Raw genomic sequence first — 112,108 nt, 5'->3', positions numbered from 1 at the left:
CCGCCAGAACCTGCTCGGCAAGCGCGTGGACTACTCCGGCCGTTCGGTGATCGTGGTCGGCCCGACCCTGCGCCTGCACGAGTGCGGCCTGCCGAAGAAGATGGCGCTGGAGCTGTTCAAGCCGTTTGTGTTCGCCAAGCTGCAGCGTCGCGGCCTGGCCACCACCATCAAGGCCGCCAAGAAGCTGGTCGAGCGCGAAGAAGCCGAGGTCTGGGACATCCTGGAAGAGGTGATCCGCGAGCACCCGGTGCTGCTGAACCGTGCGCCGACCCTGCACCGTCTGGGCATCCAGGCGTTCGAGCCGGTGCTGATCGAAGGCAAGGCGATCCAGCTGCACCCGCTGGTCTGCACCGCGTTCAACGCCGACTTCGACGGTGACCAGATGGCCGTGCACGTGCCGCTGTCGCTGGAAGCGCAGCTGGAAGCGCGCGCGCTGATGATGTCCACCAACAACATCCTGTCGCCGGCCAACGGCGAGCCGATCATCGTGCCGTCGCAGGACGTGGTGCTGGGTCTGTACTACATGACCCGCGCGCTGGAGAACAAGAAGGGCGAGGGCATGGTCTTCGCCAACATCGCCGAAGTGAAGCGCGCCTACGACAACCGTGCGGTCGAACTGCACGCCAAGGTCAAGGTCCGCATCACCGAGACGGTGATCGACGAGGACGGCAACCGCACCAAGAAGGCCTCGATCGTGGACACCACGATCGGGCGCGCGCTGCTGGCCGAAATCCTGCCGGAAGGCCTGCCGTTCGCGCTGGCCAACACCGAGCTGACCAAGAAGAACATCAGCCGCCTGATCAACTCCAGCTACCGTCAGCTGGGTCTGAAGGACAGCGTGGTGTTCGCCGACAAGCTGATGTACACCGGCTTCGCCTACGCCACCCGCGCCGGCGTGTCGATCGGCATCGACGACATGCTGATCCCGTCGGAGAAGAAGGGCATCCTCGGCGAAGCCGAGCAGGAAGTGCTGGAAATCCAGGAGCAGTACCAGTCCGGCCTGGTCACCGCCGGCGAGCGCTACAACAAGGTCGTGGACATCTGGTCGCGTACCAACGAGCGCATCGCCAAGGCGATGATGGACACCATCGGCACCGAAAAGGTGGTCAACGCCAAGGGCGAGACCATCGACCAGAAGTCGATGAACTCGCTGTACATCATGGCCGACTCCGGTGCGCGTGGTTCGCAGGCGCAGATCCGTCAGCTGGCCGGCATGCGTGGCCTGATGGCCCGCCCGGACGGCTCGATCATCGAGACGCCGATCAAGGCGAACTTCCGCGAAGGCCTGAACGTGCAGGAGTACTTCAACTCCACCCACGGTGCCCGTAAGGGTCTGGCCGATACCGCGCTGAAGACCGCCAACTCCGGTTACCTGACCCGTCGCCTGGTCGACGTGGCGCAGGACGTGGTGATCACCGAGCCGGATTGCGGCACCACCGACGGCCTGACCATGACCCCGATCGTGGAAGGCGGCGACGTGGTCGAGCCGTTGCGCGACCGCGTGCTCGGCCGCGTGGTGGCCGAGGACGTGTTCCTGCCGGGCAACGACGAGGATCCGATCGTCACCCGCAACACCCTGCTCGACGAGCAGTGGGTGGCCAAGCTGGAAGAGGCCGGCGTGCAGTCGGTCAAGGTCCGCTCGACCATCACCTGCGAGTCGGCGTTCGGCGTGTGCGCGCGCTGCTACGGCCGCGACCTGGCCCGTGGCCACTTGGTCAACATCGGCGAAGCGGTCGGCGTCATCGCCGCGCAGTCGATCGGCGAGCCGGGTACCCAGCTGACCATGCGTACCTTCCACATCGGCGGCGCGGCCTCGCGTGCGGCGGCGGTGGACAACATCACGGTCAAGACCACCGGTTCGATCAAGTTCAACAACCTCAAGTCGGTCGAGCACGCCAACGGCTCGCTGGTGGCGGTGTCGCGTTCGGGCGAACTGTCGGTGCTCGACGGCCACGGCCGCGAGCGCGAGCGCTACAAGCTGCCGTACGGCGCCACCATCACCGCCAAGGACGGTGATGCGGTCAAGGCCGGCCAGTCGGTGGCGAACTGGGATCCGCACAACCACCCGATCGTGTCGGAAGTGGCCGGTTTCATCCGCTTCATCGACTTCATCGACGGCGTCACCGTCATCGAGAAGACCGACGAACTGACCGGCCTGGCCTCGCGCGAGATCACCGATCCGAAGCGTCGCGGCACCCAGGCCAAGGACCTGCGCCCGATCGTGCGCATCGTCGACGCCAAGGGGAACGACCTGACCATCCCGGGCACCGATCTGCCGGCGCAGTACCTGCTGCCGCCGCGCTCGATCGTCAACCTGCAGGACGGCGCGCCGGTCGGCGTGGGCGACGTGGTCGCCAAGATCCCGCAGGAAGCGTCCAAGACCCGCGACATCACCGGTGGTCTGCCGCGCGTGGCCGACCTGTTCGAAGCGCGCAAGCCGAAGGATCCGGCGATCCTGGCCGAGCGTTCGGGCATCATCAGCTTCGGCAAGGACACCAAGGGCAAGCAGCGCCTGATCATCAAGGACACCGACGGGTCGGAGCACGAAGAGCTGATCCCGAAGTACCGCCAGATCATCGTGTTCGAAGGCGAGCACGTGGCCAAGGGCGAAACCGTGGTGGACGGCGAGCCGAGCCCGCAGGACATCCTGCGCCTGCTGGGCGTCGAGCCGCTGGCCGCGTACCTGGTCAAGGAAATCCAGGACGTGTACCGCCTGCAGGGCGTGAAGATCAACGACAAGCACATCGAGGTCATCACCCGGCAGATGCTGCGCAAGGTCGAGATCACCGACCAGGGCAACAGCAAGTTCCTCAACGGCGAGCAGGCCGAGCGCCAGCGCGTCATCGAGGAGAACGCCCGCCTGGTGACCCGCAACGAACTGCCGGCCAAGTACGAGCCGGTGCTGCTGGGCATCACCAAGGCCTCGCTGGCGACCGAGTCGTTCATCTCGGCCGCGTCGTTCCAGGAGACCACCCGCGTCCTCACCGAGGCGGCGGTCCGCGGCACCAGCGACACGCTGCGCGGCCTGAAGGAAAACGTGATCGTGGGTCGCCTGATCCCGGCCGGTACCGGCCTGGCGTACCACAACACGCGCCGCCGCAATGCCAGCGGCCTGACCGAGTCGGAGATGCAGACCCTGTCCGGCGGTAGCGCCGAGCCGGCGGTCGAGACCTCCGCACCGGCGGCTGCCGGCAGCGAAGAGTAAGCAGTAAGCGGACCGGCCCCGCCCGCGGGGCCGGTCTACCAAGCGAAAGGGGGCGCAGCGGAAGCGCCCCGTATTCCGGCCCCGGATGGGCCAGCAAGTAAAAATTCCGTTGAGTTGACGGCGCTTTGACTTGCCCGCTATACTTTCCTGTCTCGGCAGGCCGTCCTTCGGCCTGCCTTCGTTTTCACGCATCCAGGCCCGACGGCCTCAATCAGAAGAATCCACTGATGGCGACGATCAACCAGCTGGTCCGCAAGCCGCGGCAGGCGACCACCTACAAGAGCGCCTCTCCGGCGCTGGACAAGTGCCCGCAGCGCCGTGGCGTCTGCACGCGCGTGTACACCACCACCCCGAAGAAGCCGAACTCGGCCCTGCGCAAGGTCGCCAAGGTGCGCCTGACCAACCAGGAAGAGGTCATCAGCTACATCGGCGGCGAAGGCCACAACCTGCAGGAGCACTCCGTGGTCCTGATCCGCGGCGGCCGCGTCAAGGATCTGCCGGGCGTGCGCTACCACACCGTGCGCGGTTCGCTCGACGCCGCCGGCGTCGCCAAGCGTCGCCAGGGTCGTTCCAAGTACGGCGCCAAGCGCCCGAAGAGCTAAGGGAAAGTACACATGTCTCGTAAAGGTAATACGCCGCAGCGCGCCGTTCTCCCGGATCCCAAGCACGGGAGCGAAACCATCGCCCGCTTCATCAACATGGTGATGCTGAGCGGCAAGAAGTCGGTCGCCGAAAAGATCGTGTACGGCGCGATGGACGTGATCGGCGAGAAGAACCCCAACGCCATCGAGCTGGTGCAGAAGGCGCTGGACAACGTCGCTCCGGCGGTCGAGGTCAAGTCGCGCCGCGTCGGCGGTGCCACCTACCAAGTGCCGGTCGAGGTGCGTTCCTCCCGTCGCATGGCGCTGGCGATGCGCTGGCTGATCGACTCGGCGCGCAAGCGCGGCGAGAACTCGATGCCGCGCAAGCTCGCGGCCGAGCTGGTCGATGCCTCGGAAAACCGTGGCGGCGCCATCAAGAAGCGCGAAGAAACTCACCGCATGGCGGAAGCGAACAAGGCGTTCGCGCACTACCGCTGGTGACCTTCCGGGCCTTGGAAACGGGGCCCGCTGGCACCATCTGAGTGCCGCTAGCCGCGCCGTTGCGCGCGGCACAAATCCGAAGGCCGCCGCAAGGCGGCGTTCGGCCATCCGAAATCCAAGAAATTTGAGAGGCTCCCTGTGGCCCGTACCACTCCCATCGAGCGTTACCGCAACTTCGGCATCATGGCCCACATCGATGCCGGCAAGACCACCACCTCCGAACGCATCCTGTTCTACACCGGCGTCAGCCACAAGATCGGCGAGGTGCATGACGGTGCCGCGACGATGGACTGGATGGAGCAGGAGCAGGAGCGTGGCATCACGATCACCTCCGCGGCCACCACCGCGTTCTGGACCGGCATGGACAAGTCCATGCCGCAGCACCGCTTCAACATCATCGACACCCCCGGGCACGTGGACTTCACCATCGAAGTCGAGCGCTCGCTGCGCGTGCTCGATGGCGCGGTGTTCGTGCTGTGCGCGGTCGGCGGCGTGCAGCCGCAGTCCGAGACCGTGTGGCGTCAGGCCAACAAGTACGCGGTGCCGCGTCTGGCGTTCGTCAACAAGATGGACCGCACCGGCGCCAACTTCGACAAGGTCGTCGAGCAGCTGAAGGCCCGCCTGGGCGCCTACCCGGTGCCGATGCAGGTGCCGATCGGCGCCGAAGACGGCTTCGAGGGTGTGGTCGACCTGGTCAAGATGAAGGCGATCCACTGGGATACCGCCTCGCAGGGCACCGTGTTCGAATACCGCGACATCCCCGCGCACCTGGTCGACAAGGCCACCGACGCGCGCGCGTTCATGGTCGAGGCCGCGGCCGAAGCCAACGAAGACCTGATGGACAAGTACCTCAACGAGGGCGACCTGTCCGAGGCCGAGATCCTGGGCGGTCTGCGCGAGCGCACCCTGAAGGTGGAAGTGGTGCCGGTGTACTGCGGTACCGCGTTCAAGAACAAGGGCGTGCAGGCCATGCTCGACGGCGTGATCCAGCTGCTGCCGTCGCCCAGCGACCGTCCGCCGGTCAAGGGCATCGACGAAGACGAGAAGGAAGACAGCCGTCCGGCCACCGACAACGCCCCGTTCTCGGCGCTGGCGTTCAAGATCATGACCGACCCGTTCGTCGGTTCGCTGACCTTCTTCCGCGTCTACTCCGGCACGCTGAACTCCGGCGACCAGGTGTACAACCCGGTCAAGTCGAAGAAGGAGCGCGTGGGCCGCATCCTGCAGATGCACTCCAACAACCGCGAAGAGATCAAGGAAGTGCGCGCGGGCGACATCGCCGCGGCGGTGGGCCTGAAGGACGTCACCACCGGCGACACGCTGTGCGCGCAGGACCACATCATCACCCTGGAGCGCATGGTGTTCCCGGAGCCGGTGATCTCGATGGCGGTCGAGCCGAAGACCAAGTCGGACCAGGAAAAGATGGGCATCGCGCTGAGCCGTCTGGCGCAGGAAGATCCCTCGTTCCGCGTCAACACCGACGAAGAGTCCGGCCAGACCATCATCCGCGGCATGGGCGAGCTGCACCTGGAAATCATCGTCGACCGCATGAAGCGCGAGTTCAACGTCGAAGCCAACGTCGGCAAGCCGCAGGTGGCCTACCGCGAGACCATCCGCAAGGCGGTCAAGCAGGAAGGCAAGTTCGTGCGTCAGTCCGGCGGTAAGGGCCAGTACGGTCACGTCGTGCTCGAGATCGAGCCGCAGGAGCGTGGCCAGGGCTACACCTTCGAGAACGCGATCGTCGGCGGCGTGGTGCCGAAGGAATACATCCCGGCGGTGGACAAGGGCATCCAGGAAGCGGTGGCCAACGGCGTGATGGCCGGCTACCCGATCGTGGACGTCAAGGTGCGCCTGATCGACGGTTCGTACCACGACGTCGACTCGTCGGAAATGGCGTTCAAGATCGCCGGCTCGATGGGCTTCAAGGAAGGCTTCAACAAGGCCAACCCGGTGCTGCTGGAGCCGATCATGAAGGTCGAGATCGTCACCCCGGAGGATTACCTGGGCGACGTGATGGGCGACGTGAGCCGTCGTCGCGGCATCCTGCAGGGCCAGGACGACAGCCCGTCGGGCAAGGTGATCAACGCGATGGTGCCGCTGGGCGAAATGTTCGGCTACGCCACCACGCTGCGCTCGATGTCGCAGGGTCGCGCCACGTTCTCGATGGAGTTCGACCACTACGCCGAAGCGCCGGCCAACATCGCCGACTCGGTCATCAAGAAGAACTGAGATTAGAGCGACGGGATGCGTGCCGCGGACCAGGTCCGCGCCGCATCCCGCTCTCTCGTCCCCCAATACGAATCACGAGGTAGAGAAGACATGGCAAAGGGTAAGTTCGAGCGCACCAAGCCGCACGTCAACGTCGGCACCATCGGTCACGTCGACCACGGCAAGACCACGCTGACCGCGGCGCTGACCAAGATCGGCGCAGAGCGCTTCGGCGGCGAGTTCAAGGCGTACGACGCGATCGACGCGGCGCCGGAAGAGAAGGCGCGCGGCATCACGATCTCGACCGCCCACGTGGAATACGAATCTCCGACGCGCCACTACGCGCACGTGGATTGCCCGGGTCACGCGGACTACGTCAAGAACATGATCACCGGTGCGGCGCAGATGGACGGCGCGATCCTGGTGTGCTCGGCCGCTGACGGCCCGATGCCGCAGACCCGCGAGCACATCCTGCTGTCGCGTCAGGTCGGCGTGCCGCACATCGTGGTGTTCCTGAACAAGGCCGACATGGTCGACGACGCCGAGCTGCTCGAGCTGGTCGAGATGGAAGTGCGCGAGCTGCTGAGCAAGTACGACTTCCCGGGTGACGACACCCCGATCATCCACGGTTCGGCCCGTCTGGCGCTGGAAGGCGACCAGAGCGAGATCGGCGTGCCGGCGATCCTGAAGCTGGTGGACGCGCTGGACTCGTTCATCCCGGAGCCGCAGCGCGACGTGGACAAGCCGTTCCTGATGCCGGTGGAAGACGTGTTCTCGATCTCGGGCCGCGGCACCGTGGTGACCGGCCGTATCGAGCGCGGCGTGATCAAGGTGGGCGACGAAATCGAAATCGTCGGCATCCGTGCCACGCAGAAGACCACCGTGACCGGCGTGGAAATGTTCCGCAAGCTGCTGGACCAGGGCCAGGCGGGCGACAACGCGGGCCTGCTGCTGCGCGGCACCAAGCGTGACGACGTGGAGCGTGGCCAGGTGCTGTGCAAGCCGGGTTCGATCAAGCCGCACACCGACTTCGAAGCCGAAGTGTACGTGCTGTCGAAGGACGAGGGCGGCCGTCACACCCCGTTCTTCAAGGGCTACCGTCCGCAGTTCTACTTCCGCACCACCGACATCACCGGTGCGGTGCAGCTGCCGGAAGGCGTGGAAATGGTGATGCCGGGCGACAACGTCAAGATGGTGGTGACGCTGATCAACCCGGTGGCGATGGACGAAGGCCTGCGCTTCGCGATCCGCGAAGGCGGCCGTACCGTCGGCGCCGGCGTGGTGGCCAAGATCATCAAGTAATGCCCTCCGGCGGCACAGCCGCCGGTTGAATCGCCAGCGACTGCGGTCGCCGGCATCCCGAAGGGTCGGCGCAAGCCGACCCTTCGTCGTTTCCGGCATCGGCGCAGGCGCTGCCACGCTTCACGCGCTTTTCTCGTCCAGGGTGTTGCGGCCAGGCAGGGTGGTCGCTATAATGCGCGGCTCGGCGTTCCTGGGTAGGGCGCCGGTAAGACAGCGAAAAGAGAGGCAGGACGCCGCTCGTGTTCGCAGGACCGGGAAGGTCGCGTCGCATGGAGCACTCAACAACCCTGGGTTGTTGACGATGCTCTAGCTGCGCATTATACTTTTCCGTCTGGGCAGGCCGGGTCGACTGGTCTGCCCCAGTTTTTGGGGCGGAGGAATGCCCCCGCCGAGCCGGATGCTCTGCGGTACGACATCAGGAAACAACCGGGGCAGGTATCCCAGAGGCCTTGCCCGTCGCTCTTTTAACGAAGGAACCCACCGTCATGGCGGACCAAAAGATCCGGATTCGGCTGAAGGCGTTCGATCATCGTTTGATCGACCGTTCGGCCAGCGAGATCGTCGAGACGGCCAAGCGGACCGGCGCGCAAGTGCGTGGCCCGATCCCGCTGCCGACCAAGATCGAACGCTACACCATCCTCGTTTCCCCGCACGTCGACAAGGACGCGCGCGACCAGTACGAGACCCGCACGCACAAGCGCGTGCTCGACATCGTCGACCCCAACGACAAGACCGTGGACGCGCTGATGAAGCTCGAACTCGCGGCTGGCGTCGATGTCCAGATCAAGTTGACCTGAGGACTACGACCATGACGAAGAAGTATTCGTTGGGCTTCGTGGGCCGCAAGGCCGGCATGAGCCGCGTCTTCACCGAAGACGGCCGCTCCATTCCGGTCACCCTGATCGAAGCGACCCCGAACCGCATCACCCAGCTCAAGACCGTTGAAGCCGACGGCTACAGCGCCGTGCAGATCACCGTGGGCGCCCGTCGCGCCGCGCTGGTCAACAAGCCGGCTGCCGGCCATTTCGCCAAGGCGAAGGTCGAAGCGGGTCGTGGCCTGTGGGAGTTCCGCGTCGAGGACGCGCAGCTGGGCGAGTTCGCCGTCGGCGGCGAAATCAAGGCGGACATCTTCGCCGTCGGCCAGAAGGTCGACGTCCAGGGCGTCACCAAGGGTAAGGGTTTCCAGGGCACCATCAAGCGGCACAACTTCCGCATGGGCGATGCCACCCACGGTAACTCGCTGTCGCATCGCGCGCCGGGTTCGCTGGGTCAGCGCCAGACCCCGGGTCGCGTTTTCCCGGGCAAGAAGATGTCCGGCCACATGGGCGCGGTGCAGCAGAGCACGCAGAATCTGGAAGTGGTCAAGGTCGACGTCGAGCGTGGCCTGATCGCCATCCGCGGCGCTGTGCCTGGCGCTGCCGGTGGCGACGTGATCGTGCGTCCGGCTAGCAAGGCATAAGGAGAGATGACGATGGAACTCGTTATCACGGGTAGCAACAACAAGGTCTCGGTCTCCGACGCCGTGTTCGGCCGCGATTTCAGCGAGGATCTGGTTCACCAGGTCGTCGTCGCCTATCGCAACGCCGGCCGCGCCGGCACCAAGGCGCAGAAGACGCGTTCGGAAGTCAACGGCACCACCAAGAAGTCGAAGAAGCAGAAGGGCGGTGGCGCTCGCCACGGCGCGCTGACCGCTCCGATCTTCGTCGGCGGTGGCGTGACCTTCGCGGCCAAGCCGCGCAGCTTCGAGCAGAAGGTCAACCGCAAGATGTACCGCGCTGCCATCTGCGCGATCCTCTCGGAACTGAACCGCCAGGGTCGCCTGATGGTCGTCGACGCGTTCGACGTCGAGGCCAGCAAGACCAAGGGCCTGGTCGAGAAGCTGAAGGGTCTGGAAGTGGGTAAGCGCCCGCTGATCGTGACCGAAGAAGCCTCCGAGCATCTGTACCTGTCGGCCCGCAACCTTCCCTACGTGGAAGTGCGTGACGTGCAGGGCCTGGATCCGGTGTCGCTGGTCGGGGCCGACACGGTCGTGATCACCGCCGATGCGGTCAAGAAGGTCGAGGAGTGGCTGGCATGAGCAGCAACGAAAAAATCTTCAGCGTGCTGCGCGCTCCGCGTGTCTCGGAAAAGACCGCGCGCCTGCAGGAACTCACCAATCAGTACGTCTTCGAGATTTCGAACGAAGCCACCAAGGCCGATGTCAAGGCCGCGGTCGAGCAGCTGTTCGACGTCAAGGTCGAGTCGGTCAACGTGTTGAACGTCAAGGGCAAGAACAAGTCCTTCCGTTCGCGCAGCGGTCGTCGCGGCGATTGGCGCAAGGCGTACGTGCGTCTGGCCGAAGGCCAGTCCATCGACGTAACGGCCAAGGCCTGAGGTACATCCCATGCCATTGATGAAATTCAAGCCCACCTCCGCAGGCCGTCGTTCGGCCGTGCGCGTGGTCACGCCCGATCTGCACAAGGGCGCCCCGCACGCTGCACTGGTGGAAAAGCAGAGCAAGTCCGGTGGTCGTAACCACCACGGCCGCATCACCACCCGCCACGTCGGCGGTGGCCACAAGCAGCACTACCGCGTCATCGACTTCAAGCGCAACAAGGAAGGTATCCCGGCGCGCGTGGAGCGGATCGAATACGATCCCAACCGCACCGCCCATATCGCCCTGCTGTGCTACGCCGACGGCGAGCGCCGCTACATCATCGCGCCGAAGGGCCTGAAGGCCGGCGACCAGGTGATCGCGGGTTCGGATGCGCCGATCAAGACCGGCAACACCCTGCCGCTGCGCAACATCCCGGTCGGCACCACCGTCCACGGGATCGAGCTGAAGCCGGGCAAGGGCGCGCAGATTGCGCGTGCCGCCGGCGCCGCGGTGCAGCTGGTCGCGCGTGAAGGCATCTACGCCACCCTGCGTCTGCGCTCCGGCGAAATGCGCAAGGTGCCGTCCGAGTGCCGCGCCACCATCGGCGAAGTCGGCAACGACGAGCACAACCTCGAGAAGCTGGGCAAGGCGGGCGCCAAGCGCTGGCGCGGCGTGCGTCCGACCGTTCGCGGTGCGGCCATGAACCCGGTCGACCACCCGCACGGTGGTGGTGAGGCGAAGGCCGGTCAGGGTAATCCGCATCCGGTCACCCCGTGGGGTGTCCCGACCAAGGGTTACAAGACGCGCCATAACAAGCGCACCGAACAATTCATCGTCCGCGATCGTAGGGGCTAATCGACCATGGCACGTTCACTCAAGAAGGGCCCGTTCGTCGATCACCACCTCGTCAAGAAGGTGGAGGCCGCGGCCGGTAGCAAGCGTCCGATCAAGACCTGGTCGCGTCGTTCGATGATCCTGCCGGAGATGGTGGGTTTCACCATCGCCGTGCATAACGGCAAGAACCACGTTCCGGTGCTGGTCAACGAGAACATGGTCGGCCACAAGCTCGGCGAATTTGCCGTCACCCGGACCTTCAAGGGTCACGGTGGCGACAAGAAGTCGGGCCGGTAAGGAGAGATGACGATGGAAGCGAAAGCAATCCTGCGCACCGCGCGCATCTCCCCGCAGAAGGCCCGCCTGGTCGCCGACCAGGTCCGTGGTCTTTCCGCCGAGCGGGCGGTCAACCTGCTGAAGTTCTCGGACAAGAAGGCTGCCCACCTGATCAAGAAGGTGGTGGAGTCGGCGATCGCCAATGCCGAGAACAATCAAGGCGCGGATGTCGACGAGCTGAAGGTCAAGACCATCATGGTTGATGAAGGTCCGACCCTGAAGCGTTTCATGGCGCGGGCGAAAGGCCGCGGTACCCGCATCCTCAAGCGCACCAGCCACATCACTGTGGTTGTGGGCGCCGCCAAGTAAGCGGAAAGGAAAAGACGATGGGTCATAAAGTTCATCCGATCGGAATCCGCCTGGGTATCGCCAAGGACTGGAATTCCAAGTGGTACGCCAACAAGGCCGAGTTCGCCGGTTACCTGGCAGCCGACCTCAAGGTCCGCGAAATGCTGCGCAAGAAGCTGGCGCAGGCGGGCATCAGCAAGATCCTGATCGAGCGTCCGGCCAAGACCGCGCGCGTGACGATCCACACCGCCCGCCCGGGCGTGGTGATCGGCAAGCGCGGTGAGGACATCGAGAAGCTGCGCAAGGAAGTGAGCGAGATGATGGGCGTCCCCGCCCACATCAACGTCACCGAAGTGCGCAAGCCGGAGCTGGACGCGCAGCTGGTCGCCGAGTCGATCGCGCAGCAGCTGGAGCGTCGCATCATGTTCCGCCGCGCGATGAAGCGCTCGGTCGGCAACGCGATGCGCCTGGGTGCCCTGGGCATCAAGGTCAACGTCGCCGGCCGTCTGAACGGTGCGGAAATCGCCCGTTCCGAGTGGTACCGCGAGGGCCGCGTGCCGCTGCACACGCTGCGTGCCGACATCGACTACGGCTTCGCCGAAGCCAAGACGACCTACGGCATCATCGGCATCAAGGTCTGGATCTACAAGGGCGAGATCTTCGATTTCTCCCAGGTTGGCCAGGAAAAGCAGGACGATTCCCCGCGCAACGATCGTAACGATCGCGGCGACCGTGGCGACCGTCCGTCGCGTCCGGCCCGTGAAGCGAGGTAACGGCAATGTTGCAACCCAAGCGAACCAAATACCGCAAGATGCACAAGGGTCGTAACGACGGCCTGGCGTGGAGCGGAAACGCCGTCAGCTTCGGCGAGTACGGGCTGAAGGCCACGGCGCACGGTCAGCTGACCGCGCGCCAGATCGAAGCGGCGCGCCGCTCGATCAGCCGCTACGTCAAGCGCGGCGGCAAGATGTGGATCCGCGTGTTCCCGGACAAGCCGATCACCAAGAAGCCGATCGAAGTGCGAATGGGCTCCGGTAAGGGTAACGTCGAGTACTGGGTCGCCCAGATCCAGCCCGGTCGCATGATCTATGAAATCGAAGGCGTCGGCGAAGATGTCGCGCGCGAGGCGTTCCGCCTGGCCGCTGCCAAGCTTTCGGTGACCACCACCTTCGTGACCCGGACGGTACGCTGATGGACATCAAACAACTCCGCGAGAAGTCGGCCGACGATCTGAAGGCCCACCTGACCGATCTGCGCAAGGAGCAGTTCGCCCTGCGCATGCAGCAGGTCACCGGGCAGCTGCCGAAGACTCACGAAACCCGCCGGGTGCGCCGCGAGATCGCTCGCGTCAAGCACCTGCTCGGCAGCACGAAGTAAGGATGGCCGCGATGAGCGACAATAACGAAAGCAAGACGCTGCGCACGGTCGAAGGCCGTGTGGTCAGCAACAAGATGGACAAGACCGTCACCGTGCTGGTGGAGCGTCAGGTCAAGCATGCGCTGTACGGCAAGTACATCAAGCGCTCGACCAAGCTCCACGCCCACGACGCCGACAACGCCTGCAACGAAGGCGATGTCGTGCGCGTGACCGAGATTGCGCCGATGTCCAAGACCAAGAACTGGCGGGTGGTGGAAATCGTCACCCGCGCGGCCGAATAAGGGAGATCTGAATCATGATCCAGATGCAGAGCTACCTCGACGTCGCCGACAATTCCGGTGCCAAGGAAGTGATGTGCATCAAGGTGCTCGGCGGCTCCAAGCGCCGCTACGCGCACATTGGCGACATCATCAAGGTCACCGTCAAGGACGCGATCCCGCGCGGCAAGGTCAAGAAGGGCGAAGTCTACGACGCCGTCGTCGTGCGTACCCGCAAGGGCGTGCGTCGTCCGGACGGTTCGTTGATCCGCTTCGATGGCAACGCCGCGGTGTTGCTCAACAACAAGCAGGAGCCGATCGGTACGCGCATCTTCGGGCCTGTGACCCGCGAGCTGCGTTCCGAGAAGTTCATGAAGATCGTCTCGCTCGCTCCCGAAGTGCTGTGAGCGGAGGACATACACATGGCTAACCGTATCAAGAAGGGCGACCAGGTCGTCGTCACCACCGGCAAGGACAAGGGCAAGCAGGGCGAAGTCGTCCGCGTCGACGGCGACCGCGTGGTCGTCTCCAACGCGAACATCGTCAAGCGCCACACCAAGCCGAACCCGCAGGCGGGCGTCGCCGGCGGCGTGGTCGAGCGCGAAGCGTCGATCCATATTTCCAACGTTGCGATCCTCAACCCGGCGACGGGCAAGGGCGACCGCGTTGGCTTCAAGGTGCTGGAGGATGGACGCAAACTGCGTGTGTTCCGCTCCAGCGGTGAGGCGCTCGACGCCTGAGGAATGACACAATGACTTCCCGTCTCGAAAAGATCTACAAGGAAGAAGTGGTACCGGCTCTGATGAAGAAGTTCGGTTACACCAATCCGATGGAAGTGCCGAAGCTGGTCAAGGTCACGCTGAACATGGGCGTGGGCGAGGCCGCGACGAACAAGAAGATCCTGGAAAACGCCGTCGCCGACATGGCCAAGGTCTCCGGCCAGAAGCCGGTGGTGACCAAGTCGCGCATCTCGGTGGCCTCGTTCAAGATCCGCGATGGCTGGCCGATCGGCTGCAAGACCACGCTGCGTCGCGCCAAGATGTACGAGTTCCTGGACCGCCTGATCAACATCTCGCTGCCGCGCGTGCGCGACTTCCGTGGTGTCTCCGGGCGTTCGTTCGACGGCCGCGGCAACTTCAACATGGGCGTGAAGGAGCAGATCATCTTCCCGGAAATCGACTTCGACGCCGTCGACGCGATCCGCGGCATGGATATCGCCATCACCACCACCGCCAAGACCGACGCCGAAGCCAAGGCGCTGCTCGAAGCGTTCAAGTTCCCGTTCCGTAACTGATTGACGCCGGGATTCGGGATTCGGGATTCGGGATGGAAGGGCGCTGCGCCCGTCACATCCCGGATTCTGGAAATCTCCAATCCCCACTCTCGAATCCCGAGGATTTACAGATGGCAAAGACCTCCATGGTCAACCGCGACATCAAGCGCAAGAAGCTGGCGAAGAAGTTCGCCGACAAGCGTGATGCGCTGAAGAAGATCATCGCCTCCGGCACCGCCTCGTATGACGAGAAGGCCGAGGCCGTGACCAAGCTGCAGAAGCTGCCGCGCGATTCGTCGCCGAGCCGCCAGCGTACCCGTTGCGAACTGTCCGGCCGCCCGCGTGGCGTGTACGGCAAGTTCGGCCTGGGCCGCAACATGCTGCGCAAGGCGACCATGAACGGCGACGTTCCGGGCCTGCGCAAGGCCAGCTGGTAATTCCAGCGGCGCCGGTCCCGTCCGCGGGGCCGGGCAGGGCGGTCTAGCCGCCCGCGTGTCGTTCAGACAACGAGTCCGACGCAAGTCGGACTTTTTGTCGTATACTCCCGCTCCTTGCCTCGCGGCAGGGACGGGTATGGCAGCCGCCGCGGGTTCCTCCGGCGGTTGCGCGCTTCACCCCCTGCGTCATTCCACCGCTCCACCACACAAGATTTTCGCGAAAGCGGATATCGGTGCACTCAAAGGTAGACACCATGAGCATGACTGATCCCATCGCCGACCTGCTGGTCCGCATCAAGAATGCGGCCGCGGTTGGCAAGCCGACGGTGAAGATGCCGTCCTCCAAGATCAAGGTTGCGATCGCGGAAGTGCTGAAGGCCGAAGGCTATATCAGCGATCTGCGCGTCAACGCGATCGAGAACAACAAGTCCGAACTGGAAATCGTGCTGAAGTATTTCGAGGGCCGCCCGGTCATCGATACGCTCAAGCGCGTGTCGCGTTCGGGTCTGCGCCAGTATCGCGGCAAGACCGAGCTGCCGAAGGTTCTCGGCGGTCTGGGCGTTGCCATCATTTCCACGTCCAAGGGCATCATGACCGATGCGCAGGCCCGTCAGGCCGGCGTCGGTGGCGAAGTCCTGTGCTTCGTGGCCTAAGGGAAGGAGCACTCACATGTCCCGCGTAGCCAAGAAGCCGATCTCCCTCCCGAAGGGCGTCGAACTCACCGTCCAGGCCGATCAGGTCAGCGTCAAGGGCCCGAAGGGCACCCTGTCGCTGCCGAAGCCGGCCGGCGTCGAAATCAAGCAGGAAAACGGTGTCGCCACGCTGTCGGCGAACGATCCGTCGCACATCGCCATCACCGGTACCGTCCGCGCCATCCTGGCGAACATGGTGCAGGGCGTGTCCGCGGGCTTCGAGCGCAAGCTTGAGCTGGTGGGCGTCGGCTACCGTGCCACGATGCAGGGCAAGGACCTGAGCCTGGCGCTCGGTTTCTCGCACCCGATCGTGTTCAGCGCGCCGGAAGGCATCACCCTGGCCGCTCCGACCCAGACCGAAATCCTGGTGCAGGGCGCCGACAAGCAGCGCGTCGGCGAAGTCGCCGCCAAGATCCGCGGTTTCCGTCCGCCGGAGCCCTACAAGGGCAAGGGTGTGAAGTACGCCGGTGAAGCCATCATTCGCAAGGAAGCCAAGAAGGCGTAATGCAGGTCCTTCTGCGAGGAGCCCGGCCCCCCATGGCCGGACTCCTCGCTGCAAAAGCCTGTTCTCCTTCAGCTTCCCTAGGACACATACCATGAGCATCAACAAGAACATCGCCCGCCTGCGTCGCGCCAAGTCGACCCGCGCCCACATCCGCGAGCTCGGCGTCGCCCGCCTGTCGGTGCTGCGCACCGGTCAGCACCTGTACGCGCAGGTCTTCACCGCCGACGGCTCCAAGGTGCTCGCCGCGGCGAACACCCTGCAGGCCGACGTCAAGGACGGCCTGAAGAACGGCAAGAACAGCGACGCCGCCGCCAAGGTCGGCAAGCTGATCGCCGAGCGTGCCAAGGCCGCGGGCGTCGAGAAGGTCGCGTTCGACCGCTCGGGCTACCGCTACCACGGCCGCATCAAGGCGCTGGCCGACGCCGCGCGCGAAGGCGGCCTGCAGTTCTGATCCTTGCGGGTGCGGCAATGCCGCGCCCGTCCTGCCGATGCGGGCTGCATCGGACCCTGGCGCGCCTTTTGCGCGCGTCCGGGGAACACGGCGCCAGACCACAACCACAAGCGGCAACGAAGCCGTAAATCTTTTCCTCTATCAAGGGCATCACAATGGCTGAAGAACAGCGTGCACCGCGGGGTCGTGATCGCGACCGCAACCGCGAAGAGAAAGTCGACGACGGCATGATCGAGAAGCTGGTCGCGGTCAACCGCGTCAGCAAGACGGTCAAGGGCGGTCGCCAGTTCACCTTCACCGCGCTGACCGTGGTCGGCGACGGCAACGGCAAGATCGGCTTCGGTTACGGCAAGGCGCGCGAAGTGCCGGTCGCGATCCAGAAGTCGATGGAGTATGCGCGCAAGGGCATGCTCAACATCGATCTGAACAACGGCACCCTGTGGCACCCGGTGAAGTCCGGCCACGGCGCGGCGCGCGTGTTCATGATGCCGGCGTCGGAAGGTACCGGCGTGATCGCCGGCGGCGCGATGCGCGCCGTGCTGGAAGCGGTGGGCGTGAAGAACGTGCTGGCCAAGGCCGTCGGTTCGCGCAACCCGATCAACCTGGTGCGCGCCACCCTGCGCGGCCTGGAAGACATGCAGTCGCCGGCCCGCATCGCGGCCAAGCGCGGCAAGAAGGTGGAGGATCTGACCCATGGCTAATGAATCCGCCAAGACCGTCAAGGTGCGCCTGGTGCGCGGCCTGCGTGGTACCCAGTCGCGTCACCGCCTGTCGGTGCGTGCCCTGGGCCTGAACAAGCTCAACGATGTGCGCGAACTGAAGGACAGCCCGCAAGTGCGCGGCCTGATCAACAAGGTTCAGTACCTCGTCCAGGTTGAGGAGTAATCGACCATGACTTTGCATCTGAATGATCTGAAGCCCGCGCCGGGCGCGCGTACCGAGCGCACCCGCGTCGGTCGCGGCATCGGTTCCGGCCTGGGCAAGACCGCCGGCCGCGGCCACAAGGGTTCGTTCGCTCGCAAGGGCGGCGGCAAGATCAAGGCCGGCTTCGAAGGCGGCCAGACCCCCATGCAGCGTCGTCTGCCGAAGATCGGCTTCCGCTCGAAGATGGCCAAGGACACTGCCGAAGTGCTGTCCTACCAGCTCGACAACCTGCCGGCGGGCGAGATCGATTTCGCTGCGCTGCGCGCCGCGAAGCTGGTCCCGAGCACCGCGAAGAAGGCCAAGGTGGTCCTGAAGGGCGAACTGAGCAAGGCGTTCGTGCTGAAGGGCGTCGCCGCGACCGCCGGTGCCAAGGCGGCAATCGAAGCTGCCGGCGGCAGCGTGCAGGAGTAACACGCAGATGGCGCAGGCTGGCATGGGTAACCTCGGCGGCGGGCTCGGCAAGTTCACGGAACTTCGCCAGCGCCTGTTGTTCGTTCTCGGCGCATTGATCGTCTACCGCATCGGCTGCTACGTGCCGGTGCCGGGCGTCAATCCCGAAGCCATGCTTGCGCTGATGCAGGCGCAGGGCGGCGGCATCGTGGACATGTTCAACATGTTCTCGGGCGGCGCCCTGCACCGTTTCAGCATCTTCGCGCTGAACGTGATGCCGTACATCTCGGCATCGATCGTGATCCAGCTGGCCACGCACATCTTCCCGTCGCTGAAGGCGATGCAGAAGGAAGGCGAGTCGGGTCGGCGCAAGATCACCCAGTATTCGCGCATCGGCGCGGTGCTGCTGGCGGTAGTGCAGGGCGGCAGCATCGCCCTGGCGCTGCAGAACCAGACTGCACCGGGCGGCGCGCCGGTCGTCTACGCTCCCGGCATGGGCTTCGTGCTCACCGCGGTGATCGCGTTGACCGCCGGCACCATCTTCCTGATGTGGGTCGGCGAGCAGGTGACCGAGCGCGGCATCGGCAACGGCGTCTCGCTGATCATCTTCGCCGGCATCGTCGCCGGCCTGCCGGCGGCGGCGATCCAGACCGTGGAGTCCTACCGCGACGGCAACATGAGCTTCATCTCGCTGCTGCTGATCGTGTTGACGATCCTCGCCTTCACCCTGTTCGTGGTGTTCGTCGAGCGCGGGCAGCGGCGGATCACGGTGAACTACGCACGCCGCCAGGGCGGTCGCAATGCGTACATGAACCAGACCTCGTTCCTGCCGCTGAAGCTCAACATGGCCGGCGTGATCCCGCCGATCTTCGCCTCGAGCATCCTCGCCTTCCCCGCGACGCTGTCGATGTGGTCCGGCCAGGCTGCGTCCAACAGCACCTTCGGCAGCGTGCTGCAGCGCATCGCCAATGCGCTCGGTCCCGGCGAGCCGGTGCACATGATCGTGTTCGCCGCGCTGATCATCGGCTTCGCGTTCTTCTACACGGCGCTGGTGTTCAACTCGCAGGAAACCGCTGACAACCTCAAGAAGTCCGGCGCGCTGATTCCGGGTATCCGTCCGGGCAAGGCCACCGCCGACTATGTCGACGGCGTGCTGACCCGCCTGACCGCGGCCGGCTCGGTGTACCTGGTGATCGTGTGTCTGCTGCCGGAAGTGATGCGTGCCCAGCTCGGCACCTCGTTCCACTTCGGCGGCACCTCGCTGCTGATCGCGGTCGTGGTGGTGATGGACTTCATCGCGCAGATCCAGGCGCACCTGATGTCGCACCAGTACGAAAGCCTGCTGAAAAAGGCCAACCTCAAGGGTGGCTCGCGTGGCGGCGGTTTTGCCCGCGGTTGATTGCTATACTGTTTGAATCCTTCCGCGAAGACGCCCCGGTTCCCGGGCGCAGTCTTCCGACTTGAAGGGCGGCCCGTGCAGCGGTCTCGTGCGCGGGTGAGACGTGGTGGTCCTGCGCTGGAGTAGCGCGGGCGGCAAGGCGGAACCATCGCCTCGCCAACGACGTCCGGCGCCGGAGCATGGGCACACTCCCCATGCCGGGCTTGCGGAACCTCAGGTTCCGCGGGCTTCCATGTAACCCGAGACCTTGCTAGACTTACAAGTTCACTTTTTGATCCATCCTGCCGGATGGCGCCGTGGTGCGCCGTCGGGCCATCACTCAGTTGGAGAACCGCGTCATGGCGCGTATTGCAGGCGTCAACCTGCCAGCCCAGAAGCACGTCTGGGTCGGGTTGCAAAGCATCTACGGCATCGGCCGTACCCGTTCGAAGAAGGTCTGCGAAGCCGCAGGCGTGACCTCGACCACCAAGATCCGCGACCTGTCCGAGCCGGAAATCGAGCGCCTGCGTCTCGAAGTCGGCAAGTACATCGTCGAAGGCGACCTGCGTCGCGAAATCGGCATCGCCATCAAGCGACTGATGGACCTGGGCTGCTACCGCGGCCTGCGTCATCGTCGTGGCCTGCCCCTGCGCGGTCAGCGCACCCGTACCAACGCCCGCACCCGCAAGGGTCCGCGCAAGGCGATCAAGAAGTAAGGGACCGACATGGCTAAGCCCGCAGCAGCAAAGACCAAGAAGAAGATCAAGCGCGTCGTCACCGACGGTGTCGCCCACGTCCACGCTTCGTTCAACAACACCATCGTGACCATCACCGACCGTCAGGGCAATGCGTTGTCCTGGGCGACCTCCGGTGGCGCCGGTTTCCGCGGTTCGCGCAAGTCCACGCCGTTCGCGGCGCAGGTGGCCGCCGAGAAGGCCGGGCGCGCTGCGCTCGACTACGGCGTGAAGTCGCTGGAAGTGCGCATCAAGGGCCCGGGTCCGGGTCGCGAGTCCGCCGTCCGTTCGTTGAACAACGTCGGATACAAGATCACCAACATCATCGACGTGACGCCGATCCCGCACAACGGGTGCCGTCCGCCGAAGAAGCGTCGCGTCTAAAGGAGCGATAAGAAATGGCTCGTTATATCGGTCCTACCTGTAAGCTCGCGCGCCGCGAAGGCGCCGATCTTTCCCTCAAGAGCCCGGCGCGTGCGCTGGACTCCAAGTGCAAGCTGGAGCAGAAGCCCGGCCAGCACGGCGCGACCGCCCGCAAGGGCAAGCTGTCCGACTACGCCACCCAGCTGCGCGAAAAGCAGAAGGTCAAGCGTATCTACGGCCTGCTGGAGCGTCAGTTCCGCAACTACTACAAGAAGGCCTCGACCAAGAAGGGCAACACCGGCGAGAACCTGCTGCAGCTGCTGGAAACCCGCCTGGACAACGTCGTCTACCGCATGGGCTTCGCCGTCACCCGTCCGGCCGCGCGCCAGCTGGTGTCGCACCGTGGCGTGCTGGTCAACGGCAAGTCGGTGAACCTGGCCTCGTACCAGGTCAAGGCCGGCGACGCGATCGCCCTGTCGGAAAAGGCGCAGAAGCAGCTTCGCGTGCAGGAAGCGCTGACCGTTGCCGAAACGCACGACCTGAACCCGTCGTGGGTCGAGGTCGATTCGAAGAAGTTCAGCGGCATCTTCAAGGCCGTGCCGGACCGTGCGGACCTGCCTGCCGACATCAACGAAGCGCTGATCGTCGAGTTGTATTCGAAGTAATCACATCGGAGAGCCTCCGGTCACGGAGGCTCGTCAGGAGAACCCGCAACATGACGGTTACCGCCAACCAGGTTCTGCGCCCCCGTGGGCCGCAGATCGAACGCCTTACCGACAACCGCGCCAAGGTCGTGATCGAGCCCTTGGAGCGCGGGTATGGGCATACGCTGGGCAACGCCCTGCGTCGCGTGCTGCTGTCCTCGATTCCCGGCTTCGCGATCACCGAAGTCGAGATCGACGGCGTGCTGCACGAGTACACCACGGTCGAAGGGCTGCAGGAGGACGTGCTGGAAGTCCTGCTGAACCTCAAGGACGTGGCCATCCGCATGCATACCGGTGACAGCGCCACGCTGTCGCTGTCCAAGCAGGGCCCGGGCACGGTCACTGCCGCCGACATCAAGACCGACCACAACGTCGAGATCCTCAACAACGACCACGTGATCTGCCACCTGACCAAGGACACGGCGATCAACATGCGTCTGAAGATCGAGCGTGGCTTCGGCTACCAGCCGGCCGCCGCGCGTCGCCGTCCGGACGAAGAGACCCGTACCATCGGCCGCCTGGTCCTGGACGCCTCGTTCTCGCCGGTGCGCCGCGTCGCCTACGCGGTCGAGTCGGCCCGCGTCGAACAGCGCACCGACCTGGACAAGCTGGTCCTGGACATCGAAACCAACGGCACGATCGACGCCGAGGAGGCCGTGCGCACCGCCGCCGACATCCTCAGCGACCAGCTGTCGGTGTTCGGCGACTTCACCCACCGCGACCGTGGCGCGGCCAAGCCGGCCAGCAACGGCGTGGATCCGGTGCTGCTGCGTCCGATCGACGATCTGGAACTGACCGTGCGGTCGGCCAACTGCCTGAAGGCCGAGAGCATCTACTACATCGGCGATCTGATCCAGAAGACCGAAGTGGAGCTGCTCAAGACCCCGAACCTGGGCAAGAAGTCGCTCACCGAGATCAAGGAAGTGCTGGCCCAGCGCGGCCTGTCGCTCGGCATGAAGCTGGAGAACTGGCCGCCGGCCGGCGTCGCCCAGCACGGCATGCTCGGCTGATTCTTGCGTCTCCGGCCGGTGCCGCAAGGCACCGGCCGCGCCGTTGTCCGCTTCATCCGCACCACCACGTCGACGGGTCGCCAAGCCCGCGGCGTCGCCCGGTCAAGGACGGCCGGCACGGACCATCCGCAGTCCACATTCAACGCCAGGACGGCGACAGCGATCCCCAGCAGTTTCACTCTTCCATAGGAATCCCAATCCATGCGTCACCAGAAATCCGGCCGCAAGTTCAGCCGCACCAGCGCCCACCGCGAGGCGATGTTCAAGAACATGGCGGCGTCGCTGATCAAGCACGAGCTGATCAAGACCACCCTGCCGAAGGCCAAGGAACTGCGCCGCGTCGCCGAGCCGCTGATCACCCTGGCCAAGGTCGACAACGTCGCCAACCGCCGCCTGGCCTTTGCGCGCCTGCGCGACAAGGAAGCCGTGGGCACCCTGTTCACCACGCTGGGCCCGCGCTACCAGGCGCGCCCGGGTGGCTACCTGCGCATCCTCAAGTGCGGCTTCCGCGCCGGCGACAACGCGCCGATGGCGTACGTCGAGCTGGTCGACCGCCCGGCCGTGGCCGAGGAAGTGGCCGAGTAATCGTCCGCATCCGCAGCAGCAAGAAGCCCGGCATGTCCGGGCTTTTTTGTTTTTGGGGCGGGGAGTGGGGATTGGTGGAGCGTGGTCGCCGTTTGGGCGAGGGCGTCCAACAGCGCCATGACGCATGGTGATGGAGCGCACGATCGCGGATAATGCGCGGATCGTCGCTGCGAGTCCGAGTCCGATGAATCCGTTACGCTGGGGTTTCCGCGCGCAGTTCCTGCTCGGCTTTCTGATCTGCGCCGGCTTGCTGGGCTATGCGATCTTCGTGCAGCTGCAGTTGGGCATCGAGCCGTGCCCGCTGTGCATCTTCCAGCGCATCGCGTTCGCCGCGCTGGGTGTGCTGTTCCTGCTTGGCGCCCTGCACGGGCCGCGCAGCGCCGGCGGGCGCAAGCTCTACGGCGTGCTGGCGTTCCTGGCCGCGCTCGTGGGCGCGGGCATCTCCACCAAGCACGTCTCGGTGCAGCTGTTCCCGGATCCGATGGCGTCCTGCGGCCCGCCGCTGAGCTTCCTGCGCGAGACCATGGGGCCGTTCGAGGTGCTGCGCCGGGTGCTGACCGGCACCGGCGATTGCGGCAACATCGACTGGCGCTTCCTCGGCCTGTCGATGCCGATGTGGTGCCTGATCTGCTTCGTGCTGCTGGCCGTGTTCGCGCTCTATGCCGGCTTCAAGAGCCGCCGGCGCACGCTGATCTGAGCGTGCCCCTGTTGCGCGCGGATCGCTCGGCCTGACCGCGCCTGACCGCGCCTGGCGGCGCCGCTGGGCCGCGGCTGCGGCAGCGCCGGCGCCGTCCGTGCCCACCACCGCGCACCCACGGTTTCCATCCGGTCCGGGCGCCGGCCCCATCGCTGATCGCGCGATGCGGGCCTGCGTCAGCGCGACGCGCTGGCCGGCGCTGGCGAGCCTGCGGCCGGCGACAGGACCTGGGCGAGGAACGCCGCCACCGGCCTGGCCCATACCGAGGGATCGGCCTGGGCGAAGGTCTTGTGGCCATCGTCGCCGAACGGCGGCAGATCGACGAAGGCGACCGGCGGCGTCGAGCCGGCGCGGTAGGCCGTATACATGCGGTGCGCCAGTTCGTGCCGGAAGAAGTGATCGTTCTCGGCGTACAGCCATAGCTGCGGCAGCGTGTTGGCCGCGCCCAGGGTCTTCTCCGCCTCGATCAGGCGATCCTCGCCGGCGCAGATGACCTCCTTGCCGTTGCTGCCGCGCCCGCCGGCGAAGCTGATGACGCCGCGCACACCGGGTGGCGGCGCATCGGCCAGCGCCACCGCGCCGAGCCCGCCGGCGGATTGGCCGACCACGACGATGCGCTGCGGGTCGACGCCGGGAAGGCGGGCGGCGGCCTCGACGATCGCCGCCTCCGCCGCGGCGATCTTGCGCCCGGCGACGACGAAATCGACGTCGTGGCAGTTGCCGGCGCCTTCCAGATAGCGGCCGCTGGAGTTGCCGTAGCCGGGCCGCAGCGCCACCACCACCATGTCGCCGTGGGCGGCGAACCAGCGTGCGGCGCGGGCGAAGCCGAGGCGGGTGTCGGCGAGCTTGCGCTTGTCTGCAGGCGTGCCGTGGTGGATGACGATCAGCGGGAACGGACCGGGGCCGGCGGGACGATACACGCGTGCGGCCAGGTCGTAGTCGACGCCTTGCACGACCACTGGCATCCGGAAGTCCGTGACGCGTGCGGCGTGCGCCAACGACGGTGCGGCGAGGGTGAGGACGGCGGCCGCGAAGGCGGCGAACAGGTGTTTCAGCATGGGCGGGACCGGGCCTGGACGGATGCGCGGCAAGGCGTCGTGGCGGTCCGTTGCGATCGGCAGGCCGTCGCGGGCCTGCCTTCGCTGGGCGAGGCCACGGCCACGACGCGGCACGCGGCTTCTGCAATGCCGGACGGGGCGCGGCAAGCGCCGGACCCGTCGCGTCCTGCGATCGCGGCGTACTGCCGTGGCGGGCCGGGCGGCGTGTTGCCGCTGCTCTGCCACCACGCCTGCAGCGCACGACCGTGCGCCGCAGGCCATCGCCGCGGCTTTGCTCAGAAGTCCTGCTGCAGGCTCAGGTAGACGCCACGGCGCGGCGCCCACTGCGGCGCGAACACGCCGATGCCGCCGCCGTCGCGCAACTGGTAGTGGCGGTCGAGCACGTTGAGCACCGCCAGCTGCGCGTGCAGCGGGTGGCTGCTGGCCAGGGCGAAGTCGTGACCGGCGCTGAGGTTGAGCTGGAAGTACGCCGGCAGCTCGCCGCCGTTGGGCACGCCGTCGGCATCGGTGCGCAGGCCGCTGCCGAACAGGTAGTCGGCGCCGATGCGGCTGTCGTCGGCCAGGGCGTAGTTGATGCCGCCGGAGGAGGTCAGCTTCTGGTCGTGGTCCAGGTGGATCCAGTGGTCGTAGGCGTAGGCCAGCGCATCCGGGTCGAAGTTGTACAGGCTGGTCATCACCCGCTTGCCCATGGCCTTGCTGTAGGCCGCGTTGAAGTAGGCGTTGATCGGGCCGTTGCTGTAGTCGGCGCTGAACTCGGCGCCGCGGATGCGGCCGTAGCGGTAGTTGAAGGTGGAATAGACGTAGGCGGCGCCGAACTGGCCTTCGTCCTGCAGGCGGTCGGCCTTGCGGTAGTAGGTGTCCAGGCCCAGGGTCAGGTGGTCGCCGACCATCTGCGAGATGCCCAGGTCGTAGTAGTCGCTGCGCTCGCTCAGCGGCTTGGTCGGGCCGCCTGCTGCCGACTGCTGGTTGGTGGTGCCGTCGTACAGGGCGATGTCGCTGGTGGAGATCAGTTCGGTGGCCGGCGGGGTGAAGTAGCGGGCGTAGCCGGCGTGCAGGGTGGTGCTGTCGCTGGCATGCCAGACCACGCCCAGGCGCGGGCTGAGCTGGCCCTCGGTGGTGCCGAAGGCCTTGTAGCGGTCGCCGCGCACGCCGTAGTTGATGGTCCAGGCGTCGCTCGGCTGCCATTCGTCCTGCAGGTACACCGCGTAGGTGCTGGCGTGGAAGCGGCTGGCGTCGGGGATGAACAGCGGCACGTCGCTGCTCTGGCTGCCGTCGTCGTTGGCCGGGAACACGTAGGCGTTGTTGCTGGCGTTGGCGTGTTCGAAGTTGCCGTACACACCGTAGCGCAAGGTATGCGTGCCGCCCCACGGCGTGGAGAAGTCGGCCTGCAGGGTGCTGGCGCGGTTGGCGCGCTGCACCTGCGAGGCGATGCCGTTGAAGATCAGGTCGCCGGCGATGTCCGGGGAGAACGCGACGCTGCTGTAACGCTGGCCGGCCGACAACTGGTAGCTGGTCTCGCCGAGTGCGCCCTGCAGCACCAGGGTGCCGAAGCGGGTGTTCTCGCGCTGGTTCTCGTCGAGCTGGGAGGAATCGAAGGTGCTGATGCCCTGGTAGGTGAATGCCGGGGTCTGCCCCGGATTGTTGGGGATCTGGAAGCGGTTGTTGGCGTAGCCGACCAGCAGGCTGAGCCGGGTATTTTCGTTCAGCAGGTAGCTGAGGTCGGCGAAGCCCTTGCCCTGGTGGGTCTTGTCGTGGATCGGGTTGTCGCTGTCGGTCGGGTTCTCCATGCCGATGCGGTTCTGCAGGTAGTTGCCGCTGGCGAACCAGCTGAAGCGGCCGTCGCTGCCCCACCACGAGGCGTTGGGGTTGAGCGTGCCGTAGGAGCCGCCGGTGATGCCGACGCTGCCGCCGTTGCCCAGTTCCACGCCGTTCTTGGTGGTGATGTCGACCACCGCCGCGGTGCGGTCGCCGAACTGCGCCGGCAGCGCGCCGTCGAGCAGGCGGATGTTCTTGATCGTGCGCGGGTCCAGGGTCTGGCCGAAGCCGGAAATGGACTCGGGGATCATCACGCCGTTGATGCGGTACTGCAGGTTGGCGTGGTCGCCGCGCACGTGGATGCCGCCGTAGGAATCCTGGACCACGCCCGGCGCCTGCAGCAGCACCTGATTGAGCGGGGTGGAGGCGCCCAGCGGCAGGCGGGCGATGTCCTCGGCGCTGATCGCGTACTGGCTGCTGCCGATGTCAGGCGACAGCGCGTTGCGCGCGGCTTCCAGCTTGGCGGTGACGGTGACCGGATCGAGATCGACGGTCGGTTCGGTGGCAGCGGTGCTGTCGGTGGCGGCGTCTGCGGCGAGGGCGAGACCCGGGGCGACCAGCAGGACCAGGGCGATGGCGGAGGAGAGTGGGCGACGTGTCATGGCGAGGCGGACCGAAGGGAGAGGAATTGTTACTTAATAACAGTGTGCTTTCGCAAAAATGCCGGCGTAGGCCGGAAGTCATGGTGGCGTCGCGGGGTTGCTTGCCATTCATGTCGCGGCGCTGCCAGCGTGACCGGCGTGCGACGCTATGCGGCGCGCTCCGGCTCTGCGAACATCACACACTGCCAAGGAGTCCTTTCATGAATCTGTCTGCCGCCGCCGTGTCCGAATCCGCCTCGTCGTCCTGGTCGCCTGCCAGTTGGCGCGAGCGGCCGGCGCTGCAGATGCCGGTGTATCCGGATCCGCAGGCGCTGGAGGCCACGCTGGCGGAACTGCGGCACCTGCCGCCGCTGGTCACCTCCTGGGAAATCTTCGCGCTGAAGAAGCAGCTGGCCGAGGCGCAGGAAGGCAAGCGCTTCCTGCTGCAAGGCGGCGATTGCGCGGAGAACTTCAGCGATTGCGAATCCGGCACCATTTCCAACCGGCTCAAGGTGCTGCTGCAGATGAGCCTGGTGCTGGTGCACGGCCTGCGCCTGCCGGTGGTGCGGGTCGGTCGCTATGCCGGGCAATACGCCAAGCCGCGCTCGGCCGACACCGAGACCCGCGACGGCGTGACCCTGCCCAGCTACCGCGGCGACGTGGTCAACGGCCCGGAATTCACCGCGCAGGCGCGGGTGCCGGATCCGCGGCGCATGATCACCGCGCACTCGCGTTCGGCGATGACCATGAACTTCGTGCGTGCGCTGATCGACGGCGGCTTCGCCGACCTGCACCATCCCGAGTACTGGAACCTGAGCTGGGTCGGCTATTCGCCGCTGGCCGAGGACTACCAGAAGATGGTGGCCTCGATCGGCGATGCGGTGCGCTTCATGGAGACCCTGTCCGGCGCGCAGCTGTACAACCTCAACCGGGTCGATTTCTACACCTCGCACGAGGCCTTGCTGCTGCCCTACGAGGAAGCACTGACCCGCGAGGTGCCGCGGCAGTGGGGCTGGTTCAACCTCAGTACGCACTATCCGTGGATTGGCATGCGCACCGCGGCGCTGGACGGCGCGCACGTGGAGTATTTCCGCGGCATCCGCAATCCGATCGCGATCAAGGTCGGCCCGTCGGCGCAGCCGGACCAGTTGCTGCGCCTGATCGACGTGCTCAATCCGGAAGACGAGCCGGGCCGGCTGACCTTCATCCACCGCATGGGTGCTGCGCAGATCGCCGAGAAGCTGCCGCCGCTGCTGGAGGCGGTGAAGCGCGACGGCCGCCGCGTGCTGTGGGTGTGCGATGCGATGCACGGCAACACCGAGAGCACCAGCAACGGCTACAAGACCCGGCGCTACCAGAACGTCCTGGGCGAGGTGGAGCAGTCGTTCGACATCCACGCCGCGGCCGGTACCCGCCTGGGCGGCGTGCATCTGGAGCTGACCGGCGAGGACGTCACCGAGTGCACCGGCGGCGCGCGCGAACTGACCGAGCGCGACCTGGAGCGCGCCTACCGCTCCAGCGTGGATCCGCGGCTGAACTACGAGCAGTCGCTGGAGATCGCGATGGCGATCGTGCGCAAGCAGAACGGTCGCACCGTCGCCACGCCACTCGCGTAGCGGGTTGGCGCCGTTCGCCGGCGCGCAGCGTGCGCGTCGGCGCTGGCGTGTGTCCAGGCTGTAGGGTGCCCTGACGACTGCACACGTTGCCGCACGGCGGCCCGACATCGCGCTGCCGTCTCACTCGTTTTGCAGGAGCCGGTGCGCACGCGCCAACGCCCGCCGCGGCTGCGGCTGTCGTTGCCGAACGCCACCTCGTGCGCGCTCGACATCGCGCTAATCCCCGCGCTGCCAGACTGTCGCGACTCCTCCCCCCGACAAAGGAGCGCATCTTGACCCTCGATCTTCACTGGGTGCCCTGGCGTGCCTATACGGTGCCGATCGGCGCCGCGCTGATTCTCGGTTTCCTGGCCTGGTGGCTGCTGTTGCGCATCGCCCAGCGCATGCGCGGCCGCGATTACCGGCGCGCGCGCATCGTGCGCGTGGTCAGCGTGCCGGTCGCCTTCCTGCTGCCGATGCTGATGCTCAGCTTCGCGCTCGAGTCCACGCCGTTGGACGAGGCGGCGCTGACCGACCTGCAGCACCTGCTGCACATCGGCATGATCGGCTGCGTGACCTGGCTGCTGGTGCGCGGCGTGGCGGCGCTGGAAACGGCGATCCTGCGCAGCCATCCGATCGAGGTGGCGGACAACCTGACCGCACGTCGCGTGCAGACCCAGACCCGGGTACTGGCGCGGGTGGCGATGGGCACGATCATCCTGTTCGGCACCTCGATCGTGCTGCTGACCTTCCCGGCGGTGCGGCAGATCGGCACCACCTTGCTGGCCTCGGCCGGCATCATCGGCCTGGTCGCCGGTATCGCCGCCAAGCCGGTGTTCGGCAACCTGATCGCTGGCCTGCAGATCGCGCTGACCCAGCCGATCCGGCTCGACGACGTGGTCATCGTTGAAGGCGAGTGGGGGCGCATCGAGGAGATCGGCAGTTCCTACGTGGTGGTGCGGATCTGGGACGAGCGGCGGATGGTGGTGCCGCTGACCTGGTTCATCGAGAACCCGTTCCAGAACTGGACGCGCAGCAGCGCCGACCTGCTCGGTACCGCGTTCCTGTGGCTGGACTACCGCACGCCGATCGCGCAGGTGCGCGCCGAACTGGAGCGCATCTGCAAGAGCGAGCCGCTGTGGGATGGGCGGGTCTGCGTGACCCAGGTGACCGACACCAGCGAGCGCACGATCCAGGTGCGCCTGCTGGTCAGTGCGCGCAACTCCGGCGATGCCTTCGACCTGCGCTGCATCGTGCGCGAACGCATGCTGGATTTCCTGGTGCGCGAGCATCCTTATGCGCTGCCGCTGCTGCGCGCGGAAGTGGCGCCGGAGCCGGTACGGCTGTCGCATCCGCCGGTACGCGCCAGCGACTCGGAGGCGATGCGTTCGCCTGGCGCCGAGGATGGAGCGGGGATTGCGGCTCCCCCCGCTCAGCGCGGCGCTGGCTGAGCAGCGCCGCGGCGACCGTCCCCGGTAGATCGCGTTGCCGGCACGCGCTGCGGTGCCGGCAACGGTTCGCAAGCCGGCGAGCGCGTCAGTTCGGCTGCACTTCCCAAAGCTGATTGACGTTGCCCAGGCATTCCCACATCTGCACGATGGCGCCATTGCGGATGCCGCCAGCCGAATCGTCCAGGCATTTGCCGTTCAACTCGCTGCGGATCTGGCCGCGGATCCGCCACGCCTGCGTGGTGGTGCCGGTGCACGCCATCATGCGCAGCGCGCCGCCGTTTTGGGCAGTGGTCGCTGCCTCCAGGCAATTGCCGCCGTAGCCCACGATCGAGCCGTTCTTGCTGAGTTGCCATTGCTGGTTCTTGGTGCCGTTGCAGTCCCAGAGTTGCACCGGCGTCCCGGCGGTGACGCCGAAACCGGCGACGTCCAGACAGCGTCCGGTCGAGACCCGGATCTCGCCGGTCGAGGGGTTGTACGACCAGCGCTGGTTGGTGCCGCCAAGATTGTCCCAGAGCTGCAGCCGCGCGCCGTTGTTCGACCCGAGCGCCACCACGTCCAGGACCTTGCCGCCACTGGCGATGAGCGAGGCATTGGTGAAGTACCAGCCCTGGTTCGAGGTGTTCAGCGATTGATAGAGCTGGATCGGTGCCCCGTTGGCGCGGCTCACGCCGCTGATGTCGAGCACCTTGTCGGTGCCCTCGCCGCGCAGGCTACGGCTGCCGCGCTTGAACGACCATTTTTGCTGGCGGAACCCGTTGCAGTCCCAGACCTGCATCGAGGCGCCATCGTTGGTATCTCCATTCCTGACATCGAGGCATTTGCCGGACGGGCCCATGATCTGTCCGGGCGAACTGGAATCGTCCAGCGGCACCACGGTCGGCCGGTACTGGACGACATTGGGCACCGTGGTGAGGAAGGCGCGGGCATTGTCGGCCTGATCCGGCACGCCGCAGGCTTGGCCGTTGCAGGTGCTGATCGCCGGCGACGAATACACCAGGATCTCGCTCTGTCCATTGACCGCGTAAGCCATCGTGGTGTGGAAGCTGCCGGTGTCGCTGCGGTGGCCGAAATTGAAGCCCGGCTCCTGGCCGGTTTCGTGCTGGTGGCCGGAGCCGAGGAGGTGGCCGAACTCGTGGGCGAGGGTGCCGCGGGTGCAGTAGTAGCCACCGTCGACGCCATCGGAGATCACCGCGTATCCCCAACGCGAATCGGTGCCGCCGGACTGCCAGGCGACACCACAGCTCTGCTGGGCGTTGTTGAAGCGTCGCACGAGGCCGACCATATCCGCGCCGAGCCGGTCGCGAGCATCATGCAGCGGCACCAACGCTGCGGCGGTCGCCTGGCTGACGCCGGTGAGTTCGTCGAGGGTACCGTTGTTCAGTGTGTTGTCCGGGTAGTCGACCTGCACGGTCCCGACCAGGCGATAGCGCACATTGATGTTGGCGTTGGCGAAGGATTGGTTCGCCGTCTCCACCAGATTGGTGAGCACGGTGTCGATCGCGGTGATACCGCCGCGGTAGTCCCGATAGCCCGGCGTATAGCCGAGCAGCACGTCGATCGTGTTGGTCGAGGTGCTGCCCGCCTGTGCGTTGACCTGCGCGAGGCTGCTGTACCCGGCGATATAGCCCTGCGCGGTATCGCCCGCAGGCAGTTGGATGACCGCATCGGCCAGGCGCCGCGCGTCCGCGCGGCTGCCGGCGGAATGCAGGTCGGCGCTGGCGGCCGCCATGATGTAGGGCTTGCCCTCGATGGTGGTGAGTTGGTAGGTCATGCCATCGATGGTGCCCAGCGACCCGAACACCGCGTCCTTGCCGAAACTGATGACCGTCTCGTTGCCCATCGGTTGGCCATCCACCCGGCCGACCCACGTCCAGATGCCGCGCCTGGCGTCGCGCCGGCTCTGATAGGTGATCCGCAGGTTCTTCCCGTCCGGCGTCGGCACCGTCATCGTGCCGTCGACGCTGGCCTTGATCGCGTGCGCCTCGCTGAGGGTGATGGGATACAGGGCGAACGCGCCGTCGTGTCCGGTCGGGGTGCGGCTGGTGTAGCGGACCAGGGCGCCGCTGTCCTTCGCGTCGAACAGGGACGCGCGCTGAGCTGCAGCCATTGGCGGCGCAGTGGTGGCCGCAGCGGACGCGTGCTTGCCGTCCGCGGTGGCGCTGTGTCTGTGATCGATAGCGCCCCCACAGGCACTCAGGCCGGTGCAAAGTAACGCTGCCACGCTCCAACCCATCGCTCTCGCGATTTGCATCGTCTATTCCCCTGTGGTGATTTTTCGCCATTCATCTATCGATGGCGCGCTTTTCCGGGGCGCCCGGAACTTGTCAAGGGTTAGAATCGACCCTGGCGGACAATTCTGTAGACATTTACGTTGCGCGGCCGGGGGGAAATCGCGTTGCGGGGAGCGCGTCCAGAAGTCACGTGGAGGACATCACAGATTCATTCGCCGACATGTGTCGGCTAGGCGTCCTGTCCATCAGGAGGGGAACGCCAACGGCATGTCCGCCGACCCCCGTGGTGTGCGAGGCCGGTCATCAGGAGATATGCGTTGGGGGCGTCACGGTGAAGGCTGCCGTGACAGGGATGCGGTGCAGATCAGGCCGCCGGCGGATGCCGCCGGCGCCGCACCAGGTCGCGGGCCAGGATGCCGACCACGGCGAGGTTGATCGCCAGCACCGCCCACGACGCCCAGCCGGGGTGGCGCACGATCGCGTAGACGTCGAACGGCAGGTAGATGGCCGCGGAGACGCAGCCCAGCAGCGAGGCCCAGGCCTTGGCGCGCCACAGGCCCCAGGCCTCGATGAGGTGCAGCACGCCGTAGGCGAGCATGCCGGCGGCGGCCAGGTGCACCGCGCCGGGGCTGATCATGGTCAGCAGCGAGGGCAGGGCACCGTGGTCCGGATCCAGGCTGAAGCGCACGATCAGCTTGTCCACCCCCGCGCGCAGCGGGGCCGGACCCATCAGTTCCAGCCCCGTGGCCGCCAGCACCGCGAGCAGGCCCTTGCCGGCCTCCAGCAGTGCGATCAGGTGCAGGCCCGGATGCGCGTGCGGATCCGGGTTGTACGCCTTGTCGGCGGCCATGGGCGTGCGCTGCCGCTTAGCCCGCGCGACCGGCGCGCTTGCGCTCGTTTTCGGTCAGGTGCTTCTTGCGCAAGCGGATCTCCTTCGGGGTGACTTCGACCAGTTCGTCGTCCTCGATGAAGTCCAGCGCCTGCTCCAGCGTGTACTTGATCGCCGGGGTCAGCTTGATCGCATCGTCCTTGCCCGAGGCGCGCATGTTGGTCAGCGGCTTGGTCTTGATCGCGTTGACGGTCAGGTCGTTGTCCTTGGAGTGGATGCCGACCAGTTGCCCTTCATACACGTTGTCGCCTTCGGCGGCAAACAGACGGCCGCGCTCTTCCAGCGGGCCCAGCGCGTAGGCGGGGGTGGCGCCCGGCGCGTTGGCGATCATCACGCCGTTCTGGCGCTTGGCGATGGCGCCCTGTTCCTTCGGGCCGTAGTGGTCGAACACGTGGAACAGCAGGCCCGAGCCCTGGGTCAGGGTGCGGAACTCGTTCTGGAAGCCGATCAGGCCACGCGCCGGGATCATGTAGTCCAGGCGCACGCGGCCCTTGCCGTCCGGCTCCATGTTCTTGAGCTGGCCCTTGCGGATGCCCAGCTTCTCCATCACGCCGCCCTGGTGCTGCTCTTCGATGTCCACCACCAACTGCTCGACCGGCTCCATCAGCTGCCCGTCGATCTCCTTGATGATCACTTCCGGGCGCGACACGGCCAGTTCGAAGCCTTCGCGGCGCATGTTCTCGATCAGCACCGACAGGTGCAGTTCGCCACGGCCGGACACCAGGAACTTGTCGGCGTCTTCCAGCTGCTGCACCTTCAGCGCCACGTTGTGCACGGTCTCGCGCTCCAGCCGGTCCTTGAGCTGGCGGCTGGTCAGGAACTTGCCGCCGGACAGGTCCTTGTTGCCGGCGAACGGCGAGTTGTTGACCTGGAAGGTCATCGAGATGGTCGGCTCGTCCACGGTCAGCGGCGGCAGCGCCTCGGGGGCTTCCAGCGCGCACACGGTGTCGGAAATGGTCAGTTCCTGGATGCCGGAGATGGCGACGATGTCGCCGGCCTGCGCGCTGTCCTGCTCGATGCGCTCCAGGCCCAGGAAGCCCAGCACCTGCAGCACCTTGCCCTGGCGCTTCTTGCCTTCGCGGTCGATCACCGCCACCGGCATGTTCTTCTTCAGCACGCCCCGCTGGATGCGGCCGATGCCGATCACGCCGACGAAGTTGTTGTAGTCCAGCTGGCTGATGCGCATCTGGAACGGGCCGTCCGGATCCACGTCCGGCTTCGGCGCGTGCTGCATGATCGCTTCGTACAGCGGGGTCATGTCGCCGTCGCGCACGCTGTCGTCCAGCGAGGCGTAGCCGTTCAGCGCCGAGGTGTAGACGATCGGGAAGTCGAGCTGCTCGTTGGTCGCGCCGAGCTTGTCGAACAGGTCGAACACCTGGTCGATCACCCAGTCCGGACGCGCGCCGGGGCGGTCGATCTTGTTGACCACCACGATCGGCTTGAAGCCCATTGCGAACGCCTTCTGGGTCACGAAGCGGGTCTGCGGCATCGGGCCGTCCATCGCGTCGACCAGGATCAGCACGGTGTCCACCATCGACAGCACGCGCTCCACCTCGCCGCCGAAGTCGGCGTGTCCGGGGGTGTCGACGATGTTGATGCGGTTGCCCTGCCAGGTGATGGCGGTGTTCTTGGCCAGGATGGTGATGCCGCGTTCCTTTTCCTGGTCGTTGCTGTCCATCACGCGCTCGGCCAACACCGTGCGCTCGGACAGGGTGCCGGACTGCTTCAGCAGGCAGTCGACGAGGGTGGTCTTGCCGTGGTCGACGTGGGCGACGATGGCGATATTGCGAAGATTTTCGATGGACATGCGAAAGGGGGCCAGCCGGCGCCAGAAGGAAGGAAAGGAAGCCACCTAGTATACCCGGATCCCGTGGCGCCTGCCGGCGCCCGGCGGCGGTGGGCCGGGCGGACCCGTTCAGGCGCCGGCGGCGGGCACGGGCGAAGCCTGAACAAGGCGCCGTGTATCCTATGCGCCCCTCATGACGCCCCCGTTTCCAAGGAATCCCATGTCCCTGATCGCCCATTTCGACACCGCCCGCGGCCCGATCAAGATCGAGCTGTATCCCGACAAGGCCCCGCTGACCGTGGCCAACTTCGTGAACCTGGCCAAGCGCGGCTTCTACGACGGGCTGAACTTCCACCGCGTGATCGCCGACTTCATGATCCAGGGCGGCTGCCCGGAAGGCTCCGGCCGCGGCGGCCCGGGCTACCGCTTCGAGGACGAGACCAACAACGGCGTGCGCCACGACCGCGGCGTGCTGTCCATGGCCAATGCCGGCCCCAGCACCAACGGCAGCCAGTTCTTCATCACCCACGTCGCCACCCCGTGGCTGGACGGCAAGCACACCGTGTTCGGCAAGGTGCTCGAGGGCCTGGACGTGGTCGACAGCGTTGCCCAGGGCGACGTGATCAACAAGATCACCATCGAAGGCGACGCCGACGCGGTGCTGGCGGCCAAGGCCGACCGCGTCGCCGAGTGGAACCGCACGCTCGACGCCTGATCCGGCGCTGTCCGCGCGTCCGGTCCTGCGGCCGGGCGCACGGACCCTGCGTGCTACCATTTCCCGGTTGATTGCCGCACCACACTGCCGATGACGATGCGCCCCCTTGTGTTGTGCCTGCTGCTGCTCGCCATCGGCGGCGGCGTGCACGCGTGGTGGCGCAGTACGACTTCGGCGCCGTCGGCCGCACTGGCCGCCGGCGACCCGCGGCGGCTGACCGGCAATGACGGCATCGTCATGCTCGCCGCCGACTGGTGCGGCTACTGCCGCCGGCAACAGGCCGATTTCGCCCGCGCCCAGGTCCGCTACACGGTCCTGGACGTGGAGCAGGAGGCCGGCCGCCAGGCCGCCGCCGCGCTGGGCCTGGAAGGCGTGCCGATCACCGTGATCGGCCAGCACGTGGTCGAAGGCTACGACACCGCCGCCCTGGACCTGCACCTGCAGCCGCTGGGCTATCGCGTCTACTGATCCACCCCACCCACTTTCTTAGCAGAGGAATCCCCCATGAAAGCACCCGTTCGTGTTGCCGTGACCGGCGCCGCCGGCCAGATCGGTTATGCCCTGCTGTTCCGCATCGCCTCGGGCGAAATGCTGGGCAAGGACCAGCCGGTGATCCTGCAGTTGCTGGAACTGCCGATGGAGAAGGCCCAGGCCGCGCTGAAGGGCGTGATGATGGAGCTGGAAGACTGCGCGTTCCCGCTGCTGGCCGGCATGGTCGGCACCGACGACGCCGAAGTGGCGTTCAAGGACGCCGACATCGCCCTGCTGGTCGGCGCGCGTCCGCGCGGCCCGGGCATGGAGCGCAAGGACCTGCTGCTGGAGAACGCCAAGATCTTCACCGCGCAGGGCGCGGCGCTGAACAAGGTGGCCAAGCGCGACGTCAAGGTGCTGGTGGTCGGCAACCCGGCCAACACCAACGCCTACATCGCCATGAAGTCGGCGCCGGACCTGAACCCGAAGAACTTCACCGCCATGCTGCGCCTGGACCACAACCGCGCGCTGAGCCAGCTCTCGCTCAAGCTCGGCAAGCCGGTCGGCGGCATCGAGAAGCTGGTGGTGTGGGGCAACCACAGCCCGACCATGTACCCGGACTACCGCTTCGCCACCGCCGACGGCGCTTCCATCGCCGAGGCGATCAACGACCAGGAATGGAATGCCGGCACCTTCATCCCGACCGTGGGCAAGCGCGGCGCGGCGATCATCGAAGCGCGCGGCCTGTCCTCGGCCGCCTCGGCCGCCAACGCCGCCATCGACCACGTGCGCGACTGGGTGCTGGGCAGCAACGGCAAGTGGGTGACGATGGGCGTGCCGTCCGACGGTTCCTACGGCATCCCGGAAGGCGTGATCTTCGGTTTCCCGGTCACCACCGAGAACGGCAAGTACACCATCGTCAAGGATCTGCCGATCGACGACTTCAGCCAGAAGTACGTCGACAAGACCCTGGCCGAACTGGAAGAAGAGCGCAGCGGCGTGGCCCACCTGCTGGGCTGATCGCCAACGCGATCGCGTCGTCACGGAACGCCGGGCCCCGCCCGGCGTTTCGCGTTGTAGGAAGCCCGACAGCATGATGAATCTGATCCACTGGCGGCTGTACGTCGCCGTCGTCGAGTGCGGCAGCATCAGCGCCGGTGCCGCGCGCTGCGGCATCACCCAGTCCGGCGCCAGCCAGGCCATCGCGCAGATGGAGCACGTACTGGGCGCCGTGCTGCTGCTGCGCGAGCGTGGACGGATCCGGCCCACCCCGTTCGGCGTGCGTGCGCTGGCACATGCGCGGGCGATGCTGGCCGAACTGGGGCAACTGCAGGCGCTGGCCAGGGCGCAGCGTGCGCCCGCCGCGCCGTCGCTGCGGGTGGCCGGATTCGCCTCGTCGCGGCCGTGGCTGGCGCCGCGCCTGCGCGCGTTCGAGCGGGCGCATCCGGACACGGGTGTGGTCTGGCTGGAAGGCAGCGACGAAGAAGTCGAGGCCTGGCTGGCGGCCGGCACGGTCGACCTGGGCGTGGTGCTGGATCCGGCAACGGAACGCGATGCCACGGTATTCGGCGAGGACGAATGGCTGGCGGTGCTGCCGACGGCGCTGGCGCGGCCGCAGGCGCGCGACATCGCCCTGGCGGAATTGCTGGCGCTGCCGTTCGTGCTGGCCACCGGCGGCTGCTGGCTGCATGCGCAGCGCCTGGCCGAACGCGCCGGGCTGGCGATCGCCGACTTGCGCCTGCAGGTGCGCGACTGGTCCAGCGCCTGGACCCTGGTGCGCGACGGCGCAGGCGCCAGCCTGCTGCCGGCGTCGGTACTGCCGGCCGAGCGCGACGGCGTGCAGGTGCTGCCGTTGCAGCCGCGGCTGCAGCGTCGCTTCGCGCTGGTCGCCGCGGCGCACCCGGCGTCTGCCGCACTGCAGTTGCGCGCTTTCCTGGAGCAAGCCATTAGCGGCGCTACTGACCCGCCCTGACATTCTTGTTTCTCCGCAGGCGGCCATGCCGCGCACACTGCGCGCGCCGACTGTCCGGCGTTCCTGCGAGACCGTTTCGATGCATCTCTATGCCGCTCCTGGCGCCTGTTCCCTGGCGCCGCACATCGTGCTGCGCGAACTGCAGCTGCCGTTCCGGCTGGTGCGCGTGGACAACCGCAGCAAGCGCACCGCCGAGGGCGAGGACTTCCGCGCGATCAATCCCAAGGGCTATGTGGCCGCGCTGCAACTGGACGACGGCCAGGTGCTGACCGAAGGGCCGGCGATCCTGCTGTATCTGGCCGACCGCTGTCCGCAGGCGGCGCTGGCACCACCGGCGGATGCAGGCGCCTTGCCGCGCTATCGCCTGTACGAGTGGCTGGCCTTCATCAACAGCGAACTGCATGCCGGCAGCGTGCCGCTGTTCGATGCCGCATTGGCGCCGGAGCGGCGCGCCGCGGTCGCTGCCCGCCTGCTGCAGCGCTATGGCCATGCCGAGAGCGCGCTGCAGGCGCGGCCATACCTGCTCGGCGACCGCTTCAGCGTGGCCGATGCCTACCTGTTCACCGTGCTCGGCTGGCTGCCGCGGTTCGGCCTGTCGCTGGCCGCGCATCCGGCGTTGGCCACCTACGCCACGCGCATCGCCCAGCGTCCCAGCGTGGTGGCGGCGCTGGCCGCCGAGCAGGCGCTGGCGCCGGCCTGAGCCGGCGGCGCGGGCGGGCGTGACGTTTGCGGTCGGCGCTGCGTGATGGCCGCGCTACGACGTGGCCTGCGGCGTGACTCCCCTGCTGGGCTGGCCGCGCGGAACTGGCGATTGCTGGAAACGCCGGGCAATGCCCGGCGTTTCCAGCAGGTGGCGCTATTTGACGAACAGCGTGCTCGATCCGAAATCGACGACCGCCTGATTGGCGGCCAGGAAATCGGCGCCTATCATGCCTCCGTTGGCTTGCTCGGGAGACGTCGGGCGCGTATCGCCGATGTAGTCATAGGTGTCCAGGATGCTGACAGGCGTTGGTCGGCTGTGCCAGTCGCCCATGGAAATCGTCACCGGCGCATCGGACCGGTACGTCTTGCCTGTCGCCCCGCTGGGGCCAGCGTAACTGCCGGAAACCGAGCGCGACAGTTGCGCGCGATCGGCCAGTGCGCTGTCCAGTTCCACCGTGCCGACGGTACTGACGTTGAGCCGGGTGCTCTGCCCGTTGATGGTGACGGGGACGGTGTATTCGCCGGAGGCATTTTGGCTCATCGGCTGTGCTGTATAGCCTTCTGCGAGCAGGCGCTTGTGCAGCTTCTGGACATTGTCCGGCGTTGGCGAGACCCAGGCCTGATTATGCTTGAAGTCGATGATCAACCTGTGGGAGGTGATCCAGGGCAGGCCGATCATGGCCGCTCGCTGGCCGATTGCCTCGAAGATGCTTGCGGTCGCATTTTTTTCGGTGACCCCGCCGATCGTCAGCGTTGCGATCCTGCCGGAATCTTCCCCTTCCTTGGTGGGCACCCCAGGTTCGCTGATTCCCGTACTCCCGACGTGCGTCAGCCGATCAATTCCGAGTTCGCGTGCACGCGCATGATTGACCTGGAAATAGAAGCCGGCATTTGAGTGAATGATGGCCAGCACCGGAATGCCGTTGACCTTGGTGTCGATCTGTGGCCGGTGGCCATTGCTTTCGATGATGCGGATCGGTACCGGATTGGCCGAGTCGCGAGCCTGGATCGAAGGGGAGGCGATACCTGCCATGAGCGCGACGGCGATGCAGGTTGCTGCAGGAAAATGGCGGCGCATGATTGTGCTTTCAGAGGGGCTGGCGGGAAGGAGAGTGTCATCGCGGCGATGTCAGCCGATGCAGCGGTTCCAGGCGGATGCCGTAAATGGCGTGTTTCCAGCGCCTGCGACCCTATCTGAAACCGTACCGCCGCCGCAATGCAGATTTTTGCGTCCTTGCGTCGCCCGACGTTGAGATGCGCGGCGGGCATGACCTTCGGCGCTCGGCCGCGGCGCGGCGGCCGTGCTAGGTTGCCGGGGTCATTCGAAAGGGGATTTCGATCATGCTCATGCCGTTCCGCTGGATCGGCGCGCTGGCGCTTGCCAGTGCGTTGCCCGTTACCGCCCACGCCGCCACCGCCGACAGTGGTTATCGGCAACCGCCCGAGCCGCTGCTCGGCGTGATGCGCGCGCCGCTCAATCCGTCGCCGCGGCTGGACCCGACCGGGCGCACCCTGCTGCTGGTCGAGCGCCAGGCCTACCCGCCGATCGCGCGCGTCGCCGAGCCGTACCTGAAACTGGCCGGGGTGCGCGTGGAACCGCGCACCCATGCCCGCCACGACATGTCCAACGGCTACGGCATCCGCGTCTGCCTGGACGGCTTCAGCCTGGTCGACGTGGCCAGCGGCAAGCAGACCGCGGTGACCTTGCCGGCCGGCGCCTGCCCGGCGCAGCCGGTGTGGTCGCCGGACGGGCGCCGCTTCGCGTTCAACAACACCGCCGCCGACCGCGTCGAGCTGTGGCTGGGCGACGTCGCCACCGGTACGGTGCGCCGCATCGACGGCGTGCAGCTCAACCCGGTGCTGGGCGGCGAGATCCAGTGGCTGGGCGGCAGCGACACGCTGCTGGTGCGCGCGGTGCCGCAGGACCTGGGTCCGGCACCGGTGAAGGCGGCGGTGCCGCCGGGGCCGGAGGTCAAGGAAGCGATCCGCGGCAAGGGCGAGAGCAGCACCTACGAGGCGCGCGACACCCTGTCCAGCCCCGAGGACGAGGCGCAGTTCACCTACTACGCCACGGCGCAACTGGTCACCGTGGATGCCGCCAGCGGCAAGCTGCGCACGGTCGGCAAGCCGGCGGTGTACTCGGTGGTCGACGGCGCGCCGGACGGCCGCCACGTGCGCGTGGAGCGCCTGCAGCGCCCGTACTCCTATGTCACCACCTATGGCCGCTTCGCCCACGACGTGGCGGTGCTGGACCTGGCCGACGGCAGCGAGCGGGTGCTGGCGAACCTGCCGGTGGCCGACCGCGTGCCGGTGCACGGCGTGCCGACCGGGCCGCGCGCCTATGGCTGGCGTGCCAACCAGCCGGCCACCCTGGTCTGGGCCGAGGCCCTGGACGGTGGCGACTGGAAGACGAACGTTCCTGCCCGCGACAAGCTGTTGACCCTGTCGGCGCCGTTCACCGGCAAGCCGCGCGAACTGGCCAAGGTGGCCCAGCGTTACGCCGGCCTGAGTTGGTTCGCGCAGGGTGGGCAGGCGCTGCTGGACGAGTACGACGAGAACCGCCACTGGCGCCGCACCACGCTGCTGGACGCGGACCGTCCCGGCAGCGCCGGGCGGGTGCTGTTCGACCTGTCCACCGACGATCTCTATGCCGATCCCGGCACCCCCGAACTGCGTCGCCTGGCCAACGGCGAGTACGTGCTGCGCGAGGACAACGGTGCGTTGTTCCTGAGCGGGCAGGGCGCCACGCCGGCCGGCGACCGGCCGTTCCTGGACCGCTACGACCTGGCGAGCGGCAAGACCCAGCGCCTGTTCCGCAGCGGCGCCGACGTCGACGAGGCCTTTGCCGGGTTCGCCGGCGACGATACCACCCGTCTGCTGACCTGGCGGCAGTCGCCGAGCGATCCGCCCAACGTCTACCTGCGCACGTTGGGCCAGGCGCAGCCGGCTGCCGTCGCGGGCGAGGCCGTGGTCGCCTCCACCCTGGCGCCGGTGACCCGCTTCCCCGACCCGACCCCGGTGGTGCGGCAGATCAAGAAGCGCCTGGTGACCTACAAGCGCAAGGATGGGGTGGAACTGTCCTTCACCCTGTACACGCCACCCGGCTACAAGGAAGGCACGCGGGTGCCGGCGATCCTCTACGCCTATCCGCTGGACTATGCCGATGCGTCCAAGGCCGGCCAGGTCAGCGGCGCCAACGACCGCGACTTCACCCGCCTGCATTCCTACCAGCTGTTGCTGCTGGCCGGCTACGCGATCATCGACGATGCCGCGTTCCCGATCGTCGGCGACCCCAAGACCGCCTACGACACCTACCTGCAGCAGCTGGTGGAGAACGCCCAGGCGGCGGTGGACAAGGCGGTGGAGTTGGGCGTGGTCGACCGCGACCGCATCGGCGTCACCGGCCACAGCCACGGCGCGCTGATGGCGGCCAACCTGCTGGCGCATACCGACCTGTTCCGCGCCGGCGTGGCCACCAGCGGCAGCTACAACAAGACCCTGACCCCGTTCGGTTTCCAGAACGAGCGGCGCTCGTTCTGGGCGGCGCCGGAGGTGTACGCGCAGGCCTCGGCGTTCTTCCATGCCGACAAGATCAACGAGCCGCTGCTGCTGGTGCACGGCATGGACGACGCCAACCCCGGCACCGAGACCACCCAGGCCCCGCGCATGTTCCAGGCCATCCGCGGCCTCGGCGGCACCGCGCGGCTGGTGCTGCTGCCGTTCGAACCGCACTGGTACACCGCGCGCGAGTCCAACGAGGACGTGGTGGCGGAAATGCTGGAGTGGTTCGACCGCTACGTGAAGCAGGCGCCGCCGCGTGCGGCGTCGGCGACCGCGGCGGCACAGAAGCAATAACGCGACGACCTGGGAGCGCACGATGAAATTGCGTTTTCTTTGCGTGCCAGTGCTGCTGGCACTCACCGCATGCGGTGCAGTCGACACGGTGAAGAATGCCTACGCGCATTCGCAGGAAGTGGCGGCCGACCTGGAGAAATCGGTCGGCAGCAAGCCGATGGTCGGCTTCAACTGGGCCAATGGTGCGCTGGTCCAGGTCACGGTCAATTTCCAGGGCGTGCCGCACAAGCCGCTGGCGCAGATCGTGCAACTCAGCAAGGATTCGGTGGCCACGCGCTTCGAGCAGGCGCCGGGGAATGTGGTGGTGACATTTACGGTGCCGGGGAAGTAGGACGTGAGGCAACCGCCTCCATTGGAGGAAGCGGCAAAAGCGAGCGGTAATCAGGTCAGATCAAGCTAAGGAGAGAGCTGATGGCGAAGCGCGAAGATCTTCAAGATTGGGTTGTTGCAGCACTGAAGGCGCATGCAGGCTCAGCCAGCATCGTTCAAGTGGCGCAGCACATTTGGACGCATCATGAGAAAGAGCTCCATGCATCTGGAGAGCTATTCTTTACTTGGCAGTACGACATGCGGTGGGCATGCACACGCTTGCGTGAGCGTAAGATCGTTCAATCGGCTGAAGTTTCAAAACGTGGCGAATGGCGCCTTGCAAGCTGACAGTTCATCCGAGTGGAACTGCTTCGCAGGTGGCTTAACTAACCCGGTTAGATAGTGTCGAGCAATTTCATGCTATCCAAAGCCTTGCTTGTTCTCCTGGCTCTTGTCAGTGCCTTTCTTGGCTATCGTGTCCTTCTTCTAGAGTCAGAGGTGCATGCGCTTCAGCGCAATGCGGCAATTGCCGTGCTTTCGGCCGAAATTGCAAACAGAAAGGTCGGGGCTTTTGCGCCTTACTTTGCGGAGGACAAGGAAGCATTTGCCAACGCTTGGCTAGATGGAGCCAATATGCCAGGAGCTGTATTTCCGGAAGATGTTTTGGTTCCTCTTCAGCAAGAGCTGGCTCGGCGGAGAGCGGAGCCGGTGTCGCAAAAGCTCAAGGCTGAAACCTTCCATTAGCCCCTTGTTGCTTTCAAAGCGGCTCCTTCGCTGCATGGCGCAACTCAGGCGGTAGCCGCCTAACCCCTTCGACCAAGGTCGGAACGACGTCCTCCCCGCCAAAGGACTATGCTCGGAGCCGGTGCACCGGCCTTGGGAGGGGCGGCATGGACTACGCGACGCTGTACCGACGTTCGATCGAGCGGCCCGAGGAATTCTGGGCCGAGCAGGCCCAGGCGATCCATTGGGAGCGCCCGCCGCAGGCGATCCTGGAGTACGACACGCCGCCGTTCCGGCGCTGGTTCGTCGGCGGGCTGACCAACCTGTGCCACAACGCGGTGGACCGGCATCTGCCCGAGCGCGCCGCGCAGCTGGCGCTGGTCGCGGTGTCCAGCGAAACCGGGCAGACCCAGGAGATCACCTATGCGCAGCTGCACCGCGAGGTCAACGCCTTCGCCGCGGTGCTGCAGCGGCTGGACGTGCAGCGCGGCGACCGCGTGGTCATCTACATGCCGAACATGGCCGAGGCGGTGTACGCGATGCTGGCCTGCGCGCGCATCGGTGCGGTGCACTCGGTGGTGTTCGGCGGCTTCGCCGCGCACAACCTGGCGCTGCGCATCGACGATGCGCGGCCCAAGCTGCTGATCGCCGCCGACGCCGGCAGCCGCGGTGGCAAGCGCATCCCCTACAAGCCGCTGGTCGATGCCGCCTGCGCCGAGGCCAGCGCGCCGCCGCCGACGGTGCTGATCGTCTCGCGCGGGCTGGACCCGGCGCTGCCGCGCGTGCCCGGGCGCGACGTCGATTATGCCGAGCTGCGTGCCGAAGTCGGCGATGCGCAGGTGCCGGTGGTGTGGCTGGAATCCAACGAACCCAGCTACCTCTTGTACACCTCCGGCACCACTGGCAAGCCCAAGGGCGTGCAGCGCGATGTCGGCGGGCATGCGGTGGCGCTGGCGCTGTCGATGCGCACGGTGTTCGACTGCGGCCCCGGGCAGGCCATGTTCTCCACCTCGGACGTGGGCTGGGCGGTGGGGCATTCGTACAACGTATACGGCCCGCTGATCGTCGGCGCGACCTCGCTGCTGTACGAAGGCCTGCCGGTACAACCGGATCCGGGGGTGTGGTGGGCGCTGTGCGAGAAGTACCGGGTACGCACCATGTTCTCCTCGCCGACCGCGATCCGCGTGCTGAAGAAGCATCCGGCGCGCTATCTGCGCGAGCGCGACCTGAGCGCGCTGCGCTATCTGTTCCTGGCCGGCGAGCCCCTGGACGAGCCGACCGCACTGTGGATCGGCGAAGCGCTGGGCAAGCCGGTGATCGACAACTACTGGCAGACCGAAACCGGCTGGCCGGTGCTGACGTTGTTGCCGGGCGTCGAGCTGCGGCCGGTCAAGCCGGGGTCGCCGGGCTTTCCCAACCTCGGCTATCGCACGCGCATCGTCGACGAGCACGGCGTCGAGGTACCGGCGGGACGCAAGGGCGTGCTGGTGATCGAGCCGCCGTTGCCGCCGGGCTGCATGACCACGGTGTGGAACGACGATGCGCGTTTCCTGCGCAGTTACTTCAGCCACTTCGACACGTTGCTGTACAGCTCGCTGGACTGGGCGATCCGCGACGAGGACGGCTACACCTTCATCCTTGGCCGCACCGACGACGTGATCAACGTGGCCGGACATCGCCTGGGCACGCGCGAGATCGAGGAAGCCATCGCCGGCCACGCCGACGTGGCCGAAGTCGCGGTGATCGGCATGCACGATGAATTGAAGGGGCAGGTGCCGGTGGTGTTCGCGACGCTGAAACAGGCCGCGCCCGATGCCGCGGCGGTGGTCGAGGAGTTGCGCCAGTGCGTGGTGCAGCGGCTCGGCGCGGTGGCGCGGCCGGCGCAGGTGTATCTGGTGCAGGCCTTGCCGAAGACGCGTTCGGGCAAGCTGTTGCGGCGTTCGTTGCAGGCGCTGGCCGAGCAGCGCGATCCGGGCGATCTGTCGACGCTGGACGACCCTGGCGCGCTGGAGGAAATCCGCCGCGCCTTGCGCGGTTGACGCCACCAGGACGACGCCAGCGCGCCCGCGCCGGCGTTCGCAGCGCCGCTCAGCTGAGGCCTTCGGCCTGCAGCGCCGCCTGCACCTGCGGATCGGCGGACATGCGTTCGAAGTGCAATTGCAGATTGGCACCAAGCGCGATCTGCTGCGCGCGCGCCCAGCGCAGGGTGACGAACAGATAGGCGTCGGCGATGGAACGGCGCGCGCCACCGAGCCAGGTCTGTTGTTCCAGCGCCGACTCCACACGCGTGTACAGCGTGCGCACGCGCTCGCGTGCGTGCTCCTGGGTGCGCGCGATCACCGCGGCATCGTCCAGATAGCGGGTGCTGCCGAACAGCGGATGAAACGCCGGATGCAGATCGGCGTTGAGGAAGGCCAGCCAACGCTGCACCTCGGCGCGGCTGCGCGGGCTGCCGTCGCCGGCCAGTTGCGTGTCGGGCGCGAGGTCGGCGATGTAGTTGAGGATCGCCGAGTTCTGGGTGAGCACCCAGTCGTCCATCTGCAGCGCGGGCACTGCGCCGGCCGGATTGATCGCCAGATACGCAGGCGCCTTCATCGCGGCGGCATCGAGCAGCTTCAGTTCGAACGGCAATCCGGCCCAGCGCAGCGCGATGTGATCGGCCAGCGAACAGGCGCCGGGCTTGGAATAGAGTTTCATGGCAGGCGGCTCCGCATCGAAGTCAGGACGGCAGAGCGTACCTGCTGCGCGGGGCGCTTGGCGATCAGACGCGCCGTGTGCGGCGCGCGGGAGCCTGCGTCAGGCCATGCCTGGGCGGCGCGCGATTACGACGCGTTGCGCGGGCGCAGCTTCTGCACGCGATAGAACGTGTGGTCGCCGATGGTCGCGACCTGATACGCGTTGCGCCAGCTCGGGCTGGCGATGGCATGCGCGGCGAAATGGCTGGCGCCGGGCACGATCTCCTTGCGCTGGCCCTGCGGCAGCGCCCAGTTGCGCTCGGCGGCGAAGGCGACCTTGACCGCGTCGGCCCAGGCGTCGTCGTTCTTCAGTTCGGTGCCCGGCTTCACCAGGCCCGGTGCGAACTGTTTGCGCGCGGTGACGACCTGGCACATCGAGTCGCCCCACAGGCCGCTGTCCAGGCGACGCAGCGCGACTTCGGCAACGGCTTGCTGTCCGCGCAGCGTCTGGTCGCGCGCTTCCAGGTACACAGTGGTGCTGAGGCACAGCGAATCGGCAGCGGGTTGCGGCAACAACTGCGACAGCCAGAGAATCCAGGCCAGTTTCATCGTACTCCTTGCTCCGTATGGGCCGTCGTGGCGCTGCGCCGGAATGGCGCGGCAAGCGATGCGGCTTGGCGTCATGGGGAGGCGGCCTGTCACGGGCCGCCCGGGTGCCGGCAATCTGAAGTCCGGCGGGACCCGCCAAGATGGGCGGATCGGAAGAGGGGCGCACAATAGGCGCCGCTTCCCGAATCGCAACTGAACCCCGGGCCTTGACAGGGTTCACATCTTGCGCGGTGGCAATGCCGTCGTGCCTGGCCGCACGACGGCATGGGCAGTGCCGTGCTGCGGTGCATCACGCTCAGGGGAACTGCTGGCGTTGCATCAGCATTGCGTACACCTTGACCACCGGATCGGCGTGCTCGCTCAGTTGCGCGAGGCGTTGGTCGCGATCGGGCCAGCGTTGCGCCTGATCCGCGAGCACGCGCAGGTCGCCGAACCAGGTGTCGTGGTCTTTCGCGTAGTACGGTCCGCTCAGCAGCGTGGCGAGCAGGGCCATGCCGCGATCGCGCGCGGCGCCAGCCGGCGCGTACTCCAGATAGCGCAGTAGTTCGCGCAGGCGCGCGCGCTGCACGCGGCCGCTGCCGTCGCCGGCCGCGGTCTGCTGCAGTACGCCGTGGTCGAGCTGGTCGAGGAACTCCATCGACGCTTTTTCCGTGGCGGGATCGCCGGCACTGGCGGTGGGGTCCAGCAATTGCGCACGGATGTTGTAGCCGGCCTGGCGGATCAGCGAAATCGCATCCGCATCGACCGTCAGCGCGGGCACCGGCGGCGCCGGCATGATGCGGTCGGCCGGCACGTCGGCGACGAAGCGCTGCTCGAGCAGCCAATGCTCGCCGAGCACGCTGGACGCACAGCGGGTCTGCGCCAGATGCGCGGCGACATAGCCACGGTAGGCGCCCTGCAGGCGCTCGCGCAGCGCGGGATCGGCCAGCTGCTGCAGCAACAACGGCATGTCGCCGGCCACACTCAGTTCGGTGGCGGTGAAACCGGGATCGTCGCCGCGGATACGTTCGAACATGCGCACCAGGCTGTCGGCGAGCTTTGCCTGTCCGGCGCTGTCCAGCGGAGTACCGGCCAACACCATCTTCAGCGCCGGCGCGGTGTCGGTTTCGTGTTGCGCCGCGTCCACGCGTGCGGCGAGCGCACTGGCGCGCGCTGCCGGTTGTGCCGGCTGCAGTGTGCTGGCCAACGCATAGCTCGGGCTCGGATCGTCGAGATCGTCCGCATCGCAACTGCCTGCGTGCGGCGTCGGCAGTGTGGCGAACAGCGTTTGCGCCTGCGCCGGCGTGGCGTGCTGGGCGGCGCGCGTCTGCAGCGTCAGTTGATCCAGGCCGGCGGTGCGCGGCGTGCGCAATTCGTTGTCGCGCTCTGCGTCGATGCTGCCGACGCGGGCCAGGCCAGGCATGCGCCGTTGCGCGCGCTCGGCCAGTGCCACGGCCTGTTCCGTCAATCGTTGTGCGGCAGCGGCGCGATCGCCGTCGGCTGGCAGATCGGCGGAGGGGGCGAGGCGCAGCAGCACATCCGCCTGGAAGTCGGCCGGCAGCGCCTGCGCCGCGACGAGCACCGCGCTGGCAGGCGGTCCGGGCATGGCGCTGCCGGTCGCCGAAGCGATGCCCGTGGGCAGCGGGGTCTGCGCGTTTGCCGGGCCAGCATGCGGGTGCGTTGCGAGGGAGGCGGGCGCTGCGGTTTGCGCGCCGTGCGCGGTGGCCGCGCGTTGCAGCAGCGGCACGCACGCGCCGGCGACCAGCAGGGCGAGAAGCAGATGGCGGGGACGTGGGGCGGAACGCATGGGAGCTCCTGAAGGCGGGCGACGGACTGCACGGCGCAGTGGCGCCGTGCAGGGCCGGGGAGCGCACTCCCCGGCGCAACCATCCAGTGGTCAGTTGTAACGCGCGGTGTTGCGCGGCACGTTGGCGCGGATCACGCCCAGCGGATCGTCGGTGATGATGCTGGTGAAGCCGGCGGTGACCTGCGCGCGGAAGTTCGGACGGTCGTCGGCGGTTTCGTTGCCGAAGTACTTGGTCCGCGTCAGGTAGTCGTCCAGCGACGCGCAGCAGGTGCCGTTGCTGCGCACATAGTGCTGGCCGTCATGGCTGCTTAGGCGGTATTCGGGCACCGGCGAGAACGCACCGATCGCCTGCTTCTGCGCCTGGTTCTCGGCCAGCAGCTCGGCGGTCGGGTCGCCACGGCGGGGCTGCTTGTTGCCGATTTCCAGCCAGGCGAACCCGCTCTGCTTGCGCACTTCGGTGATCCAGGCACTGACCCGGCACTGCGGCGTGTTGGGCGCGGTGAAGCCGCACAGGCCGACGTAGTTGTCGGCGATCCGGTCCATGTCGCCCGCATAGACGGTCGGGGCGAACGGCACGCCCTTGGTGAAGCGGGTGATGTCGCTGGGCGTCCTCGGCAGCAGCGAGGCGCTGAACTTCAGCACCACCTGGTTCTGCATCTTGAACGCATTGACCTGGTCTGCCGCGCGCGACACCGCGTCCAGCGACTTCAGGTCCAGCACCACCACCATGTGGTTGGCGTAGTGGCTCACCGCGTCCAGTGCGACACCCAGCGAGGCCGGATGGTCGTTGGTCTTGGCGAAGTTCTTGTCGCGCAGGTACATGTTGATCAGGTCATGGCTGCTCAGGGTGCTGATGTCCGGATTCCAGCCCGACGGATTGGTTGCCGGCTGGAAGATGTTGAAGCCCGGGTTGTGGTCGATGACGCGGCCGGCGTTCTGGTCGTGGAACAGCCACAGCACGCCATCGGACGCCTGCTTGACGTCCAGTTCGATCGCTTCGATGTTCTCGTTGTAGGTATCGAGGATCGAGCAGGTGGAGTTCTCGGCGCAGCCGTTGCCGACCAGCCCGCGATGCGAGATCACCACGACATCGGCGTGATTGCCCTGGTAGGGATTCTTCATCACGTTGAGGATATGCGCCGGGTTCCAGTTGCTGGCGGCCGACGCCATGCCGGACAGTTCGGTCAGCGACGCGCAGGCCAGCGCCAGGGCGAGAACCTTGGCGGGTTTCTTGGGCAGTTTCATGTGCTCTCTTCCGTTCGGGGTTGATGGAATGAAGTGAAGCAGGCGCAGCGCGCTGCAGCCGACGGACGCAGGGGCGTTGTCGTCTGCAGTGCAGTGCTCGAAGCGACGGGCATCGTCCTGGCCTTGCATGCCGCCCGTCTGAAACTGGACTCCTGGCGACGCCGTGCATGGCCATCGCACCGCGTCGCCGGGATTTGGACCGAGACCGGCTACCGTGGCGTGTCCGTGCCGTGCAGGTAGCGTTGCAATGCCAACGGTTCGTCGGTTTGGATCATGCTCACGCCGTGCTGGCGCAGCCCACCCCACACGGCCGCCGGATCGCGCAGCGCACGCTGGTCGGTGTAGCTCGCCGACAGCCGCATCGGCCTGCCGCTGGCGATGTCGTTGGTCATGGTGTTGACGAACAGCCGCGCGCGCGGCGCCAGTTCGCGTTGCGCGACGTCCAGCACCGCCGGGTCGTCGAACATCAGTTGCACCACCGTCGGCCGCAAGGATGCGGCGCGGCGCAAGGCCTGCTCTGGCGGCAGCGCCGATTCGCGCTGCAGGTACAGGGCCTGCACCGCGATGTCGGCCTTGCGCGCGCGCTGCAGGATCGCCGCGGGCACATCCAGCGGCACGTTGAGCAGGACGTCGCGTTGCGCGCCGGCGGCCTCCACCGCATCGATCACCCGGTCCAGCGTCGCGGCCTTGATGTCCAGGTTCACCAGCACCTTGCCGCGCGCCAGGGCCAGCGCCTGCGCCAGTGTCGGCGGACGCCGCGCGGTGAGCGTGCTGTCGCGCCCGCCGCCCTGGCTGCGCACGCGCAAGGCGGCGATCTGCGCCGCATCCAGATCGGCCACCGCGCCGTGCCCGTCGGTGGTGCGGTCCACGGTGGCGTCGTGCATCAGCACCAGCGCGCCGTCGCGGGTGGTGCGCACGTCGATCTCGACCATGTCCACGCCGCGCGTGATGCAGGCGGCAATGCCGTCCAGCGTATTCTCGGACGCGAACGTCCAGCAGGCCCGGTGCGACACCACCAGCGCCGGCCCGTGCGGATCGCGCAGGCGGTCGGGCAGGCTCGGCGTCGCGGCCATGGCCAGCATCGGCAGCGACAGCGCTGCGCTCATCAGCAGTCTCCGGCAGCACATGCTCACCACCTCCAGGTCAGCGACGCGTTGTAGTTGCGGCCGAAGATCGGCCGCGCGTAGATCGCGTCGGCAGTGCCCTGGCCGGACAGCGTGTCCACGCGCGCATTGCCTTCGGTCAGGCCCAGCGTGTTGCCGACGTTGGCCGCGTGCAGCTGCAGTTCCAGGTGCTCGCTCAACCGCGCGAACAGGCCCAGGTCGTAGGTGGTGTAGGCGGGCAGGGCGGTGGCGTTGGTGTAGTCGACGTAGCGCTGGCCCATGCGATAGGCGGTGGCCGACAGTTCCAGCGGTCGGCCGTCGATGTCGAAGTACAGGGTCGGGCTGATCGAGGCCATGAACTTCGGGATGCGCGAGATCTGCTTGCCGTCCAGGTCGCCGTAGCGGAGGCCAGTGGTCGCGTTGCTCAGGCCGCGCGTCTGCGGATCCTGCAGCGTGGCCGAGCCGGTGATGCCGAACAGCGCCGACGGACGCCAGGTGAACTCCGACTCCAGGCCCAGGGTGCGGGTCTTGCCGACCAGCGCCAGGCTCTGCACCGCCCCGCTGCTGTCGAGCACGATGGCGCTGATCGACAGGTCGTTGAAGCGGCTCCAGAAGCCGACCGTGGAGAACGAGAAGGTGTCGCCGAAGCTGCCGCGCAGGCCGGCCTCGGCCTGGTCGATGTCGGTGACGTCCGCGTTCTGGGTCTGGTAGACGTTCTGCAGCCGCGGCAGGCGCTGCGATTGCGTGTAGCGGGCGAAGGTCTGCAGCTGCGGGGTCAGCGCGAACTCGGCGCCGAGCGTCCACTGCGTGGCATGGCGGTGATCGGTGCGTGGGCTGAACGCCCCGCTGAGATCGCCGACGTTGTCGTCGGCCAGCGTGGTCGGATCGCCGAGATTGCGCGTGGTGGTGGCGGACACGCCGCCGCTCGCGTTGTAGCGGGTGTAGCGCACGCCGGCATCCAGGCCGAGGCGGCCGAAGCGTACCGAATCCCACAGGTACGGCGACAGGTAGGTGCCGTGGGCGGCGCCGCTGGTGACGCCGTTGCCGTAGCGCACGAAGCCGTTCTGCGTCACCGACCCGACCACGGTGCCGGCGCTGTCGTAGGCCAGCACGTCCAGGCGCTGCGCGTGGTTCTGCAACGTGGTCAGCACGGTGTTCTGCAGCCGGTCCTGGGTGTATTCGAAGTGCTGCACGTCGAGGCCGGCGGTGAGCGTGTGCCGGCCCAGCGCCGTGTCGTCGAACGCCTTGCTCAGGCGCAGGTCGTCGGACAGCGTGCGCAGATGGGTGCGCGCGTTCCACAGGCCGCTCTCCAGCACCAGGCCGTCGGCCGCGGCCGGATCGTAGGCGGCGCTAGTGCGGGTGGTGACGTAACCGACCCGCGCCACCCGCGCGCCGAAGCCGCTGCGCGCACGGCCGAGCTGGGTGGTGAGGTAGGCGCTGGCGTCGTAGGGCGCTGCGCCGGAGAACAGCGCGGTGTAGTCCACGTCCGCATCGACGAAGCGCATGCGGTTGTTGAGGGTCAGGCCGTCGCCGAGGTCCCATTCCAGGTGCGTGCCGAGTTGCTTGACCTTGCTGTGGATGCCGTCGGCCAGGTCCAGGTTGCGCGCCAGCGGGCCGTTGCCGTCGAAGCTCAGCGCGGTGGTGTGGCGCAGGTCGTTGGACAGCAGCGTGCCGTCCAGCGGATCGAGCAGCGCCGACAGCGACTGCGATGGGTTGCGCGGGTCGGCGAGCGGGATCGGGTTGTAGAAGGCGGTGCGGTCGTCGAGGTACTTGGCGTCGACGTCGAGCACCGCATCGCCCATCAGGAAGGTCAGGTTGCCGCGCACCTGGCCGCCCTGGTCGGCGGTGTAGCCGGTGCGGCGCAGGCCGTCGTCGCTGCGGTGGTAGCCGCCGATGCTGTACAGCACGTTCTCGCTGAGCGGGCCAGCGCTGTAGGCGTCCTCGCGGCGCAGGCCGTCGCTGCCGACGGTCATGCGCACCGCGCCTTCCGGGGTGGCGGTGCCGTGGCGGGTGATGGCGTTGACCGTGCCGCCCGGCGCGTTGGTCGCGAACAGCGGCGAGGTGCCGCCGCGCACCACTTCCAGGCGCTCGGTCATCATGTCCAGCGCGAACAGGGTGTCGACGTTGAAGAAGCTTTCCTGCGGTTCGTCGAACAGGGTCAGGCCGTCTTCCTGGTACTGCACGTAGTACCAGCCACCCGCGGGCAGGCCGCGCACGTAGAGGTTCTGGCCGCCGCCCTGGCCGCCGGAGGGTTCGGCGGAGAAGCCCGGAACCGCCCGCAGCATGTCCACGCTGCTGGTCGGGGTGCTGCGTTCCAGGCGTTCCCTGGACACCACGCTGATCGCGAACGGTGCGTCCTTCTGCGACTGGCCCTGCGGGGTGCCGGTGACCACGATCTGGTCCAGCGTGGTGGTGGCGTCGGCCGGCGGCGCCGGCGCGTCCTCGGCATGGACGGCGGCGGTGCTGCCGAGGATGGACGCGAGCGCCAGCGCCAGCAGGCTCGGGTGCGGGTGAACGGTGCGCATGAAGACCCCCATAAAATAATGTGGGGGTAATACTATTTATCATGTATGAAACTTCTATGTCCGCATGTTAGGTTGTAGCGTTCGTGCATCCATCACGCTTTGCCCGCCTATGCCCCATCCCGATTTCCCGCCACGCGTCAGCGCCGGCGGCCGCCAGTTGCTCGACCGTGTGTTCAAGACCGGGGTGCAGACCCAGGCCGCGCTGAGCCGCGACCTGGCTCTTTCGCAGCCCACCGTGGCGCGCCTGCTGCAGGGCTTCGTGCAGGACCGCATGGTCCAGCTCAGCGCCCGCGCCGCCGAAGGCCGCGGCAATCCCAGCGTCGACGTGCGCTTGGCGCCGGACTATGCCTATGCCTTCGGCATCGGCCTGATGGGCGACGTGGTGGCGCTGGCGCTGGTGGATTTCGCCGGCAACGTGCGTGGCCAGCGCCGCATCGGCCTGGCCGACATGCGCCGCGCGCCGGTGCTGGCGCAGTTGCAGCGGTTTCGCGTCGAACTGCTGGCCGAGACCGGGGTGGACCCGGCGCGGGTGGTCGGCGTGGGCGCGGCGATCTCGGCGTTCTTCACCGGGCAGGGCCGGCAGATGGCCGGGCCGCCAGCGCTGGAGGACTGGACCCAGGTGGACCTGGTGCCGATCCTGGAAGAGGCGCTGGGCTGCGCGGTCACGGTGGAGAACGATGGCGCGGCGGCGGCGGTGGCCGAGAGTCTGTACGGGGTCGGTCGCGACTGCCGCGACTTCGTCTACCTGCACCTGACCAACGGCTTTGGCGGCGGCATCATCGCCGATGGCCGGCTGTTCCGCGGCTTCCGCGGCAATGCCGGCGAGTTCGGCGGCATCTGGACCGTCGGCGGCATGGCCTATCCGAATCTGGACGCGCTGCTGTCGCTGGTGCGCGCCGCCGGCCAGGACTATGCCGGGGTGGAGCAGATGCTCGGCGCGATCGACGCGCACACCCCGGGCGTGGACGCCTGGCTGGACATGGCCGAAGCGCCGTTCTCGCAGCTGTGCGCCTACCTGGCCTATGCGCTGGATCCGCAGGCGATCGTGATCGGCGGCCGCCTGCCCGCCGCGATCGGCGCGCGCCTGGTCGAGCGCATCCGCATCCCGCGCGCGCCCAACCGGCACGGCCTGGCGCCGCCGCTGCCGCAGTTGTGCACCGCCCGCACCGTCGGCGATGCGGTGACCCTGGGCGCGGCGCTGATGCCGCTGCAGCAGGCGTTCTTCGCCTGAGATGAGCACGGTCGGGCGCGGTACGTCGCTGCGTTCAAGTCAGCGCACGGAGCGCCTTGCAGCGCGGCAACGTCCCCCGGCGAGCGCGCCGGCCGTGCCACGGCGCCTCAAGCGCTGTGGGCGCTCGTCGCCACGCCGACGCCGAGCGGCAGCGACCGGCGGCGCCCGGTGAGCAGCGCCAGCAGCAGGCACAGCGCCCCGCACAGCAGCGGGCCCGCCGCCATGGCCCAGCACAGCAGGGTGCAGTGCCCGTCGCGGTAGGCCAGCGCATCCAGCAGCAGGCCGATCAGCACCACGCCTGCGGCCAGCGCGACCTGCGCGGCGGCGGTCAGTGCGGCGAAGCACAGCGCGTGCTCGGCGACCGCGCGCGTCGCGGTGCACTGCGCATGCCAGGCCCACACCAGTTGTCCGCCGCTGCCGCCGATGGCGCCGATGCAGGCCGCCGCCGCCAGGCTCAGCAGCGGCTGCGCCGGCAACGCCAGCGCGAACAGCGGCGCGTACAGTAGCAGGGCACCACCGAGCCAGGCCAGCCGTTGCGCCGGCGTGCGCTGCCGGCCCCAACGCGCGGCCAGCGGCTGCACCAGCACCGTGCCGAGTGCATAGGCGATCAACACCGCACTGCCCCAGCCGGGCGAGAGCAGGCCGTACGCGGCCACGTACGGGGCGAGCTTGGTGAACGCAGGCAGGGTCAGCGACACCGCCGCGATCAGCGCCAGCGGCTGCCAGGGAATCGCGCGCCAGGAGGGCGCTGGGTCAGGTGCAGCCACGGCCGTCGCGCCGGCCGGTGCCGGGTGGGCGGTCGTGGCACGACACAGCACCCGCTGCAACTGCCAGGCGCACAGCATCGCCACGGCCGCCAGCACCGCGCTGGCCTGCAGCGCCAGGCTGCCGCCATCGGCGCCGCGCGCCAGCACCGCGCCGACCACGCTGCTGATCAGCAGCGCCGCGGCGCCGCTGCCGGCCAGGCGCAACGCAGTGGCGCCGTCGTGGCCGCGCCACGGCCACTGCGCCAGGCTCAGCAAGGTGTTCTGGGCCACGTCGCAGGCGGCGTAGGCGAGCCGGAACAACAGGCTCACCGCCAGCACGTAGCCCAGCCGCAACGGCGGTGGCAGCAGCGGCGTGGCGAACACCAGCAGCAGCGCCAGCGCCGCGGCGGCCAGGCCGTGCCATTGCAGGCGTCCGGCGCTGCGCACGTCGCGCAGGCGCCGGCGCAGGCCCCAGCCGGCGCCGAGGCCGATCGCGGCGCTGAGCAGCAGGCCCAGCGCCAGCACCAGCCCGGCTGCGATCGCGCGCAGGCCGGCGTGTTCGGTCAGCGAATAGATCAGCAGCAGTTCGCCGGCGTACCACAGCAGGCTCTTGCCGAAATGCGCGCCGGCATACGCCGCCAGGGCCGCGTGCGGCAAGCGGGGCAGAGCGGGCAGTGGCGAGGGGCGCGGCATGCCCAGGCTTATAGCCGTACGATGCGACAGCACCAAGTCCGCTGCCCTGGCCGTCGGCCTCCCGACGGCCAGCGCGAGGCGCGCCCTACAACTGCGCGGCCAGCCGGCTGCCCTGGGCGATGGCGCGCTTGGCGTCCAGTTCGGCGGCGACGTCGGCGCCGCCGATCAGGTGCGGGCTGCGGCCGGCGGCCAGCAGCGCCGCCTGCAGGTCGCGGCGGGGTTCCTGGCCGGCGCAGATCACCACCGTGCCGACGGGCAACAGTTGCTCGGTACCGTCCACGCGGATGCGCAGCCCGCTGTCGTCCACGCCGAGGTATTCGACGCCGCCGAGCATGGTCACGCCCTTGGCCTTGAGCGTGGCGCGATGGATCCAGCCGGTGGTCTTGCCCAGCCGTGCGCCGGGCCGGCCCGGGCTGCGCTGCAGCAGCCACACGCTGCGCGCCGGCGGCTCCGGGCGCGGCTTGCACAGCGCGCCGCGGCCCTCGAACTGCGGGTCCACGCCCCACTCGGCCATCCACCGTGCCGGGTCCAGTGCGGTCGACGCACCGGCGTGCACCAGGAACTCGCCGACATCGAAGCCGATGCCGCCAGCGCCGATGATCGCCACCTTGTCCGCCGCCTGCACCCGTCCCTGCAGCACGTCCAGGTAGCTGACCACGCTGGGATGGTCGGCGCCGGGGAAGTCCACCGCGCGCGGCACGATGCCGGTGGCCAGCACCACCTCGTCGAAGTCGGCCAGCAACGCCGCATCGGCGGTGGTCTGCAGGCGCAGCTCCACGCCGGTGGCGTCGATCTGGTGGCGGAAGTAGCGCAGCGTCTCGTGGAATTCTTCCTTGCCGGGAATGCGCTTGGCCACGTTGAACTGGCCGCCGATCTCGCCGGCGCTGTCGAACAGGGTGACGCGGTGGCCGCGTTGCGCCGCGACGGTGGCGCAGGCCAGGCCGGCCGGGCCGGCGCCGACCACGGCGATGCGCTTGGGCGCGCGGGTCGGCAGGTAGTTCAGTTCGGTCTCGGCGGCCGCGCGCGGATTGACCAGGCAACTGGCGGTCTTGTTCTCGAACACGTGGTCCAGGCAGGCCTGGTTGCAGGCGATGCAGGTGTTGATCGCCTGCGCCTGGCCGCGCTGCGCCTTGTTCGCCCATTCCGGGTCGGCCAGCAGCGGCCGCGCCAGCGACACCATGTCGGCGCCGCCGCCAGCGAGGATGCGCTCGGCCACGTCGGGCATGTTGATGCGGTTGGTGGCGATCAGCGGCAGCCGCACGTGCGGCTTGAGCTTGGCGGTGACCGCGGCGAAGGCGGCGCGCGGCACCGACGTGGCGATGGTCGGCACCCGCGCTTCGTGCCAGCCGATGCCGGAGTTGATGAGGGTCGCGCCGGCGGCCTCGATCGCCTGCGCCTGCAGCACGATCTCCTGCCAGTCGCTGCCGTCCTCGACCAGGTCCACCAGCGACAGGCGGTAGACGATGATGAAGTCCGGCCCACAGGCGGCGCGGATGCGGCGCACGATCTCCACCGCGAAGCGCATGCGCTTGGCGGCGTCACCGCCCCAGGCGTCGCTGCGGCGATTGCTGCGCGGGGCGATGAACTCGTTGATCAGATAGCCTTCCGAGCCCATCACCTCGACGCCGTCGTAGCCGGCCTCGCGGGCGAGCCTGGCGGCATGCGCGTAGGCATCGATCTGGCGTTCGACGCCGCGGGCCGACAGCGCGCGCGGGGTGAACGGATTGATCGGTGCCTTCAGCTTCGACGGTGCCACCGACAAGGGGTGGTAGGCGTAGCGGCCGGCGTGCAGCAATTGCAGGCAGATCTTGGCGCCATGCGCGTGCACCGCGGCGGTGACCTGCCGGTGCGGGCGCACCTCCCATGGCCAGGACAGCTTGCCGCCGAACGGCTTCAGCCAGCCGACCACGTTCGGGGCGAAGCCGCCGGTGACGATCAACCCCACGCCGCCGGCGGCGCGCTCGGCGAAGTACGCGGCCAGCTTGGGGAAGTCGCGGGCGCGGTCTTCCAGGCCTGTGTGCATGGAGCCCATCAGGATGCGGTTGCGCAGCTGGGTGAAGCCCAGATCCAGCGGGGCGAACAGGTGCGGGTAGGCGGCGGAGGGGGATTCGGGCTGGCCGGAGGCGGGCGACATGGCGTGGATACGCAGGCGTACGGAAGCGCGCAGGGTGCCGTGAAACCCGGCTGGCGGCAAGGGGGTGTTGCTTTACGTAGACCTAAACGTTGCCTTGGTCCTGGTGCTTGAACTTCTGAAGCTTGGAGCTAAGAGCTTCGAAGCAAGAGCAACAGCTTCCGCTGAAGCGGGTCACTTTTCTTTGCTTGTGCAAAGAAAAGTAACCAAAAGAAAGCACACCCCGCAGCGCGCCTTCCGCGCTAACGCGCTCCAGGTTCGCAGCCACGTCGGGCATTTTCCGACGGCACATCCATGTGCCGGCGGAAAACGACGCGCATCCTGCGCGTCGCCCTTCGGGTATTCGTCCGCCATGTCTGCCGCGCCGAGGGGACCCGGTAGATCAACAGCAAAGCGGAAGCACAGCAACAGCACAGCAACAGCAACAGCAACAGCGGGAGCGGTTACGGTTGGTGGTCGGTTACGACAATGTTCCGATCGCTGCCTCGCCGCTCAGCCCCAGCCGACCAGGGCCAGTTTGCCGATGGTGCTGCCCGACTCCAGGCGGCGGTGCGCCTCGCGCAGGGTGGCGGCGTTGATCGGGCTCAGCGTCTCGGTCAGGGTGGTGCGCAGTTCGCCTGCGTCCACCAGGCTGGCGGTGCGCGCCAGGATGCGGTGCTGTTCGATCATGTCCCCGGTGCGGAAACGGGCGCGCGCGAACATCATTTCCCAGTGGATGCCGATGCACTTGGCCTTGTACGGGTCGCCGATGTGCAGCGGGCCGCTCGGTTCGACGATCAGGCCGACGTGGCCCTGCGGTGCCAGCAGTTCGCCCAGCGCCTGCCAGTAGCGGTCGGTGTCGGCCAGGTTCAGCGCCGCGTCCACCTGGTCGATGCCCAGCGCCTGCAGCTGCGGCGCCAGCGCCTGGCGATGGTCGATCACGTGGTGCGCGCCGAGTTGCAGGCACCAGTCGCGGGTCTGCGGGCGCGAGGCGGTGGCGATCACCTCGAAGCCGGCATGCCGCGCCAGCTGGATCGCGATCGAGCCGACCCCGCCGGCACCGCCGATCACCAGCAGGCGGCGGCCGCGGTTGTGTTCGTCGTCGAAGTCGAACGGCATGCGCTGGAACAGCAGTTCCCAGGCGGTCAGGGTGGTCAGCGGCAGCGCCGCGGCCTGGGCGAAGTCCAGGGTGGAGGGCTTGCGCGCGACGATGCGCGCATCCACCAGTTGGTACTGCGCGTTGCTGCCGGCGCGAGTGATGTCGCCGGCGTAGTAGACCTCGTCGCCCGGTTCGAAGCCGTCGACGTCGGCGCCGACCGCCTCGATCACGCCGGCGGCGTCATAGCCCAGCACCTTGGGCTGGCCGTCGGGCGCGCCCTTGGCGCGGACCTTGGTGTCCACCGGGTTGACCGAGACCGCCTCCACCCGCACCAGCAGGTCGTGGCCGCCCGGCGCGGGCGGCGTCGGCAGGTCGAGGTCGTGCAGCGACTGGGGATCGTCGATCGGCAGGGCGTGGAGGGTGGCGACCGCTTTCATGGAGGCTCCTGGACGTGAGGGAAAGGAGGGCACGGCCGCGGCTCAGACCGGCCGCGGATTGCGCTCGGCGAAGCCGCGCTGGTGCCAGTACGGATACTCCGGTACCGCTGCGCTGGCCGCATCCAGCTGTTGCACGTGGGCGGCATCGAGCGTCCAGCCGACCGCTCCCAGATTCTGCCGCAACTGCTCCTCGGTCCGTGCGCCGATGATCACGCTGCTGACCGTCGGCCGCTGCAGCAGCCAGTTCAGCGCGATCTGCGGCACGCTCTTGCCGGTCTCGGCGGCGACCGCCTCGAGCGCGTCGATCACGCGATACAGGTGCTCTTCCTGCACCGGCGGGCCGGCCTCGGTGACCGCCTTGTCGTGCAGGCGGCTGCTGTCCGGCAGCGGCTGGCCACGGCGCAGCTTGCCGGTCAGCCGGCCCCAGCCCAGCGGGCTCCACACCAGCGCGCCCACGCCCTGGTCCAGGCCCAGCGGCATCAGTTCCTCTTCGTAGTCGCGGCCGATCAGCGAGTAATAGGCCTGGTGCGCGACATAGCGCGACCAGCCGTGGCGGTCGGCCACCGCCAGCGATTTCATCAGCTGCCAGCCGGAGAAGTTGGACACGCCCAGGTAGCGGATCTTGCCGGCACGCACCAGGTCGTCGAGCGTGGACAGGGTTTCCTCCACCGGCGTGTGCGCGTCGAAGCCGTGCAGCTGGAACAGGTCGAGGTAGTCGGTGCCCAGCCGGGTCAGCGCCGTCTCCACTGCGCGAATCAAATGGAAGCGCGAGGAGCCGACGCTGTTGGGCGCCTCGCGGTCGAAGCGGAAGCCGGCCTTGGTCGAGAGCAGCACCTGGTCGCGGCGGCCCTTGATCGCCGCGCCCAGCACCGATTCGGCGGCGCCGCTGGAGTAGACATCGGCGCTGTCGAACAGGGTGACGCCGGCCTCCAGGCAAATGTCGATCAGGCGCCGCGCCTGATCCACATCCGAATTGCCCCAGGCGGCGAAGAAGGGGTTGGTGCCGGCGAAGGTGCCGGTGCCGAAGCTGAGCACGGGGACCTTGAAGCCGGACGCGCCGAGATGACGGTATTCCATGGTGAACTCCTGATGGCGGGAAGGGGAGGCAGGTCAGTGCGCGGCGGCGCTGGCGGCCGCGGACGTGGCCGGTGCAGCGGGTGCGTCGGCGCCGAGCAGTTGCGCGGCGGCCTCGGCGATGGCCGCATAGCCGGCGTCGCCGGGATGCAGGTGATCGCCCGAGTCGAAGTCCGCGCGCAGCCGCGTGGGATGTGCGGGGTCGCGCAGCAGCGCATCGAGATCCAGGATCGCGTCGAAGCCGTTATCGGCGCGTAGCCAGGCGTTGACCTGCTGGCGCACGGCGTCCTTCTGCGGGCTGTAGTAGCCGGGGATCGGCGAGTCGGGCAGCGCGCCCTCGAACGGCGTGAGGGTGGCGCCGATCACCCGCAGGCCGCGCGCCTGCGCGCGCTGCAGCAGTTGTTGGTAGCCGGCGATCAGTTCCTCGGCCGACACGGGAGCGTCGTCCGGCGCGAACGGCGTGGCATACCAACTGATGTCGTTGATGCCCATCAACAGGATCAGGGTCTTCACGCCGGGCTGCGCCAGCACGTCGCGGTCCAGCCGCGCCAGCGCGTTGCGGCCCATGCGGTCGCGCAGCACGCGGCCGCCGGAGATGCCGGCGTTGAGGATCGCCACCCGTTGCGCCGCCAGCCGCGTGGCCAACTGGTCCGGCCAGCGCCGGTCCTGTCCCGGCGTCGAGGCGGCGCCGTCGGTGATCGAGTCGCCCAGCGCCACCACCGCGCCGACGGCGTCGGCGCGACGCACCTGGATGCCGCTGACGAACAGCCGCACCGGCAGCGCGCTGGCGCCGGCCAACGTGGTGTCGGCGGTGTGCTCGCCGTCGGCCAGCCACGCGCTCTGCAGGCCTTCCCAGTGGAAGGTGGACGGCGCGGTGGGCTGCGGCAGGTAGAGGCTGACGCTGAGCCGGGCCAGGTCCGGCACGCGCAGCGTCACCGGGTCGCTGAGCACCGGCGCGCCTGGCGGCACGGTCACCTCGGTCTTGCCGCCGAAGCGCAGTGGCCGCTGCGAGCCGGGCAGGGTCGCCGCGCCGTCGCCGGCCAGCGCCAGCGACGCGGCACCGATGTGCAGCGGCGCATCGCCATAGGCGTTGCTCAGTTCCACCCGCACCTCGTTGCCGCCCAGGCTGACCCGCGCCACCTGGCGCACGGTCTGCCGCCACAGGTGGAACGGCGTCTGCGTCGGGAACGGGAAGTCCGCGCCCCACAGCGGCTGCGGGCTGGCCTGCCAGGTCGCGATCCAGTCGCGCGGCGCGGCGCCGGCCGGCAGCGCAAGCGTGCCCAGCAGCGCTGTCGTCAGCGCGGCCGTCGCCAGCGTCCGGCTCACGCCGCACCGCCCGCGGTGCAGTCCGCACCGGTGCTGGCCGCGCGCGAGGCGGTGGCCGGCGACAACCGCAGCGCGCCCAGCGCCACCGCCAGTCCGGCCAGGGTCAGCAGCGCCGCCACCCACGGCAGTTGCGACAGGCTGCCGCCATGGCCGAGCACCAGGCCGCCGAGCCAGGCACCCAGCGCATTGCCCAGGTTGAACGCACCGATGTTCAGGCTCGAGGCCAGATGCCGGCCGGCCTCGCCGGCCTTGCCCAGCACCCACACCTGCAGCGGTGCCACCGTGGCGAAGGCGGCCACGCCCAGCAGGCCGATGCCCAGCGCCATTGCCGGCGCCGAGGGCAGGGCGAGGGTCAGCGCCGCCAGCACCACGGCCAGCACGCCCAGGCTCAGCGGCAGCGCCTGCCGCGGGCGGCGGTCGGCCAGCCGCCCGCCGAGCACGTTGCCGACGATCATGCCCACGCCGAACACCAGCAGCAGCGGCGACACCGCGCTATCGGAAACCCCGGTGACCTGGGTCAGCAGCGGCTGCACGTAGGTGTACACGGCGAACACGCCGGCATAGCCCAGCACCGTCGTCGCCAGGCCCAGCAGCACCGGCGCGCGGCCCACCGCGCGCAGTTCCTCGCGCAGCGGCGGCGCTGGCGTGGCATCGCGGTCGGCCGGCACCAGCGCCGCGATCACCACGGTGGCCAGCGCGCCGATCGCCGCCACCGCCCAGAACGTGGCGCGCCAGCCGTACTGCAGGCCTAGCCAGGCGCCGGCCGGCACCCCGAGCAGGGTGGCGACGGTGAGGCCGGTGAACATGGTCGAGATCGCCGAGGCCTTGCGCTGCGGCGGCACCAGCGTGGTCGCGACCACCGCGCCGACGCCGAAGAAGGTGCCGTGCGCCAGCGAGGTCACCACCCGCGCCGCCATCAGCGCCGCATAGCTCGGCGCCAGGGCGCAGGCCAGGTTGCCGACAGTGAACACCAGCATCAGTGCCAGCAGCACGCGCTTGCGCGGCCAGCGCCGGCTGGCCACGGTCAGCAGCGGCGCGCCAAGGAACACGCCCAGCGCGTAGCCGGAGATCAGCAGTCCCGCGGCGGGGACGCTGACCTGCAGGTCGGCGGCGACCTGCAGCAGCAGGCCCATGATCACGAATTCGGTGGTGCCGATGCCGAAGGCGCCGGCGGTCAGCGCGTACAGCGCGAGCGGCGTGCGCCCGGCAGCGGGCGGATGCGGAGGTGAGGCGAGCGAGGCGGCCATGGGGCGGTTCCGGAGTGGCGGGAGGACGGGCAGCCTAGGCCTGCAGGTTCTCAGCAAAAACAGTAAAAATATTGAACGACTTTCAATGGAATCCACATAATGGACCGGATCGGCGACATCGCCCTGTTCCTGCGCGTGCTCGACCTCGGTTCGATCAGCGCCGCCGCGCGCAGCCTGGACCTGTCGGTGGCGGTGGCCAGCCAGCGGCTGCAGCGGCTGGAACGCGCGCTCGGCGTGCGCCTGCTGCACCGGACCACGCGGCGCCTGCATCCGACCCCGGAAGGCCTGCAACTGGCCGAGCAGGGGCGGCCGCTGGTCGAGGACCTGGAATCGCTGGCCGGCGGCCTGCGCCAGGCCGGCGAGGTCGCCGCCGGCACCCTGCGGGTGACGATGTCGGCGGCGTTCGGGCGCCTGTACGTGTCGCCGCTGCTGCCGCGGTTCATGGCGCTGCACCCGCAGGTGCGGCTGAGCGTGCACCTGAGCGACAACGTCGTGGACCTGGTCAGCGAAGGCTTCGACCTGGCGATCCGGATCGGCACGCTGCGCGATTCCAGCCTGGTCGCGCGGCGCCTGGCCGGCAACCGGCGCATGCTCTGCGCCTCGCCCGACTACCTGCGCCGCCACGGCACCCCGGCCACGCCGGCCGATCTGGCCGCCCACGCCTGCCTGCTGCTGACCGGCAGCGATGGCCGGCAAGACACCTGGCGGCTGCAGGGGCGCGACGGCGAAATCGCCGTCCGCGTGGCCGGGCCGCTGGAGACCAACTTCGGCGAGGTGCTGCGCGATGCCGCCGTCAACGGCCAGGGCATCGCCCTGCATTCGGAATGGCACGTGGCCGAGGATCTGCGGCAGGGGCGGCTGTGCCAGGTGCTGGCCGACTACCCGCTGACCGAGACCGGCATCTACGCGGTGATGCCGCAGCGCCGGCTGGTGCCGCCGCGGGTGCGGGCCTTCGTCGACTTCATGCAGGCCGAGCTGGCCGATCCGCCACCGTGGGCGCGACCGCGGTGAGACCTGGGTCGCCCTGTGGGTCCTTGTCTACGACCGAAAACGGTCACGGGCCTGCCGCATTGCGCGATTTCATTAACCTGTATACGGTGTATCCACGGCCTGGCAGCGGCTGGCGTTGACTTTCACATGTTACGTGCTCGTTAACGCCATCTTCACTATGCCGCGCATAATGTGCGCGGCGATGGCGTGCGGAAACGGCCGTCTGGATGTGACGAGACATCTGTACTGAACCATGCCTCTACCGGTTTCTATCTCCCCGAAACAAGGAGTTGTATTAATGAACAAGAAAATTCTCACCGCCGCGTTGCTGGGCGGTCTGGCCGTCGCCCAGGCAGCGTCCGCGCAGGAATTCGACGACCGCTGGTACCTGACCGGTTCGGCTGGTTTCAACTTCCAGGACAAGGACCGCACCACCAACGATGCGCCCTTCGTCACCCTGGGCCTGGGCAAGTTCATCAACCCGAACTGGTCGCTGGACGGTGAACTGAACTATCAGAACCCGAACTTCGACAACAACCAGGACCTGAACTGGAGCCAGTACGGCATCTCGTTCGACCTGCGTCGCCACTTCATCCAGGAAGGCCGCGGCTGGAACCCGTACCTGCTGTTCGGCCTGGGCTACCAGCGCTCGGAAGAAGAGTTCGACACCGGCGGTCCGGTTTCCCCGGGCCAGCGCAAGGACGGCAACTTTGCCGCCAAGGCCGGCGTCGGTCTGCAGACCACCTTCGACAAGCGCGTTGCCGTGCGTGCCGAAGTGGCCTACCGCGCTGACTTCGACGACCAGAGCGTTGCCGCTCCGTCGCAGAACTGGTTCGGCGACGTGCTGGCTTCGGTCGGCGTCGTGATCCCGCTGGGCCCGCCGCCGGCTGCCCCGGTCGCCCCGCCGCCGCCGCCGGCCGCTGCGCCGAGCTGCGCCGATCTGGACGACGATGGTGACGGCGTCAACAACTGCGACGACAAGTGCCCGAACTCCCAGCCTGGCCAGACCATCGGTCCGGACGGCTGCCCGGTGCCGGTGTCGATCGACCTGAAGGGCGTCAACTTCGACTTCAACAAGGCGAACCTGCGTCCGGACGCCGTGGCGATCCTGGGCGAGGCCACCGAGATCCTGAAGCGCTACCCCGACCTGCGCGTCGAGGTTGCCGGTCACACCGACTCGAAGGGTACCGAAGCCTACAACCAGAAGCTGTCCGAGCGCCGCGCCCGCGTCGTGTACGACTACCTGGTGAAGAACGGCGTCGACGCGTCGCGTCTGGTCGGCCCGATCGGCTACGGCGAGAGCCGCCCGATTGCTCCGAACACCAACCCGGATGGTTCGGACAACCCGGAAGGCCGCGCCAAGAACCGTCGTACCGAGCTGAACGTCCAGAACTAATCGGACGCTTCCAGTCTCAAGCAAAGCCCGGCCTCGTGCCGGGCTTTGTTTTTGTGGGGTGGGGTAATGCAGTGTCCTGGTCCGCGCAGTTTTTCGTAGGAGCGGCTTCAGCCGCGATGGGCGTTCCCGGGAGAGCCTGTCGCGGCTGGAGCCGCTCCTACGCAGGACACAGTCGCTGACCGTTGCCCGCGTCAGTCCCAAGCTGAACTTTTTCAGCAATCCCAATTATTTAGCGCATGTAGTGCCGGTAACAGTTGAAAGCGTGCCGGGGCCTGCCTACACTCGCTCGTCGACTCGCCTGAATGGATAAAAACCGATGCTGCGTATCGTGACGGCCAGCCTGCTCGCGCTTGCCCTGATTCCTGCGGCCCACGCCGCACCGGATTGCTCCGGCGATCTGCTGCCCAAGCCGCTGGCGCTGCCGGCCACGGTCGCCGCACCGGTCGCTTCCGAACTGTTCAGCCGCAACGTGCAGCTGGGCATGCCCAGCGGCGTGCTGACCCAGTCCTACAGCAGCGACCAGTCGCTGGACCGTGTGTTGCTGCGGCTGCGCGCCGAAGGCTGCCAGAGCCTGGCCAACGCCACCCCGGGCGCGGTGAAGCCCAACGATCCGGCCGCCTACAAGCCGGCCACCGCCTTCGACAACACGCCCTGGCGGTTCGACATGAGCCAGAACGGCAAGCGCATGACCGCCGAGGAGTTCGACGCCTGGATGAAGGCGCGTGGCGTCCGCGTGGTCAAGGCCCGTCCGGCCCTGGCCCCGGCGGCTGCCGCCGAGGCGCCGGCACCGGCCGACGCCAACAAGCAGTAAGAGCTCGACGCGCGGCCGCCCGCGGCCGCGCCCGTTCGCGCAGTGCGAGGAGCCAAGCCGCCGCGTTCCCGCCGTCCGGCGTCGTCCCCGACGGCGACCGTGCGTCCGCGCCTGCCCGCGCGCGACGCCGCACCGGCCACGCCGCGTCACGGCCTGGCCCGCACCCTGTCCAAGCTGGGCCTGTGCTCGCGCACCGAGGCCGCGCGCTGGATCGCCGCCGGCCGTGTGGCGGTCGATGGGCGCATCGTCACCGATCCCGAATTCCCGATCGTGCAGGGCCGCCAGCGGTTGGCCGTGGACGGTGCGCCGCTGGCCGACACCGCACGCCTGTACCTGATGCTCAACAAACCGCGTGGGCTGGTCACCAGTGCGCAGGACGAACGCGGCCGCGACACCGTGTACCGCTGTTTCGATGGCGCCGGCCTGCCGTGGCTGGCACCGGTCGGGCGCCTGGACAAGGCCAGCGAAGGCTTGCTGCTGTTCAGCAACGACCCGCAATGGGCGGCGCGGGTGACCGATCCGGGCAGCGGCCCGGACAAGACCTACCACGTGCAGGTGGACGCGGTGCCCGACGCGGCGCTGCTGGCGCGGATGTGCGACGGCGTGGTCGCCGAGGGCGAAGCGCTGCGGGCCAAGCAGGTGCGCCTGCTGCGCCAGGGCGAGCGCCATGCCTGGCTGGAGATGGTACTGGACGAGGGCCGCAACCGGCAGATCCGGCGGCTGCTCGCCGCGCTCGGCCTGGACGTGCTGCGGCTGGTGCGGGTGGCGATCGGCGAGCTGGTGCTGGGCGACCTGGGCAAGGGCGCCTGGCGCGCACTCAGCGCCGCCGAAGTCACGGCGTTGGCGCCGGCGGCGGACGCCAGCGCGCCAGCCGTGCGCTGAGCAACGCGGCAACCACCTCGCGGGCGCGCGCGTCCTGCGGCCCGCGCGCATCGTGGTGGCGGCCCTTGGCGTGATTGCAGCCGGCACAGGCCAGCGCGAGATTGCGCGCGTCGTTCGGATCGTCGCCGACCAGGCCGCAGAGCGCCGCTGCGGCGCGGCGGCCGAACCAGGCCTGCGGGACCACGTGTTCGAGCGAGCAGTGGCCCAGCGGTTCGCCGTCGCCGCGTAGATCCAGGCGCCGCCGGCAGTGCAGGCAGCGGCTGCGCCAACCGCCTGCTACGGACTCCGCCTGGGCGTCGGTCTGCGCCGCCAGCAACAGCCGTTGGCGCAGCGCGGCGCGCATCTCAGGCGGCGAGCACGCCCAGTTCGCGGCCGATGCGGGTGAACGCGTCGATCGCCCGGTCCAGGTGCTCGCGGGTGTGCGCGGCGCTGATCTGGGTGCGGATCCGCGCCTGGCCCTTGGGCACCACCGGGAAGAAGAAGCCGATGGCGTAGATGCCTTCCTCCAGTAGCCGCTCGGCGAAGCGCTGCGCCAGCGGCGCGTCGTACAGCATCACCGGGCAGATCGGGTGGGTGCCGGGCTTGATGTCGAAACCGGCGGCGGCCATGCGCTCGCGGAAGTAGGCGGTGTTCTCGACCAGGCGCGCGCGCAGCGCGTCGGCGGCGTCGAGCATCGCGAACGCCTTGCTCCCGGCGGCGACCACGTGCGGCGGCAGCGAGTTGGAGAACAGGTAGGGCCGCGAGCGCTGCCGCAGCAGTTCGATCACTTCGCGGCGGCCGGTGGTGAAGCCGCCCAGCGCCCCGCCCATGGCCTTGCCCAGGGTGCCGGTGAAGATGTCGATCTTGTCCAGCACGCCCTTGACCTCGGCCGAGCCGCGGCCGCTGGCGCCGAGGAAGCCGGTGGCATGGCATTCGTCGATGTGCACCAGCGCGTTGTACTGCTTCGCCAGCGCGGTGATCTCGTCCAGCGGAGCGATGAAACCATCCATGGAGAACACGCCGTCGCTGGTGATCAGCTTGGTCTTGCAGCCGGCTGCGTCGGCCGCCTGCAGCTGCGCTTCCAGGTCGGCCATGTCGCAGTTGGCGTAGCGGAAGCGCTTGGCCTTGCACAGGCGCACGCCGTCGATGATCGAGGCGTGGTTGAGCGCATCGGAGATGATGGCGTCGTGCTCGCCCAGCAGCGGTTCGAACAGGCCGCCGTTGGCGTCGAAGCAGGCGGCGTAGAGGATGGTGTCCTCGGTGCCGAAGAACGCGGCGATCTGCGCTTCCAGCTGCTTGTGCAGGTCCTGGGTGCCGCAGATGAAGCGCACCGACGCCATGCCGAAGCCGTGCGTGTCCAGCGCGTCCTTGGCGGCCTGGATCAGGTCCGGATGATCGGCCAGGCCCAGGTAGTTGTTGGCGCAGAAGTTGAGCACGCGGCGGCCGTCGGCGAGGACGATTTCCGCCGCCTGCGGGCCGACGATGATGCGCTCGGACTTGAACAGGCCCTGGGCGCGGATCGCGTCCAGTTCCTCGGCGTAGTGCTGGGTGAGGCGGGAGTCGGTCATGACGGGCACGCGCGGCGGAAAGAAGCGGCGATTTTACCGCGGCGCCTGCGCCGGCCGCGGCCGTCATGCACAAATGGCATGAGCCGCTGCCCGGAAGTCATTTCACCCGCCGCCTGCCGCTGCGCAGCATGCGTCATGGTCCGCGGCGGGCATCGGCCGCGGCGTCGGTCTGTGTGCTTTTCGGAGAACCGCCCATGTCCAGCCTTCCGCCGCGCCGCTGGCGCCCGCTGCTCGCGCTCGCCTTGTGCGTGTTCGCCGGGGCCGCGGCCGCCGCCGAGACGCAACTGCTCAACGTGTCCTACGATCCCACCCGCGAGCTGTACCGGGACTACAACGCCGCCTTCGCCAAGCACTGGGCGCAACTGCATCCCGGCGAGCAGGTGGCGGTGGAGACCTCGCACGGCGGTTCCGGCAAGCAGGCGCGCGCGGTGATCGACGGGGTCGAGGCCGACGTGGTGACGCTGGCGCTGGCCTATGACGTCGATGCGATCGCCGCCAAGAGCAAGCTGATCGATGCGAACTGGGCCACGCGCCTGCCCGACAACAGCGCGCCGTACACCTCGACCATCGTGTTCCTGGTGCGCAAGGGCAATCCGAAAGGCATCAAGGACTGGCCCGACCTGCTGCGCAGCGGCGTGTCGGTGATCACGCCCAATCCCAAGACCTCCGGCGGCGCGCGCTGGAACTACCTGGCCGCCTGGGCCTACGCCGACCACATCTTCAAGGGCGATCGCGAACGCATCCTCAACTACATGCGCGCGCTGTTCCGTAACGTGCCGGTGCTGGACACCGGGGCGCGCGGCGCCACCACCACCTTCGTCCAGCGCGGCATCGGCGACGTGCTGCTGGCCTGGGAGAACGAGGCGTTCCTGGCGCAGCAGGAACTGGGCCAGGACAAGTTCGAGATCGTGGTGCCGAAGCTGTCGATCCTCGCCGAGCCGTCGGTGGCGCTGGTCGACAAGAACGTGGACAAGCACGGCACCCGCGCGGTGGCCGAGGAATACCTGAAATACCTGTACTCGCCGGAAGGGCAGAAGATCGCGGCCAGGCACTACTACCGGCCGCGCCACCCCGAGTACGCCGACCGCGCCGACCTGGCGCGGCTGCCGAAGGTGCGGCTGGTCACCATCGAGCAGGCGTTCGGGTCCTGGGCCAAGGCGCAGGCCACCCACTTCGACGACGGTGGCCTGTTCGACCAGATCCAGGCGAGCAAGTGACGCGATGGCCGTGACCGCCGCCGCCGTTCCCCGCGCACCGCGCCAGCGCCGGGTGATGCCGGGCCTGGGGCTGAGCCTGGGCATCACCCTGACCTGGCTGGGGCTGGTGGTGCTGATCCCCTTGCTCGCGGTGCTGCTCAAGACCAGCGGGCTGGGCTGGGAGGGCGTGTGGCGGGTGTGGAGCGAGCCGCGGGTGCTGGCGGCGTTGCGCTTGAGCTTCGGCACCGCGCTGGCCGCGGCCGCGTTCAATGCGGTGATGGGCACCTGGGTGGCCTGGGTATTCGTGCGCTATCGCTTTCCCGGCAAGCGCCTGTTCGACGCGATGATCGACCTGCCGTTCGCCCTGCCCACCGCAGTGGCCGGCATCGCCCTGACCGCGCTGTACGGCAGCAACGGCTGGATCGGGCGCTGGCTGGAGCAGCCGGCGCAGGCGCTGGCGGCCAGCCTGCCGGCGCTGGCCTGGTGGTGGCCGCGGCTGGCGCTGCTGCTGGCGCTGGCCGCCATCGGCCATGTGCTGTTGCGACGCAGCCACACGCTGCTGCCGGCGCCGCTGCGCGCGCTGCAGCGCCTGCTCGGCACGCTCGCCGTGCTCAGCCTGGCCGCGCTGGGCGTCGGTGGCCTGCTGTTCGGCTACGCCGCACTGATGCAGGGCAGCGGCGCGGGCGGGATCAAGGTCGCCTACACGCCGCTGGGCATCGTCGTGGCGCTGGTGTTCGTCGGGCTGCCGTTCGTGGTGCGGATCGTGCAGCCGGTGCTGGCCGAGGCCGAGCGCGAACTGGAAGAGGCCGCGGCCACGCTCGGGGCCGGACGCTGGCAGACGGTGCGCCGTGTGCTGCTGCCGACCCTGTGGCCGGCGGTGCTGACCGGATTCACGCTGGCCTTCGCGCGCGGGGTCGGCGAGTACGGCTCGGTGATCTTCATCGCCGGCAACCTGCCCAATGCCACCGAGATCGCGCCGTTGCTGATCACCATCCGCCTGGAGGAATTCGATTACGGCGGCGCCAGTGCGATCGCCGCGGCGATGCTGCTGTTGTCGCTGCTGTCGTTGCTGCTGGTCAACGCGGCACAGGCCTGGTTCGCGCGGCGTGGCAGGGCGGTGACGTGATGGCGTCCGTGGTGTCCGCGCTGGCCGCGCGCGTCCCGGGGCAGGCCGCCGCCACCGTTCCGGTGCAGCTGCCGGCCTCGGTGGTCGACGAGCCGCGCTGGGTGCAGCGGCTGCTGATCGGCGGTGCGCTGCTGTTCCTGCTGGCGTTCCTGCTGCTGCCCTTGTTGCTGGTGTTCGTCGAGGCCTTGCGCAGCGGCGCCGACGTGTTCTGGCGCGCGATCTCCGATCCGGACGCGCTGGCGGCGATTCGCCTGACCCTGCTGGTCGCGGCGATCGTGGTGCCGTTGAACCTGGCGTTCGGCGTGGCCGCGGCCTGGGCGGTCAGCAAGCATCGCTTCCCCGGCAAGCGCCTGCTGGTGAGCCTGATCGATCTGCCGTTCTCGGTGTCGCCGGTCGTCGCCGGGCTGCTGTTCATCCTGATCTTCGGCCGCAACGGCTGGGCCTGGCCGTTGATCGACGAGGGCGTGCGGCTGTCCCTGCCGCTGCTGGGCGAGGTGGTGCTGCGCCTGCCGCGCATCGTGTTCGCGCTGCCGGGCATCGTGCTGGCCACCACCTTCGTCACCTTTCCCTTCATCGCCCGCGAACTGATGCCGCTGATGGAGCAGCAGGGCAACGACGAGGAACTGGCGGCGCTGAGCCTGGGCGCCAGCGGCTGGCAGACCTTCCTGCGGGTGACCTTGCCGAACATCCGCTGGGGCCTGCTGTACGGCGTGCTGCTGTGCAGTGCGCGGGCGATGGGCGAGTTCGGTGCGGTGTCGGTGGTGTCCGGGCACATCCGCGGGCGCACCAACACGCTGCCGCTGCATGTGGAGATCCTCTACAACGAATACGCCTACAGCGCCGCCTTCGCCTGCGCCAGCCTGCTGGCGCTGACCGCGCTGCTGACGCTCGCCGTGAAGTCCTGGCTGCACTGGCGCCACGGCGCGGCGCTGGCCGCCACTCACCGACACTGAGGTTGCCATGAGCATCCGCGTACAACACCTGGGCAAGCACTTCGGCGATTTCGCCGCGCTCGACGACGTCGGCCTGGACATCGGCCAGGGCGAACTGCTGGCGCTGCTGGGGCCGTCCGGCTCCGGCAAGACCACGCTGCTGCGGGTGATCGCCGGGCTGGAACATGCCGATCGCGGGCGCGTGCTGATCCACGGCGAGGACGCCACCGCGCTGTCGGTGCAGGCGCGCCGGGTCGGCTTCGTGTTCCAGCACTACGCCTTGTTCAAGCACATGAGCGTGTACGAGAACATCGCCTTCGGCCTGCGCGTGCGTCGCGAGGCGCGCTGGACCGAGGCGCGCATCCGCGCGCGGGTGCAGGAGCTGCTGGCGCTGGTGCAGTTGCACGACCTGGAGCGGCGCTACCCGGCGCAGCTGTCCGGCGGCCAGCGCCAGCGCGTGGCGCTGGCGCGCGCGCTGGCGATCGAGCCGCGCGTGCTGCTGCTCGACGAACCGTTCGGCGCGCTCGACGCGCAGGTCCGCCGCGACCTGCGGCGCTGGTTGCGCGAGCTGCATGAACGCACCGGGCTGACCACGGTGTTCGTCACCCACGACCAGGAAGAGGCGCTGGAGCTGGCCGACCGCGTGGCGATCCTCAACCGCGGCCGGATCGAGCAGGTCGGCAGCCCCGCGCAGGTCTACGAGCAGCCGGCCTCGCCCTTCGTGTACGCCTTCGTCGGCGCGGTGAACCGCTTGCCGGCACGCCTGCACGACGGTGCCGTGCAGGTCGCTGGGCTGGCCTTGCCGGCACCGCCGACGTCGCTGGCCAGCGGCCCGGTCGAGCTGTATGTGCGGCCGGAAGATCTGGCACCGGGCAGCGAAGGCTGGGCGGCGACGGTGCTGTCGATCCAGCGCAGCGGCCCGCGCCTGCGCCTGCGCGCGCAGCTGGCGCACGGCCGCGACGAGGTGGAGGTGGAACTGCCGGCGGGCGAGGGGACGCACGACTACGCGCCGGGCCAGCCACTGCATCTGCGCGCGCGCCGGTTCGGGGTGTTCGCCGCACCTGCCTGAGGCGTGATCGGGGCAGGCCATGCCCTGTTTGCCGCGCCTGACGGTGCCGGTCGCTGCCGTGTGGCGGCGCGGTGCGGGTCGGGACCGGGGCTGGTCAGTACCGGGCAATCTGGACACGTTGGCGATGTCCGCGCTTGGCGCGCATCCCTGGATGCCGGACACGCCGGACCTGTGTCGGAACGAAAGTTGTTGCGCTGCAAGGTAAAAGCAGTTAAAAAATCGTGAAGGCGCGCCGCGCCCCACGTTGCAACCACCCTCGTCAACCGCAGGAGAATGACCGGTGAACAAGACCACTCTCGCCCTGGCCCTCGCACTGGCCGCTTCGCCGCTCACCGTCCTGGCCCAGGACGAGCCCACCTCGCCGATCACCGGCTCCTACGGCGTGGTCAGCGACTACATGTTCCGTGGCGTCTCCCAGACCGACAAGGGCCCGGCGTTCCAGGCCGGCCTCACCTACACCTCGCCGTTCGGCCTGTACGTGGGCGCCTGGGGCTCCAACGTCGACTTCGGCGCCGGCGATCCGGATTGGGAAACGGACGGCTTCGTCGGCTACAACGTCGATTTCTCCCCGGACTGGAACTTCGACGTGATGGTCAACCGCTACGGCTACCCGGGCGCCGGCCGGTTGAACTACAACGAGCTGATCACCAAGACCAAGTTCCTCAAGACCTACACCCTGACCGTGGCCTACACCGACAACGTGTACAACCTGGACAAGGACAGCTTCTACTACGCGCTGGACGGGAACTGGTCGCTGCCGCAGGGCTTCAGCGTCGGCGCGCACGTCGGCCGCACCACCTACGAAAGCGCGCTGACCGCATACCAGGACTACACCGACTACAACGTCAGCGTGGGCAAGATGGTCGGCCCGCTGGCGCTGAGCGTGGGTTACTACGACACCGACAACAAGGGTCCGGAGAACTTCACCGAGCGCCTGGCCGGTCACCGCGTGGTGGTCTCGGGCACGATCGCGTTCTGATCGCATCGCCGCTGTGAAACGACGAAGGGCGCCGCAAGGCGCCCTTCGTGTTTTTCCGGCACCGCCGCGTTGCCGCGGCGCACGCCTCACCAGCTCAGCACGACCTTGCCGGCCTTGCCTTCTTCCATCAGGTCGAAGCCCTTCTGGAATTCGTCGATGGTCAACTGGTGGGTCAGCACCTTGCCCAGCGGGAAGCCGGACAGCACCAGCTGGGTCATCTTGTACCAGGTCTCGTACATCTTGCGGCCGTAGATGCCCTGCACGGTCAGGCCCTTGAAGATGATCTTGTCCCAGTCCGCGCCGGCGCCGCGCGGCATGATGCCGAGCATCGCGATCTTGCCGCCGTGGTACATGCAGTCGAGCATGTCGTTGAACGCGCGCGGGTTGCCGCTCATCTCCAGGCCCACGTCGAAGCCTTCCATGTGCAGGTCGGCCATGACGTCCTTGAGCGAGGTGTTGGCGACGTTGACCACCCGCGTGGCGCCCATGTCCGCGGCCAGCTTCAGGCGGAAATCGTTGACGTCGGTGACCACCACGTTGCGCGCGCCGATGTGCTTGCAGATGCCCGCGGCGATGATGCCGATCGGGCCGGCACCGGTGATTAGCACGTCCTCGCCGATCACGTCGAACTCCAGCGCGCAGTGCGCGGCGTTGCCGTAGGGGTCGAAGAACGCGGCCAGCTCGGAGGGGATCTGGTCGGGGATCGGCCACAGGTTCGAGGCCGGCATCACCATGTACTCGGCGAAGGCGCCGTTGATGTTGACGCCGATGCCCACCGTGTTCGGGCACAGGTGCGGGCGCCCGCCGCGGCAGTTGCGGCAGTGGCCGCAGACGATGTGGCCTTCGGCCGACACGCGCTGGCCGACCTCGTAGCCGGTGACCGCCGAGCCGAGCTGGGCGATGCGGCCGACGAATTCGTGGCCGATGGTCAGGCCGGGCTTGATGGTGCGCTGGCTCCACTCGTCCCACAGGTAGATGTGCAGGTCGGTGCCGCAGATCGCGGTCTTTTCCAGTTTGATCAGCACGTCGTTGGGGCCGGGGACCGGCACCGGCACCTGTTCCAGCCAGATGCCTTTGGCGGCGTCGCGCTTGACCAGCGCCTTCATTGTTTGCGCCATGTCGGTGCAGATTCGATGGGAAGAGGGCGCGCAGTATAAGCGCCCGGCCGGCGTGCCCATGTTGCGGCGCGGTCAGGACATGACATGTCCCAGGGTGCCATTGGTCACGGTCCGGGCGCTTGATGACAGCCGTTACACTCTAACGTCTGTCATCAAGGAAACCGCTCGATGCGTTCGAATTCGTTGGCTGTCGCCATCGCCGCCGTCGCCGCCCTGTCCGGCGCCTCCGTCGCCCATGCCGGCGAGGGCATGTGGGTCCCGCAGCAATTGCCGGACATCGCCGGACCACTGCAGCAGGCCGGTCTGAAGCTGTCGCCGCAGCAACTGTCCGATCTCACCGGCGACCCGATGGGCGCGGTGGTCTCGCTGGGCGGCTGCACCGCCAGCTTCGTCTCGCCGCAGGGCCTGGTGGTGACCAACCACCACTGCGCCTATGGCGCGATCCAGCTCAACTCGACCGCGCAGAAGAACCTGATCCGCGACGGCTTCAGCGCCGCCAGCCAGGGTGCCGAGCTGAGCGCCGGCCCGAACGCGCGCATCTATGTGCTCGACCGCATCACCGACGTCACCGCGCAGGCCAAGGCGGCGATGGCCGCCGCCGGCAACGACGCGCTCAAGCGCACGCAGGCGCTGGAGGATTTCGACAAGGCGCAGGTCGCCGCCTGCGAAGCCGACGCCGGCTACCGCTGCGAGCTGTACAGCTTCTCCGGCGGCAACACCTACCGCCTGTTCCGCACCCTGGAAATCCGCGACGTGCGCCTGGCCTACGCGCCGCCGTCGGGCATCGGCAAGTTCGGCGGCGACGTCGACAACTGGATGTGGCCGCGTCACACCGGCGACTTCTCGTTCTACCGCGCCTACGTCGGCAAGGACGGCAAGCCGGCCGCCTACGCCAAGGACAACGTGCCGTACCAGCCCAAGCACTTCCTGAAGTTCGCCGACCAGCCGCTCGGCGCCGGCGATTTCGTCATGGTGGCCGGCTATCCGGGCCGCACCAACCGCTATGCGCTGGCGTCCGAGTTCGACGCCACCGCCAACTGGGGGTATCCCACCGCCGCGCGCCAGTACCGCGAGCTGATCGCCCTGGTCGAGCAGGCCGGCAAGCAGAACCCGGACATCCAGGTGAAGTACGCCGCGACCATGGCCAGCTGGAACAACGTGGCCAAGAACTACGAAGGTCAATTGGAAGGCTTCAAGCGCATCGACGCGGCGGCCAAGAAGCACGCCGAGGAAGATGCGGTGCTGGCCTGGCTCAAGCGCCAGGGCGGCGAGGGCAAGGCCGCGCTGCAGGCGCACGCGCAACTGCTGGCGCTGGGCGAGCAGGCCAAGGCCACCCGCGACCGCGACCTGGTGCTGCGGCAGATGCAGCGGACCGGGGCGCTCGGCAGCGCGGTCATGCTGTACCGCCTGTCGATCGAACGCGCCAAGCCGGATGCCGCGCGCGAGCCCGGCTACCAGGAGCGCGACCTGCCCGAGATCGAGGGCGCGATGAAGCAGATGGAGCGCCGCTACGTCGCCTCGATGGACAGCCAGTTGCAGCGCTACTGGTTCGACCAGTACCTGAAGCTGCCGAAGGCGCAGCGCCTGCCGGCGCTGGACCAGTGGCTGGCCGGTGCCGACGCGCAGGCCGCCGCCACGCGCCTGGCCGGCACGCAACTGGGCAACACCGACGCGCGCCTGAAGTGGCTGCACGCCGATCGCGCCGCGTTCGAAGCCAGCGACGACCCGGCGCTGCGCTATGCGGTGGCGCTGATGCCGACCCTGCTGCAGATCGAGCAGGACCAGAAGCGCCGCGAGGGCGAGGAACTGCTGGCGCGGCCGCGCTACCTGCAGGCCGTGGCCGACTACAAGAAGAGCCAGGGCGAGTTCGTGTATCCCGACGCCAACTCCTCGCTGCGCATCACCTTCGGCAACGTCAAGGGCTATTCGCCCAAGGACGGCGTGGAATACACCCCGTTCACCACGCTGGAAGGCGTGGTCGCCAAGGACACCGGCGTGGAGCCGTTCGATTCGCCCAAGGCGCTGCTGGAGGCGGCCAAGGCCAAGCGCTACGGCGGGCTGGAGGACAAGCGGCTGGGTACGGTGCCGGTCAACTTCCTGTCCGACCTGGACATCACCGGCGGCAACTCCGGCTCGCCGGTGATGGACGCGCACGGCAAGCTGGTCGGCCTGGCCTTCGACGGCAACTGGGAGTCGGTGAGTTCGAACTGGGTGTTCGACCCGGCGATGACCCGCATGATCGCCGTCGACGCGCGCTACCTGCGATGGATCATGCAGGAAGTGGCACCGGCGCCGCGGCTGCTGAAGGAGTTGAACCTGGCCAAGTGAGCCAGGCCCGACGGGCGGCGGCCACGGCCGCCGTCCGCCTGTCCGCCGCGGTCAACGCCGCGGCGGGGCACGGGGATGCAGCGCAGGGTTTCCGGCGACGGAGCGGGTATCATGCCGCTCCGTTTTCGTTTGCGAGACGGGCCCTTCCCCCCAAGGAATCCAGCGCATGCGCATTCTGCTCGCCCGCCATGGCGAAACCCCGTGGAACGCCGAAGGCCGCTACCAGGGCCAGATCGACATCCCGCTGTCGCCGGTCGGCGACGCCCAGGCGCAGGCGCTGGGCGCGCGCCTGCGCGAGGTCCCGCTGACCCGCGCCGTGGCCTCGCCGCTGGCCCGCGCACAACGCACCGCGCGCTTCGCGCTGGGGCCCGAGCGCGAGGCGCTGCTGCAGACCGATCCGGACCTGCAGGAAATCGCCCATGGCGAGTGGGAAGGCCTGCTGGCCAGCGAGATCCACGAGAAGGATCCGGCGCGTCTGCGCGCCTGGCGCGAGGAGCCGGACACGGTGCTGATGCCGGGCGGCGAGTCGCTGCGGCAGGTGCTGGAGCGCTCCTGGCGCGGCTTGGCCCGCGCCGCCGAGGGCCTGGGCGAACACGACACGCTGCTGGTGGTGGCGCACGATGCGGTCAACCGCGTAATTCTGTGCCGGGTGCTGGGCCTGCCGATCGCGCGGCTGTGGAGTTTCCGCCAGGCGCCCACCACGCTGAACCTGCTGGAAGGGCCGGACGTGGAGCATCTGGAGGTGGTGCGGCTGAACGATTGCGCGCATCACACGCCGTTCTTCGGTGAGGCGAAGCATCGGGCGCTGTAGGACGGACATGATGCGCGGATAGCGTGCGCCGTCCCGTCTTTGGGCTGATTTGTTTCACTTCCGATGCGAGCCTCTGGGCCGTTGCCGTTGCCGTTGCCGTTGCCGTTGCTTTGCTTTTCGGGAGCCCGTGAGCCGCGGCACTTGGCCTGGGCGAAAACCCCGAAGGGGCGGCGCGCAGGAAGCGCGCCGTTTTTCGCCGGCACATGGATGTGCCGTCGAAAAATGCCCAGGCCAAGTGCGCACCCGGAGCGCGCAGCGCCCGGGTGTGCTTGACCAGCCATTCGGCTGTGATAAAGCGCTTCTTTTGGTTACTTTTCTTTGCACAAGCAAAGAAGTGCTTCTCAGCAGCCGGAGGCTGATCAAAGTGACTCGCGCGTCAGCGCGAAAGCTGTCGCTTCCAAAGCTGTTGCTTCTGACGAAGGCGAGCGAGCGCGCTTGCCTGAAAGGCTAGAAATACACAAATGAACACCCTCCCCGAATGGCTCGCCTACATCGAGCGCCAACATCCCCAGGACATCGCCATGGGCCTGGAGCGGGTGCGCGCGGTCGCCGCACGCATGCGCCTGACCAGGCCGGCCAAGCACGTCATCACCGTCGGCGGCACCAACGGCAAGGGCTCGACCGTCGCCTTCATCGAGGCGATCGCGCGCGCCGCCGGCTGGCGCGTGGGCAGCTACACCTCGCCGCACCTGCTGCGCTACAACGAGCGCGTGCGCCTCGACGGCGAAGAGGCCAGCGATGCCGACCTGGTCACCGCCTTTGCGGCAGTGGAGGCCGCGCGCGCCGATACCGCGCTGACCTATTTCGAATACGGCACGCTGGCGGCGCTGTGGCTGTTCCAGCAGGCCACGTTGGATCTGGCCGTGCTGGAAGTCGGGCTCGGTGGCCGCCTCGATGCGGTGAACCTGGTCGATGCCGACGTCGCGGTGATCACCACCGTGGACATCGACCACACCGATTGGCTCGGCAACGACCGCGAGGCGATCGGCGCGGAGAAGGCCGGCATCGCGCGGCCGTGGAAGCCGCTGGTGCTGGGCGAGATCGATCCGCCCTCCAGCGTGCTGCGCCGTGCCTACGCGATCGGCGCCAATGCACTGCGCGCCGGCAGCGACTTCTTCCACGAGCCGATCGATGCCGAGCGCTGGCGCTGGCGCGACGTCGGCACCGAACTGCAGCTGCCGTTGCCGCAACTGCGTGCGCCGGTGCAGCGCGCCAACGCCGCCACCGCCATCGCCGCCCTGCGCGCGCTGCGCCGGTCGCTGCCGCGCAGCGCCTACGCCGAGGGCATCGCCGCCGCGCGCCTGCGCGGGCGCCTGCAGCCGTGCGTGCGCGACGGCGTGGAGGTGCTCGTCGACGTCGGCCACAACCCGCAGGCGGCGCGCGAGCTGGCCGCCGCGCTGCAGGCGCAGCCGGTCGCCGGCCGCACCTGCGCGGTGTTCGCGGCGCTGGCCGACAAGGATGCCGCCGGCGTGGTGGAGGCACTGGCCGCGCAGGTCGATGCCTGGCACCTGGCGGGGTTGGGCGGCAACCGCGGCCAGAGCGCTGCGCAGCTGCGCGCGCGGCTGGCGGGCACGGCCGCCGCGGAGGCGGGCGTCGCCGAGAGCGTGGCGCAGGCGCTGCAGGCGGCGCTGGCGCAGGCACGGCCGGGCGACCGGGTGCTGGTGTTCGGTTCGTTCCATACCGCCGCCGAGGCCTTGCACTGGCTGCATTCAGCCGGCTGATCCCGCCCCCGGGCGGGCCGACCTTATAATCGCGACGGCACTCCGCCACGCCGCCCCCCTCACCCTTTCCGTGGATACCGTCCTGAAACAGCGATTGATTGGCGCCCTCGTCCTGGTAGCGCTCGCCGTGATCTTCCTGCCGATGCTGGTGAAGGGGCCTGCGCCCGACAGCGGCGTGGCCAATGTGCCGCTGAAGGCGCCCGAGGCGCCGGCCGACGGCCAGTTCGAGACCCGCGAACTGCCGCTGGTGACCCCGGGCGATGCGCCCAGCGGCGGGGCAGTGGGCATGACCAAGACGCCGGGCGCCACGCCCGCGCCGGCGCCGGCGCCGGTCCAGAACAATCCCGATGCCGCCGACCTGGCCGATCCGGCCGCCGGCAGTGCCGCGCAGCCGCTGCCGCCGAGCGTGGCCGCCGGCAACTACGCGGTGAACTTCGGTGCGTATGCCACCGCCGCCGATGCCGATGCGGTGATCGCGCGGCTCAAGCAGGCGCAGCTGCCGGGCTTCCGCGAGCAGGCCACGATCGGCGGGCGCCAGGCCTGGCGGGTGCGGATCGGGCCGTATGCCGATCGCGCCCAGGCCGAATCGGTGCGCCTGCAGGCGGTCAAGGTCCGCAACGACGTCAATGCCCAGGTGGTGACCCTGGATGCGGCGCCGAGCAACGCGACCCCGACCGGCGCCGCGCCGGCTGCCGCCAGCCATGTCGCCGCCGCCGCGCCCGCCGCCCCGGCCAAGACCGAGGCGCTGCCGCCGGAGCCGGCCAAGCCGGTCGCCACCACCAAGCCGGCGACACCGCCGGCGCCCAAGCCGGAACCGGCCAAGCCCGAACTCACCAAGCCCGAACCCACCAAGCCGGCGGCCCCTGCGGCCACCACGGCAGCGGCCAAGCCGGCGCCGAGCGTGCCGGCTGCGCCTGCGGCGTCCGGCACCGGCTTCGCCGTGCAGCTGGGCGCCTTCGGCAAGGCCGAGGACGCCAATGCCCTGCGCGACAAGGTGCGCGCCGCCGGCTTCAGCGCCTTCGTCGAACAGGTGCGCACCGACAAGGGCGCGCTGAACCGGGTGCGGGTGGGGCCGGTCGCCAACCGTGCCGACGCCGAGCAGTTGCGCGCCCAGGTGGCGGCCAAGGTCGGCATCAGCGGTATGGTACGTCCACATCCTTGATCGGGCCGCGGCCCACGGAGTAGCACGATGGTCCAGGGAAGGCAGGCGCGACGCGCGATCGGCGCGATGCAGCGGCTCGGCCGCGGGAGGCGCGCATGATCGACATGGTGCTGTTGACGGTGATCCTGGTCTCGGCCCTGCTCGGGGCCCTGCGTGGGTTCGTCGGCATCGTGGTCGGCACGCTGTCCTGGTTCCTGGCCGGCTGGGCCACGTTCCAGTTCGGCGGCAATACCGGGCGCTGGCTCGCCGATGGGGCGCGGCCGAGCATGAGCTACTACCTGGGCGGCTACGCGCTGACCTTCGTGACGGTGATGGCGGTGGTGGCCATCGTCGGCATGGTGATCCGCACCGCGGTGCGCTCGACCGCGCTGTCGGGCACCGACCGCGCGCTTGGCTTCGGCCTGGGCACGGTGCGCGGCGGTTTCTTCGCCGCGGTGCTGGCCTTCCTGATGAGCTTCACGCCGCTGACCCGCGAGCCGGACTGGCAGCATTCGATGGTGCTGCCGGTGCTCAGTCCGGGGGTGGGCTGGATGCGCGCGCAACTGCCGGACTGGCGCATGCCGCAGATGCCGCAGTTGAACCTGTCGCAGGTGCCGCAACTGAACGTGTCGCAGATGGATTTGGGCAACTTGCCCGCGGCAGGCGATAATGCCGCGCTGGGCAACGCCCTGCAGGCCAGCGGGCTGCAGGAGATGATGTCCAAGGCCCTGGGACGTCCCGGGGTACGGTCCGCGCAGCCCGGGAGCGATCCGTCGCAACTGATGCCCGCGAACATCGATCCGGCGCAGGCGCGTCCGGCGCAATTCGACCCGGCACGGGTCGAACCCAACGGCCAGGCACGGCCACCTTCCCAATAGCGGCGTTCCCGCCGCGGAGAGCGTTGACATGTGTGGCATCGTCGGAATCGTCGGCAACCAGAACGTGGCCGGGCAACTCTATGACGGCCTGGCCGTGCTGCAGCACCGCGGCCAGGACGCGGCGGGCATCGCCACCGCCGATGGCACCCGCCTGCGCGTGCAGAAGGCCAACGGCCTGGTCCGCGACGTCTTCGACGAGAAGCGCATGGCGGTGCTGGAAGGGCGCGTCGGCATCGCCCACTGCCGCTATCCGACCGCCGGATCCGAGGGCATGGACGAGGCGCAGCCGTTCTACGTGAATTCGCCGTACGGCATCGCGCTGGCCCACAACGGCAACCTGGTCAACACCGAGGCCTTGCGCCAGCAGGTGTTCGAGGCCGATCGCCGCAACATCAACACCGATTCGGACAGCGAAGTGCTGCTGAACGTGTTCGCCTACGAGCTGGACGCACAGCGCATGCTGACCCCGGAAGCGGCGATCCGTGCGGTGGCCGGCGTGCACCGCCGCTGCAAGGGCGGCTACGCCGTGGTCAGCGTGGTGCTGGGGCTGGGCCTGGTCGCGTTCCGCGATCCGCACGGCATCCGCCCGCTGGTGCTGGGCAAGCGCGAGGGCGCGGAGGGCGACGAGTACATCGTCGCCTCCGAATCCTCGGCGCTGGACATCCTCGGCTTCACCCGCGTGCGCGACGTGCGTCCGGGCGAAGCGCTGGTCATCACCGGCCGCGGCGAGCTGTTCTCCGAGGTCTGCGCCTCGCCCACCGACCACACCCCGTGCATCTTCGAGTACGTGTACTTCGCGCGCCCGGACTCGATGATCGACAACGTCTCGGTGCACAAGGCGCGCATGCGCATGGGCATGAAGCTGGGCGAGAAGATCCTGCGCCTGCGCCCGGACCACGACATCGACACCATCATCCCGATCCCGGACACCTCGCGCGACGCCGCGCTGGAGATCTCCAACGTGCTTGGGGTGAAGTACCGCGAGGGCTTCGTCAAGAACCGCTACATCGGCCGCACCTTCATCATGCCGGGGCAGGGCGAGCGGGTGAAGTCGGTGCGCCGCAAGCTCAACCCGATCCACCTGGAATTCCGCAACCGCGTGGTGCTGCTGGTCGACGATTCGATCGTGCGCGGCACCACCAGCCGGCAGATCGTGCAGATGGCGCGCGACGCCGGCGCGCGCAAGGTGTACCTGGCCAGCGCCGCACCGCCGGTGCGCTATCCCAACATCTACGGCATCGACATGCCGGCCGCCGACGAACTGGTCGCGCACGGCCGCAGCGAGCAGGAGATCCAGGAATTCCTCGGCTGCGACTGGCTGATCTACCAGGATCTGGAAGACCTGGAGACCGCGGTGCGCGAAGGCAACCCGGAACTGAAGGCGTTCGACTCCTCGTGCTTCAACGGCCAGTACACCACCGGCATCGAGCCCGGCTATTTCGAGCGGATCATGCAGTTGCGCTCGGACGAGGCCAAGCGCAAGCGCCGTGCCTGAGCCCCGCGGCGCCAGTGCCCTGGCGCGGCGCATGCCTGCATGGGCGGGCCGGCCGCCGCTGGTGGCGCCGTGAACGGCGACCTGTACCAGGCCGCGCGCGCCTGCCTGGACGCGGCCGATCCCGACGAGAAGGTCGCGCTGACCCAGCGCCATGCCGCGGCCTGGCGCGATGGCGCGCTGGCGGTGCCGGCCGCCGCGCCGGCGCCTGAGCCGATCCGCATGCCGGGACGGCCGCGACGGCCGCTGCTGGTGCACCCGCGCGAACTGCCACGGCGCGGCCTCGGCAGCGCCGAGGGCCGCGCTGCCTTCATCCACGCCATCGCCCATATCGAACTCAACGCCATCGACCTGGCCTGGGACGCGGTCTACCGCTTCCGCGGCCTGCCGCCGGCGTTCTATGCCGATTGGGTGGCGGTGGCGGACGACGAATCGCGCCATTTCGTGCTGCTGCGCGACCGCCTGCGCGCGCTGGGCCACGCCTATGGCGATTTCGCCGCGCACAACGGCCTGTGGGAGATGTGCGAGAAGACCGCCCACGACGGCCTGGCGCGGATGGCGCTGGTGCCGCGGGTGCTGGAGGCGCGCGGCCTGGACGTGACCCCAGGCATGATCGCCAAGCTGCGCGCGCTCGGCGACGACGCCACCGCCGACATCCTGGAGATCATCCTGCGCGAGGAAGTGGCGCACGTGGCCGCCGGCTCGCGTTGGTACCGCTGGTACTGCGCACAGGCCGGGATCGAGCCGCGCGCCCGCTTCGCCGCTCTGCTGCGCGAGTACGCCGGTGGCTATCTGCACGGCCCGTTCAATCTGCAGGCGCGCCTGCTGGCCGGGTTCGACGAGGACGAATTGCTGGCCCTGCAGCAGCAGGCCGGCTGAGGCGGCGTCGCCCTGCGGGGCGGTGCGCGCGTTGCGGCAACGCGCTGGTGTGGGCGGCATGACCGTCGGGATGCGTGCTTTCTGTGACGCCTATCTCCGAGCTGCGACCCCGCTGCATTTGGTGCTTGCGCTGAACGGTGGCTGAGCGGCTAATCGAACTCCCCCACGCGGCCTCCCCCGATCTGGCCGCGCGCGGGGCGACGTTCGTCCCTACTCACCACCCCAGGAGTCCGACATGAAGTCGATGTGCAGCCTGACCGCGATGCTTGCCCTGTGTGTCGCCGGTTCCGCCTCTGCGGCGGGAAAGCCCCTGTTCCAGAGCAGCCAATACGTCTCCAAGTCCATCGCCGGCGAGCCCGCGCTGAGCCGCCTGCTGGCCAATCCCGCCACCGGCGCGGTGCAGCGGGTCGGCGTGGACGCCGCCGCCGTCACCGCCGGGCAGGCCCAGCTGGAACTGGACCTGCTGGGCAAGCGCGTCACCGCCACGCAGCTGAAGACCGAGCAGTTGGAAGGCGGCAACAGCATCTGGTACGGCAACCTCGGCAATGCCGCGGTGGCGCGGACCCGTGCGCCGTCCGGCCTGGACCCGCTGAACTCGGCGATCCTGGTGCGCAGCGGCGACACCATCACCGGCAGCATCCGCAGCAATGGCACGCTGTTCCACCTGCGGCCGATCGCCGGCGGCGGCCATGTGCTGGTGGAGGTCGACGAACGGCGCATGCCGGCCGAGCATCCGGCCGACTACGCCCTGCTGCCGACGGTGCAGATGCCGCAGTCGGTGATCGACGAGCGGATGACCGCCGCCGGCGCCTCCTCCGGTTCGCCCGCGACCATCCGCGTGCTGGTGGTGGCGACCAACAAGGCGGTGACCAGCTACGGCGGCAACATGCAGTCGCTGGTGCAGTTGGCGGTGGCCGAGTCCAACCAGGGCTACAGCAACAGCAACGTCGGCATCACCATGCAGCTGGCCGGCTACGAGACCACCAACTACACCGAGTCCGGCGACTTCAACACCGACCTGACCCGCTTCCGCGGCACCAGCGACGGCTACATGGACAGCATCCATACCTCGCGCAACAGCACCGCCGCCGACGTCGGCGTGCTGATCATCGACAATTCCAGCTACTGCGGCCTGGCCTCGGGCATCGGCTCCACCGCTGCCACCGCGTTCGCGGCGGTGTACTGGGATTGCGCCACCGGCTACTACAGCTTCGCCCACGAGATCGGGCACCTGCAGAGCGCGCGCCACGATGTGGCCACCGACTCCAGCACCTCGCCGTACGCCTACGGCCACGGCTATCGCTATGGCAACAGCTGGCGCACGATCATGGCCTACAACTGCAGCAGCAGTTGCCCGCGACTGAACTACTGGTCCAACCCGAACGTGTCCTACAACGGGGTGCCGATGGGCAATGCCAGCAGCGCCGACAACCAGCGCGTGCTGGTCAACACCAAGGCGACGGTGGCCGGGTTCCGTTGAGCCGGCGCGCACGTGGCGCAGGCTGCATGCCTGCGCCACGTGCGGCGAAGACGGCCGGAGCGGGCGCGGCGGCGTCCGCTTCGGCTATGCTGGGAAGCGGCGCCGGCGCGGCCGGTGCCGACCGACTTCCTGGGAGCGACGATGTTCAAGCGCATGCGACTGCCGTCCGCGCTGCTGCTGGCGATGCTCAGCGCGGGCTGCGGCCCCGCCCCGGATCGGCAGACCGAGACTCCGTCGCCGACCGCCAAGACCGACGCGCCGCGGGCGACCCCGCCGGCCGACACCTTCGACGAAAACCGTGCGATGGACCTGCTGCAGGCGCGCCTGACCGCCGATCGCGCCTATCCCGACCTGCCGTGCCTGGGCTACGCCATCGAGAACGACGGGGACGAGGCCGCCTCCGCGACCGCGTCTGCAGCGGCCGCCTCCAAGCCCGTCGCGCCGGCGGCGATCGAGATCGCGGTGCGCGAGAAACACGGCGACGGCTGCCCCGGCGACCCGCAGACCGAACCGGTCCGCGACCGCTTCCGCGTCGAGCGCTCCGGCGAGATTCGCTGGTACGACGTAGTGGACGGCGACTTCGTCGATTACGCGCAATGGCGGCAGCAGCAAGCCAGCGGCGGCTAGCGCTGAGCGACGTGGCTTCGCGCGCTGGCCGACGCGTGGTTGCCGCGGGACGCGGCAAGGAAATGCGGATGGATGGAGGCGACGCGCACGCGGACGAGGGCGACGTCGCGCGTCACTGCCACGCCGGTTGCGGCGTTCCATGAGGTAGGCAGTGGCCAGCTGATGCGTCCAAGTGCCGGACTCGGCGGTCCCGCGGAATTCCGGGTCGAAACGTAGTTCGGTGTCGTCCTGCGGTCGCGCGTTCGCCGCAGGAGAGCGCTGCGCCGGCGCTGCGTGCGCGTCGCCGCGTTGCGCGCGACGGCGCCGGAAGCGTGCGCTAGAGCTGTTGCAGCTGGCAGCCCTGCGCGTCCACGCGCAGCACCGAGCCCTGTTCGTACCAGTCGCCGAGCACGATGCGGGTGCAGGCGCGGCCGTCCACGTCCAGCGCATGCACCGCAGGCCGATGGGTGTGGCCATGGATCATCCGCGCCACGCCGTAGCGGGCGAAGGTGGCGGCGACTTCGGCCGGCGCCACGTCGGTGACGGTCTCGAACTGCGCACGATCGCCCTGTTTAAGGTCGGCCTGGCGCGCCTGGCTGGCGGCGCGCGCCTGTTGCGCGTAGGCGATGCGCGCGGCCAGCGGCTGCGCCAGGAACTGCTGTTGGAAGGCCGGGTCGCGGGTCTGCGCGCGGAACGCCTGGTAGGCGGTGTCGTCGGTGCACAGCAGGTCGCCGTGCAGCAGCAGGGTCGGCTCGCCGTACAGGTCGATCACGCAGGGATCGGGCAGCAGGCGCAGGCCGGCGCGCCGCGCGTAGTCGGCGCCGAGCAGGAAGTCGCGGTTGCCGTGCATGAAGAACACCGGCACCCCGGCCGCGTGCAGCGCGTGCAACTCCAGTGCCACCGCATCGGCGGCCTCGGACGGCGTGTCGTCGCCGATCCAGGCCTCGAACAGGTCGCCGAGGATGTACAGCGCCTCGGCCTGGCGCGCCTCCCCGCGCAGGAAATCCAGAAACAGCGCGGTGATCGCCGGCCGTGCCGGGTCCAGATGCAGGTCGGAGATGAACAGCGTGGTCATTTGGCCATTGTAAGGCCGGGAGTGGGGAATCGGGATTGGGGAATGGTGAGTGTTCGCGAGCGCAGGCGTCACGACGCTTTCGAAGGGCCGGGAGTGGGATTCGGGAACGGGAATTAGGGATTCGGAGGCTGCGCTAACGCAGGCGTTGTTGCGCTCTCGTAGGAGCGGCTTCAGCCGCGACCTTGTCCGGAGCCAGGAGTGAGGAGAGGGCATGGAGCCGGACGGCGCCGGCTGTTTCCATTCCCTATTCCCCATTCCCAGCCTCATACCAACCACAACGACACGCCCGCCAGCAGCGCGCCGATGCCGGTCGCGGCGAGCACGTCGCTGGGGTAGTGCAGGCCCAGCACCACCCGCGACAGCGCCACGCAGGCGATGAAGGGCACCAGCAGCGGCGCCAGCCACGGGTAGTAGGCGAGGGCGACGATGCCGAAGGACACCGCGTGCAGGGTGTGGCCGGAGGGGAAGCTGAACTCGTCCAGCGGCGCCACCCAGGCGCGGATGCGCAGGTCGGCGGCGTACGGGCGCGGGCGGCGGGTCCAGCGCTTCAGGCCCTTGTACAGGCTCAGCGCGACCACGCCGGTGGCGGCCATGTGCGCGGAGGCGAACACGCCGTCCATGCCGTCGCACAGCACCAGCAGGGTCATCAGCGCATACCAGAACACGCCGTCGCCGAGCCGGCTGATCGCCGAGAAGAAGCGCCGCACCGAGCGCCGCCGGCACCAATGATTGGCGCGCCGGCACCAGCGGGTCTCGTGCCCGCGCAGGATCTCAAGCCGCGTCGACATGCGTCCTCCGGGTCTGTGCCAGTTGGTCGAGCAGCGCATCGAAATCGGCCACCACCCGCTCCGGGCGCAGTTGCTGCATCGACGCGCAGGCGGCCTCGCCCAGGCGCCGGCGCAGCGCGTCGTCGCTGCCTAGGCGCAGGGCCGCGGCGATGAAGGCGTCGTCGTCGGCCACCGCCGCACCGTTGAGGCCGTCGCGCAGGTATTCGCGTGCCGCGCCGTAGTCGAAGGCGACCGTGGCCACGCCGCTGGCCATCGCCTCGAGGGTCACGTTGCCGAAGGTCTCGCTGCGGCTGGGGAACAGGAACAGGTCGCCGCTGGCGAAATGCCGCGCCAGCGCGTCGCCGCGCTGGATGCCGCAGAAAATGAAGTCCGGATTCTCCTGCGCCAGGCGCTCGCGCAGCGGGCCGTCGCCGACCCAGACGAAACGCGCGCGCGGGCGCAGCTGCTGCAACTGGCGGAACGCACGCACCGCCAGCGGCAGGTTCTTCTCCGAGGCGATGCGGCCCACGTACAGCACCGCGCAATCGTCGTCGTGCAGGCCCCACTGCGCGCGCAACTGCGCATCGCGTCGCTGCGGCTCGAACTGCTTGCTGTCCACCGCCCGCGCCAGCAGGCGTACCCGCTCGAAGCCCTGGGTGGCGAGGAAGTCGCGCAACTCGCGGGTCGGCACCAGGGTCGCCTGGGCCTGGTTGTGGAAGCGCCGCATCCAGCGCAGCGCGGTCGACTGCAGCCAGGCGGCGCCGTACTGCGGCAGGTATTCGTCGAAGCGGGTGTGGAAGCCGGTGGCGATCGGAATGCCCAGGCGCCGCGCGCTGCGCAGCGCCGACCAACCCAGCGGGCCCTCGGTGGCGATGTACACCGCATCCGGCGGCGCCGCCTGCCACAGCCGGGTCAGGCGACGTGGCGCCGGCAGGCCGAACTTCAGTCCGGGGTAGCGCGGCAGCGCCGCACCGCGCACCAGCCGCAGGTCCGCCGGGTCGGCGTCGCCGGCCTGACGCGGGCGCACCACGTCGACGGTATGGCCGCGTGCGCGCAGCCCCAGTTCCAGCCCCTGCACGGTCAGCGCGACGCCGTTGACCTCAGGGGGATACGTCTCGGTGACGATCGCGTAGCGCATGCGGGGGCTCCGGTTTGACAAAGCCTCGCGCACCGCAGTGAAGCGAACATGTCCAGCGCATGTAGGAACGATGACGCCCCCGCCAGGCATTCATCCGCGCTTGAACCACCGGGCGACCAGGCGCAGCGCCCGCAGGCGAGCGAAGCCTTACCCGTACCGCTTCAGCTCAAGCGAACCACCCAATCCCCATTCCCGATTCCCCAATCCCGGCTTTCAAGCCACAAACGGCCGGAAATTGATCCCCAGCCCCGCCATGCCCTCGACCTCGCCGATCAGGTCGGCGCGCTGCAGCGGCCGCGATTCGATCCACGGCTGCGACAGGATCAGGTGCAGGTTGGCGCCATCGGCCTTCAGTTCCAGCGCCGGGATCGGGTCGGCCTCGTGCGCGCGGTGCAGCAGCACCGCCAGGCGCAGTAGCGCGGCCTTGCGCTTGGCGCTGAGCAGCAGGCGGTCGGGCAGCGCGTCGAAGGCAGTCTTGGCCACGTTGCGACGGTGCGTGCGTACCAGCGTGGCCAGCACCTGCTGCTCCTGCCGCGAGAAGCCGGCGATGTCCGAATGCTCCAGCACGTAGGCGCCATGCACGTGGTACTGGCTGTGCGCGATGGCCTGGCCGAGTTCGTGCAGGCGCGCGGCCCAGCTGAGCATGCGGCCGTCGTCGGCATCCAGCGCCCAGTCGCCGGCGACCTGTTCGAACAGCGCCATGGCGGTGTGCTCCACGCGCGCGGCCTGCGCCTCGTCGATGCCGTAGCGCCGGGTCAGCGCGGCGATCGCGCTCTCGCGCGGATCGTTCTGGCCGCCGCGGCCGAGCATGTCGTAGAGGATGCCTTCGCGCATGGCCGCCTTGCTCACCATCAGCCGTTGCAGGCCCAGCGCCTGGAATGCCGCTTCCAGCACCAGCACGCCACCGGCGATGATCGGCCGGCGGTCGGCGGACAGGCCCGGCAGGTCGATGTCCTCGATGCGCTTGGCCAGCAGCAGGCGCTCGCGCAGTTGCGGCAGCGCCTCGGCGGTGATCGCGCCCTTGGTCAGCTTCATCGCCGCGCAGATCTCGCCGATCGCCTTGTGCGTGCCGGACGAACCCAGCGCCTCGTGCCAGCCCAGCGCCCGGTACTGTCCGGCGAACTGCTGGAACTCGGCGCCGATCTCGGTCAGTGCGTCCTTCCACTTCTTCTTGGACAGCTTGCCGCCGGGGAAGAAGCGCCGCGTGCTGGCGATGCAGCCGGCCTGCAGGCTCTCGCGTTCCAGGGTCTGGAAGCCGCTGCCGATGATGAACTCGGTGGAGCCGCCGCCGATGTCGATCACCAGGCGCCGCTGGTCCGGCTTGGGCGGTTGCGCGTGGGCCACGCCCAGGTAGATCAGGCGCGCTTCCTCGCGGCCGCTGACCACTTCGATCGGATGGCCCAGCGCGGTTTCGCCGGGAATCAGAAAGGTCTGCGGCGAGCGCAGCTGGCGCACGGTGTTGGTGGCCAGCGCGCGCACGCGCAGCGAGGGCAGGTCGCGGATGCGCTGGCCGAAGCGCGCCAGGCATTCCAGCGCGCGCTGCCGCGCCTCGGCGGACAGCCCGCCCTTGTTGTCCAGGCCGTCGGCCATGCGCACGGTCTCGCGCAGGCGGTCCACCACCCGCAACTGCCCGAGCTGATAGCGGGCGATGACCATGTGGAAACTGTTGGAACCCAGGTCGATGGCGGCCAGCAGGTCGCCGTCGCGCAGCGGCGGATGAGTGGGGGAGGTGGCAGGCATGGCGGAATGGTAGCCGATGCGCGGCGCACGCCGTGGAGACGGCGCCGCGCTGCGCTCAGAGCCCGTCGAGCAGGGCCAACTGCGCCGAATGCGGCGGTTGGTCCTGGCCCGGCGCCAGCTTGCGGTAATTGCCGTCGGCGTTCAGTTCCCAGGCGTTGAGATTGTCCGCCAGGTAGTTCTGCAGCACCTCGCGGTGGATGCGCTTGACCAGGTCCGGATCGAGGATCGGGAAGCCGGTCTCCACGCGTCGCAGCAGGTTGCGCTCCAGCCAGTCGGCGCTGGCGCAGAACAGTTCCGGCGCACCGTCGTTGCCGAACCAGTAGACCCGGCTGTGCTCGAGGAAACGACCGACGATCGAGCGCACCCGGATGTTGTCGGACACGCCCGGCACGCCGGGGCGCAGGGTGCAGGCGCCGCGCACGATCAGGTCGATCTTCACGCCGGCCTGCGAGGCCGCGTACAGCGCACGGATCACCTGCGGCTCGTTGAGCGCGTTCATCTTGGCGATGATGCGGCCCGGGCGGCCGGCATGCGCCAGCTTGGTCTCGCGTTCGATCCGGTGCAGCACGCCCGGGTGCAGGGTGAAGGGCGATTGCAGCAGGCGCTTGAGGCGGATCTTCGGCGCCAGGCCGGACAACTGCTGGAACAGCAGGTGCACGTCGTTGCCGATGTCCACGTCGGCGGTGATCAGGCTCAGGTCGGTGTAGGCGCGCGCGGTCCCGCTGTGGTAGTTGCCGGTGCCCAGGTGCACGTAGCGGCGCAGCTTGCGGCCCTCGCGGCGCACGATCAGCAGCATCTTGGCGTGGGTCTTGTAGCCGACCACGCCGTACACCACCTGCACGCCGGCTTCCTGCAGGCGATCGGCCAGGCCCAGGTTGGCCTCTTCGTCGAAGCGCGCGCGCAGCTCCACCACCACGGTGACGTCCTTGCCGTTGCGCGCGGCCAGCACCAGCGCATCGACGATCGCCGAATCCTTGCCGGTGCGGTACAGGGTCTGCTTGATCGCCAGTACGTTGGGGTCGATCGCGGCCTGCTTGATCAGGTCCAGCACCGCGGTGAAGGCGTCGAACGGATGGTGCAGCAGCACGTCGCCGGCGGCGGCGATCTCGAAGATGCCTTCGCTGTCGCGCAGGGTGCGCGGGTTCATCGGCGGATACTTCAGGTCCGGGCGCTGCACCAGGTCGTAGACCTGGTTGACCCGGCTCAGGTTGACCGGGCCGTTGATCCGGTAGACCGCATTCTCCGGCAGTTCGAAGTTCTGCAGCAGGGTGCGCACGATCGACTTCGGACAATCCTCGGCGATCTCCAGCCGCACCGCCGGCCGATAGCCGCGGTTGACCAGTTCGTCGCGCAGCGCCAGCGCCAGGTTCTCCACTTCCTCCTCGTCCACCACCAGTTCCGAGTTGCGGGTGACGCGGAACTGGTAGGAGCCCATCACCTCCATGCCCGGGAACAGCTCGTCGACGAAGGTGGACAGCACCGAGGACAGGAACACGAAACTCTGGCCGCCCTCGGACAGGCTTTCCGGCAACTGGATGATGCGCGGCAACGAGCGCGGCGCGCGCACGATCGCCAGGTGGCCGACGCGGCCGAACGCGTCGGTGCCCTTGAGCACAACCACGATGTTCAGCGACTTGTTGAGGATCTTCGGGAACGGATGCGCCGGATCCAGGCCCAGCGGCGACAGCACCGGCATGATCTCGTTGCGGAAGTAGGCGCGCAGCCAGCGCTTCTGCCGCGCGTTCCAGGAGTGCCGGCCGAGCACGCCGATGCCGGCGTCCTTCAGCGCCGGGCGCAGCACCTCGTTCCAGCAGCGGTACTGCTGGTCGACCAGTTGCGCGGCGCGGTCGTGGATCGCGTTGAGGATGGCGTTGGGGCTCATGCCGTCCGGCGCCGGCGGCAGCCCGAATTCCTGGGCATGGCGCACGGTGGCGGCGCGGATCTCGAAGAACTCGTCGAGATTGGTGCAGGAGATGCACAGGAAGCGCAGCCGCTCCAGCAACGGCACCTGCGGATCCTGCGCCTGCGCCAGCACCCGGAAATTGAAGTCCAGTTGCGACAGTTCGCGGTTGAGGTACAGCGCAGGGTCGCGCAGCGGGTCGCTGGGAACGTCCGGTGGCGGCGTGGGCGGCAGGGCGGCGGCGCGTGGCATGGCGGTACTCGTTAGACGGAGGTCAGGGTGGCATGGTCGTGCCGCGGATGCACGCGCCCGGCACCGAAGTGGCAGGAGAAGGTGCTGCCCTTGCCGACTTCGCTCTCGATCTCCAGCCGCGCCTGGTGCAGGCCGAGCACGTGCTTGACGATCGACAGGCCCAGGCCGGTGCCGCCGCTCTCGCGCGAGCGGCTGCTGGAGACGCGGTAGAAGCGCTCGGTGATCCGCGGCAGGTGATGCGCGGGAATGCCGTAGCCGCTGTCGCGCACCGACAGCACCGCACCGTCGCCTTCGCGGGCGAAGCGGATGCGGATGGTGCCGCCGGCCGCGGTGTAGCGCACCGCGTTGGTGACCAGGTTGGAGAAGGCGCTGTGCAGTTCCTTGTTGGAGCCGACCAGGTCGCAATCGGCCTCGTCGTGGACCTCGATGCGGTGCCGGCCCTGGCTGTGCGCTTCGGCCTCGCGGCGCAGCGTGGCCAGCATCGGCGCCATCGCGATCGACTCCTCGTTGGCGTGTTCCTGCGATTCCAGCCGCGACAGGGTCAGCAGGTCCTCGACCAGTTGGGTCATGCGCTGCGACTGCTTGCGCATCTCGGCGATCATCGGCCCCGAATCCGGAAAGTCCTCCGGGTCCAGCATGTCCAGGTAGCCATGCACCACGGTCAGCGGCGTGCGCAGTTCGTGCGAGACGTTGGCGACGAAATCGCGGCGCACCTGCTCCAGTTGCAGCAGCTTGCTGACGTCGCGCGCGACCAGCAGCCAGTGGTCCTCGGAATAGGGGATCAGGCGCAGGTTCAGGCGCAGGCGCTCGTCGACCGGCGAGGGCATGTCCAGCATCGGCTCGGCGTTGCGGCCGGCGCTGAGCCAGTGCGCCAGCGGCATCGGCTGCAGCCGCTCCACCACCGGTGCGCCGAGGTCGCCGGGATGGCGCAGGCCGAGCAGGGTGCCGGCCGCCTCGTTGAACCACTGGATGCGCTGGCTGTTGCGGTCCACCACCACCACCGCGTCGGGCAGCGCCGCGGCGGCGGCACGGTAGGCGCGCAGCATGTCCAGCAGGCGCCGCTTGCGCACGCGCATTTCCGCCTGGCTGCGGTACAGCAGCCGGTCCAGCTCGTTCCACACCCCGGTGCCGGCCGGCGGCTCCCAGCGCTGGCGTGCGGTCAGCCGCCGCAGCACGCGCCGCAGCCGCCAGTAGTGCCAGCCCATCACCCCCAGCGACATCAGGGTCAGCGCCATCCACACGTGGCCGCCGATCCAGCCGACCAGCAACGCCAGCAACAGCAGGCCGGCGAGCGTGCCGAGGGTCTTCAACCAGGCGGATCGGATGTGGCGGGGCATCGGGAACGCACTCTGTCGCAAAGGATCGTGATCCGTCCGCCGTTATAGCAGGCGCGGCCGGCGGTCAGATGGACGCAGAGAAGCGATAGCCGGACCCGCGGACGGTCTGCACCATGTTTTCCACCGCGAACGGCTCCAGCGTCTTGCGCAGGCGACGGATGTGCACGTCGATGGTGCGCTCTTCCACGTACACGCTGCCGCCCCAGACGTGGTCGAGCAGCTGCGCGCGGCTGTACACGCGCTCGGGATGGGTCATGAAGAAGTGCAGCAGGCGGTACTCGGTCGGGCCGATCGGCACCGGCGCCTCGCCGGCGAACACCCGGTGCGCGGCGCCGTCGATGCGCAGGCTGCCGACCGAGACGCTGCCGTCCTCGTCGTCCTCGCGGGTGCGGCGCATCACCGCGCGGATCCGCGCCAGCAGCTCGCGCGCGGAGAACGGCTTGACCACGTAGTCGTCGACGCCGGCTTCCAGACCGCCGACGCGATCGTTCTCCTCGCCGCGGGCGGTGAGCATGATGATCGGCACTTCGCGGGTCATCGCATCCTTGCGCCAGCGCCGGGCCAGCTCCAGGCCGCTGGTGCCGGGCAGCATCCAGTCCAGCAGGATCAGGTCCGGGACCCGGTCGGCGATCGAGGTCTGCGCCTCGCGGGCATCGCCGGCATGCACCGGCTCGAAGTCGCCCTTGCGCAGGGCGAACGCGACCATGTCGCGGATGGCCGGTTCATCGTCGACGATCAGGATGCGTTTCTGCACAACGGCACCGTGGAACTGGGGAGGAAGGTCGCCAGTAGACTACGGTTTTATTACGTTTAAGTGACGCCTGCCATGGGCGCGTTTCAGCGCCGTTGCATGTCCGGGTCCTGCACGCCCTGGCGGCGCAGTTCCAGCACGGTCGGGGTGATCGCGGCGATGCGCGCGTCGATGCGCGCGCGCGCCACGTAGTCCAGGTCGCTGCGCTTCTTGAGGTTGTTGAGCTGGATCAGGGCCTGCTCCGGATGCCCGTTCAGATAGGCCGCCTCGGCGTAGGCCTCGCCGGCGCGGGTGTCGTCGCCGGCCAGTTCGCAGGCGCGGGCGAAGGTGCGCTGGAACACCGGGTCCTCCGCGGCCGCGCCGAGCAGCGGCCGCAGCACCGCCTGGGCGCGCTGGCCGGCCTGGCGGCCGCCCTGCTCGTTGAGGGCGCTCGCATAGCTCAGCGCCACCGCCCGGTTGCTGGGCATGCGCTTGACCAGCGCCTCGAAGCGCTGGTCGGCGGCCTGGCTGCGGCCGGCCTTGGCCTCGGCCTCGGCGACCGCCACGGTCAGCCACCAGTTGTCCGGGTGCGCCTGCAGCAGGCCCTCCAGCGTCTGCGCGACGTCCTGCGCGGCGCCACCGGCACGCAGCCGCGCCAGCGCCAGGCCGTAGCGCTGGGCATCGCTCAGGCCCTGCTTGCTGCCCTGGCGCAGGCCCTCGTACTCGCGGATCGCATCGGCCGGGGTGTTGGCGCTGAACACCCGCAACCGCTCGCGGGCCCATTCGAACTGGCCGCTGGGGCCGCGCGCGTAGTTGGCGAACGGCAACTGCAGGCCACCCGGCAGCAGCGGGTTGCTGGGCGCGCCCAGCGGCTGGCTCAGCGACACGTCGTTCGGATCGACCCGCTCCTGCAGGGTGCCGCCGGGCACGCTGGTGGTCACGGTCAGGGTGTTCTTCTTCATCTGCTCGGCGCGCTCGCGCGCCTCGCTGATGCGGGTGGTGGTGACCGGGTGGGTCATCAGGAAGTCCGGGGTGCTGTAGCCGCCCTGGTTGCCGCGCATCGCCAGCGACATGCGCTCGAAGAAGCCCGCCATCGCATCGACGTCGTAGCCGCTGCGCGCCAGGGTGCGGATGCCCAGACGGTCGGCTTCGGATTCGTTGGAGCGGGTGTAGTCGATCTGCCGCTGCTGCATCAGCCCCAGGCCGCTGGCGATCGCCGCCTGGGTGGCGTCGCCGCTGGAGCGCCCGCCGGCCTGCTGCGCCGCGACCACCGCGGCGAGCATGCCGAGCAGGATCGGGATCTGGTCGCGCTGCGCCCGCTCCACCCCGCGCAGCACGTGCTGCTGGGTGACGTGGGCGATTTCGTGCGACAGCACCGCGGCCACCTCGTCCTCGCGCTCGGCGGTCAGTACCAGGCCGGCGTTGACCGCGACGTAGCCGCCGAGGGTGGCGAAGGCGTTGATCTGGCGGTCGCGCAGCATGAAGAAGGTGAATTTCTGCTGCGGCTGGTCGCTGTTGGCGCCGAGCCGGGTGCCCATGGTCTGCAGCCAGTCGTCGATCAGCGGGTCCTCGAGCACGTAGCCGTAGCTGCGCAGTTCGGCCAGCATCATCTTGCCGTACTCGGCCTGGCGCGCCGGGGTCAGCAGCTCGCCGGCCGAGGAGCCGATGTCCGGCAGCTTGTTCTCCTGGGCCGGCGCCACGGCGCAGGCGGTGGCCAGGGTGATCGCGAAGGCGAGCGGCAGCAGGCGCAAGACGGGCTCCAAGAGGGCTGGCGGACGCCGGGGAGCGTCCGGGACGACGGTGAATCCGGGATGATTCGCAGTGTTGCGGCAGCGGCCTCGAAAATCCACCCGGCCGCTACCATAGTGGCTTGGACCTTCTACACCGCCCGGAGTTTCCCGTGGACAACCCAACTGCCGACACCGGCCACGCCGGCGGCGCGCCGATCACCCTCTATTCCACCGCGATCTGCCCGTACTGCGTGGCGGCCAAGAACTTCCTCAAGAGCAAGGGCCGGACCTGGAACGAGGTGCGGATCGACCTGGATCCGGCCGAGCGCGAGAAGATGGTCGCCCTGGCGCGGCGCACCAGCGTGCCGCAGATCTTCGTCGGCGACGTCCATGTCGGCGGCTACGACGACATGATGGCGCTGCACCGCGCCGGCAAGCTGGAGCCGCTGCTCGACGGCCACGCCCCGGAGGCGCAGGCATGAGCGGCGCCGCGACGGGCGAGGGCGGTGCGGCCGGGCAGGACCGGGTCCGCGCGTTCACCGAGTTCCGCCAGCGCATGAACCAGCGCATCCTGGCCGAGCCGAACCAGGTGGTGCGGCGCTTCTTCGCGCTGGATACCCAGACCTACCAGGCCGGCGCGCTGGACGTGAAGACCAAGGAGCTGCTCGGCCTGGTCGCCTCGCTGGTGCTGCGCTGCGACGACTGCATCAGCTACCACGTGGCCCAGTGCAAGGAGGCCGGGGTCAGCCGCGAGGAGTTCTTCGAGACCTTCTCGGTGGGCCTGGTGGTCGGCGGATCGATCGTGATCCCGCACCTGCGCCGCGCCGTGGACTTCCTCGACACGCTGGAGGCCGGCGAGGCCGCCGCCCCGGCGCAGCACGCGCACGACTGAGCCTGCCCCGGTCGGCCGGCGGCCGCCGGCGCCGGTTGCCGAAGGCTGCCCGGTTTTGGGCGCCTTCACCGGCTTCGGGCATAATTACCGCTGAAACCTCCTTGCGCCTGCAGCCCCGGCTCCCGGGCGGCGCTCCCCCTTCTTGTACGGAAACCGCAACCCTATGACGCAGACAATCACGGTCATCCGTGGCGATGGCATCGGCCCGGAGATCATGGACGCCACGCTGTTCGTGCTCGACGCGCTGAACGCCGGCCTCACCTACGAATACGCCGACGCGGGCCTGGTGGCGCTGGAGAAGCACGGCGACCTGCTGCCGGCCGCCACGCTGGAGTCGATCCGCAAGAACAAGGTGGCGCTGAAGAGCCCGCTGACCACGCCGGTGGGCGAGGGCTTCAGCTCGATCAACGTGGCCATGCGCCGCCAGTTCGACCTGTACGCCAACGTGCGTCCGGCCAAGTCGTTCCCGAACACCAAGTCGCGCTTCGGCGCCGGCGTGGACCTGATCACCGTGCGCGAGAACACCGAAGGTGCCTACCTGAGCGAAGGCCAGGAAGTGTCCGCCGACGGCGAGACCGCGCTGTCGATGGCCAAGGTGACCCGCAAGGGCTCCGAGCGCATCGTCCGCTACGCCTTCGACCTGGCCCGCGCGACCGGCCGCAAGAAGGTCACCGCGGTGCACAAGGCCAACATCATCAAGTCCACCTCGGGCCTGTTCCTGAAGGTGGCGCGCGAAGTGGCGGCGAACTACCCGGAGATCGAATTCCAGGAAATGATCGTCGACAACGCCTGCATGCAGCTGGTGATGCGCCCGGAGCAGTTCGACGTCATCGTCACCACCAACCTGTTCGGCGACATCCTGTCGGATCTGTGCGCCGGCCTGGTCGGCGGCCTGGGCCTAGCCCCGGGTGCCAACATCGGCGTGGACGCGGCGATCTTCGAAGCCGTGCACGGCTCGGCCCCGGACATCGCCGGGCAGGGCAAGGCCAACCCATGTGCGCTGCTGCTGGGCGCTGCGCAGCTGCTGGACCATATCGGCCAGCCGCAGAACGCCGAGCGCCTGCGCAATGCCATCGTCGCCACCCTGGAAGCCAAGGACGGGCTGACCCCGGACCTGGGCGGCAGCGGCAACACCATGGGCTTCGCCAAGGCCATCGCCGGCCGCCTCTGAGCGCACCGGAAGATCGCACAAGAAGAAAGGGCGCCCAAGGGCGCCCTTTTCTTTTGCTTGCAAGTTGTCTGAAACCAGGTGCGCTCATCGATCAAAGGGAGTCGCTCTTACGATTCCCCAATCCCGATTCCCGACTCCCGGCGTCAATTCCGCGACTGCAGCTTCGACAGCAACCGCAGCAACTCCAGATACAGCCACACCAGGGTGACCATCAGGCCGAACGCGCCGTACCACTCCATGTACTTGGGCGCACCCTGTTCGACGCCGCTCTCGATGAAGTCGAAATCTGTCACCAGATTCAGTGCCGCGACCACCACCACGAAGAGGCTGAACAGGATGCCGATAGGGCCGGAGCCGTGGATGTAGGGAATTTGGATATTGAACAGGCCCAGCACCATGGTCGCCAGGTACACCAGGGCGATGCCGCCGGTGGCCGCGAACACGCCCAGCTTGAAGTTCTCGGTGGCCTTGATCAGACCGCTGCGGTAGGCGAACAGCATCGCGAACAGGGTGCCGAAGGTCAGCATCACCGCCTGCAGCACGATGCCGTTGAAGCGCACTTCGTACATCGCCGAGAGCGATCCCAGGAAGAAGCCTTCCACCAGCGCGTACAGCGGGGCGGTGATCGGCGACCATTCCTTCTTGAAGATCGTGATCAGGGCCAGGATGAGGCCGCCGATCAGGCCGCCCGCCGCGTAGCCGACCACGCCCGGGGCGATCATCGCGTTGCCCGCGGCATCGATCGAGACCGACTGGCTCCAGGCGAACGCGGCGGTGAGCGCCGTCAGCATCAGCAGGATGCCGGTCTTGTTGGCGGTACCGTTCAGTGTCATTGCGCCGCTGTCGCGTGCGGCGACCGGGCTGCTCCCGGGCGAGACCACGGTGCCGCTGCGCAGATCGAGGAAGGTGGATTCCTTCAGGGCGGGATTGCCGCTGCGAAGCATGCTGTTTTCTCCTTCAAAAAAGGCGTTCGGCCGATGCCGATGGCAAGGCTTGAGCATAGCGCAGGCGATGTTGCGTGCATGCGACGTTGACAGCGGGCCGCAAGCTTCCCACAATAGCCGACCTTTCCGGCCTCGGCCGCGAGGGATGTTCCGCCGGGGTATAGCGCAGTCTGGTAGCGCGCCTGCTTTGGGAGCAGGATGTCGGGGGTTCGAATCCCTCTACCCCGACCAATCCGATGTCCAACGGCGGAAAGGAATGCGACAATCCAGCCAGGGCGCCCGTAGCTCAACTGGATAGAGCACCGGCCTTCTAAGCCGGCGGTTACAGGTTCGATTCCTGTCGGGCGCGCCAACACCGGCGCCGGGCGGGAGATGCAAGGTTTCAATGGTGGCTGTAGCTCAGTTGGTTAGAGTACTGGATTGTGATTCCAGATGTCGGGGGTTCGAGTCCCCTCAGCCACCCCATTGATTGCGTGACCCGATGCTTCGCGGGGTGTTGCAACGAAGCAAAAAAGCACATAGAATGTGCGACTCAGTTTCAGGGCCGTTAGCTCAGTTGGTAGAGCAGTTGACTCTTAATCAATAGGTCCAAGGTTCGAATCCTTGACGGCCCACCAAACAAAACAGCCACTTAGCGCAAGCTAAGTGGCTGTTTTTCTATGCGCCGGGAAAATTGCCGGGAAAAATAACCCGGGAATGCACTACTTACGCTTGGGCGGCGGCACCAGCGGCAGGTCGTCCCGCGGCGTCTTGCTTGTCGCCTCGGTTGCCGGGGGTGTCGGTGGTGCCGCGATGCTTCAGGCCGTGCGGGCCGAACCGCGTTTCGGCTTAGATCACCTTCTCCTTGAGCGCCGTGGCGATCATGCGCTGCCAGGCGCTCGTGGTGTACCGGGACGCCAACACCACCATCGTGGTCGTCTACGGCAGCAACGGCGAATACATCACCTCCTATGTGATCAAGTCTCCGCAGACTAAGCCGCCGCAGTAACCTATAGAGTGCGCCAACTGGCTCGCGGAGCCGAGTCGAACCCTATTTTGGGGTGGCAAAAGAGAGGGCCGCTTGCGCGGCCCCTCTCTTTTTTAGTTCGCTTCAGTTTTCCGCTTGGTGGCTGGCTTCTTTGTCGCCAGCGTTCGCGCCTCCTTCTTACGGGAGCTTTCGACTGCTTCTGCTTTGGCGCGAGCTGCTTCGATCATCGAGGGATCGACCCCAAAGCTCTTCTGCAAGATATCTTCAAGCTTGTCGGTCTCAAAGAGCATCTCAACGTCAGAAGGTTCCAGCATCACGCTTGGGAGTAGCGCTGTGCCATATGGCGCGCGAGAGGACACTAGGGCCAGCATCTCTCGAGCACCAGAGTAGAGGATGCGCGCTACGTTTACGGCTACAACCTCAGGGTTGAACGCGCTTTTGTAGGCCTGTCGGCAACCTTCAACGTCGATGCGAAAGGTGACCAGAACTTGCAACGAGATTACGTAAGGCCTGCTGTCATCGCTTTGATCGATGCTTAGCATGGCGAAATGGGATCCGTCAGAGTCGTACATGACCTGGGCGCGGACGACGATCGGTAGAGGCTCGTCTACGACACTTTGGCCAATGCCGGGTATCGCTCGTACGCTGACGATCGTGTACTCAGGGGCGTCAAGCTGCAATGGGCTCGGCTTCATCGTTCGCTGCTAGTTGCGTCAGTGCTTCATTAGCTTGGGTATACCCAGCGCGGTTTGGCATGGAGCTGTATCCGGATCTGCGTGCGGTTGATTGACGCGAATCAAGGTTTTGGCTCTGAGCCCAGAGGTATGCAACGCTGCCCTCTCTTTTCGTGATTGCAGCAGCCGGAGCAAGCTCTTTTTGGGCCAGCCTGAAGTAGACGTCTCCGTCATCCTCCGTTGGGCTAAGAGTAAAGCTGGAGCGGCCCAAGCTAATGCTCAGATCAACGGTGCCGCTAAGAGCTTGCACATACTGAAAGAGGGTGGAGAGTAGGAAGTCGCCGCGACCCTCGAACTTCGATACCGCAGCTTGAGACTTGCCAAGCTGCGTGGCGATTTCTTTTTGTGTGAGGCCAGCAGCTTCCCGAAGCGCGGCCAAGGGTAGGCTTCGCAGCGCATCTTGAAATGCTTGCTGCACATCGGCGTGGCCCTGAAGGCCGCGTGCACTCAGGAAATCTTCCAGGCGCATGGTACTCATTGTTGTCTTCTTCCCTTGGTTTTCTTGGCGACGACTTTGCTGGCCATATCGGCCGCATTCGTTTTGTCTAGATGGGCATCAAGTAGATCATCCGCAATGGGGATGAATTCCTCGTAGAACTCATCAACACCGTAGGCGATCTTGTCGCCGCCGACGAGCAAGATCCCTCGACGCTTTGTGTCGAACGCAAAGAAGATGCGGAACTGCTTGTCCGCGCACTGAACACGAAGCTCCTTCATGTTGTGGTGTCGTGAACCGTGTATGCGATCCACGTGTGGACGGCCCAGAGTTGGTCCCTGAGCCGCAAGGAGCTGCATCGCCCCAGCCACCTTAATTTGTTCATTTCCCGAGAGTCCGTCGAAAAATTCCTGGGCCTCGGTGAGCAGTTCAACGACCCAGGCCATCAGGATAACCTTGGAGTTATTTTTCTACAACTGGCTTCGTTACGAAAAGTCAAGCGCCCCCCTTCATTCCTTGATCCGCTTGGGCCTTCGATCGCCAATCCTAGCCGACACGGGGGCAGCGAGCGACCGCGCGAGCAAAGCATGGCCATTGCCGTGCGGCTTCCCAAAGACCGCCGCGATGGTCGTGAAGGCGCGGCCTTCAGGGGATAGCCGGATCAAGGGCTCGGAGCGAGGCCATCCAGGCCGGCGTTTGGGGTATCCATCCGCAGATGGTTCATGCAGCGCCCAGCGCGCGCAGTCGTCGCCCCGCCACCCCTGCGGTCTTCATGCACCTGTTTTTCTGCGCCACTGCGTCCCACGGCCGGGCGCGCCGCTGTTGGCGCTCACGGCGGTTCCAGATGGGTGTCTGCCCCTGCCGTTCCCTGCGCGGGTGACTCCTCCGTAGCGCCCTCCTAGGGGCCGTAGCGGTAACTGGGGCACCTTCGGGTGACCCTTTTGCTATGCGCCGCCGCCGTCGATGACATCTGCGCGATGCAGTTCAATCAGCCTTTTCAAATGACGGTCTCTTGCCTTCGCTCGAAGGCGTATCGCAAACAGGCCGCCGAGGAGAGACAGTATGATCACCGGAATTGAAATCCATAGCTGACGCCGGCCAGATTCGATCTCGATGAAGTTTGCCCAGACGCCGCCATCGATCTTGAGGCTTCCTATCCCGTCGTTATGGGTGAGGGAAATTCGCTTCAAAAGCTGACTTGGTTGAATATCGACAATCCTAGTGGTTGTCCAGCTACTCACGCCAATTGCCTGGCCCGCCCGCAGGGTCCCAAGCGAAACGCGCCTTGGTTCTTGAAGAACATGCTGTCGGCCATCTTCGTCGGTGAACGCCGAGGCGGTGAAGACCGGATCAAGCGTGAGCGTTACCCCGTTCGCAGGCAGGGTTCCCCTGTTCATTACTAATACGAATACCATAGTCTGCGCCTTCGCCTGACGCTCAAGAGCAGCCTGGCTCCATCCTTCGCCTTCGTTTCCCAGCGCATCGACCGCGACTGGAATCGAGGTGCGCGCCGCGCTCGCCGAGAGGACGATATCCGGCGGCAAGTTGGCCATGTTCGCGGACACGAGGCCGACGATTTCTGAAGAAGGCTTCGTCACTCGGTCGTAAAGCTGGACCAACGCGATTGCGATTCCAAGCACTCCGCCAGCTCCCGCGACGAAGACACCGAATCGAGTCCAGCCCTTGGATGCTTCCGCCATGATGTTCTCCACTGTTCAGCGCACTTTAGGCCTGAAGTGGGGACGCCGAAAAGCTTGATAGGGCTCAGTCGCAGTCTCTTGTGCGACTGCAGGCGTCGTGCGCCTCTCGCGTCCTTGCCGCTGGCCGGTGGTGGCTATCGGGTCGAGCGGCGCAGTTTGGTCGATGCCAAGTGCCGGCGACCGGGCGTTACAAGCTGCGCGATGAACCGGCATAAGTGGGCGCGTGCCGCGTTGCCATGAAAGGCTTCTGAGGCCGCGGGAAAATTTGCGAGTTCAGGGCCTTGATAAAGAGGGTTTGGGAAAATTGCTTTAACTAAGGCTTTGATTTGTAAGCTAACAAGTGCTAATTCTTAATCCATAGGTCCAAGATTCGAATCCTTGACGGCCCACCAAAACGAAAGGCACCTGCTCCGGCAGGTGCCTTTTTCTTTGCCGGCCGGCCTGCAACAATGTGCCGGCGGGCGCCTTCCGGCGCCGCAGCGCGAAAGTGGCGGAATTGGTAGACGCCCTGGTTTTAGGTACCAGTGCCGCAAGGCGTAGGGGTTCGAGTCCCCTCTTTCGCACCATCCAACCCCCTGCGGCCCCTCGCGGCGATGGTGGGTTCGGCGTCGCCACGGTGGCCGCCCGGCCCTGCGCTGGCAGGCGCCGCGGGAATAGGCGAAACTATCCGGCTGCGGCGGCTGTCCCGTGCCCGCGCCAACCCGTACTTTTCTACATCGTGCCGAGAGCCGTGGGCTCCCGGTGGCAGGAGTCCACATGCAAGCTTCGATCGAAACCACCGGTACCCTGGAACGGCGTCTGACCTTCACCCTGCCGGAGGATCGCCTGGAAACCCATGTCGGCGGCCGCCTGCGCGAAGTCGCGCGTACCGCACGGATCAAGGGCTTCCGTCCGGGCAAGATTCCGGCCAAGGTGATCGAGCAGCGCTTCGGGCCGCAGATCCGCGCCGAGGCGCTGGACGGCCTGCTGCGCGAGACCTTCGACTCGGCCGTGCGCGAGCATGAGCTGCGCCTGGCCGGCAACCCGCGCATCGACCGCGCCGGCGACAACGAACTGCAGTTCGTGGCCACCTTCGAAGTGGTGCCGGACTTCGGCGACATCGACGTCTCGACGCTGCAGGTGATCCGCCACACCGCCGAGGTCACCGATGCCGACATCGAGCAGATGATCGAGAACCTGCGCCTGCAGCGCCGTACCTGGCAGCCTGCCGCGCGTCCGGCGCAGGACGGCGACCTGGTGACCCTGGAGACCTGGTCGCAGGTCGGCGACGAGCGCCTGCCGGCCGAAGGCGTGGAGAAGGGCAGCAGCGTGATCGGCTCGGGCGTGATGTTCCCGGCGATCGAACAGGGCCTGATCGGCCTGTCCAAGGACGAAGAGAAGACGCTGACCGTCGACTTCCCGGCCGACTGGCGCGTGCCGCAGTTCGCCGGCAAGCAGGTCCAGGTGCACGTGAAGGCAGTCGACGTGGCCGCGCCGGTGCTGCCGGAAGTGGACAAGGAGTTCATCAAGAGCTTCGGCGTGAAGAGCGGCGATGCCGAGCAGTTCCGCAAGGACATCCGCATCAACCTGGAGCGCGAGCTCAAGGGCGCGCTGATGAACCGCCTGCGTCGCGAAGTCGGCGAGCAACTGATCGCCGCCTATGCCTCGGTGGAAATGCCGCCGCGCCTGGTCGAGAACGAGGCGCGCGCCATGCTGGCGCAGCAGGTCGAGCAACTGCGCCGGTCCGGCCGTGACCCGGGCCAGGTGCCGGAGGACGCCCACCAGGGCTTCATGGACGCGGCGCGCAAGCGCGTGCTGGTCGGCCTGCTGGTCGGCGAGGTCGCCCGCCGCAACGAACTGCGCCTGGACCCGAAGCGGGTCTCGGAGACGCTGCGCCTGATCGCCTCGACCTACGAAGAGCCGGAGCAGGTCATTGAGATGTACCGCAACGATCCCCAATTGATGGGAGGACTGCAGAGCCGTGTGATGGAAGAGCAGGTGATCGACTGGATCGCCGAGCGCGCCCAGCACACCGAGCAGGCGATGTCGTTCCAGGACGCGATCCGTCAATAAGACGACGCGCCACCGCGTTGCGCAGCCAGCCTGCGCAACGCGGATCCCGTTTCACCTCCCCGCGGCGGCGGGGTGCAACACGATGCGAAGCCCTGTACACCCCCGTGCAGGGTCGGACCCCGAGCAGCAGGAGATCACCGCGTGGACAATGTGACCAAGGCCTTGAATCTGGTTCCGATGGTGGTCGAGCAGACCAGCCGCGGCGAGCGCGCCTACGACATCTATTCGCGTCTGTTGAAGGAGCGCCTGATCTTCCTGGTCGGCCCGATCGACGACCACATGGCCAACGTGATCGTGGCCCAGCTGCTGTTCCTGGAAGCGGACAATCCGGAAAAGGACATCAGCATCTACATCAATTCGCCGGGCGGCGTGGTCACTGCCGGCATGGCGATCTACGACACCATGCAGTACATCAAGCCGGACGTGAGCACCATCTGCGTCGGCCAGGCCGCCTCGATGGGCGCGCTGCTGCTGGCGTCGGGCGCGGCCGGCAAGCGTTATGCGCTGCCGAACTCGCGGGTGATGATCCACCAGCCGCTGGGCGGCTTCCAGGGCCAGGCCACCGACATCGACATCCACGCCCGCGAGATCCTGACCCTGCGCGCGCGGCTGAACGAAATCCTGGCCAAGCACACCGGCCAGTCGCTGGAAACCATCGCCCGCGACACCGAGCGCGACAACTTCAAGAGCGCCGTCGACGCGCAGGCCTACGGCCTCGTCGACCAGGTGCTGGAGCGTCGCCCGGACGAGTCCATCCAGCCGGCATAAGGCTTGCATGTACTGCAAAACGCAGCGTATTCCGCAGGGCCGGGGTCGGGCTAGCGTCCTCCCGGCCCTGTGCTATTCTCGAAATCGAACCCCCGTTCATCGGGTGGGGTAACTGGGTAAGCGAAGCAATGAGCGAAGACCGGCAAGGCCGTTCCGGCGACAGCAACAAGATCCTGTACTGCTCGTTCTGCGGCAAGAGTCAACACGAGGTCCGTAAGCTGATCGCCGGGCCCAGCGTGTTCATCTGCGACGAATGCGTCGAGTTGTGCAACGACATCATCCGCGAGGAGCTCGAGGAGAAGGCGCAGTCGGCACGCAGCAGCCTGCCCAAGCCGCGCGAGATCCTCGAGGTGCTCGATCAGTACGTGATCGGCCAGCAGCGCGCCAAGCGCACGCTCGCCGTGGCCGTGTACAACCACTACAAGCGCATCGAGAGCCGGCAGAAGAACGACGAGGTCGAACTGGCCAAGTCCAACATCCTGCTGGTCGGTCCGACCGGTTCGGGCAAGACGCTGCTGGCCGAGACGCTGGCGCGCCTGCTCAACGTGCCGTTCACCATCGCCGATGCGACCACGCTGACCGAAGCCGGCTACGTCGGCGAGGACGTGGAGAACATCATCCAGAAGCTGCTGCAGAAGTGCGACTACGACGTCGACAAGGCGCAGCAGGGCATCGTCTACATCGACGAGATCGACAAGATCTCGCGCAAGAGCGAGAACCCGTCGATCACCCGCGACGTGTCCGGCGAAGGCGTGCAGCAGGCGCTGCTGAAGCTGATCGAAGGCACGGTCGCCTCGGTGCCGCCGCAGGGCGGGCGCAAGCATCCGCAGCAGGAATTCCTGCAGGTGGACACCAAGAACATCCTGTTCATCTGCGGCGGCGCGTTTGCCGGCCTGGACAAGGTGATCCAGCAGCGCTCCAACGACGCTGGCGGCATCGGCTTCGGCGCCAAGGTCAAGAGCGCCGAGCGCAAGCGCGAGGTCGGCAAGATCCTGGCCGACGTCGAGCCGGAAGACCTGATCAAGTTCGGTCTGATCCCCGAGTTCGTCGGCCGCCTGCCGGTGGTCGCCACGCTCGAGGAGCTGGACGAGCCGGCGCTGATCAAGATCCTCACCGAGCCCAAGAACGCCATCACCAAGCAGTTCAAGAAGCTGTTCGAGATGGAAGGCGTGGAGCTGGAGTTCCGCCAGGACGCGCTGCTGGCCATCGCCAAGAAGGCGCTCAAGCGCAAGACCGGCGCGCGCGGCCTGCGCACCATCGTCGAGTCGGTGCTGTTGGACACGATGTATGAACTGCCGTCGCAGGAAAACGTCAGCAAGGTGGTGGTGGACGAGTCGGTGATCGAGCACAAGTCCGAGCCTTACCTGATCTACCAGACCCCGCCGGCGCCGCCCAAGGTCGCCTCCGCGGAGTGACCTCGGGCCGGTGGTGCGCGGCGACCCCGTCGCGTGCCCCAGGCCTGCCGGTAAGTCGCTGAAACATAAAGGGGTTCTGCGCTCCCCTTGCATCGTCCAGCCGATGGCCCCATAACGGGGCCATCGGCGTTTTTATGGCCGCCCGCATCGCGTTCCCGCCTCCCAAATCGGAATCCTCATGGCCCAGTCCCAATCCGAAGTCCTCGACCTGCCGGTCCTGCCGTTGCGCGACGTCGTGGTCTTCCCGCACATGGTCATCCCGCTGTTCGTCGGTCGCGACAAATCCATGCGCGCGCTCGAGCACGCGATGGAGGCCGACAAGCGCATCCTGCTGGTCGCGCAGAAATCCGCCGAGACCGACGATCCGGCGGCGGCCGACCTGTACAACGTCGGCACGCTGGCGCAGGTGCTGCAATTGCTGAAGCTGCCCGACGGCACCATCAAGGTGCTGGTCGAGGGCCTGTCGCGCGTCAGCGTCGACAAGGTCGCCGAGCGCGACGGCGCGCTGCAGGGCGAAGGCCGCGAGATCGATGCCGCCGAATCGCGCGAGGAGCGCGAGGTCGAGGCGATCGCGCGCTCGCTGATGTCGCTGTTCGAGCAGTACGTCAAGACCAACCGCAAGCTGCCGCCGGAACTGCTGCAGACCCTGTCCGGCATCGACGAGCCCGGCCGCCTGGCCGACACCATCGCCGCGCACATCGGCGTGCGCCTGGCCGACAAGCAGCGCCTGCTGGAAACGCTGGAAGTGGGCGAGCGGCTGGAGATGCTGGTCGGCCTGGTCGACGGCGAGATCGACGTGCAGCAGCTGGAGAAGCGCATCCGCGGCCGGGTCAAGTCGCAGATGGAGAAGAGCCAGCGCGAGTACTACCTCAACGAGCAGATGAAGGCGATCCAGAAGGAACTGGGCGACCTCGACGACGCGCCGGGCGAGCTGGAGGAGCTGGCGCGCAAGATCGCCGAGGCCGGCATGCCCAAGCCGGTGGAGACCAAGGCCAAGGCCGAACTCAACAAGCTCAAGCAGATGTCGCCGATGTCGGCCGAAGCCGCGGTGGTGCGCAACTACCTCGACTGGCTGCTGGGTGTGCCGTGGAAGAAGCGCAGCAAGGTGCGTAAGGACCTCAAGGTTGCGCAGGAAACCCTCGACGCCGATCACTACGGCCTGGAGAAGGTCAAGGACCGCATCCTCGAGTACCTCGCGGTGCAGTCGCGGGTGAAGCAGATGAAGGGGCCGATCCTGTGCCTGGTCGGACCGCCGGGCGTGGGCAAGACCTCGCTGGGCCAGTCCATCGCCAAGGCGACCAATCGCAAGTTCGTGCGCATGTCGCTGGGCGGCGTGCGCGACGAGGCGGAGATCCGTGGCCATCGCCGTACCTATGTCGGCTCGATGCCGGGCCGCATCGTGCAGAACCTCAACAAGGTCGGCAGCAAGAATCCGCTGTTCGTGCTCGACGAAATCGACAAGATGTCCATGGACTTCCGTGGCGATCCGTCCTCGGCGCTGCTGGAAGTGCTCGACCCCGAGCAGAACAACGCCTTCAACGACCACTACCTGGAAGTGGACCTGGACCTGTCCGAAGTGATGTTCGTGGCGACTTCCAATTCGCTGAACATCCCCGGTCCGCTGCTGGACCGCATGGAAGTGATCCGTATCCCCGGCTACACCGAGGACGAGAAGCTCAACATCGCCGCGCGCTACCTGGTGCCCAAGCAGCTCAAGGCCAATGGCCTGAAGCAGGATGAGCTGGAGATCGGTGCCGACGCGATCCGCGACGTCGTGCGCTACTACACGCGCGAATCCGGCGTGCGCAACCTCGAGCGTGAAGTGGCCAAGATCTGCCGCAAGGTGGTCAAGGAAATCGCCCTGGCCGGTCCGCAGCCGGCAGCCCCGGCGAAGAAGGTCGCGGCGAAGAAGGGCGCTGTGCGCAAGGACAAGGCGCGGGTCGTCGTCGGCTCGAAGAACCTGGACAAGTACCTGGGCGTGCGTCGCTACGACTTCGGCCGTGCCGAGGAGCAGAACGAGATCGGCCTGGTGACCGGCCTGGCCTGGACCGAGGTCGGCGGCGATCTGCTGCAGATCGAATCGACCCTGGTCCCGGGCAAGGGCGCGGTGATCCTGACCGGCCAGCTCGGCGACGTGATGAAGGAATCGGCGTCGGCGGCGTTGTCGGTGGTGCGTTCGCGCGCCGAGCGGCTCGGCATCGAGGCGGATTTCCTGCAGAAGCACGACGTGCATCTGCACGTGCCCGATGGCGCCACGCCGAAGGACGGACCCAGCGCCGGCATCGCGATGGTGACCTCGCTGGTGTCGATGCTGACCAAGGTGCCGGTGAAGGCGGACGTGGCGATGACCGGCGAGATCACCCTGCGTGGCCGCGTCTCGGCGATCGGTGGCCTCAAGGAGAAGCTGCTGGCCGCGCTGCGCGGCGGCATCCGCACCGTGCTGATCCCGGAGGAGAACCGCAAGGATCTGGCCGACATCCCGGAGAACGTCACCCGCGATCTGAAGATCGTGCCGGTGAAGTGGATCGACGAAGTGCTGGATCTGGCGCTGGAGCGTCCGCTTGCGCCGAAGCCTACCGCCGATGCCGAACAGGCACCGTCGCGGCGCAAGCAGAAAGCATCCTCGAACCCGCGCGTCAAGCACTGACGCGCGCTGAACCGCACCCGCGCAAACGGCTCAAACCCGCGCCGTTGTTGGCTTTTCGGCTTGCGCGGGTATGGGCCCGCTGGTATAAATGCAGCGCTTGCGAGCACCGCGAACGGGCGTGCTTGGTAGTGCAAAACATATCCATCGGGGTCTCGCTCAGGCGAGGCAGGCCACGCCGACACCCGATCCTCAATCCGCGGTCTTCTGCCGCACATGGAGTCATCAAGAAATGAATAAAGCCGAACTGAACGACGCGATCGCCGCTGCCGCCGATATTTCCAAGGCCGAAGCCGGTCGTGCCATCGACGCCTTCGTGTCGGAAGTGACCAAGGCCCTGAAGAAGGGCGACAGCGTCACGCTCGTGGGCTTCGGCACCTTCCAGGTGCGCGACCGTGCCGAGCGCACCGGCCGCAACCCGAAGACCGGCGACTCCATCAAGATCGCCGCGTCGAAGAATCCGACGTTCAAGGCTGGTAAAGCGCTGAAGGATGCCGTAAACTAATCGACTCGCTAGGGTGCTTAGCTCAGCGGTAGAGCGTCTCCTTTACACGGAGAGGGTCGGGGGTTCGAAACCCTCAGCACCCACCAGAGCACCAAGCGACAAGTTTCAAAAGCGGAGTGGTAGTTCAGTCGGTTAGAATGCTGGCCTGTCACGCCGGAGGTCGCGGGTTCGAGTCCCGTCCACTCCGCCAGTTGTACCGAAGCCCCCGAGCAATCGGGGGTTTCGTTTCTCGCAGTCGCCGCCACGCACCAGCGTTGGCCTGGCCGCTGCGGGAAAGCGGGCCTCGCGCCCGCCTCCGTTCAAACGCGGAGTGGTAGTTCAGTCGGTTAGAATGCTGGCCTGTCACGCCGGAGGTCGCGGGTTCGAGTCCCGTCCACTCCGC

The 112,108-nt window shown here is 67.9% G+C and carries 107 protein-coding genes, 8 tRNA genes and 1 pseudogene (1 of these 116 cut by a window edge); 82 read left to right on the top strand and 34 right to left on the bottom strand.

What is annotated here, in order from left to right; translation table 11 throughout:
• From rpoC to M3U25_RS14740, 33 genes are all read left to right on the top strand, one after another.
• Positions 1 to 3,205: the 3' portion of a DNA-directed RNA polymerase subunit beta' gene (gene rpoC, locus M3U25_RS14900; protein WP_184502855.1), read on the top strand. 1,013 nt of this gene lie to the left of the window's left edge; only the last 3,205 of its 4,218 coding nucleotides appear in the window; its start codon lies off the left edge, out of view; the stop codon is at positions 3,203 to 3,205.
• Positions 3,206 to 3,432: 227 nt separating this feature from the next.
• A complete protein-coding gene (gene rpsL / locus M3U25_RS14895; RefSeq protein WP_003469157.1) occupies positions 3,433 to 3,807 on the top strand; it encodes a 30S ribosomal protein S12 in 375 nt (124 codons plus the stop codon).
• A gap of 12 nt (positions 3,808 to 3,819) precedes the next feature.
• Positions 3,820 to 4,287: a 30S ribosomal protein S7 gene (rpsG, locus tag M3U25_RS14890; RefSeq protein WP_010341334.1), complete on the top strand. Its 468-nt coding sequence runs from the start codon at positions 3,820 to 3,822 to the stop codon at positions 4,285 to 4,287.
• Positions 4,288 to 4,425: 138 nt separating this feature from the next.
• Positions 4,426 to 6,516, top strand: a complete 2,091-nt coding sequence (gene fusA / locus M3U25_RS14885; protein WP_184502856.1) for an elongation factor G — start codon at positions 4,426 to 4,428, stop codon at positions 6,514 to 6,516.
• 90 nt (positions 6,517 to 6,606) lie between these two features.
• A complete protein-coding gene (gene tuf / locus M3U25_RS14880; RefSeq protein ID WP_242081676.1) occupies positions 6,607 to 7,797 on the top strand; it encodes an elongation factor Tu in 1,191 nt (396 codons plus the stop codon).
• 485 nt (positions 7,798 to 8,282) lie between these two features.
• Positions 8,283 to 8,594 (top strand): 30S ribosomal protein S10, encoded by a 312-nt coding sequence (gene rpsJ, locus M3U25_RS14875; protein ID WP_010341589.1) that lies wholly within the window; start codon positions 8,283 to 8,285, stop codon positions 8,592 to 8,594.
• Positions 8,595 to 8,605: 11 nt separating this feature from the next.
• Positions 8,606 to 9,256 carry a 50S ribosomal protein L3 gene (gene rplC, locus M3U25_RS14870; protein WP_019796625.1) on the top strand — a complete coding sequence of 217 codons (651 nt, stop codon included), beginning with the start codon at positions 8,606 to 8,608 and terminating at the stop codon, positions 9,254 to 9,256.
• A gap of 12 nt (positions 9,257 to 9,268) precedes the next feature.
• Positions 9,269 to 9,874, top strand: coding sequence for a 50S ribosomal protein L4 (gene rplD, locus M3U25_RS14865; protein WP_010341591.1), 606 nt, complete (start codon positions 9,269 to 9,271; stop codon positions 9,872 to 9,874).
• The gene (rplW, locus tag M3U25_RS14860; RefSeq protein WP_019796624.1) at positions 9,871 to 10,170 is read left to right on the top strand and encodes a 50S ribosomal protein L23; all 300 of its coding nucleotides are present in this window, start codon (positions 9,871 to 9,873) and stop codon (positions 10,168 to 10,170) included. Before rplD ends, rplW begins: the two co-directional genes overlap by 4 nt.
• A 10-nt stretch (positions 10,171 to 10,180) precedes the next feature.
• Complete coding sequence (rplB, locus tag M3U25_RS14855; RefSeq protein ID WP_010341593.1) at positions 10,181 to 11,008, top strand: 50S ribosomal protein L2; 828 nt, start codon at positions 10,181 to 10,183, stop codon at positions 11,006 to 11,008.
• A 6-nt stretch (positions 11,009 to 11,014) separates the two neighbouring features.
• The gene (rpsS, locus tag M3U25_RS14850; RefSeq protein ID WP_010341594.1) at positions 11,015 to 11,284 is read left to right on the top strand and encodes a 30S ribosomal protein S19; all 270 of its coding nucleotides are present in this window, start codon (positions 11,015 to 11,017) and stop codon (positions 11,282 to 11,284) included.
• Positions 11,285 to 11,296: 12 nt separating this feature from the next.
• Positions 11,297 to 11,632, top strand: coding sequence for a 50S ribosomal protein L22 (rplV, locus tag M3U25_RS14845; protein ID WP_003470663.1), 336 nt, complete (start codon positions 11,297 to 11,299; stop codon positions 11,630 to 11,632).
• Between the two features lie 17 nt (positions 11,633 to 11,649).
• Positions 11,650 to 12,384 carry a 30S ribosomal protein S3 gene (gene rpsC / locus M3U25_RS14840; RefSeq protein ID WP_010341595.1) on the top strand — a complete coding sequence of 245 codons (735 nt, stop codon included), beginning with the start codon at positions 11,650 to 11,652 and terminating at the stop codon, positions 12,382 to 12,384.
• A gap of 5 nt (positions 12,385 to 12,389) precedes the next feature.
• Positions 12,390 to 12,803, top strand: coding sequence for a 50S ribosomal protein L16 (rplP, locus tag M3U25_RS14835; RefSeq protein ID WP_003470657.1), 414 nt, complete (start codon positions 12,390 to 12,392; stop codon positions 12,801 to 12,803).
• Positions 12,803 to 12,988, top strand: coding sequence for a 50S ribosomal protein L29 (rpmC, locus tag M3U25_RS14830; RefSeq protein ID WP_010341597.1), 186 nt, complete (start codon positions 12,803 to 12,805; stop codon positions 12,986 to 12,988). Before rplP ends, rpmC begins: the two co-directional genes overlap by 1 nt.
• An 11-nt stretch (positions 12,989 to 12,999) precedes the next feature.
• Positions 13,000 to 13,269, top strand: a complete 270-nt coding sequence (rpsQ, locus tag M3U25_RS14825) for a 30S ribosomal protein S17 (RefSeq protein ID WP_010341599.1) — start codon at positions 13,000 to 13,002, stop codon at positions 13,267 to 13,269.
• Between the two features lie 14 nt (positions 13,270 to 13,283).
• The gene (gene rplN, locus M3U25_RS14820) at positions 13,284 to 13,652 is read left to right on the top strand and encodes a 50S ribosomal protein L14 (RefSeq protein WP_003486699.1); all 369 of its coding nucleotides are present in this window, start codon (positions 13,284 to 13,286) and stop codon (positions 13,650 to 13,652) included.
• Between the two features lie 15 nt (positions 13,653 to 13,667).
• The gene (rplX, locus tag M3U25_RS14815; RefSeq protein WP_010341604.1) at positions 13,668 to 13,985 is read left to right on the top strand and encodes a 50S ribosomal protein L24; all 318 of its coding nucleotides are present in this window, start codon (positions 13,668 to 13,670) and stop codon (positions 13,983 to 13,985) included.
• Positions 13,986 to 13,996: 11 nt separating this feature from the next.
• Positions 13,997 to 14,539, top strand: a complete 543-nt coding sequence (gene rplE / locus M3U25_RS14810; protein ID WP_010341606.1) for a 50S ribosomal protein L5 — start codon at positions 13,997 to 13,999, stop codon at positions 14,537 to 14,539.
• Between the two features lie 110 nt (positions 14,540 to 14,649).
• The gene (gene rpsN, locus M3U25_RS14805; RefSeq protein WP_010341607.1) at positions 14,650 to 14,955 is read left to right on the top strand and encodes a 30S ribosomal protein S14; all 306 of its coding nucleotides are present in this window, start codon (positions 14,650 to 14,652) and stop codon (positions 14,953 to 14,955) included.
• 254 nt (positions 14,956 to 15,209) lie between these two features.
• Complete coding sequence (rpsH, locus tag M3U25_RS14800) at positions 15,210 to 15,608, top strand: 30S ribosomal protein S8 (protein WP_010340446.1); 399 nt, start codon at positions 15,210 to 15,212, stop codon at positions 15,606 to 15,608.
• 16 nt (positions 15,609 to 15,624) lie between these two features.
• On the top strand, positions 15,625 to 16,152 hold the full coding sequence (rplF, locus tag M3U25_RS14795) for a 50S ribosomal protein L6 (RefSeq protein ID WP_017908703.1): 528 nt from the start codon (positions 15,625 to 15,627) through the stop codon (positions 16,150 to 16,152).
• A 91-nt stretch (positions 16,153 to 16,243) separates the two neighbouring features.
• The gene (gene rplR, locus M3U25_RS14790) at positions 16,244 to 16,603 is read left to right on the top strand and encodes a 50S ribosomal protein L18 (RefSeq protein WP_010340448.1); all 360 of its coding nucleotides are present in this window, start codon (positions 16,244 to 16,246) and stop codon (positions 16,601 to 16,603) included.
• A 155-nt stretch (positions 16,604 to 16,758) separates the two neighbouring features.
• Positions 16,759 to 17,304, top strand: a complete 546-nt coding sequence (rpsE, locus tag M3U25_RS14785; protein WP_010340449.1) for a 30S ribosomal protein S5 — start codon at positions 16,759 to 16,761, stop codon at positions 17,302 to 17,304.
• Positions 17,297 to 17,488: a 50S ribosomal protein L30 gene (rpmD, locus tag M3U25_RS14780; protein ID WP_019796104.1), complete on the top strand. Its 192-nt coding sequence runs from the start codon at positions 17,297 to 17,299 to the stop codon at positions 17,486 to 17,488. Before rpsE ends, rpmD begins: the two co-directional genes overlap by 8 nt.
• 6 nt (positions 17,489 to 17,494) lie before the next feature.
• Positions 17,495 to 17,938 (top strand): 50S ribosomal protein L15, encoded by a 444-nt coding sequence (gene rplO, locus M3U25_RS14775; RefSeq protein ID WP_355500746.1) that lies wholly within the window; start codon positions 17,495 to 17,497, stop codon positions 17,936 to 17,938.
• A 7-nt stretch (positions 17,939 to 17,945) separates the two neighbouring features.
• Positions 17,946 to 19,316 (top strand): preprotein translocase subunit SecY, encoded by a 1,371-nt coding sequence (secY, locus tag M3U25_RS14770; RefSeq protein WP_184502564.1) that lies wholly within the window; start codon positions 17,946 to 17,948, stop codon positions 19,314 to 19,316.
• 338 nt (positions 19,317 to 19,654) lie between these two features.
• On the top strand, positions 19,655 to 20,011 hold the full coding sequence (gene rpsM, locus M3U25_RS14765; RefSeq protein ID WP_010340453.1) for a 30S ribosomal protein S13: 357 nt from the start codon (positions 19,655 to 19,657) through the stop codon (positions 20,009 to 20,011).
• A gap of 9 nt (positions 20,012 to 20,020) precedes the next feature.
• Entirely contained in the window at positions 20,021 to 20,413 is a 393-nt protein-coding gene (gene rpsK / locus M3U25_RS14760) for a 30S ribosomal protein S11 (RefSeq protein ID WP_003470632.1), read from the top strand.
• Between the two features lie 14 nt (positions 20,414 to 20,427).
• Positions 20,428 to 21,057, top strand: a complete 630-nt coding sequence (rpsD, locus tag M3U25_RS14755) for a 30S ribosomal protein S4 (protein WP_010340454.1) — start codon at positions 20,428 to 20,430, stop codon at positions 21,055 to 21,057.
• Between the two features lie 50 nt (positions 21,058 to 21,107).
• Complete coding sequence (gene rpoA / locus M3U25_RS14750) at positions 21,108 to 22,106, top strand: DNA-directed RNA polymerase subunit alpha (RefSeq protein ID WP_010340455.1); 999 nt, start codon at positions 21,108 to 21,110, stop codon at positions 22,104 to 22,106.
• 201 nt (positions 22,107 to 22,307) lie between these two features.
• A complete protein-coding gene (rplQ, locus tag M3U25_RS14745; protein ID WP_010340456.1) occupies positions 22,308 to 22,691 on the top strand; it encodes a 50S ribosomal protein L17 in 384 nt (127 codons plus the stop codon).
• Between the two features lie 184 nt (positions 22,692 to 22,875).
• Positions 22,876 to 23,388, top strand: a complete 513-nt coding sequence (locus M3U25_RS14740; RefSeq protein WP_242160319.1) for a disulfide bond formation protein B — start codon at positions 22,876 to 22,878, stop codon at positions 23,386 to 23,388.
• A 176-nt stretch (positions 23,389 to 23,564) separates the two neighbouring features.
• Here M3U25_RS14740 and M3U25_RS14735 read toward each other — a convergent pair whose 3' ends face one another.
• Positions 23,565 to 24,446, bottom strand: a complete 882-nt coding sequence (locus M3U25_RS14735; RefSeq protein WP_355500754.1) for a dienelactone hydrolase family protein — start codon at positions 24,444 to 24,446, stop codon at positions 23,565 to 23,567.
• Positions 24,447 to 24,721: 275 nt separating this feature from the next.
• Positions 24,722 to 26,863 carry a TonB-dependent receptor gene (locus M3U25_RS14730; RefSeq protein ID WP_355500757.1) on the bottom strand — a complete coding sequence of 714 codons (2,142 nt, stop codon included), beginning with the start codon at positions 26,861 to 26,863 and terminating at the stop codon, positions 24,722 to 24,724.
• A 200-nt stretch (positions 26,864 to 27,063) separates the two neighbouring features.
• Here M3U25_RS14730 and M3U25_RS14725 point away from each other — a divergent pair, with 200 nt between their 5' ends.
• Together M3U25_RS14725 and M3U25_RS14720 are read left to right on the top strand one after the other, a co-directional pair.
• Positions 27,064 to 28,458 carry a class II 3-deoxy-7-phosphoheptulonate synthase gene (locus M3U25_RS14725; protein ID WP_242160322.1) on the top strand — a complete coding sequence of 465 codons (1,395 nt, stop codon included), beginning with the start codon at positions 27,064 to 27,066 and terminating at the stop codon, positions 28,456 to 28,458.
• A 272-nt stretch (positions 28,459 to 28,730) separates the two neighbouring features.
• A complete protein-coding gene (locus M3U25_RS14720; RefSeq protein WP_355500761.1) occupies positions 28,731 to 29,888 on the top strand; it encodes a mechanosensitive ion channel domain-containing protein in 1,158 nt (385 codons plus the stop codon).
• An 85-nt stretch (positions 29,889 to 29,973) separates the two neighbouring features.
• Here M3U25_RS14720 and M3U25_RS14715 read toward each other — a convergent pair whose 3' ends face one another.
• The 3 genes from M3U25_RS14715 to typA all read right to left on the bottom strand — a co-directional run bounded on the left by M3U25_RS14715 (position 29,974) and on the right by typA (position 34,815).
• Complete coding sequence (locus M3U25_RS14715) at positions 29,974 to 32,139, bottom strand: ricin-type beta-trefoil lectin domain protein (protein ID WP_355500765.1); 2,166 nt, start codon at positions 32,137 to 32,139, stop codon at positions 29,974 to 29,976.
• A gap of 344 nt (positions 32,140 to 32,483) precedes the next feature.
• Positions 32,484 to 32,969, bottom strand: coding sequence for a DUF2127 domain-containing protein (locus tag M3U25_RS14710; RefSeq protein WP_184502557.1), 486 nt, complete (start codon positions 32,967 to 32,969; stop codon positions 32,484 to 32,486).
• Between the two features lie 16 nt (positions 32,970 to 32,985).
• Positions 32,986 to 34,815, bottom strand: a complete 1,830-nt coding sequence (typA, locus tag M3U25_RS14705; RefSeq protein WP_010340464.1) for a translational GTPase TypA — start codon at positions 34,813 to 34,815, stop codon at positions 32,986 to 32,988.
• A 199-nt stretch (positions 34,816 to 35,014) separates the two neighbouring features.
• On the opposite strand from typA, the gene M3U25_RS14700 reads away from it, so the two are divergent.
• From M3U25_RS14700 to gstA, 5 genes are all read left to right on the top strand, one after another.
• Positions 35,015 to 35,509, top strand: a complete 495-nt coding sequence (locus tag M3U25_RS14700) for a peptidylprolyl isomerase (RefSeq protein ID WP_355500770.1) — start codon at positions 35,015 to 35,017, stop codon at positions 35,507 to 35,509.
• Between the two features lie 90 nt (positions 35,510 to 35,599).
• The gene (locus M3U25_RS14695; protein WP_355500773.1) at positions 35,600 to 35,977 is read left to right on the top strand and encodes a glutaredoxin family protein; all 378 of its coding nucleotides are present in this window, start codon (positions 35,600 to 35,602) and stop codon (positions 35,975 to 35,977) included.
• 36 nt (positions 35,978 to 36,013) lie between these two features.
• Entirely contained in the window at positions 36,014 to 37,000 is a 987-nt protein-coding gene (locus M3U25_RS14690) for a malate dehydrogenase (RefSeq protein WP_209248487.1), read from the top strand.
• Positions 37,001 to 37,073: 73 nt separating this feature from the next.
• Positions 37,074 to 37,952 carry a LysR family transcriptional regulator gene (locus M3U25_RS14685; RefSeq protein ID WP_355500776.1) on the top strand — a complete coding sequence of 293 codons (879 nt, stop codon included), beginning with the start codon at positions 37,074 to 37,076 and terminating at the stop codon, positions 37,950 to 37,952.
• 79 nt (positions 37,953 to 38,031) lie between these two features.
• Positions 38,032 to 38,652 carry a glutathione transferase GstA gene (gene gstA, locus M3U25_RS14680; protein ID WP_355500779.1) on the top strand — a complete coding sequence of 207 codons (621 nt, stop codon included), beginning with the start codon at positions 38,032 to 38,034 and terminating at the stop codon, positions 38,650 to 38,652.
• 156 nt (positions 38,653 to 38,808) lie between these two features.
• Here gstA and M3U25_RS14675 read toward each other — a convergent pair whose 3' ends face one another.
• A complete protein-coding gene (locus tag M3U25_RS14675) occupies positions 38,809 to 39,732 on the bottom strand; it encodes a hypothetical protein (RefSeq protein ID WP_355500782.1) in 924 nt (307 codons plus the stop codon).
• A gap of 263 nt (positions 39,733 to 39,995) precedes the next feature.
• Here M3U25_RS14675 and M3U25_RS14670 point away from each other — a divergent pair, with 263 nt between their 5' ends.
• The 5 genes from M3U25_RS14670 (at position 39,996) to prpE (ending at position 45,580) form a co-directional block, all read left to right on the top strand.
• Positions 39,996 to 42,509 carry a prolyl oligopeptidase family serine peptidase gene (locus tag M3U25_RS14670; RefSeq protein ID WP_355500784.1) on the top strand — a complete coding sequence of 838 codons (2,514 nt, stop codon included), beginning with the start codon at positions 39,996 to 39,998 and terminating at the stop codon, positions 42,507 to 42,509.
• A gap of 22 nt (positions 42,510 to 42,531) precedes the next feature.
• Positions 42,532 to 42,840, top strand: a complete 309-nt coding sequence (locus tag M3U25_RS14665) for a hypothetical protein (protein ID WP_355500787.1) — start codon at positions 42,532 to 42,534, stop codon at positions 42,838 to 42,840.
• 80 nt (positions 42,841 to 42,920) lie between these two features.
• Positions 42,921 to 43,166: a hypothetical protein gene (locus M3U25_RS14660; RefSeq protein ID WP_242160330.1), complete on the top strand. Its 246-nt coding sequence runs from the start codon at positions 42,921 to 42,923 to the stop codon at positions 43,164 to 43,166.
• Positions 43,167 to 43,220: 54 nt separating this feature from the next.
• Entirely contained in the window at positions 43,221 to 43,562 is a 342-nt protein-coding gene (locus tag M3U25_RS14655; RefSeq protein WP_242160331.1) for a hypothetical protein, read from the top strand.
• A 146-nt stretch (positions 43,563 to 43,708) separates the two neighbouring features.
• Positions 43,709 to 45,580 (top strand): propionate--CoA ligase, encoded by a 1,872-nt coding sequence (gene prpE / locus M3U25_RS14650; RefSeq protein ID WP_355500791.1) that lies wholly within the window; start codon positions 43,709 to 43,711, stop codon positions 45,578 to 45,580.
• 49 nt (positions 45,581 to 45,629) lie between these two features.
• On the opposite strand, the gene M3U25_RS14645 is transcribed toward prpE, so the two are convergent.
• The 6 genes from M3U25_RS14645 to M3U25_RS14620 all read right to left on the bottom strand — a co-directional run bounded on the left by M3U25_RS14645 (position 45,630) and on the right by M3U25_RS14620 (position 53,484).
• The gene (locus tag M3U25_RS14645; protein ID WP_355500794.1) at positions 45,630 to 46,238 is read right to left on the bottom strand and encodes a glutathione S-transferase N-terminal domain-containing protein; all 609 of its coding nucleotides are present in this window, start codon (positions 46,236 to 46,238) and stop codon (positions 45,630 to 45,632) included.
• Positions 46,239 to 46,363: 125 nt separating this feature from the next.
• Positions 46,364 to 46,825, bottom strand: a complete 462-nt coding sequence (locus M3U25_RS14640) for a cell wall hydrolase (RefSeq protein ID WP_019797714.1) — start codon at positions 46,823 to 46,825, stop codon at positions 46,364 to 46,366.
• A gap of 295 nt (positions 46,826 to 47,120) precedes the next feature.
• Positions 47,121 to 48,410, bottom strand: a complete 1,290-nt coding sequence (locus tag M3U25_RS14635) for a hypothetical protein (protein WP_355500798.1) — start codon at positions 48,408 to 48,410, stop codon at positions 47,121 to 47,123.
• A 291-nt stretch (positions 48,411 to 48,701) separates the two neighbouring features.
• Entirely contained in the window at positions 48,702 to 49,856 is a 1,155-nt protein-coding gene (locus M3U25_RS14630; RefSeq protein WP_355500801.1) for a glycerophosphodiester phosphodiesterase family protein, read from the bottom strand.
• A 209-nt stretch (positions 49,857 to 50,065) separates the two neighbouring features.
• Entirely contained in the window at positions 50,066 to 50,962 is an 897-nt protein-coding gene (locus tag M3U25_RS14625) for a glycerophosphodiester phosphodiesterase family protein (protein WP_355500804.1), read from the bottom strand.
• 23 nt (positions 50,963 to 50,985) lie between these two features.
• A complete protein-coding gene (locus M3U25_RS14620) occupies positions 50,986 to 53,484 on the bottom strand; it encodes a TonB-dependent receptor (RefSeq protein ID WP_355500807.1) in 2,499 nt (832 codons plus the stop codon).
• 109 nt (positions 53,485 to 53,593) lie between these two features.
• Here M3U25_RS14620 and M3U25_RS14615 point away from each other — a divergent pair, with 109 nt between their 5' ends.
• A complete protein-coding gene (locus tag M3U25_RS14615) occupies positions 53,594 to 54,715 on the top strand; it encodes an ROK family protein (RefSeq protein WP_355500810.1) in 1,122 nt (373 codons plus the stop codon).
• A gap of 107 nt (positions 54,716 to 54,822) precedes the next feature.
• On the opposite strand, the gene M3U25_RS14610 is transcribed toward M3U25_RS14615, so the two are convergent.
• From M3U25_RS14610 to M3U25_RS14585, 6 genes are all read right to left on the bottom strand, one after another.
• Positions 54,823 to 56,118, bottom strand: a complete 1,296-nt coding sequence (locus M3U25_RS14610) for an MFS transporter (RefSeq protein WP_355500813.1) — start codon at positions 56,116 to 56,118, stop codon at positions 54,823 to 54,825.
• A 121-nt stretch (positions 56,119 to 56,239) separates the two neighbouring features.
• Positions 56,240 to 58,288: an NADPH-dependent 2,4-dienoyl-CoA reductase gene (locus M3U25_RS14605; RefSeq protein WP_355500816.1), complete on the bottom strand. Its 2,049-nt coding sequence runs from the start codon at positions 58,286 to 58,288 to the stop codon at positions 56,240 to 56,242.
• Between the two features lie 489 nt (positions 58,289 to 58,777).
• Positions 58,778 to 59,800, bottom strand: a complete 1,023-nt coding sequence (locus M3U25_RS14600; RefSeq protein ID WP_355500819.1) for a zinc-binding alcohol dehydrogenase family protein — start codon at positions 59,798 to 59,800, stop codon at positions 58,778 to 58,780.
• Between the two features lie 42 nt (positions 59,801 to 59,842).
• Positions 59,843 to 60,877 (bottom strand): aldo/keto reductase, encoded by a 1,035-nt coding sequence (locus M3U25_RS14595; RefSeq protein WP_355500822.1) that lies wholly within the window; start codon positions 60,875 to 60,877, stop codon positions 59,843 to 59,845.
• 33 nt (positions 60,878 to 60,910) lie between these two features.
• Entirely contained in the window at positions 60,911 to 62,200 is a 1,290-nt protein-coding gene (locus M3U25_RS14590) for an SGNH/GDSL hydrolase family protein (RefSeq protein ID WP_355500826.1), read from the bottom strand.
• The gene (locus M3U25_RS14585; protein WP_355500829.1) at positions 62,197 to 63,447 is read right to left on the bottom strand and encodes an MFS transporter; all 1,251 of its coding nucleotides are present in this window, start codon (positions 63,445 to 63,447) and stop codon (positions 62,197 to 62,199) included. Before M3U25_RS14585 ends, M3U25_RS14590 begins: the two co-directional genes overlap by 4 nt.
• A 99-nt stretch (positions 63,448 to 63,546) precedes the next feature.
• On the opposite strand from M3U25_RS14585, the gene M3U25_RS14580 reads away from it, so the two are divergent.
• The 4 genes from M3U25_RS14580 to M3U25_RS14565 all read left to right on the top strand — a co-directional run bounded on the left by M3U25_RS14580 (position 63,547) and on the right by M3U25_RS14565 (position 67,526).
• Positions 63,547 to 64,458: a LysR family transcriptional regulator gene (locus M3U25_RS14580; RefSeq protein WP_355500832.1), complete on the top strand. Its 912-nt coding sequence runs from the start codon at positions 63,547 to 63,549 to the stop codon at positions 64,456 to 64,458.
• 277 nt (positions 64,459 to 64,735) lie between these two features.
• Entirely contained in the window at positions 64,736 to 65,833 is a 1,098-nt protein-coding gene (locus M3U25_RS14575) for an OmpA family protein (RefSeq protein WP_242160346.1), read from the top strand.
• A 316-nt stretch (positions 65,834 to 66,149) separates the two neighbouring features.
• Positions 66,150 to 66,644 (top strand): hypothetical protein, encoded by a 495-nt coding sequence (locus M3U25_RS14570; protein WP_355500835.1) that lies wholly within the window; start codon positions 66,150 to 66,152, stop codon positions 66,642 to 66,644.
• Positions 66,645 to 66,743: 99 nt separating this feature from the next.
• Positions 66,744 to 67,526, top strand: a complete 783-nt coding sequence (locus tag M3U25_RS14565) for a pseudouridine synthase (RefSeq protein ID WP_355500838.1) — start codon at positions 66,744 to 66,746, stop codon at positions 67,524 to 67,526.
• Here the strand turns inward: M3U25_RS14565 and M3U25_RS14560 are convergent.
• A complete protein-coding gene (locus tag M3U25_RS14560) occupies positions 67,477 to 67,869 on the bottom strand; it encodes an HNH endonuclease (RefSeq protein ID WP_355500841.1) in 393 nt (130 codons plus the stop codon). The genes M3U25_RS14565 and M3U25_RS14560 overlap by 50 nt on opposite strands.
• A gap of 1 nt (position 67,870) precedes the next feature.
• Positions 67,871 to 69,073 (bottom strand): glycine C-acetyltransferase, encoded by a 1,203-nt coding sequence (gene kbl / locus M3U25_RS14555; RefSeq protein ID WP_355500843.1) that lies wholly within the window; start codon positions 69,071 to 69,073, stop codon positions 67,871 to 67,873.
• A gap of 194 nt (positions 69,074 to 69,267) precedes the next feature.
• Here kbl and M3U25_RS14550 point away from each other — a divergent pair, with 194 nt between their 5' ends.
• The 6 genes and pseudogenes from M3U25_RS14550 (at position 69,268) to M3U25_RS14525 (ending at position 74,375) form a co-directional block, all read left to right on the top strand.
• Positions 69,268 to 70,290: a sulfate ABC transporter substrate-binding protein gene (locus M3U25_RS14550; protein ID WP_242081654.1), complete on the top strand. Its 1,023-nt coding sequence runs from the start codon at positions 69,268 to 69,270 to the stop codon at positions 70,288 to 70,290.
• 4 nt (positions 70,291 to 70,294) lie between these two features.
• Positions 70,295 to 70,708: pseudogene (locus tag M3U25_RS14545) on the top strand (molybdate ABC transporter permease subunit); the annotation flags it as partial.
• Between the two features lie 93 nt (positions 70,709 to 70,801).
• Positions 70,802 to 71,395 carry an ABC transporter permease subunit gene (locus M3U25_RS14540; protein ID WP_355588645.1) on the top strand — a complete coding sequence of 198 codons (594 nt, stop codon included), beginning with the start codon at positions 70,802 to 70,804 and terminating at the stop codon, positions 71,393 to 71,395.
• Positions 71,395 to 72,348: a sulfate ABC transporter permease subunit CysW gene (gene cysW / locus M3U25_RS14535; RefSeq protein WP_355500846.1), complete on the top strand. Its 954-nt coding sequence runs from the start codon at positions 71,395 to 71,397 to the stop codon at positions 72,346 to 72,348. Before M3U25_RS14540 ends, cysW begins: the two co-directional genes overlap by 1 nt.
• Positions 72,349 to 72,355: 7 nt before the next feature.
• Positions 72,356 to 73,396, top strand: coding sequence for a sulfate/molybdate ABC transporter ATP-binding protein (locus tag M3U25_RS14530; RefSeq protein WP_355500849.1), 1,041 nt, complete (start codon positions 72,356 to 72,358; stop codon positions 73,394 to 73,396).
• 280 nt (positions 73,397 to 73,676) lie between these two features.
• Positions 73,677 to 74,375, top strand: a complete 699-nt coding sequence (locus M3U25_RS14525) for a TorF family putative porin (protein WP_355500852.1) — start codon at positions 73,677 to 73,679, stop codon at positions 74,373 to 74,375.
• Between the two features lie 86 nt (positions 74,376 to 74,461).
• On the opposite strand, the gene tdh is transcribed toward M3U25_RS14525, so the two are convergent.
• Positions 74,462 to 75,493 carry an L-threonine 3-dehydrogenase gene (gene tdh / locus M3U25_RS14520; protein ID WP_184502529.1) on the bottom strand — a complete coding sequence of 344 codons (1,032 nt, stop codon included), beginning with the start codon at positions 75,491 to 75,493 and terminating at the stop codon, positions 74,462 to 74,464.
• A gap of 168 nt (positions 75,494 to 75,661) precedes the next feature.
• Between tdh and M3U25_RS14515 the strand changes: the two genes are divergently transcribed.
• The 9 genes from M3U25_RS14515 to M3U25_RS14475 all read left to right on the top strand — a co-directional run bounded on the left by M3U25_RS14515 (position 75,662) and on the right by M3U25_RS14475 (position 86,850).
• Positions 75,662 to 77,821, top strand: coding sequence for a S46 family peptidase (locus M3U25_RS14515; protein WP_355500856.1), 2,160 nt, complete (start codon positions 75,662 to 75,664; stop codon positions 77,819 to 77,821).
• A gap of 166 nt (positions 77,822 to 77,987) precedes the next feature.
• Complete coding sequence (locus M3U25_RS14510; protein WP_010341361.1) at positions 77,988 to 78,632, top strand: histidine phosphatase family protein; 645 nt, start codon at positions 77,988 to 77,990, stop codon at positions 78,630 to 78,632.
• A 461-nt stretch (positions 78,633 to 79,093) separates the two neighbouring features.
• Entirely contained in the window at positions 79,094 to 80,353 is a 1,260-nt protein-coding gene (gene folC / locus M3U25_RS14505) for a bifunctional tetrahydrofolate synthase/dihydrofolate synthase (protein ID WP_355500861.1), read from the top strand.
• Positions 80,354 to 80,423: 70 nt separating this feature from the next.
• The gene (locus tag M3U25_RS14500; protein ID WP_355500864.1) at positions 80,424 to 81,515 is read left to right on the top strand and encodes an SPOR domain-containing protein; all 1,092 of its coding nucleotides are present in this window, start codon (positions 80,424 to 80,426) and stop codon (positions 81,513 to 81,515) included.
• A gap of 95 nt (positions 81,516 to 81,610) precedes the next feature.
• Positions 81,611 to 82,372, top strand: coding sequence for a CvpA family protein (locus M3U25_RS14495; protein ID WP_355500867.1), 762 nt, complete (start codon positions 81,611 to 81,613; stop codon positions 82,370 to 82,372).
• Between the two features lie 28 nt (positions 82,373 to 82,400).
• Positions 82,401 to 83,867, top strand: a complete 1,467-nt coding sequence (gene purF / locus M3U25_RS14490; protein WP_242160356.1) for an amidophosphoribosyltransferase — start codon at positions 82,401 to 82,403, stop codon at positions 83,865 to 83,867.
• A gap of 69 nt (positions 83,868 to 83,936) precedes the next feature.
• A complete protein-coding gene (locus M3U25_RS14485) occupies positions 83,937 to 84,743 on the top strand; it encodes a ferritin-like domain-containing protein (protein ID WP_355588639.1) in 807 nt (268 codons plus the stop codon).
• Between the two features lie 235 nt (positions 84,744 to 84,978).
• On the top strand, positions 84,979 to 86,223 hold the full coding sequence (locus M3U25_RS14480) for a zinc-dependent metalloprotease (RefSeq protein WP_355500873.1): 1,245 nt from the start codon (positions 84,979 to 84,981) through the stop codon (positions 86,221 to 86,223).
• Positions 86,224 to 86,376: 153 nt separating this feature from the next.
• Complete coding sequence (locus tag M3U25_RS14475; protein ID WP_355500876.1) at positions 86,377 to 86,850, top strand: hypothetical protein; 474 nt, start codon at positions 86,377 to 86,379, stop codon at positions 86,848 to 86,850.
• Positions 86,851 to 87,166: 316 nt separating this feature from the next.
• Here the strand turns inward: M3U25_RS14475 and lpxH are convergent, their stop codons facing one another.
• The 8 genes from lpxH to M3U25_RS14435 form a co-directional block, all read right to left on the bottom strand.
• Positions 87,167 to 87,904, bottom strand: coding sequence for a UDP-2,3-diacylglucosamine diphosphatase (lpxH, locus tag M3U25_RS14470; RefSeq protein ID WP_355500879.1), 738 nt, complete (start codon positions 87,902 to 87,904; stop codon positions 87,167 to 87,169).
• A 263-nt stretch (positions 87,905 to 88,167) separates the two neighbouring features.
• The gene (locus tag M3U25_RS14465; protein ID WP_263391360.1) at positions 88,168 to 88,692 is read right to left on the bottom strand and encodes a phosphatase PAP2 family protein; all 525 of its coding nucleotides are present in this window, start codon (positions 88,690 to 88,692) and stop codon (positions 88,168 to 88,170) included.
• Positions 88,676 to 89,809, bottom strand: a complete 1,134-nt coding sequence (locus tag M3U25_RS14460) for a glycosyltransferase family 1 protein (protein ID WP_242081643.1) — start codon at positions 89,807 to 89,809, stop codon at positions 88,676 to 88,678. The genes M3U25_RS14465 and M3U25_RS14460 overlap by 17 nt, the downstream gene beginning before the upstream one ends.
• Positions 89,810 to 90,022: 213 nt before the next feature.
• A complete protein-coding gene (gene ppx, locus M3U25_RS14455) occupies positions 90,023 to 91,549 on the bottom strand; it encodes an exopolyphosphatase (RefSeq protein WP_355500884.1) in 1,527 nt (508 codons plus the stop codon).
• 55 nt (positions 91,550 to 91,604) lie between these two features.
• Positions 91,605 to 93,701, bottom strand: coding sequence for a polyphosphate kinase 1 (gene ppk1, locus M3U25_RS14450; RefSeq protein WP_242160363.1), 2,097 nt, complete (start codon positions 93,699 to 93,701; stop codon positions 91,605 to 91,607).
• 11 nt (positions 93,702 to 93,712) lie between these two features.
• On the bottom strand, positions 93,713 to 95,038 hold the full coding sequence (gene phoR, locus M3U25_RS14445) for a phosphate regulon sensor histidine kinase PhoR (RefSeq protein ID WP_242081641.1): 1,326 nt from the start codon (positions 95,036 to 95,038) through the stop codon (positions 93,713 to 93,715).
• Positions 95,039 to 95,102: 64 nt separating this feature from the next.
• Positions 95,103 to 95,792, bottom strand: coding sequence for a phosphate regulon transcriptional regulator PhoB (gene phoB, locus M3U25_RS14440; protein WP_160959358.1), 690 nt, complete (start codon positions 95,790 to 95,792; stop codon positions 95,103 to 95,105).
• Between the two features lie 83 nt (positions 95,793 to 95,875).
• Positions 95,876 to 97,519, bottom strand: a complete 1,644-nt coding sequence (locus M3U25_RS14435; protein ID WP_242160364.1) for a M48 family metalloprotease — start codon at positions 97,517 to 97,519, stop codon at positions 95,876 to 95,878.
• Between the two features lie 149 nt (positions 97,520 to 97,668).
• Between M3U25_RS14435 and grxC the strand changes: the two genes are divergently transcribed.
• The 3 genes from grxC (at position 97,669) to M3U25_RS14420 (ending at position 99,561) form a co-directional block, all read left to right on the top strand.
• Complete coding sequence (gene grxC, locus M3U25_RS14430; RefSeq protein WP_242160365.1) at positions 97,669 to 97,980, top strand: glutaredoxin 3; 312 nt, start codon at positions 97,669 to 97,671, stop codon at positions 97,978 to 97,980.
• Positions 97,977 to 98,390, top strand: coding sequence for a carboxymuconolactone decarboxylase family protein (locus tag M3U25_RS14425; RefSeq protein WP_355500892.1), 414 nt, complete (start codon positions 97,977 to 97,979; stop codon positions 98,388 to 98,390). Before grxC ends, M3U25_RS14425 begins: the two co-directional genes overlap by 4 nt.
• Before the next feature lie 163 nt (positions 98,391 to 98,553).
• Positions 98,554 to 99,561, top strand: coding sequence for an isocitrate dehydrogenase (locus M3U25_RS14420; RefSeq protein ID WP_019797148.1), 1,008 nt, complete (start codon positions 98,554 to 98,556; stop codon positions 99,559 to 99,561).
• 143 nt (positions 99,562 to 99,704) lie between these two features.
• Here the strand turns inward: M3U25_RS14420 and M3U25_RS14415 are convergent, their stop codons facing one another.
• Positions 99,705 to 100,505 carry a Bax inhibitor-1/YccA family protein gene (locus tag M3U25_RS14415; protein WP_355500895.1) on the bottom strand — a complete coding sequence of 267 codons (801 nt, stop codon included), beginning with the start codon at positions 100,503 to 100,505 and terminating at the stop codon, positions 99,705 to 99,707.
• 154 nt (positions 100,506 to 100,659) lie between these two features.
• On the opposite strand from M3U25_RS14415, the gene M3U25_RS14410 reads away from it, so the two are divergent.
• The 5 genes from M3U25_RS14410 to M3U25_RS14390 all read left to right on the top strand — a co-directional run bounded on the left by M3U25_RS14410 (position 100,660) and on the right by M3U25_RS14390 (position 101,493).
• A tRNA-Pro gene (locus M3U25_RS14410) sits at positions 100,660 to 100,736 on the top strand.
• A gap of 44 nt (positions 100,737 to 100,780) precedes the next feature.
• Positions 100,781 to 100,857 (top strand) — tRNA-Arg (locus tag M3U25_RS14405).
• Positions 100,858 to 100,893: 36 nt separating this feature from the next.
• Positions 100,894 to 100,970 (top strand) — tRNA-His (locus M3U25_RS14400).
• 76 nt (positions 100,971 to 101,046) lie between these two features.
• Positions 101,047 to 101,122, top strand: a tRNA-Lys gene (locus M3U25_RS14395).
• 227 nt (positions 101,123 to 101,349) lie between these two features.
• Positions 101,350 to 101,493 (top strand): hypothetical protein, encoded by a 144-nt coding sequence (locus tag M3U25_RS14390; RefSeq protein WP_355500898.1) that lies wholly within the window; start codon positions 101,350 to 101,352, stop codon positions 101,491 to 101,493.
• Positions 101,494 to 101,585: 92 nt separating this feature from the next.
• Here the strand turns inward: M3U25_RS14390 and M3U25_RS14385 are convergent, their stop codons facing one another.
• The 4 genes from M3U25_RS14385 to M3U25_RS14370 form a co-directional block, all read right to left on the bottom strand.
• The gene (locus M3U25_RS14385; protein ID WP_355500900.1) at positions 101,586 to 102,167 is read right to left on the bottom strand and encodes a hypothetical protein; all 582 of its coding nucleotides are present in this window, start codon (positions 102,165 to 102,167) and stop codon (positions 101,586 to 101,588) included.
• Positions 102,142 to 102,684 carry a helix-turn-helix domain-containing protein gene (locus tag M3U25_RS14380; RefSeq protein ID WP_355500903.1) on the bottom strand — a complete coding sequence of 181 codons (543 nt, stop codon included), beginning with the start codon at positions 102,682 to 102,684 and terminating at the stop codon, positions 102,142 to 102,144. Before M3U25_RS14380 ends, M3U25_RS14385 begins: the two co-directional genes overlap by 26 nt.
• Positions 102,681 to 103,088, bottom strand: a complete 408-nt coding sequence (locus tag M3U25_RS14375; protein WP_355500906.1) for a type II toxin-antitoxin system RelE/ParE family toxin — start codon at positions 103,086 to 103,088, stop codon at positions 102,681 to 102,683. Before M3U25_RS14375 ends, M3U25_RS14380 begins: the two co-directional genes overlap by 4 nt.
• Positions 103,089 to 103,586: 498 nt before the next feature.
• Complete coding sequence (locus M3U25_RS14370) at positions 103,587 to 104,342, bottom strand: hypothetical protein (RefSeq protein ID WP_355500909.1); 756 nt, start codon at positions 104,340 to 104,342, stop codon at positions 103,587 to 103,589.
• 481 nt (positions 104,343 to 104,823) lie between these two features.
• Between M3U25_RS14370 and M3U25_RS14365 the strand changes: the two genes are divergently transcribed.
• From M3U25_RS14365 to M3U25_RS14325, 9 genes are all read left to right on the top strand, one after another.
• Positions 104,824 to 104,908, top strand: a tRNA-Leu gene (locus tag M3U25_RS14365).
• A gap of 190 nt (positions 104,909 to 105,098) precedes the next feature.
• Positions 105,099 to 106,394, top strand: coding sequence for a trigger factor (gene tig / locus M3U25_RS14360; protein ID WP_184502511.1), 1,296 nt, complete (start codon positions 105,099 to 105,101; stop codon positions 106,392 to 106,394).
• 141 nt (positions 106,395 to 106,535) lie between these two features.
• The gene (gene clpP / locus M3U25_RS14355; RefSeq protein WP_017907831.1) at positions 106,536 to 107,162 is read left to right on the top strand and encodes an ATP-dependent Clp endopeptidase proteolytic subunit ClpP; all 627 of its coding nucleotides are present in this window, start codon (positions 106,536 to 106,538) and stop codon (positions 107,160 to 107,162) included.
• A gap of 128 nt (positions 107,163 to 107,290) precedes the next feature.
• Positions 107,291 to 108,577: an ATP-dependent Clp protease ATP-binding subunit ClpX gene (clpX, locus tag M3U25_RS14350; protein WP_184502510.1), complete on the top strand. Its 1,287-nt coding sequence runs from the start codon at positions 107,291 to 107,293 to the stop codon at positions 108,575 to 108,577.
• Positions 108,578 to 108,755: 178 nt separating this feature from the next.
• On the top strand, positions 108,756 to 111,224 hold the full coding sequence (gene lon, locus M3U25_RS14345; protein ID WP_355500915.1) for an endopeptidase La: 2,469 nt from the start codon (positions 108,756 to 108,758) through the stop codon (positions 111,222 to 111,224).
• An 88-nt stretch (positions 111,225 to 111,312) separates the two neighbouring features.
• On the top strand, positions 111,313 to 111,726 hold the full coding sequence (locus tag M3U25_RS14340; RefSeq protein ID WP_157835168.1) for an HU family DNA-binding protein: 414 nt from the start codon (positions 111,313 to 111,315) through the stop codon (positions 111,724 to 111,726).
• An 11-nt stretch (positions 111,727 to 111,737) separates the two neighbouring features.
• Positions 111,738 to 111,812: transfer RNA gene (locus M3U25_RS14335), tRNA-Val, on the top strand.
• 27 nt (positions 111,813 to 111,839) lie between these two features.
• Positions 111,840 to 111,916 (top strand) — tRNA-Asp (locus M3U25_RS14330).
• 117 nt (positions 111,917 to 112,033) lie between these two features.
• Positions 112,034 to 112,107, top strand: a tRNA-Asp gene (locus M3U25_RS14325).
• Position 112,108: the final 1 nt, after the last annotated feature.

This window comes from Xanthomonas sp. PPL134, from assembly GCF_040595915.1.
Classification (GTDB): Bacteria; Pseudomonadota; Gammaproteobacteria; order Xanthomonadales; family Xanthomonadaceae; genus Xanthomonas_A; species Xanthomonas_A indica.
Note: the sequence above shows the minus strand (reverse complement) of the source record. Positions and strands in the feature narration are given on the sequence as shown.

Coding starts and splice junctions, on each gene's coding strand:
- clpX (WP_184502510.1), top strand. CDS start 107,291: ATGAGCGAAGACCGGCAAGGCCGTTCCGGCGACAGCAACAAGATCCTG.
- M3U25_RS14475 (WP_355500876.1), top strand. CDS start 86,377: ATGCGACTGCCGTCCGCGCTGCTGCTGGCGATGCTCAGCGCGGGCTGC.
- rpsL (WP_003469157.1), top strand. CDS start 3,433: ATGGCGACGATCAACCAGCTGGTCCGCAAGCCGCGGCAGGCGACCACC.
- M3U25_RS14735 (WP_355500754.1), bottom strand. CDS start 24,446: ATGCTGAAACACCTGTTCGCCGCCTTCGCGGCCGCCGTCCTCACCCTC.
- M3U25_RS14620 (WP_355500807.1), bottom strand. CDS start 53,484: ATGCGCACCGTTCACCCGCACCCGAGCCTGCTGGCGCTGGCGCTCGCG.
- rplQ (WP_010340456.1), top strand. CDS start 22,308: ATGCGTCACCAGAAATCCGGCCGCAAGTTCAGCCGCACCAGCGCCCAC.
- M3U25_RS14570 (WP_355500835.1), top strand. CDS start 66,150: ATGCTGCGTATCGTGACGGCCAGCCTGCTCGCGCTTGCCCTGATTCCT.
- cysW (WP_355500846.1), top strand. CDS start 71,395: ATGGCGTCCGTGGTGTCCGCGCTGGCCGCGCGCGTCCCGGGGCAGGCC.
- rplE (WP_010341606.1), top strand. CDS start 13,997: ATGACTTCCCGTCTCGAAAAGATCTACAAGGAAGAAGTGGTACCGGCT.
- M3U25_RS14710 (WP_184502557.1), bottom strand. CDS start 32,969: ATGGCCGCCGACAAGGCGTACAACCCGGATCCGCACGCGCATCCGGGC.
- rpsD (WP_010340454.1), top strand. CDS start 20,428: ATGGCTCGTTATATCGGTCCTACCTGTAAGCTCGCGCGCCGCGAAGGC.
- lon (WP_355500915.1), top strand. CDS start 108,756: ATGGCCCAGTCCCAATCCGAAGTCCTCGACCTGCCGGTCCTGCCGTTG.
- rplR (WP_010340448.1), top strand. CDS start 16,244: ATGAGCATCAACAAGAACATCGCCCGCCTGCGTCGCGCCAAGTCGACC.
- rplF (WP_017908703.1), top strand. CDS start 15,625: ATGTCCCGCGTAGCCAAGAAGCCGATCTCCCTCCCGAAGGGCGTCGAA.
- M3U25_RS14625 (WP_355500804.1), bottom strand. CDS start 50,962: ATGAGCGCAGCGCTGTCGCTGCCGATGCTGGCCATGGCCGCGACGCCG.
- M3U25_RS14560 (WP_355500841.1), bottom strand. CDS start 67,869: ATGCGCGCCGCGCTGCGCCAACGGCTGTTGCTGGCGGCGCAGACCGAC.
- M3U25_RS14420 (WP_019797148.1), top strand. CDS start 98,554: ATGACGCAGACAATCACGGTCATCCGTGGCGATGGCATCGGCCCGGAG.
- secY (WP_184502564.1), top strand. CDS start 17,946: ATGGCGCAGGCTGGCATGGGTAACCTCGGCGGCGGGCTCGGCAAGTTC.
- M3U25_RS14600 (WP_355500819.1), bottom strand. CDS start 59,800: ATGAAAGCGGTCGCCACCCTCCACGCCCTGCCGATCGACGATCCCCAG.
- M3U25_RS14725 (WP_242160322.1), top strand. CDS start 27,064: ATGAATCTGTCTGCCGCCGCCGTGTCCGAATCCGCCTCGTCGTCCTGG.
- rpsC (WP_010341595.1), top strand. CDS start 11,650: ATGGGTCATAAAGTTCATCCGATCGGAATCCGCCTGGGTATCGCCAAG.
- M3U25_RS14660 (WP_242160330.1), top strand. CDS start 42,921: ATGGCGAAGCGCGAAGATCTTCAAGATTGGGTTGTTGCAGCACTGAAG.
- rpsG (WP_010341334.1), top strand. CDS start 3,820: ATGTCTCGTAAAGGTAATACGCCGCAGCGCGCCGTTCTCCCGGATCCC.
- rpsE (WP_010340449.1), top strand. CDS start 16,759: ATGGCTGAAGAACAGCGTGCACCGCGGGGTCGTGATCGCGACCGCAAC.
- tuf (WP_242081676.1), top strand. CDS start 6,607: ATGGCAAAGGGTAAGTTCGAGCGCACCAAGCCGCACGTCAACGTCGGC.
- M3U25_RS14730 (WP_355500757.1), bottom strand. CDS start 26,863: ATGACACGTCGCCCACTCTCCTCCGCCATCGCCCTGGTCCTGCTGGTC.
- rplD (WP_010341591.1), top strand. CDS start 9,269: ATGGAACTCGTTATCACGGGTAGCAACAACAAGGTCTCGGTCTCCGAC.
- M3U25_RS14695 (WP_355500773.1), top strand. CDS start 35,600: ATGACGATGCGCCCCCTTGTGTTGTGCCTGCTGCTGCTCGCCATCGGC.
- M3U25_RS14665 (WP_355500787.1), top strand. CDS start 42,532: ATGAAATTGCGTTTTCTTTGCGTGCCAGTGCTGCTGGCACTCACCGCA.
- rpmD (WP_019796104.1), top strand. CDS start 17,297: ATGGCTAATGAATCCGCCAAGACCGTCAAGGTGCGCCTGGTGCGCGGC.
- rpsK (WP_003470632.1), top strand. CDS start 20,021: ATGGCTAAGCCCGCAGCAGCAAAGACCAAGAAGAAGATCAAGCGCGTC.
- M3U25_RS14385 (WP_355500900.1), bottom strand. CDS start 102,167: ATGAAGCCGAGCCCATTGCAGCTTGACGCCCCTGAGTACACGATCGTC.
- M3U25_RS14615 (WP_355500810.1), top strand. CDS start 53,594: ATGCCCCATCCCGATTTCCCGCCACGCGTCAGCGCCGGCGGCCGCCAG.
- M3U25_RS14595 (WP_355500822.1), bottom strand. CDS start 60,877: ATGGAATACCGTCATCTCGGCGCGTCCGGCTTCAAGGTCCCCGTGCTC.
- rplX (WP_010341604.1), top strand. CDS start 13,668: ATGGCTAACCGTATCAAGAAGGGCGACCAGGTCGTCGTCACCACCGGC.
- rplB (WP_010341593.1), top strand. CDS start 10,181: ATGCCATTGATGAAATTCAAGCCCACCTCCGCAGGCCGTCGTTCGGCC.
- folC (WP_355500861.1), top strand. CDS start 79,094: ATGAACACCCTCCCCGAATGGCTCGCCTACATCGAGCGCCAACATCCC.
- M3U25_RS14530 (WP_355500849.1), top strand. CDS start 72,356: ATGAGCATCCGCGTACAACACCTGGGCAAGCACTTCGGCGATTTCGCC.
- M3U25_RS14605 (WP_355500816.1), bottom strand. CDS start 58,288: ATGTCGCCCGCCTCCGGCCAGCCCGAATCCCCCTCCGCCGCCTACCCG.
- tdh (WP_184502529.1), bottom strand. CDS start 75,493: ATGGCGCAAACAATGAAGGCGCTGGTCAAGCGCGACGCCGCCAAAGGC.
- M3U25_RS14575 (WP_242160346.1), top strand. CDS start 64,736: ATGAACAAGAAAATTCTCACCGCCGCGTTGCTGGGCGGTCTGGCCGTC.
- ppk1 (WP_242160363.1), bottom strand. CDS start 93,701: ATGCCACGCGCCGCCGCCCTGCCGCCCACGCCGCCACCGGACGTTCCC.
- lpxH (WP_355500879.1), bottom strand. CDS start 87,904: ATGACCACGCTGTTCATCTCCGACCTGCATCTGGACCCGGCACGGCCG.
- M3U25_RS14685 (WP_355500776.1), top strand. CDS start 37,074: ATGATGAATCTGATCCACTGGCGGCTGTACGTCGCCGTCGTCGAGTGC.
- M3U25_RS14640 (WP_019797714.1), bottom strand. CDS start 46,825: ATGAAACTGGCCTGGATTCTCTGGCTGTCGCAGTTGTTGCCGCAACCC.
- M3U25_RS14550 (WP_242081654.1), top strand. CDS start 69,268: ATGTCCAGCCTTCCGCCGCGCCGCTGGCGCCCGCTGCTCGCGCTCGCC.
- purF (WP_242160356.1), top strand. CDS start 82,401: ATGTGTGGCATCGTCGGAATCGTCGGCAACCAGAACGTGGCCGGGCAA.
- rpsQ (WP_010341599.1), top strand. CDS start 13,000: ATGAGCGACAATAACGAAAGCAAGACGCTGCGCACGGTCGAAGGCCGT.
- rplP (WP_003470657.1), top strand. CDS start 12,390: ATGTTGCAACCCAAGCGAACCAAATACCGCAAGATGCACAAGGGTCGT.
- rplO (WP_355500746.1), top strand. CDS start 17,495: ATGACTTTGCATCTGAATGATCTGAAGCCCGCGCCGGGCGCGCGTACC.
- M3U25_RS14675 (WP_355500782.1), bottom strand. CDS start 39,732: ATGCGCCGCCATTTTCCTGCAGCAACCTGCATCGCCGTCGCGCTCATG.
- rpsJ (WP_010341589.1), top strand. CDS start 8,283: ATGGCGGACCAAAAGATCCGGATTCGGCTGAAGGCGTTCGATCATCGT.
- rplW (WP_019796624.1), top strand. CDS start 9,871: ATGAGCAGCAACGAAAAAATCTTCAGCGTGCTGCGCGCTCCGCGTGTC.
- M3U25_RS14515 (WP_355500856.1), top strand. CDS start 75,662: ATGCGTTCGAATTCGTTGGCTGTCGCCATCGCCGCCGTCGCCGCCCTG.
- M3U25_RS14465 (WP_263391360.1), bottom strand. CDS start 88,692: ATGTCGACGCGGCTTGAGATCCTGCGCGGGCACGAGACCCGCTGGTGC.
- M3U25_RS14495 (WP_355500867.1), top strand. CDS start 81,611: ATGATCGACATGGTGCTGTTGACGGTGATCCTGGTCTCGGCCCTGCTC.
- M3U25_RS14380 (WP_355500903.1), bottom strand. CDS start 102,684: ATGAGTACCATGCGCCTGGAAGATTTCCTGAGTGCACGCGGCCTTCAG.
- rpsN (WP_010341607.1), top strand. CDS start 14,650: ATGGCAAAGACCTCCATGGTCAACCGCGACATCAAGCGCAAGAAGCTG.
- M3U25_RS14740 (WP_242160319.1), top strand. CDS start 22,876: ATGAATCCGTTACGCTGGGGTTTCCGCGCGCAGTTCCTGCTCGGCTTT.
- M3U25_RS14580 (WP_355500832.1), top strand. CDS start 63,547: ATGGACCGGATCGGCGACATCGCCCTGTTCCTGCGCGTGCTCGACCTC.
- M3U25_RS14460 (WP_242081643.1), bottom strand. CDS start 89,809: ATGCGCTACGCGATCGTCACCGAGACGTATCCCCCTGAGGTCAACGGC.
- M3U25_RS14715 (WP_355500765.1), bottom strand. CDS start 32,139: ATGCAAATCGCGAGAGCGATGGGTTGGAGCGTGGCAGCGTTACTTTGC.
- M3U25_RS14670 (WP_355500784.1), top strand. CDS start 39,996: ATGCTCATGCCGTTCCGCTGGATCGGCGCGCTGGCGCTTGCCAGTGCG.
- ppx (WP_355500884.1), bottom strand. CDS start 91,549: ATGCCTGCCACCTCCCCCACTCATCCGCCGCTGCGCGACGGCGACCTG.
- M3U25_RS14700 (WP_355500770.1), top strand. CDS start 35,015: ATGTCCCTGATCGCCCATTTCGACACCGCCCGCGGCCCGATCAAGATC.
- M3U25_RS14370 (WP_355500909.1), bottom strand. CDS start 104,342: ATGGCGGAAGCATCCAAGGGCTGGACTCGATTCGGTGTCTTCGTCGCG.
- rpsS (WP_010341594.1), top strand. CDS start 11,015: ATGGCACGTTCACTCAAGAAGGGCCCGTTCGTCGATCACCACCTCGTC.
- M3U25_RS14425 (WP_355500892.1), top strand. CDS start 97,977: ATGAGCGGCGCCGCGACGGGCGAGGGCGGTGCGGCCGGGCAGGACCGG.
- M3U25_RS14635 (WP_355500798.1), bottom strand. CDS start 48,410: ATGCCCGGACCGCCTGCCAGCGCGGTGCTCGTCGCGGCGCAGGCGCTG.
- phoR (WP_242081641.1), bottom strand. CDS start 95,038: ATGCCCCGCCACATCCGATCCGCCTGGTTGAAGACCCTCGGCACGCTC.
- prpE (WP_355500791.1), top strand. CDS start 43,709: ATGGACTACGCGACGCTGTACCGACGTTCGATCGAGCGGCCCGAGGAA.
- rpsH (WP_010340446.1), top strand. CDS start 15,210: ATGAGCATGACTGATCCCATCGCCGACCTGCTGGTCCGCATCAAGAAT.
- kbl (WP_355500843.1), bottom strand. CDS start 69,073: ATGACCGACTCCCGCCTCACCCAGCACTACGCCGAGGAACTGGACGCG.
- rpmC (WP_010341597.1), top strand. CDS start 12,803: ATGGACATCAAACAACTCCGCGAGAAGTCGGCCGACGATCTGAAGGCC.
- rpoA (WP_010340455.1), top strand. CDS start 21,108: ATGACGGTTACCGCCAACCAGGTTCTGCGCCCCCGTGGGCCGCAGATC.
- tig (WP_184502511.1), top strand. CDS start 105,099: ATGCAAGCTTCGATCGAAACCACCGGTACCCTGGAACGGCGTCTGACC.
- M3U25_RS14585 (WP_355500829.1), bottom strand. CDS start 63,447: ATGGCCGCCTCGCTCGCCTCACCTCCGCATCCGCCCGCTGCCGGGCGC.
- M3U25_RS14375 (WP_355500906.1), bottom strand. CDS start 103,088: ATGGCCTGGGTCGTTGAACTGCTCACCGAGGCCCAGGAATTTTTCGAC.
- M3U25_RS14340 (WP_157835168.1), top strand. CDS start 111,313: ATGCAGCGCTTGCGAGCACCGCGAACGGGCGTGCTTGGTAGTGCAAAA.
- M3U25_RS14690 (WP_209248487.1), top strand. CDS start 36,014: ATGAAAGCACCCGTTCGTGTTGCCGTGACCGGCGCCGCCGGCCAGATC.
- gstA (WP_355500779.1), top strand. CDS start 38,032: ATGCATCTCTATGCCGCTCCTGGCGCCTGTTCCCTGGCGCCGCACATC.
- rplC (WP_019796625.1), top strand. CDS start 8,606: ATGACGAAGAAGTATTCGTTGGGCTTCGTGGGCCGCAAGGCCGGCATG.
- M3U25_RS14630 (WP_355500801.1), bottom strand. CDS start 49,856: ATGAAACTGCCCAAGAAACCCGCCAAGGTTCTCGCCCTGGCGCTGGCC.
- M3U25_RS14480 (WP_355500873.1), top strand. CDS start 84,979: ATGAAGTCGATGTGCAGCCTGACCGCGATGCTTGCCCTGTGTGTCGCC.
- M3U25_RS14645 (WP_355500794.1), bottom strand. CDS start 46,238: ATGAAACTCTATTCCAAGCCCGGCGCCTGTTCGCTGGCCGATCACATC.
- rplN (WP_003486699.1), top strand. CDS start 13,284: ATGATCCAGATGCAGAGCTACCTCGACGTCGCCGACAATTCCGGTGCC.
- rplV (WP_003470663.1), top strand. CDS start 11,297: ATGGAAGCGAAAGCAATCCTGCGCACCGCGCGCATCTCCCCGCAGAAG.
- rpsM (WP_010340453.1), top strand. CDS start 19,655: ATGGCGCGTATTGCAGGCGTCAACCTGCCAGCCCAGAAGCACGTCTGG.
- typA (WP_010340464.1), bottom strand. CDS start 34,815: ATGTCCATCGAAAATCTTCGCAATATCGCCATCGTCGCCCACGTCGAC.
- M3U25_RS14415 (WP_355500895.1), bottom strand. CDS start 100,505: ATGCTTCGCAGCGGCAATCCCGCCCTGAAGGAATCCACCTTCCTCGAT.
- M3U25_RS14510 (WP_010341361.1), top strand. CDS start 77,988: ATGCGCATTCTGCTCGCCCGCCATGGCGAAACCCCGTGGAACGCCGAA.